The sequence below is a fragment of the Microbacterium sp. JB110 genome (assembly GCF_003335195.1).
In the GTDB taxonomy this organism is placed as follows: domain Bacteria; phylum Actinomycetota; class Actinomycetes; order Actinomycetales; family Microbacteriaceae; genus Microbacterium.
The window spans coordinates 1-111,021 of sequence record NZ_QPGM01000004.1; the positions used below are offsets into that span (position 1 = coordinate 1).

At 68.6% G+C, this 111,021-nt stretch carries 111 protein-coding genes and 1 tRNA gene (1 of these 112 only partly in view); 46 read left to right on the forward strand and 66 right to left on the reverse strand.

The features are described from left to right. A partial coding sequence (locus CIK77_RS08330; protein ID WP_114347238.1) for a DEAD/DEAH box helicase occupies positions 1-2,891 on the forward strand: 2,891 nt, incomplete at its 5' end. 85 nt (positions 2,892-2,976) lie between these two features. Here CIK77_RS08330 and CIK77_RS08335 read toward each other — a convergent pair. The 4 genes from CIK77_RS08335 to CIK77_RS08350 all read right to left on the reverse strand — a co-directional run bounded on the left by CIK77_RS08335 (position 2,977) and on the right by CIK77_RS08350 (position 7,612). Next, positions 2,977-4,275: a dihydrolipoamide acetyltransferase family protein gene (locus tag CIK77_RS08335; protein ID WP_087053747.1), complete on the reverse strand. Its 1,299-nt coding sequence runs from the start codon at positions 4,273-4,275 to the stop codon at positions 2,977-2,979. Positions 4,276-4,290: 15 nt separating this feature from the next. Further along, the gene (locus CIK77_RS08340) at positions 4,291-5,256 is read right to left on the reverse strand and encodes an alpha-ketoacid dehydrogenase subunit beta (RefSeq protein ID WP_087053847.1); all 966 of its coding nucleotides are present in this window, start codon (positions 5,254-5,256) and stop codon (positions 4,291-4,293) included. A gap of 20 nt (positions 5,257-5,276) precedes the next feature. Then, positions 5,277-6,422: a thiamine pyrophosphate-dependent enzyme gene (locus tag CIK77_RS08345; RefSeq protein WP_249268463.1), complete on the reverse strand. Its 1,146-nt coding sequence runs from the start codon at positions 6,420-6,422 to the stop codon at positions 5,277-5,279. Between the two features lie 128 nt (positions 6,423-6,550). Beyond that, complete coding sequence (locus CIK77_RS08350) at positions 6,551-7,612, reverse strand: histidinol-phosphate transaminase (RefSeq protein ID WP_087053746.1); 1,062 nt, start codon at positions 7,610-7,612, stop codon at positions 6,551-6,553. 77 nt (positions 7,613-7,689) lie between these two features. Here CIK77_RS08350 and CIK77_RS08355 point away from each other — a divergent pair, with 77 nt between their 5' ends. Continuing rightward, on the forward strand, positions 7,690-8,088 hold the full coding sequence (locus CIK77_RS08355) for a phage holin family protein (protein WP_087053745.1): 399 nt from the start codon (positions 7,690-7,692) through the stop codon (positions 8,086-8,088). A gap of 35 nt (positions 8,089-8,123) precedes the next feature. Here CIK77_RS08355 and CIK77_RS08360 read toward each other — a convergent pair whose 3' ends face one another. Both CIK77_RS08360 and CIK77_RS08365 read right to left on the reverse strand, forming a co-directional pair. Beyond that, positions 8,124-9,473, reverse strand: a complete 1,350-nt coding sequence (locus CIK77_RS08360; protein ID WP_087053744.1) for a hypothetical protein — start codon at positions 9,471-9,473, stop codon at positions 8,124-8,126. After that, the gene (locus CIK77_RS08365; protein ID WP_087053743.1) at positions 9,470-9,715 is read right to left on the reverse strand and encodes a hypothetical protein; all 246 of its coding nucleotides are present in this window, start codon (positions 9,713-9,715) and stop codon (positions 9,470-9,472) included. The genes CIK77_RS08360 and CIK77_RS08365 overlap by 4 nt, the downstream gene beginning before the upstream one ends. A gap of 157 nt (positions 9,716-9,872) precedes the next feature. Between CIK77_RS08365 and purB the strand changes: the two genes are divergently transcribed. Beyond that, positions 9,873-11,255, forward strand: coding sequence for an adenylosuccinate lyase (gene purB / locus CIK77_RS08370; RefSeq protein WP_087053742.1), 1,383 nt, complete (start codon positions 9,873-9,875; stop codon positions 11,253-11,255). Between the two features lie 116 nt (positions 11,256-11,371). On the opposite strand, the gene CIK77_RS08375 is transcribed toward purB, so the two are convergent. The 3 genes from CIK77_RS08375 to CIK77_RS08385 all read right to left on the reverse strand — a co-directional run bounded on the left by CIK77_RS08375 (position 11,372) and on the right by CIK77_RS08385 (position 13,267). Next, entirely contained in the window at positions 11,372-12,136 is a 765-nt protein-coding gene (locus tag CIK77_RS08375) for a hypothetical protein (protein ID WP_249268462.1), read from the reverse strand. Between the two features lie 127 nt (positions 12,137-12,263). After that, positions 12,264-12,617 carry an amino acid transporter gene (locus tag CIK77_RS08380; protein WP_249268461.1) on the reverse strand — a complete coding sequence of 118 codons (354 nt, stop codon included), beginning with the start codon at positions 12,615-12,617 and terminating at the stop codon, positions 12,264-12,266. Continuing rightward, a complete protein-coding gene (locus CIK77_RS08385) occupies positions 12,614-13,267 on the reverse strand; it encodes a hypothetical protein (RefSeq protein ID WP_087053741.1) in 654 nt (217 codons plus the stop codon). Before CIK77_RS08385 ends, CIK77_RS08380 begins: the two co-directional genes overlap by 4 nt. 153 nt (positions 13,268-13,420) lie before the next feature. Between CIK77_RS08385 and CIK77_RS08390 the strand changes: the two genes are divergently transcribed. Continuing rightward, positions 13,421-13,900 (forward strand): small multi-drug export protein, encoded by a 480-nt coding sequence (locus CIK77_RS08390; RefSeq protein WP_087053740.1) that lies wholly within the window; start codon positions 13,421-13,423, stop codon positions 13,898-13,900. 78 nt (positions 13,901-13,978) lie between these two features. Here CIK77_RS08390 and CIK77_RS17910 read toward each other — a convergent pair whose 3' ends face one another. Continuing rightward, entirely contained in the window at positions 13,979-14,413 is a 435-nt protein-coding gene (locus CIK77_RS17910; protein WP_087053739.1) for a hypothetical protein, read from the reverse strand. A 201-nt stretch (positions 14,414-14,614) separates the two neighbouring features. Between CIK77_RS17910 and CIK77_RS08400 the strand changes: the two genes are divergently transcribed. The 3 genes from CIK77_RS08400 (at position 14,615) to CIK77_RS08410 (ending at position 18,070) form a co-directional block, all read left to right on the forward strand. Continuing rightward, positions 14,615-15,532, forward strand: a complete 918-nt coding sequence (locus CIK77_RS08400) for a DUF808 family protein (protein ID WP_087053738.1) — start codon at positions 14,615-14,617, stop codon at positions 15,530-15,532. Positions 15,533-15,601: 69 nt separating this feature from the next. After that, on the forward strand, positions 15,602-16,873 hold the full coding sequence (locus tag CIK77_RS08405) for a DUF418 domain-containing protein (RefSeq protein WP_087053737.1): 1,272 nt from the start codon (positions 15,602-15,604) through the stop codon (positions 16,871-16,873). A 162-nt stretch (positions 16,874-17,035) separates the two neighbouring features. Next, entirely contained in the window at positions 17,036-18,070 is a 1,035-nt protein-coding gene (locus CIK77_RS08410; protein ID WP_087053736.1) for a MerR family transcriptional regulator, read from the forward strand. A gap of 195 nt (positions 18,071-18,265) precedes the next feature. Here CIK77_RS08410 and CIK77_RS08415 read toward each other — a convergent pair whose 3' ends face one another. From CIK77_RS08415 to rpsF, 6 genes are all read right to left on the reverse strand, one after another. Then, entirely contained in the window at positions 18,266-19,135 is an 870-nt protein-coding gene (locus CIK77_RS08415) for a VOC family protein (protein ID WP_442923141.1), read from the reverse strand. A 132-nt stretch (positions 19,136-19,267) separates the two neighbouring features. After that, positions 19,268-20,650 carry a replicative DNA helicase gene (dnaB, locus tag CIK77_RS08420; RefSeq protein WP_258861461.1) on the reverse strand — a complete coding sequence of 461 codons (1,383 nt, stop codon included), beginning with the start codon at positions 20,648-20,650 and terminating at the stop codon, positions 19,268-19,270. A gap of 448 nt (positions 20,651-21,098) precedes the next feature. After that, positions 21,099-21,554 (reverse strand): 50S ribosomal protein L9, encoded by a 456-nt coding sequence (gene rplI, locus CIK77_RS08425; RefSeq protein WP_087053733.1) that lies wholly within the window; start codon positions 21,552-21,554, stop codon positions 21,099-21,101. A 9-nt stretch (positions 21,555-21,563) separates the two neighbouring features. Beyond that, positions 21,564-21,818 (reverse strand): 30S ribosomal protein S18, encoded by a 255-nt coding sequence (gene rpsR / locus CIK77_RS08430; protein ID WP_087053732.1) that lies wholly within the window; start codon positions 21,816-21,818, stop codon positions 21,564-21,566. A 27-nt stretch (positions 21,819-21,845) separates the two neighbouring features. Further along, a complete protein-coding gene (locus CIK77_RS08435; RefSeq protein ID WP_087053731.1) occupies positions 21,846-22,352 on the reverse strand; it encodes a single-stranded DNA-binding protein in 507 nt (168 codons plus the stop codon). Between the two features lie 9 nt (positions 22,353-22,361). Beyond that, positions 22,362-22,724, reverse strand: a complete 363-nt coding sequence (rpsF, locus tag CIK77_RS08440; protein WP_087053730.1) for a 30S ribosomal protein S6 — start codon at positions 22,722-22,724, stop codon at positions 22,362-22,364. 175 nt (positions 22,725-22,899) lie between these two features. On the opposite strand from rpsF, the gene CIK77_RS08445 reads away from it, so the two are divergent. Genes CIK77_RS08445 through CIK77_RS08460 form a run of 4 tightly spaced genes read left to right on the forward strand, consistent with a single transcriptional unit; the run spans position 22,900 to position 25,544 of the window. Then, positions 22,900-23,379: a cupin domain-containing protein gene (locus CIK77_RS08445; protein WP_249268460.1), complete on the forward strand. Its 480-nt coding sequence runs from the start codon at positions 22,900-22,902 to the stop codon at positions 23,377-23,379. Further along, positions 23,376-24,485 carry a hypothetical protein gene (locus CIK77_RS08450; RefSeq protein ID WP_087053729.1) on the forward strand — a complete coding sequence of 370 codons (1,110 nt, stop codon included), beginning with the start codon at positions 23,376-23,378 and terminating at the stop codon, positions 24,483-24,485. Before CIK77_RS08445 ends, CIK77_RS08450 begins: the two co-directional genes overlap by 4 nt. Positions 24,486-24,530: 45 nt before the next feature. Beyond that, on the forward strand, positions 24,531-25,130 hold the full coding sequence (locus tag CIK77_RS08455) for a TIGR00730 family Rossman fold protein (protein WP_087053728.1): 600 nt from the start codon (positions 24,531-24,533) through the stop codon (positions 25,128-25,130). Between the two features lie 60 nt (positions 25,131-25,190). Then, complete coding sequence (locus tag CIK77_RS08460; protein WP_087053727.1) at positions 25,191-25,544, forward strand: helix-turn-helix domain-containing protein; 354 nt, start codon at positions 25,191-25,193, stop codon at positions 25,542-25,544. A 16-nt stretch (positions 25,545-25,560) separates the two neighbouring features. Here CIK77_RS08460 and CIK77_RS08465 read toward each other — a convergent pair whose 3' ends face one another. The 14 genes from CIK77_RS08465 to CIK77_RS08530 all read right to left on the reverse strand — a co-directional run bounded on the left by CIK77_RS08465 (position 25,561) and on the right by CIK77_RS08530 (position 40,994). Continuing rightward, on the reverse strand, positions 25,561-26,148 hold the full coding sequence (locus tag CIK77_RS08465) for a ClpP family protease (protein ID WP_087053726.1): 588 nt from the start codon (positions 26,146-26,148) through the stop codon (positions 25,561-25,563). Beyond that, on the reverse strand, positions 26,145-26,774 hold the full coding sequence (locus tag CIK77_RS08470; RefSeq protein ID WP_087053725.1) for a ClpP family protease: 630 nt from the start codon (positions 26,772-26,774) through the stop codon (positions 26,145-26,147). The genes CIK77_RS08465 and CIK77_RS08470 overlap by 4 nt, the downstream gene beginning before the upstream one ends. A gap of 93 nt (positions 26,775-26,867) precedes the next feature. Further along, positions 26,868-27,779 (reverse strand): hypothetical protein, encoded by a 912-nt coding sequence (locus CIK77_RS08475; RefSeq protein ID WP_140403480.1) that lies wholly within the window; start codon positions 27,777-27,779, stop codon positions 26,868-26,870. A 64-nt stretch (positions 27,780-27,843) separates the two neighbouring features. Next, on the reverse strand, positions 27,844-29,532 hold the full coding sequence (locus CIK77_RS08480; protein WP_087053723.1) for a dipeptide ABC transporter ATP-binding protein: 1,689 nt from the start codon (positions 29,530-29,532) through the stop codon (positions 27,844-27,846). Next, positions 29,529-30,422 carry an ABC transporter permease gene (locus tag CIK77_RS08485; protein ID WP_087053722.1) on the reverse strand — a complete coding sequence of 298 codons (894 nt, stop codon included), beginning with the start codon at positions 30,420-30,422 and terminating at the stop codon, positions 29,529-29,531. Before CIK77_RS08485 ends, CIK77_RS08480 begins: the two co-directional genes overlap by 4 nt. After that, complete coding sequence (locus tag CIK77_RS08490; protein ID WP_087053721.1) at positions 30,409-31,440, reverse strand: ABC transporter permease; 1,032 nt, start codon at positions 31,438-31,440, stop codon at positions 30,409-30,411. The genes CIK77_RS08485 and CIK77_RS08490 overlap by 14 nt, the downstream gene beginning before the upstream one ends. Continuing rightward, complete coding sequence (locus tag CIK77_RS08495) at positions 31,437-33,218, reverse strand: ABC transporter substrate-binding protein (RefSeq protein WP_087053720.1); 1,782 nt, start codon at positions 33,216-33,218, stop codon at positions 31,437-31,439. The genes CIK77_RS08490 and CIK77_RS08495 overlap by 4 nt, the downstream gene beginning before the upstream one ends. Positions 33,219-33,344: 126 nt before the next feature. Next, positions 33,345-34,349, reverse strand: a complete 1,005-nt coding sequence (locus CIK77_RS08500; RefSeq protein WP_087053719.1) for an amidohydrolase family protein — start codon at positions 34,347-34,349, stop codon at positions 33,345-33,347. A gap of 85 nt (positions 34,350-34,434) precedes the next feature. Next, a complete protein-coding gene (locus tag CIK77_RS08505; RefSeq protein WP_087053718.1) occupies positions 34,435-35,541 on the reverse strand; it encodes a zinc-dependent alcohol dehydrogenase in 1,107 nt (368 codons plus the stop codon). A gap of 79 nt (positions 35,542-35,620) precedes the next feature. Beyond that, positions 35,621-36,652: a hypothetical protein gene (locus CIK77_RS08510; RefSeq protein ID WP_087053717.1), complete on the reverse strand. Its 1,032-nt coding sequence runs from the start codon at positions 36,650-36,652 to the stop codon at positions 35,621-35,623. Then, a complete protein-coding gene (locus CIK77_RS08515) occupies positions 36,649-37,185 on the reverse strand; it encodes a UGSC family (seleno)protein (protein WP_087053716.1) in 537 nt (178 codons plus the stop codon). The genes CIK77_RS08510 and CIK77_RS08515 overlap by 4 nt, the downstream gene beginning before the upstream one ends. A gap of 18 nt (positions 37,186-37,203) precedes the next feature. Then, positions 37,204-38,325 (reverse strand): NDMA-dependent alcohol dehydrogenase, encoded by a 1,122-nt coding sequence (locus CIK77_RS08520; protein WP_087053715.1) that lies wholly within the window; start codon positions 38,323-38,325, stop codon positions 37,204-37,206. A gap of 11 nt (positions 38,326-38,336) precedes the next feature. Further along, on the reverse strand, positions 38,337-39,824 hold the full coding sequence (locus CIK77_RS08525) for an aldehyde dehydrogenase family protein (protein WP_087053714.1): 1,488 nt from the start codon (positions 39,822-39,824) through the stop codon (positions 38,337-38,339). Positions 39,825-39,836: 12 nt separating this feature from the next. After that, positions 39,837-40,994: an NDMA-dependent alcohol dehydrogenase gene (locus CIK77_RS08530; RefSeq protein WP_212647425.1), complete on the reverse strand. Its 1,158-nt coding sequence runs from the start codon at positions 40,992-40,994 to the stop codon at positions 39,837-39,839. A gap of 159 nt (positions 40,995-41,153) precedes the next feature. Between CIK77_RS08530 and CIK77_RS08535 the strand changes: the two genes are divergently transcribed. Continuing rightward, positions 41,154-42,077: an SDR family NAD(P)-dependent oxidoreductase gene (locus tag CIK77_RS08535; protein WP_087053713.1), complete on the forward strand. Its 924-nt coding sequence runs from the start codon at positions 41,154-41,156 to the stop codon at positions 42,075-42,077. 221 nt (positions 42,078-42,298) lie between these two features. On the opposite strand, the gene CIK77_RS08540 is transcribed toward CIK77_RS08535, so the two are convergent. Next, positions 42,299-43,147, reverse strand: a complete 849-nt coding sequence (locus CIK77_RS08540) for an SDR family NAD(P)-dependent oxidoreductase (RefSeq protein ID WP_170934022.1) — start codon at positions 43,145-43,147, stop codon at positions 42,299-42,301. Between the two features lie 302 nt (positions 43,148-43,449). Here CIK77_RS08540 and CIK77_RS08545 point away from each other — a divergent pair, with 302 nt between their 5' ends. Then, a complete protein-coding gene (locus CIK77_RS08545) occupies positions 43,450-44,289 on the forward strand; it encodes an IclR family transcriptional regulator (RefSeq protein WP_212647424.1) in 840 nt (279 codons plus the stop codon). Positions 44,290-44,318: 29 nt separating this feature from the next. Here CIK77_RS08545 and CIK77_RS08550 read toward each other — a convergent pair whose 3' ends face one another. The 9 genes from CIK77_RS08550 to CIK77_RS08590 all read right to left on the reverse strand — a co-directional run bounded on the left by CIK77_RS08550 (position 44,319) and on the right by CIK77_RS08590 (position 54,590). Then, positions 44,319-44,726, reverse strand: a complete 408-nt coding sequence (locus CIK77_RS08550) for a DUF779 domain-containing protein (protein WP_087053711.1) — start codon at positions 44,724-44,726, stop codon at positions 44,319-44,321. A 93-nt stretch (positions 44,727-44,819) separates the two neighbouring features. After that, the gene (gene exaC, locus CIK77_RS08555) at positions 44,820-46,343 is read right to left on the reverse strand and encodes an acetaldehyde dehydrogenase ExaC (RefSeq protein WP_087053710.1); all 1,524 of its coding nucleotides are present in this window, start codon (positions 46,341-46,343) and stop codon (positions 44,820-44,822) included. A 323-nt stretch (positions 46,344-46,666) separates the two neighbouring features. Beyond that, the gene (locus CIK77_RS08560; RefSeq protein WP_087053709.1) at positions 46,667-47,977 is read right to left on the reverse strand and encodes a GAF domain-containing protein; all 1,311 of its coding nucleotides are present in this window, start codon (positions 47,975-47,977) and stop codon (positions 46,667-46,669) included. A 93-nt stretch (positions 47,978-48,070) separates the two neighbouring features. Then, positions 48,071-49,189, reverse strand: a complete 1,119-nt coding sequence (locus CIK77_RS08565; RefSeq protein ID WP_087053708.1) for an NAD(P)-dependent alcohol dehydrogenase — start codon at positions 49,187-49,189, stop codon at positions 48,071-48,073. A gap of 111 nt (positions 49,190-49,300) precedes the next feature. After that, entirely contained in the window at positions 49,301-50,158 is an 858-nt protein-coding gene (locus CIK77_RS08570; RefSeq protein WP_249268459.1) for an ABC transporter ATP-binding protein, read from the reverse strand. Further along, complete coding sequence (locus CIK77_RS08575) at positions 50,155-50,946, reverse strand: ABC transporter ATP-binding protein (protein ID WP_087053707.1); 792 nt, start codon at positions 50,944-50,946, stop codon at positions 50,155-50,157. Before CIK77_RS08575 ends, CIK77_RS08570 begins: the two co-directional genes overlap by 4 nt. Beyond that, positions 50,943-51,902, reverse strand: a complete 960-nt coding sequence (locus tag CIK77_RS08580; RefSeq protein WP_087053706.1) for an ABC transporter permease — start codon at positions 51,900-51,902, stop codon at positions 50,943-50,945. The genes CIK77_RS08575 and CIK77_RS08580 overlap by 4 nt, the downstream gene beginning before the upstream one ends. After that, complete coding sequence (locus CIK77_RS08585) at positions 51,899-52,957, reverse strand: ABC transporter permease (RefSeq protein WP_087053705.1); 1,059 nt, start codon at positions 52,955-52,957, stop codon at positions 51,899-51,901. Before CIK77_RS08585 ends, CIK77_RS08580 begins: the two co-directional genes overlap by 4 nt. Positions 52,958-52,988: 31 nt before the next feature. Continuing rightward, positions 52,989-54,590, reverse strand: a complete 1,602-nt coding sequence (locus tag CIK77_RS08590; RefSeq protein WP_087053704.1) for an ABC transporter substrate-binding protein — start codon at positions 54,588-54,590, stop codon at positions 52,989-52,991. A gap of 144 nt (positions 54,591-54,734) precedes the next feature. Between CIK77_RS08590 and CIK77_RS08595 the strand changes: the two genes are divergently transcribed. After that, positions 54,735-55,325, forward strand: coding sequence for an Lrp/AsnC family transcriptional regulator (locus CIK77_RS08595; RefSeq protein WP_087053703.1), 591 nt, complete (start codon positions 54,735-54,737; stop codon positions 55,323-55,325). Positions 55,326-55,338: 13 nt separating this feature from the next. Here the strand turns inward: CIK77_RS08595 and CIK77_RS08600 are convergent, their stop codons facing one another. Beyond that, complete coding sequence (locus tag CIK77_RS08600; RefSeq protein WP_249268458.1) at positions 55,339-55,692, reverse strand: hypothetical protein; 354 nt, start codon at positions 55,690-55,692, stop codon at positions 55,339-55,341. A gap of 170 nt (positions 55,693-55,862) precedes the next feature. Between CIK77_RS08600 and purL the strand changes: the two genes are divergently transcribed. The 3 genes from purL to CIK77_RS08610 all read left to right on the forward strand — a co-directional run bounded on the left by purL (position 55,863) and on the right by CIK77_RS08610 (position 59,023). Then, positions 55,863-58,172 (forward strand): phosphoribosylformylglycinamidine synthase subunit PurL, encoded by a 2,310-nt coding sequence (gene purL / locus CIK77_RS08605; protein ID WP_087053523.1) that lies wholly within the window; start codon positions 55,863-55,865, stop codon positions 58,170-58,172. Between the two features lie 25 nt (positions 58,173-58,197). Then, positions 58,198-58,359 (forward strand): hypothetical protein, encoded by a 162-nt coding sequence (locus CIK77_RS17655; RefSeq protein WP_170934007.1) that lies wholly within the window; start codon positions 58,198-58,200, stop codon positions 58,357-58,359. A 148-nt stretch (positions 58,360-58,507) separates the two neighbouring features. Beyond that, a complete protein-coding gene (locus CIK77_RS08610) occupies positions 58,508-59,023 on the forward strand; it encodes a hypothetical protein (protein ID WP_087053522.1) in 516 nt (171 codons plus the stop codon). A gap of 5 nt (positions 59,024-59,028) precedes the next feature. Here the strand turns inward: CIK77_RS08610 and CIK77_RS08615 are convergent, their stop codons facing one another. Then, positions 59,029-59,706 carry a YdeI/OmpD-associated family protein gene (locus CIK77_RS08615; protein WP_087053521.1) on the reverse strand — a complete coding sequence of 226 codons (678 nt, stop codon included), beginning with the start codon at positions 59,704-59,706 and terminating at the stop codon, positions 59,029-59,031. A gap of 101 nt (positions 59,707-59,807) precedes the next feature. Between CIK77_RS08615 and CIK77_RS08620 the strand changes: the two genes are divergently transcribed. Genes CIK77_RS08620 through CIK77_RS08630 form a run of 3 tightly spaced genes read left to right on the forward strand, consistent with a single transcriptional unit; the run spans position 59,808 to position 61,842 of the window. Continuing rightward, a complete protein-coding gene (locus tag CIK77_RS08620; protein ID WP_087053520.1) occupies positions 59,808-60,179 on the forward strand; it encodes a GntR family transcriptional regulator in 372 nt (123 codons plus the stop codon). Positions 60,180-60,190: 11 nt separating this feature from the next. Further along, entirely contained in the window at positions 60,191-61,120 is a 930-nt protein-coding gene (locus CIK77_RS08625; RefSeq protein ID WP_087053519.1) for an ABC transporter ATP-binding protein, read from the forward strand. Next, a complete protein-coding gene (locus CIK77_RS08630) occupies positions 61,117-61,842 on the forward strand; it encodes a hypothetical protein (RefSeq protein WP_087053518.1) in 726 nt (241 codons plus the stop codon). Before CIK77_RS08625 ends, CIK77_RS08630 begins: the two co-directional genes overlap by 4 nt. Before the next feature lie 87 nt (positions 61,843-61,929). On the opposite strand, the gene CIK77_RS08635 is transcribed toward CIK77_RS08630, so the two are convergent. The 6 genes from CIK77_RS08635 to CIK77_RS08660 all read right to left on the reverse strand — a co-directional run bounded on the left by CIK77_RS08635 (position 61,930) and on the right by CIK77_RS08660 (position 68,607). Further along, positions 61,930-63,060 carry a bifunctional 2-methylcitrate synthase/citrate synthase gene (locus CIK77_RS08635; protein WP_087053517.1) on the reverse strand — a complete coding sequence of 377 codons (1,131 nt, stop codon included), beginning with the start codon at positions 63,058-63,060 and terminating at the stop codon, positions 61,930-61,932. Positions 63,061-63,095: 35 nt separating this feature from the next. Further along, on the reverse strand, positions 63,096-63,995 hold the full coding sequence (prpB, locus tag CIK77_RS08640) for a methylisocitrate lyase (protein WP_087053516.1): 900 nt from the start codon (positions 63,993-63,995) through the stop codon (positions 63,096-63,098). Then, positions 63,995-65,521 (reverse strand): MmgE/PrpD family protein, encoded by a 1,527-nt coding sequence (locus tag CIK77_RS08645; RefSeq protein ID WP_087053515.1) that lies wholly within the window; start codon positions 65,519-65,521, stop codon positions 63,995-63,997. The genes prpB and CIK77_RS08645 overlap by 1 nt, the downstream gene beginning before the upstream one ends. A 59-nt stretch (positions 65,522-65,580) precedes the next feature. Next, on the reverse strand, positions 65,581-65,886 hold the full coding sequence (locus tag CIK77_RS08650) for a chorismate mutase (protein WP_087053532.1): 306 nt from the start codon (positions 65,884-65,886) through the stop codon (positions 65,581-65,583). Positions 65,887-66,036: 150 nt separating this feature from the next. Continuing rightward, a complete protein-coding gene (locus CIK77_RS08655; protein ID WP_087053514.1) occupies positions 66,037-67,185 on the reverse strand; it encodes a low temperature requirement protein A in 1,149 nt (382 codons plus the stop codon). Positions 67,186-67,317: 132 nt separating this feature from the next. Continuing rightward, positions 67,318-68,607, reverse strand: coding sequence for an adenylosuccinate synthase (locus tag CIK77_RS08660; protein WP_087053513.1), 1,290 nt, complete (start codon positions 68,605-68,607; stop codon positions 67,318-67,320). Positions 68,608-68,693: 86 nt separating this feature from the next. On the opposite strand from CIK77_RS08660, the gene CIK77_RS08665 reads away from it, so the two are divergent. The 8 genes from CIK77_RS08665 to CIK77_RS08700 all read left to right on the forward strand — a co-directional run bounded on the left by CIK77_RS08665 (position 68,694) and on the right by CIK77_RS08700 (position 75,905). Further along, a complete protein-coding gene (locus tag CIK77_RS08665) occupies positions 68,694-69,479 on the forward strand; it encodes a Pr6Pr family membrane protein (RefSeq protein ID WP_087053512.1) in 786 nt (261 codons plus the stop codon). A gap of 78 nt (positions 69,480-69,557) precedes the next feature. Next, positions 69,558-70,556, forward strand: a complete 999-nt coding sequence (locus tag CIK77_RS08670; protein WP_087053511.1) for an AAA family ATPase — start codon at positions 69,558-69,560, stop codon at positions 70,554-70,556. A gap of 6 nt (positions 70,557-70,562) precedes the next feature. After that, positions 70,563-71,459 carry a DUF58 domain-containing protein gene (locus CIK77_RS08675; RefSeq protein WP_087053510.1) on the forward strand — a complete coding sequence of 299 codons (897 nt, stop codon included), beginning with the start codon at positions 70,563-70,565 and terminating at the stop codon, positions 71,457-71,459. Next, positions 71,446-71,982, forward strand: a complete 537-nt coding sequence (locus CIK77_RS08680) for a hypothetical protein (protein WP_087053509.1) — start codon at positions 71,446-71,448, stop codon at positions 71,980-71,982. The genes CIK77_RS08675 and CIK77_RS08680 overlap by 14 nt, the downstream gene beginning before the upstream one ends. After that, a complete protein-coding gene (locus tag CIK77_RS08685; protein ID WP_087053508.1) occupies positions 71,973-72,953 on the forward strand; it encodes a VWA domain-containing protein in 981 nt (326 codons plus the stop codon). The genes CIK77_RS08680 and CIK77_RS08685 overlap by 10 nt, the downstream gene beginning before the upstream one ends. Continuing rightward, the gene (locus tag CIK77_RS08690; protein ID WP_087053507.1) at positions 72,950-73,984 is read left to right on the forward strand and encodes a VWA domain-containing protein; all 1,035 of its coding nucleotides are present in this window, start codon (positions 72,950-72,952) and stop codon (positions 73,982-73,984) included. Before CIK77_RS08685 ends, CIK77_RS08690 begins: the two co-directional genes overlap by 4 nt. After that, positions 73,981-74,754 (forward strand): hypothetical protein, encoded by a 774-nt coding sequence (locus CIK77_RS08695; RefSeq protein WP_087053505.1) that lies wholly within the window; start codon positions 73,981-73,983, stop codon positions 74,752-74,754. Before CIK77_RS08690 ends, CIK77_RS08695 begins: the two co-directional genes overlap by 4 nt. After that, complete coding sequence (locus CIK77_RS08700; protein WP_087053504.1) at positions 74,748-75,905, forward strand: hypothetical protein; 1,158 nt, start codon at positions 74,748-74,750, stop codon at positions 75,903-75,905. The genes CIK77_RS08695 and CIK77_RS08700 overlap by 7 nt, the downstream gene beginning before the upstream one ends. A 24-nt stretch (positions 75,906-75,929) precedes the next feature. On the opposite strand, the gene CIK77_RS08705 is transcribed toward CIK77_RS08700, so the two are convergent. After that, positions 75,930-77,402: a lipase maturation factor family protein gene (locus CIK77_RS08705; protein ID WP_087053503.1), complete on the reverse strand. Its 1,473-nt coding sequence runs from the start codon at positions 77,400-77,402 to the stop codon at positions 75,930-75,932. 22 nt (positions 77,403-77,424) lie between these two features. On the opposite strand from CIK77_RS08705, the gene CIK77_RS08710 reads away from it, so the two are divergent. From CIK77_RS08710 to CIK77_RS08720, 3 genes are all read left to right on the forward strand, one after another. After that, positions 77,425-77,916 (forward strand): nucleoside deaminase, encoded by a 492-nt coding sequence (locus CIK77_RS08710; RefSeq protein ID WP_087053531.1) that lies wholly within the window; start codon positions 77,425-77,427, stop codon positions 77,914-77,916. Between the two features lie 145 nt (positions 77,917-78,061). Continuing rightward, a complete protein-coding gene (gene argG, locus CIK77_RS08715; protein ID WP_087053502.1) occupies positions 78,062-79,495 on the forward strand; it encodes an argininosuccinate synthase in 1,434 nt (477 codons plus the stop codon). Positions 79,496-79,665: 170 nt separating this feature from the next. Continuing rightward, positions 79,666-80,073, forward strand: coding sequence for a VOC family protein (locus tag CIK77_RS08720; protein ID WP_087053501.1), 408 nt, complete (start codon positions 79,666-79,668; stop codon positions 80,071-80,073). A gap of 18 nt (positions 80,074-80,091) precedes the next feature. Here CIK77_RS08720 and CIK77_RS08725 read toward each other — a convergent pair whose 3' ends face one another. Genes CIK77_RS08725 through CIK77_RS08735 form a run of 3 tightly spaced genes read right to left on the reverse strand, consistent with a single transcriptional unit; the run spans position 80,092 to position 81,412 of the window. After that, positions 80,092-80,640 (reverse strand): LURP-one-related/scramblase family protein, encoded by a 549-nt coding sequence (locus CIK77_RS08725; protein ID WP_087053499.1) that lies wholly within the window; start codon positions 80,638-80,640, stop codon positions 80,092-80,094. A gap of 26 nt (positions 80,641-80,666) precedes the next feature. Beyond that, positions 80,667-80,870 (reverse strand): hypothetical protein, encoded by a 204-nt coding sequence (locus CIK77_RS08730; RefSeq protein WP_087053497.1) that lies wholly within the window; start codon positions 80,868-80,870, stop codon positions 80,667-80,669. A 32-nt stretch (positions 80,871-80,902) separates the two neighbouring features. Next, positions 80,903-81,412 (reverse strand): Lrp/AsnC family transcriptional regulator, encoded by a 510-nt coding sequence (locus tag CIK77_RS08735; RefSeq protein ID WP_087053496.1) that lies wholly within the window; start codon positions 81,410-81,412, stop codon positions 80,903-80,905. A gap of 117 nt (positions 81,413-81,529) precedes the next feature. On the opposite strand from CIK77_RS08735, the gene ald reads away from it, so the two are divergent. Further along, positions 81,530-82,615: an alanine dehydrogenase gene (gene ald / locus CIK77_RS08740; RefSeq protein WP_087053495.1), complete on the forward strand. Its 1,086-nt coding sequence runs from the start codon at positions 81,530-81,532 to the stop codon at positions 82,613-82,615. A gap of 149 nt (positions 82,616-82,764) precedes the next feature. Here ald and mnhG read toward each other — a convergent pair whose 3' ends face one another. From mnhG to CIK77_RS08770, 6 genes are read right to left on the reverse strand one after another with little or no spacing between them, the layout of a single operon-like run. Beyond that, positions 82,765-83,112 (reverse strand): monovalent cation/H(+) antiporter subunit G, encoded by a 348-nt coding sequence (mnhG, locus tag CIK77_RS08745; protein WP_087053493.1) that lies wholly within the window; start codon positions 83,110-83,112, stop codon positions 82,765-82,767. Beyond that, complete coding sequence (locus tag CIK77_RS08750) at positions 83,109-83,441, reverse strand: monovalent cation/H+ antiporter complex subunit F (RefSeq protein WP_332841610.1); 333 nt, start codon at positions 83,439-83,441, stop codon at positions 83,109-83,111. Before CIK77_RS08750 ends, mnhG begins: the two co-directional genes overlap by 4 nt. Next, complete coding sequence (locus CIK77_RS08755; protein ID WP_087053492.1) at positions 83,438-84,016, reverse strand: Na+/H+ antiporter subunit E; 579 nt, start codon at positions 84,014-84,016, stop codon at positions 83,438-83,440. Before CIK77_RS08755 ends, CIK77_RS08750 begins: the two co-directional genes overlap by 4 nt. Then, positions 84,013-85,572 (reverse strand): Na+/H+ antiporter subunit D, encoded by a 1,560-nt coding sequence (locus CIK77_RS08760; RefSeq protein ID WP_087053490.1) that lies wholly within the window; start codon positions 85,570-85,572, stop codon positions 84,013-84,015. Before CIK77_RS08760 ends, CIK77_RS08755 begins: the two co-directional genes overlap by 4 nt. Continuing rightward, positions 85,569-86,072, reverse strand: coding sequence for a Na(+)/H(+) antiporter subunit C (locus tag CIK77_RS08765; RefSeq protein WP_087053489.1), 504 nt, complete (start codon positions 86,070-86,072; stop codon positions 85,569-85,571). The genes CIK77_RS08760 and CIK77_RS08765 overlap by 4 nt, the downstream gene beginning before the upstream one ends. Then, a complete protein-coding gene (locus CIK77_RS08770) occupies positions 86,069-89,065 on the reverse strand; it encodes a Na+/H+ antiporter subunit A (RefSeq protein ID WP_087053487.1) in 2,997 nt (998 codons plus the stop codon). The genes CIK77_RS08765 and CIK77_RS08770 overlap by 4 nt, the downstream gene beginning before the upstream one ends. 144 nt (positions 89,066-89,209) lie before the next feature. Between CIK77_RS08770 and nucS the strand changes: the two genes are divergently transcribed. From nucS to CIK77_RS08785, 3 genes are all read left to right on the forward strand, one after another. Next, positions 89,210-89,905: an endonuclease NucS gene (gene nucS, locus CIK77_RS08775; protein ID WP_087053485.1), complete on the forward strand. Its 696-nt coding sequence runs from the start codon at positions 89,210-89,212 to the stop codon at positions 89,903-89,905. Positions 89,906-90,076: 171 nt separating this feature from the next. Then, complete coding sequence (locus tag CIK77_RS08780; RefSeq protein WP_087053484.1) at positions 90,077-90,769, forward strand: HAD hydrolase-like protein; 693 nt, start codon at positions 90,077-90,079, stop codon at positions 90,767-90,769. 209 nt (positions 90,770-90,978) lie between these two features. Beyond that, positions 90,979-92,133 carry a MalY/PatB family protein gene (locus CIK77_RS08785; protein ID WP_249268439.1) on the forward strand — a complete coding sequence of 385 codons (1,155 nt, stop codon included), beginning with the start codon at positions 90,979-90,981 and terminating at the stop codon, positions 92,131-92,133. A gap of 163 nt (positions 92,134-92,296) precedes the next feature. Here the strand turns inward: CIK77_RS08785 and CIK77_RS08790 are convergent, their stop codons facing one another. Beyond that, a complete protein-coding gene (locus CIK77_RS08790) occupies positions 92,297-92,503 on the reverse strand; it encodes a cold-shock protein (protein WP_087053483.1) in 207 nt (68 codons plus the stop codon). Positions 92,504-92,848: 345 nt separating this feature from the next. Between CIK77_RS08790 and CIK77_RS08795 the strand changes: the two genes are divergently transcribed. Next, entirely contained in the window at positions 92,849-93,823 is a 975-nt protein-coding gene (locus CIK77_RS08795) for a zinc-binding dehydrogenase (RefSeq protein ID WP_087053482.1), read from the forward strand. After that, positions 93,820-94,197 (forward strand): cupin domain-containing protein, encoded by a 378-nt coding sequence (locus tag CIK77_RS08800; protein ID WP_087053481.1) that lies wholly within the window; start codon positions 93,820-93,822, stop codon positions 94,195-94,197. The genes CIK77_RS08795 and CIK77_RS08800 overlap by 4 nt, the downstream gene beginning before the upstream one ends. A gap of 45 nt (positions 94,198-94,242) precedes the next feature. On the opposite strand, the gene CIK77_RS08805 is transcribed toward CIK77_RS08800, so the two are convergent. The 4 genes from CIK77_RS08805 to CIK77_RS08820 are packed head-to-tail and all read right to left on the reverse strand — an operon-like array spanning position 94,243 to position 98,625. Continuing rightward, the gene (locus CIK77_RS08805) at positions 94,243-95,442 is read right to left on the reverse strand and encodes an alanine racemase (RefSeq protein WP_087053480.1); all 1,200 of its coding nucleotides are present in this window, start codon (positions 95,440-95,442) and stop codon (positions 94,243-94,245) included. After that, positions 95,439-97,052: an N-acyl-D-amino-acid deacylase family protein gene (locus CIK77_RS08810; RefSeq protein ID WP_087053478.1), complete on the reverse strand. Its 1,614-nt coding sequence runs from the start codon at positions 97,050-97,052 to the stop codon at positions 95,439-95,441. The genes CIK77_RS08805 and CIK77_RS08810 overlap by 4 nt, the downstream gene beginning before the upstream one ends. Next, positions 97,049-97,645, reverse strand: a complete 597-nt coding sequence (locus tag CIK77_RS08815; protein WP_170934006.1) for a bifunctional 4-hydroxy-2-oxoglutarate aldolase/2-dehydro-3-deoxy-phosphogluconate aldolase — start codon at positions 97,643-97,645, stop codon at positions 97,049-97,051. The genes CIK77_RS08810 and CIK77_RS08815 overlap by 4 nt, the downstream gene beginning before the upstream one ends. Then, positions 97,639-98,625, reverse strand: a complete 987-nt coding sequence (locus CIK77_RS08820; RefSeq protein ID WP_249268438.1) for a sugar kinase — start codon at positions 98,623-98,625, stop codon at positions 97,639-97,641. The genes CIK77_RS08815 and CIK77_RS08820 overlap by 7 nt, the downstream gene beginning before the upstream one ends. 260 nt (positions 98,626-98,885) lie before the next feature. Between CIK77_RS08820 and CIK77_RS08825 the strand changes: the two genes are divergently transcribed. Continuing rightward, positions 98,886-99,656, forward strand: coding sequence for an IclR family transcriptional regulator (locus CIK77_RS08825; RefSeq protein WP_170934005.1), 771 nt, complete (start codon positions 98,886-98,888; stop codon positions 99,654-99,656). Positions 99,657-99,854: 198 nt separating this feature from the next. Further along, positions 99,855-100,256, forward strand: coding sequence for a RidA family protein (locus CIK77_RS08830; RefSeq protein WP_087053474.1), 402 nt, complete (start codon positions 99,855-99,857; stop codon positions 100,254-100,256). A gap of 73 nt (positions 100,257-100,329) precedes the next feature. Here the strand turns inward: CIK77_RS08830 and CIK77_RS08835 are convergent, their stop codons facing one another. The 3 genes from CIK77_RS08835 to CIK77_RS08845 form a co-directional block, all read right to left on the reverse strand. Further along, complete coding sequence (locus CIK77_RS08835; protein ID WP_087053473.1) at positions 100,330-101,112, reverse strand: YidC/Oxa1 family membrane protein insertase; 783 nt, start codon at positions 101,110-101,112, stop codon at positions 100,330-100,332. A gap of 125 nt (positions 101,113-101,237) precedes the next feature. Next, the gene (locus tag CIK77_RS08840; protein WP_140403473.1) at positions 101,238-101,543 is read right to left on the reverse strand and encodes a hypothetical protein; all 306 of its coding nucleotides are present in this window, start codon (positions 101,541-101,543) and stop codon (positions 101,238-101,240) included. 220 nt (positions 101,544-101,763) lie between these two features. Beyond that, positions 101,764-101,847: transfer RNA gene (locus CIK77_RS08845), tRNA-Leu, on the reverse strand. A gap of 359 nt (positions 101,848-102,206) precedes the next feature. On the opposite strand from CIK77_RS08845, the gene CIK77_RS08850 reads away from it, so the two are divergent. The 7 genes from CIK77_RS08850 to pknB all read left to right on the forward strand — a co-directional run. Next, on the forward strand, positions 102,207-102,944 hold the full coding sequence (locus CIK77_RS08850) for an FhaA domain-containing protein (protein WP_087053470.1): 738 nt from the start codon (positions 102,207-102,209) through the stop codon (positions 102,942-102,944). Beyond that, positions 102,941-103,456, forward strand: coding sequence for an FHA domain-containing protein FhaB/FipA (locus tag CIK77_RS08855; RefSeq protein ID WP_087053468.1), 516 nt, complete (start codon positions 102,941-102,943; stop codon positions 103,454-103,456). The genes CIK77_RS08850 and CIK77_RS08855 overlap by 4 nt, the downstream gene beginning before the upstream one ends. Positions 103,457-103,466: 10 nt before the next feature. Then, positions 103,467-104,807 carry a PP2C family protein-serine/threonine phosphatase gene (locus CIK77_RS08860; RefSeq protein ID WP_087053467.1) on the forward strand — a complete coding sequence of 447 codons (1,341 nt, stop codon included), beginning with the start codon at positions 103,467-103,469 and terminating at the stop codon, positions 104,805-104,807. Beyond that, a complete protein-coding gene (locus CIK77_RS08865) occupies positions 104,804-106,174 on the forward strand; it encodes an FtsW/RodA/SpoVE family cell cycle protein (RefSeq protein ID WP_087053466.1) in 1,371 nt (456 codons plus the stop codon). Before CIK77_RS08860 ends, CIK77_RS08865 begins: the two co-directional genes overlap by 4 nt. A gap of 34 nt (positions 106,175-106,208) precedes the next feature. After that, the gene (locus CIK77_RS08870) at positions 106,209-107,675 is read left to right on the forward strand and encodes a peptidoglycan D,D-transpeptidase FtsI family protein (protein ID WP_087053465.1); all 1,467 of its coding nucleotides are present in this window, start codon (positions 106,209-106,211) and stop codon (positions 107,673-107,675) included. After that, complete coding sequence (locus tag CIK77_RS08875; RefSeq protein WP_087053464.1) at positions 107,672-109,600, forward strand: protein kinase domain-containing protein; 1,929 nt, start codon at positions 107,672-107,674, stop codon at positions 109,598-109,600. The genes CIK77_RS08870 and CIK77_RS08875 overlap by 4 nt, the downstream gene beginning before the upstream one ends. Positions 109,601-109,692: 92 nt before the next feature. Continuing rightward, positions 109,693-111,021: the 5' portion of a Stk1 family PASTA domain-containing Ser/Thr kinase gene (pknB, locus tag CIK77_RS08880; protein WP_087053463.1), read on the forward strand. It continues 360 nt past the right edge of the window; only the first 1,329 of its 1,689 coding nucleotides appear in the window; it begins with the start codon at positions 109,693-109,695; the stop codon falls past the right edge of the window.

Genomic DNA, 111,021 nt, shown 5'->3' on the forward strand with positions numbered 1-111,021 from the left:
GGGAGCGCACGCTGCGCGGGGTGCTCGCCCCGCCGGCGGACCCGGGCCGTGCCGACCCGCCGGGCGAGCTCGCGCTGCTGTTCGATATCAGGAGCCATGAGCCCGAGTCGCCGAAGGGGCGAGGCATCGCGATCCGTCCGGCGATCCGCGGTTCCAGCGGTGCCTGGGTGCGCGGCGGCATCTCGTGGGCGCACATCGCCGAGTCCGACGACCCCGACCCGCGCTGGCGTGCGCTGGCTGACATCGAGGGCATCTACTCCGGCCGGCACAACTTCGCCGCCTCGGCCGATCGGCTGCGCAGGGCCACCGCGCACGGCATGCTGCCGGCGTCGTCCTGGAACTCCCCTGCGTGGGTCAGGCTCGACGCCGCGCCGTCGCGCGGGCTGTGGGATGCGCTGCAGACGGCCTACGACGCCGGCGTCGAGTTCATCGCGGACGCCGGAGGGCAGGAGCCCGTCGCGGTGTCGCAGGTCGCCTGCCGCGCCGTGATCGACCTGCGCATCGTCGGCGGGCGCCTCTGGGCTGATCCGACGATCGTCGACCGGAGCGATCCGGATGAGCGCAGCCGCTCCCTGCCGATCGGCGCACCCACCATCGCGGTCGCTCGCAGCGCAGGCCGTGACGACGCCATTGCGGAGATCCTCCCACTCGAGCAGCCCACGACCCCGGAATTCGACCGCCTGTACGCGTCCGGACATCTCACGATCCCCGCCGCGCGCATCCCGGACTTCGAGCGCGATTTCCTGCCGCAGCTGCGCGAGGTCGCTCCGCTCGTCTCCAGCGACGGCACCTTCGACGTTCCCGAGCCGCCGCTGCCCGAGCTCGTGCTCGCTGTCCGACATGCGGATCCGGTGGCCCGACTGTTCTGGGAATGGGAGTACGCACCGGACGAGCGGCGCAACCGTGCAGCCGAGCGCGACCTGATGGATCGCGTCGAGCAGGCGGCGGGCGCCTTCTCACACCTGCTCGCGCGCGGGCGGGCCGACCGTGTGTTCCCCGCACGAGACCTCGACCGCGACGAGACCGTCGAGTTCCTCGCGCACGTGCTGCCGGCGATCCGGGGCGTCGAGGGCCTGCGCATCGAGGCGCATGACGAGGTTCCCGCCTACTCGTTCGCCACGGAGGAGCCGCAGATCTCGATCGGCGTCGATCCGTCGGGTGAGGACTGGTTCGAGCTGAACATCGTGGTGACGATCCAGGGCGAGCCGGTCTCCAGCAGCGCGCTGCTCACGGCGCTCTCGCGCGGGCAGACGTACTTCCGGCTGCTCAGCGGCACGGTGTTCCCGCTGACCGATGAGCGCTTCGCCCGCCTGCGCGATGTGCTCACGGAGGCGAAGGCCCTCACCGACAGCCCGCCGGAGCATCCGCAGCTGCCGCGCAACCAGCTCGATCTGTGGCAGGAGCTGGCGGAGGTCGGCCTGCTCGACCGGCAGACCGCCGACTGGTTCGCCGCGATGCGCGAACTGGGCGACGACCGGGTTGAACAGCGGGACCCGCCGGCGAGCTTCCGAGCGGCGCTGCGCGACTACCAGCTCGACGGGTTCAGCTGGCTCGACTTCCTGCGGCGGCATCGCCTCGGCGGCCTGCTCGCCGACGACATGGGTCTGGGCAAGACGGTGCAGGTGCTCGCGGCCCTCGACGCCGCCCGCGCGGACGAGCCGGGAGCGCGCTTCCTCGTCGTGGCCCCGACGAGCGTGGTCGGGCACTGGTTGACCGAGGCCGAGCGCTTCGCTCCCGAGGTGACCGCCACCGCGATCGGCGAGACCAGCCGGAAGCGCGGCACGACGGTCGCCGATGCGGCGGGAGACGCGCGGCTGGTGGTGACCAGCTACGCCATTCTGCGCCTCGACGCCGAGCAGTTCCAGGATGCAGGGTTCCGCATCGTGGTGCTCGACGAGGCGCAGCAGGTGAAGAACTCGTCGTCGAAGGGGTATGCCGCGGCCCGCATGCTCGCCGCTCCCACGACCTTCGTGGTCACCGGCACGCCGTTGGAGAACAACCTGCTCGAGCTGTTCGCCCTGACCACGCTCGCCGCTCCCGGCCTGTTCGGCACCCGTTCGCACTTCCGCGAACACTTCCAGCGATCGATCGAGCGCGACCACAACGGCGACAGACTCGAACGCCTGCGCGCCAGAGTGCGACCGTTCCTGCTGCGCCGCACCAAGGAGGAGGTCGCCCCCGAGCTGCCGCCGAAGACGGAGCAGGTGCTGGAGATCCCGCTGCATCCAGCGCACCAGCGCGCCTACGAGCGTCGCTTCCGCCGCGAGCAGCAGAAGCTGCTCGGCCTGCTCGACGACGTGAATCAGAACCAGGTGCAGATCCTCGCCTCGCTCACGCGGCTGCGCCGCGAGGCGCTGCATCCGGCGTTCGGTGACGGATCCGGCCCGTCCGCGAAGCTCGAGGCTCTCGGCGGGCTGCTCGAGGAGATCGTCGCCGACGGGCACAGGGCGCTGGTGTTCAGCCAGTTCACCGAGTTCCTGGGCCTTGCCGCCGAGGTCGCCGACGACCGCGGCATTCGGTACTCCTACCTCGACGGGTCGACGACGCGTGCCGGGCGCCAGCGCATGATCGACCGCTTCGAGAACGGCGACGATCCGGCGTTCTTCATCTCGCTGAAGGCGGGCGGCACCGGGCTGAACCTCACCGCGGCCGACTACTGCATCCTGCTCGACCCGTGGTGGAACCCCGCAGCCGAGGAGCAGGCCATCGACCGCACCCACCGCATCGGCCAGTCCCGCCCGGTCATGGTCTACCGGCTCATCTCAGCCGGCACCATCGAGCAGAAGGTGCTCGACCTGCAGGCCAAGAAGCGCCGCCTGTTCGACGACGTCCTCTCCGGCGCGGGGGCGACCCCCTTCACCGCCGACGACTACCGTGAGCTGCTCGCGTAGCATCGACCCCGGTTCCAGGAGTGCCGAAGTGCTCTGAAGTTACGTCATACGAGCACTTCAGCACTCGCGAACCCGCGCACACCACTCAATCCAACAGCAGCGCGGGCTCCTCGAGCACGGCGGCGATGTCGGCGAGGAAGCGGCTGATCTTGTCGCCGTCGACGATGCGGTGGTCGAAGGAGCCCGACACGGTGGTCACCCACGCGGGGCGCACCTCGCCGTCGACGACCCACGGCTTCTGACGAATAGCGCCCATTGCGACGATGCCCGCCTCGCCCTGGTTGATGATCGGGGTGCCCGCGTCCATGCCGAACACGCCGATGTTGGTGATCGTGATGGTGCCGGCCTGCTGATCGGCCGGGGTCGTCTTGCCCTCGCGGGCTGTGAGCGTGAGGTCCTGCAGTGCCACGGCGAGCTCGCGCAGGCTGAGTTCGTGCGCGTTCTTGATGTTCGGCACGATCAGGCCGCGCGGCGTGGCCGCCGCGATGCCCAAGTTCACGTACCCGCGCACCTGGATCTCGGCACCCTGCTCGTTCTCGACCCACGCCGAGTTCACCTCTGGGGTGCGCTGCACCGCCCAGATCAGCGCCTTCGCGAACACCAGCAGCGGCGACACCCGCACATCGGCGAACTGCGGCTGCGCCTTCAGTCGCTTCACGAAGTCCATCGTGCGGCTCGCATCGACGTCGGTCCACACCGACACGTGCGGCGCCGTGTACGCCGACTTCACGACCCCGGTTGCGGTCGCCTTGCGGACGCCCTTGACCGGGATCGTCTCGTAACGGTCGTCGGCCGGCTTCGCGGCGACGGGGATCGAGCGCTCGCGCTCCGCCGGCCACTCCGGCGTCTCGATGTTGCGGAACACCTTCGCCTGGTCCGCGTGCCCCACGACGTCGTCGCGCGTGACCTCGCCGGAGGGACCGGACGGGTTCACGTCGTTCAGATCGACGCCGAGATCGCGGGCGAGCTTGCGCACCGGAGGCTTCGCGACGACGCCGACCGCCGACGCGACCGGACTCTCACGCTTCTTCTTGCGCCTGCGGGTCTGCACGTCGCCGCCCGATCCGTACCCGACCAGCACGGATCCCGAGCCGGAGTCGTCCGCCGCGGCAGCGGCATCCGGAGCCTTCGCCTCGGGCTCGTCTGCGCCTGCCACGTGCAGGATCGGGGTGCCCACCTCGACGGTGTCGCCCTCGGCCACCAGCAGCTCCGAGACCTCGCCGGCATACGGCGACGGCAGCTCGACGAGCGACTTGGCGGTCTCGATCTCGGCGACGACGTCGTTGACGGCGACGGTGTCACCTGGCGCCACATGCCACTGCACGATCTCGGCCTCGGTCAGCCCCTCACCGACATCCGGAAGGTTGTACGTCTGCATGCGCAGATCCTCTCGTCGTGGCTAGTACGCCATCGCGCGGTCGACGGCCTCGAGAATGCGGTCGGCGTCCGGCAGGTACGCACCCTCCAGCTTGGCGGGTGGGAACGGTGTATCGAAACCCGAAACGCGCAGAACCGGCGCCTCGAGCGAATAGAAGGCGCGCTCGGTCACGGTCGCGGCGACCTCGCTGCCCAGGCTGGTGAAGCCCGGTGCCTCCTGTGCGTAGACCATGCGCCCCGTCGAGCGCACCGATGTCAGGATCGGGTCGTAGTCGACGGGCGACAGCGAGCGGACGTCCACGACCTCACAGCTGACGCCCTCGCCCTCGGCGAGCGCCGCGGCCTGCAGCAGGGTCGCCACCATGGCACCGTGGCCGACGAGGGTGACGTCGGTGCCCTTGCGCACCACACGGCTGGCATGCAGCGACAGCGCGCGCTCGGCCGCATCGACCTCGCCCTTCTGCCAGTAGCGCGACTTCGGCTCGAGGAAGATCACCGGGTCGGACGAGCCGATCGCGTCCTGGATCATCCAGTACGCGTCGTTCGGCGTCGACGGGCTCACCACGCGCAGCCCCGGGGTGTGCGTGAAGTACGCTTCAGGGCTCTCCTGGTGGTGCTCGACCGCGCCGATGTGCCCGCCGTACGGGATCCGGATGACCACGGGCAGACTGAGCCTGCTCTCGTAGCGGTTGGTGAGCTTGGCCAGCTGGGTGGTGATCTGGTCGAAGCCGGGGAACACGAAACCGTCGAACTGGATCTCGACGACGGGGCGGTACCCGCCCATCGCCAGCCCGATCGCGGTGCCCACGATGCCGGACTCGGCCAGGGGTGTGTCGAGCACACGCTTCTCGCCGAACTCGGCGTGCAGACCCTCGGTGACGCGGAAGACGCCGCCGAGCGGGCCGATGTCCTCACCCATCATCAGAACGCGCTCGTCGTCGGTCATCGCTTTCCGAAGACCGGCGTTCAGCGCCTTCACGAACGGCATGGTGCCCGTGTCGATCGCGCTCACGCTTCGCCTCCCTCGAACGACGCCTCGTAGTCGGCGAGCCAGCGGGCCTGCTCGTCCATCAGCGGATGCGGGTCCGAGTACACGTGCTGGAACATCGTCTCCTTCGCGGGGGCTTCGAGCTCCACCGTGCGCACCCGGACGTCGTCGGCGTAGGCGGCAGCCTCTGCGTCGACCTCGTCGAAGAAGGCGTCGGCCGCGCCCCGTGAGGCGAGGTAGGCGCGCATCCGGTCGATGGGGTCGCGGGCGATCCACGACTCCTCTTCGCTCTTGGTGCGGTATTTGGTCGGGTCGTCGCTCGTGGTGTGCGCACCGAGCCGGTACGTCACGGCTTCGATCGCCCGCGGCCCGTTCCCCGCCCGCGCCTCGTCGAGGGCCGTACGGGTGACCGCGTAGCTGGCGAGCACATCGTTGCCGTCGATCCGGAGCGGCTCCATCCCGTAGCCGGCGGCGCGCTGCGCCAGTGGAACGCGCGACTGCACCTCGACCGGCACGGAGATCGCCCACTGGTTGTTCTGCAGGAAGAACACCTGCGGGGTGCGGTAGCTCGCGGCGAACACCATCGCCTCGTGCACGTCGCCCTGGCTCGATGCCCCGTCGCCGTAGTAGACCATCACAGCCTGATCGGACTCCGGATCGCCCGTGCCGACGACGCCGTCGAAGGTCTTCGCCATCGCGTATCCCGTGGCGTGCAGCGTCTGCGAGCCGAGCACGAGCGTGTAGTTGCGCACGTTGCCGTTGGCGGGGTCCGTCGGGTCCCAGCCGCCGTGGCTGACGCCGCGCATGAGCCGGATGATCCCGATCGGGTCGACGCCGCGAACGGTCGCGACGACGTGCTCGCGGTACGAGGGGAAGAGCGTGTCCTGCGCTCGCGCTGCGCGCACGGAACCGACCTGGGCGGCCTCCTGACCGCGCGACGGCGGCCACAGGGCGAGTTGGCCCTGCCGCTGCAGCATGGTGGCCTGAGTGTCGAAGGCGCGCACCACCACCATGTCGCGGTAGAACTGCTCGAGTTCTGCGTCGCCGAGCGCCTCGATCAAGGGGAGGTACCGCTCCGCCTGCTCCGTCGGCGCGACCCGGCCGCTCGCGTCAAGGACGCGGATGAGGCCGTCGTCTGGTCCGGTGTCGTCTTGCGCTGAAGTCACTTCTCCACGCTATGTCCGCCGAGCCGAAACAACGGTGTGACATCCTCGACAACGCATTTCCCGATCCATAGGCGGCGCCCCACAGACCCATACGCGGCCGCGCATGGTGGCCCGAGCGCCACGGGCCGTCAGCCGCGAAGCTGCCGGGCGACGGCGATCACCCGGTCGATCGACTCCGCCTCGCCGACCGAGATCCGGATGCCGTCAGGGAACACGCGCACCATCAGTCCCGCCGCGTCGAAAGCCGCGGCGACGGCGGAGTCCGCCGTATCGAGCCAGGCGAAGTTGCCCTGCGCCTCCGGGACGGCCCACCCGGCATCCCGCAGACCGGCGACGAGCCGCTCTCGGCGAGCGGCGATCTCGGCGACACGCTCGAGCAGCTCGCTCTCGTGCTCGAGGCTCGCCAGCGCTGCGGTCTCCGCCTGCGCGGTCACCGACAGCGGGATGATCGTCGCCCGAGCGGCGTCGAGCACACGCGTGTGGCCGATCGCGTAGCCGATGCGCAGGGCGGCGAGGCCGTACGCCTTCGAGAAGGTGCGCAGCACCACCACGTTCGGGTGCTGCTCGAACACGCGCTCGGCGACGCCGCCGACCGCGGCATCGTCGGTGACGAACTCGGCGTAGGCCTCGTCGAGCAGAATCAGCACATCCTTCGGCACCCGTTCGACGAAGCGCTCGAACTCGTCAGACGTGATGATCGAGCCGGTGGGATTGTTCGGCGTGCACAGCAGCACGACACGGGTGCGATCGGTGACGGCCGCAGCCATCGCGTCGAGGTCGTGCCGACCGTCCGGCAGGTTCGGCACCTGCACACCCTTCGCGCCTGCCACGAGGACGAGGCCGGGATACGCCTCGAACGAGCGCCACGCGTGCACGACCTCGTCGCCTGCACCCGCCGCGGCCTGGATGAATGCGGCAAGCAGCGAGACGCTGCCTGCACCGGCGAGCACCTGCTCGCGCTCGACGCCGTACCGTTCGGCGAGCGCCGCGCACAGCCGCCCCGCCGTCGCGTCCGGATAGCGGTTGATCGCCGAGGCGCCGTGCAGCGCTTCGAGCACGCCGGGCAGCGGTTCGAACGCGTTCTCGTTGCTCGACAGCTTGAACCCGCTCGGGTCAGCCTGGCGCCCCTGCCGGTACGGCGGAAGCTGTTCGATCTCGGGGCGGAGGCGGGGAAGCACGGGCTCGGTCACGCGCTCAAGCCTACGACGCGAGCGTGTCTGGCAGTTCCCCGGATGCGCCGGCAGGACGACCGTGCGACATTGGTCGGATGGGATTCATCATCCGAGTCGTCGTCAATGCGTTCGCCCTGTGGGTGGTGAGCCTGATCGGGTTCCTACGCGTCACGGTGACGCCGTTCGGCGACGGGGGCACTGTCGAGCTCCTGCTCACCTTGGCGGCCGTCGCCGCGATCTTCGCCATCGTGAACACGGTGGTCGGCACCGTGATCAAGATCGTCGCGTTCCCGATCTACCTGCTCACGCTCGGACTGATCACCTTCGTCGTGAACGGGTTCCTGCTCTGGCTGACGGCATGGATCACGAGCGGATTCGGCTGGGGTCTGGCCGTGGAGGATTTCTGGCGAGGCGTGGCCGCCGCCATCCTGATCTCGATCATCAACGCCGTATTCGGCGTCATCCTGCGTCCGCAGCGCAAGAAGAAGCGCTGACGAGGCGATCAGGGCACCCAGCGGATCGGTGCCGGTCATTTCTTCACGGGTCGCTGAGCGCTGAACTCGACGAACGACACGTCTTCGGCGGTGCCGAGCCTCGCGAACAGCTCGTCGAGGGCGTCGAGTCGCGGGTCGCTGCTGGCGTCGATCTCGACGGCGGTCTCGGCATAGGCATCGAGGCGGTGGGCCGGAAGAACGATGTCGTGGATGCCATCGGCCGGATCGAAGTCCTTCTCGACCACGACACCGTCCGCGGGGTTGCCGCCGTCGGCGAGCATCGGCACGACGTCGTCCGTGTGCCGCACCGACACCTGCAGCAGGTCGTCTGCCCCTGCGACGTCGACGGGCGAGCCGAAGCTGACCAGGCTCTTCACGTCGTAGTCGCCCTCGGCGGCGAGCCTCGCTCCGACCATGGCGCCCTGGCTGAAGCCGAGCTCGTGCACTGTCTCACCTTCGCGCACCCCCGCGTCGGCGAGCGCCTGCTCGACGGCGTTGTACGACGCGGAACGCCTGCCCAGGTACAGATCGAGATTCGAACCCCAGTCCCAGGCGTCTGGCCCGCCGCCCTTGGTGCCGGCGAGGTAGACGACATGCTCCCTGCCGCCTTCGGGCAACTCGTAGGTCTCCACCCGGATGCGCGCGTCGGTATCGCCATCCGGAATCCGCTTCGCCGCCTCCGCCAGCGTGGCGGGTGCCTGCGTCGCCTCCGACCGCTGCACCGGCGTCACGCGCACCGGGTCGCCCTTCCCGATCAGCCTGGCACCCATCGGCACGACGCCGACCCCCATCGCAGCGATGAGCCCCCGCGCGTCGCCCATGGCATCGCGCATGTCGGGCTCCGACACCCCCGTCCACACCGGTGGCAGCAGCCCATTCGCCGCACTCCCCCACTCGTCGGTCGCCGCCTGCCCCGTGTGTGCGCGCCACGCGTTCCAGTGCCGGTTCGCCTGCGTGAGAGCCGCCGGATTGGTCTCAGCGAGCTCCTGCCACCTGGTGCTGATCCCGTCGAGCGCCGCATCACGCTCGGCAGCCGCCTGGGGCCCGAGCCTCGCGCCAGCGGCGACCTGCGCGCCCGGGAGGGCGGTGCAGGTGATCATCGTCCAGCGGAATCGCAGCTCGACGAACTCGTACGCGTCGGCCGCGTCGCGAAGATGACGTGCAAGCAGGTCGAGGCGCCCTGCCGCACCGATCGCGTCGCTCTGCACATCCATCGCCCTGCCATCGCCGACATTCGGCGCGACGCCGATCACGATCGCCGCCTCCTGCGCCAGGCCCGCGATCTCCCTCATCCGTTCCGACGCCTCTGATACGCCGGATGCCGCCGAACGGAGCGAGTCGGGATCGACGGCGATGACGGATCCGCTCGAGACCTCGATCGTCACGAGGAACCCTCCTCCGTCTGCGCCATCACGCTGTACATCACCTGTGCCGCCAGCTCGCCGACGGCGGAGATCTCGCTGATGCGGTTCCACACCTGGGCCTGGAAGTGCCCGGCGGCCTCGGACTCCCATTGCACGCTGCTCGCCGTCGCGAGCAGGTCGAGACTGATCGCATCGCACTCGCTCCGCACCGCGGCGAGGCGCGTCGTCGCGTAGCTGAGCGGGGAGAAGGATGTCTGCAACATGCTTCCAGCGTTCCGACATCCGTCTCCGTCGTCCAGACCCGACGGGCGGTTGGGGACGACTCTGCGCCGGTATCGGGGCTGTGGGGGAAACGACGCGTGCGAAGTAGAATCGCTTCCGCGGCGCATGACCGCTTCCGCCTGAGACCTGGAGGACATCCTGAGCGCTTTCCCGACCCAGCCCCTGAGCCCGCTCGATGGTCGCTACCAGGCGGCCGTCTCACCCCTGGGCGAGTTCCTCTCCGAAGCGGGCCTGAACCGTGCCCGCGTCGAGGTCGAGGTCGAGTGGATCATCACCCTGACGAGCCGCTCCCTGTTCGGCACGCAGCCTCTCGACGAGGCGACGCAGGCGAAGCTGCGCGAGCTGTACACCGCGTTCGACCAGGAGTCGATCGACTGGCTCGCGACCAAGGAGGCCGTCACCAGGCACGACGTGAAGGCCGTCGAATACCTGGTGCGCGACAGGCTCTCGCGCCTCGGGCTCGACGCCATCGCCGAACTCACCCACTTCGGCTGCACGAGCGAGGACATCAACTCGCTCGCCTACGCGCTCACCGTCAAGCGTGCGGTGACCGAGGTGTGGCTGCCCGCGCTGCGCGCCATGCTGGACAAACTGCGCGCCCTCTCACTCGAGCTCGCCGACGCCCCGATGCTGTCGCGCACGCACGGCCAACCCGCCACGCCCTCCACGATGGGCAAGGAGCTGGGCGTGTTCGTATGGCGCGTGGAGCGCGTGGTGCGTCGGCTCGAGAACCTCGAGTATCTCGGCAAGTTCTCCGGTGCGACCGGCACGTGGTCGGCGCACACGGTCGCCTCCCCCGACACCGACTGGCCAGCCGTCGCGCGCGGGTTCGTCGAAGGTCTCGGGCTCGACTTCAACCCGGTCACGACCCAGATCGAGTCGCACGACTGGCAGGTCGAGCTGTACGACGCCGCCAAGCACGCCGGTGGCATCCTGCACAACCTCGCCCAGGACATCTGGACCTACATCTCGCTCGGCTACTTCACGCAGATCCCCGTCGCCGGTGCGACGGGCTCATCGACGATGCCGCACAAGATCAACCCGATCAAGTTCGAGAACGCCGAGGCGAACTTCGAGATCGCGGGCGGGCTGTTCGCCACGCTCGCGCAGACGCTCGTGACCTCGCGCCTGCAACGAGACCTGACCGATTCGACGACCCAGCGCAACATCGGCGTCGCCTTCGGCCACTCGCTGCTCGCGCTGAACAACCTGTCTGGCGGGCTGGACCAGATCGCGCTCTCGCGCGAGACGCTGCTGGCCGATCTCGACGGCAACTGGGAGATCCTCGGGGAGGCGATCCAGACGGTCGTGCGCGCCGAAGTCGTGGCGGGCCGCAGCCGGATCTCCGACCCCTATGCGCTGCTGAAGGAGCTCACCCGCGGTCACCGCGTCGGCGGCGCCGAGCTGGCGGAGTTCGTCAGCGGCCTCGACATCGGCGACGAGGCCAAGGAGCGCCTGCTCGCCCTCACCCCCGACACCTACACCGGCCTGGCTGAGCAGATCACCCGCACACACCTCTGACGGCACCGTCCGTTCGCGAGTGCCTACGTTTCTCGCGAGTGCCTACGCAATTGCGTAGGCACTCGCGAAGAAGATAGGCATTCGCGTGGCGCCAGGCCGTGCCGCGGGCCGCTGGGTCACTCGTCGTCGAGGATGACGCCTTCGTCGAGGAGCGCCAGGTCTGCGCGCGTGACGAGGTTCGACGACACCGCGTACTCGACCAGGCGCGCACGGCGATTGGTGGCGAGCTTGCCAGGGCCTCCCCGCAGGCCCTGCACGCCCATCCGGTCGAGCTTGTCGCAGACATTGTCGAGCTTGCGGTTGAACTTGCTCATCGTCCAACCGAGCCGCTCCGCGGCGAGCGTCGACGATGGCAGCTCGCTCATGCTGACGCCGTCGCGGCGCAGCATCGGCTCCGCGAGTGCGACGATCAGCTGCTTCTGCAGCGGTGTGAAGCTGACCGGCATGACGGTGGTCTCACCGCTGGTCTGATTCTTCACCTGCGATGACACCGAGAACTGCGGCTCCGACGTGTGCATGCTGATCTCGTACGTCGTCGGCCCCGCGGTGAACACGATCGTGGACTGCTCGAAGACGACCGGGATGCTCGCGCCGGGCGACAGCCACGACTGCACGGCTCCCCCCGCACTCGACACGGTCGCCGACAGTCGCGAGCCCACGTTCGACAGCCACCACAGACTGTCACGGAAGTTCAGCTCGAGGAACACCCGGTGCAGATACTGGTTGTCGTCGATCTCGAGGTCGGCATCGCGGCCGATCGTGAAAGAAGTGCCTGGCTGCACCTCGACCCACTCGCCTGCGAACTCGATGCGCAGCGGCCGCGCCCGGCCCGGTTCGGCCGGCACAGTGGACTGCTCGATCTCTCCGGTGTCGTTCGACATGTCTCCCCCTGAACACGCTCCGCCTCGACGGAATCGGTTGCGACCTGTGAATGCAGGTCTCGCCAAGGGGCATTCTATCCGCGCGCGGAGTGTACTACGTGTACCGCGGACGGTGGCGCGTCGGCGGCTACTTCTCCGGCGTGCCGTCCGGTGTGCTCTGCTCGTCCCCGTCCGGCGCCTCGTCCTCATCCGGCACCTGGTCCTCGTGACCGAGGAGCACGGGACGGTCGACGTCTTTCTCGACGTCGGCCGGATCGACCGCGAGCAGCAGCAGCGATACGCACAGCAGCACCACGATGAAGGCGACCCCCGCGATGATGCCGGCCACCGACCACGCGCGCAACCGGTGTTCGATGGGAACGGATTCGAATGCCCCCATCGACATAGCCGTGATGATGCCGGCGAACGCCGCGCACACGAATGCGATGCCCAGCAGCTGGGCGGGGCGCATCAGGTCGCGGCGGCGGGTCTTGTCGGTCACGCGTGGTCCTTCTCGTGGTGCGTAGCGGTGGGGATTTCGGCCTCGGCGGCCGGTTCGACGTGGCGCGGAGTGAACCCGGCGATCGCAAGATAGACCGCGAGGATCGCGGTGTACCCGCCGAAGAGGCCGACCATGATGATCTGCCCCGAGAGGGTGAAGGTCTGCCCCGCCTCCTTGATGAAGTAGTCGAGGGTGTAGTCCGGCGAGACGAACGCAACGGCGACGGCGAGCACGACGCCGAGAACACCGACGAACATGGCGTCGCGGGCGAGCGGCCGATCGCGGCCGGCCCTGCGGTCGGCGAACCCGACGAAGAACTCGGCGATGCCCGTCGCCGCCGCCCACACGATGAGCAGCACGAACAGCAGCAGGACAGAACGCAGCGGCTGGATCGACGCCACGATTCCCGTCACGAGATCGAACCCGGCCAGCAGGAGGAACCCGGGCCTGCGGGTGCGATCGTCCACGAGGAATGCGGCGACCGCGAGCACGAGCGCCGTGGTGACGACGAAACCGGAGAACACGGTCAGCCCGACCACGTACGACTTGTCCGACGAGAACGTCACCATCGCGGCCGCTGCGGCCGCCATCAGCGCACGCACCAGCTGAACGTGCCGCGACGTGAATGGCGCGACGGGTGCGGAAGACATGGATCGACCTCGAGGATCAGAGGGGGAGTTTACGACTCCATCCTAATGACGCCGCCTGAGCGTATCCGGATGCGCTCGTCATCCTTTCGAACGAGACGGGAGTTCATCCATGCGGCGGATGTGCCGGTGCGGATCTTCCGATGGACTGTAACCATGTTCGACGCACTCCGCACCTTCACCGAAACCCTCCCCGACGCCGTCCAGTGGCTCGGGCTCATCCTCCTCGGCGCCATTCCGTTCGTCGAGAGCTACCTCTCCTCAGCCATCGGCGTCATCATCGGCGTGCACCCGGTGATCGCCGTCGCCGCGGCGGTCGTCGGCAACGTCATCTCGATGCTGATCTTCGTGTTCTCGGCCCACGGCATCCGGACCGCCGCCACCAAGAACCGTGAGGCGAAGGAGCTCTCGCCGCGGCGGGCGAAGCTCAAGGAGCGTTTCGACCGCTACGGCGTCGCCGGAGTCAGCCTGCTCGGTCAGGCCGTGCTTCCCAGCCAGATCACCTCGGCCCTCATCGTCAGCTTCGGCGCCCCGCGCAACAAGGTGATCTTCTGGCAGATCATCTCGATCATCCTGTGGGGCGTGCTGTTCGCGGTGCTCGCCTCGCTCGGCATCGAGGTCGCCGGGCGCTTCTGAACAGCATCGCAGGACCGGATGCGACGAACGCGCCGGGCGGGATTGTCCCGTCCGGCGCGTTTCTCGTGCGTCGGGGCGTCAGCTCAGCGGCGGCACCTGGCCATGCGGCGGCTGACCCTGCTGCGGCTGCTGCGGCTGACCCGACTGGTCGTAGGGGTTCGTCTGCGGGGTCTGGCCAGGCTGCGCATAGCCGTCCGCCTGGCCGTACTGCTGCTGCGCCTGCGCGGCGAGCTCTGCGGCCTTCTGCTTGTCCTTCTTGCGCCCCACGATCAGCAGCGGGATCCCGATCAGCAGCAGCGGGAACGGGCCGTAGATCTGCAGCATGCCGATCCAGTCGGGCAGTCCGTCGAAGTGCGGATAGAAGAACGTGTCGACGAACCCGAGCGGCCAGCCCGGCTCACCGAGAGTGTTGAACACCGACGCGATATTGCGCACGAGCAGGATCACGGCGATCGCAATCAGAATGACGCCGATGTTCGTCAGGACGTTGCTGTTGCTCTTCTGCCGAGCCATGGTGGTTACTCCCCAGGTGCGGCACGCGACCGTGCCGATCGAAAGTGCGTCGCACCTTTTCAGCGCGCTCGCAGGAACGCCACGATCCTATGAGATTTCCCTCGTCGCGTGCAGGGGCAGAACTCCCCGAGTTGCGCGCAGCCCACGATGGGGAGCGGGTTCTCGGTAGTGTGAGATCCGCATCCGAACCCAGGGGGACTCATGTCGGTTGGTCTGCTCGCCGTCGTCGACGACATTCTCAGCGCCGCGCTGAAGGCCTCGGCGAAATCTGCGGGTGTCGTGATCGACGACGCCGCCGTGACGCCGCAGTACGTGCGCGGCATCCGTCCCGCACGCGAACTGCCCGTCGTCGGCTGGATCACCGTCGGCTCACTGGTCAACAAGTTCGTCATCATCATCCCGCTCGCACTGCTGCTGACAGCATTCGCCCCGTGGGTGCTGCCGTATCTGCTGATCATCGGCGGCAGCTACCTGTGCTTCGAGGGCGCGGAGAAGGTGCTCGAGTGGTTCGGGCTGCACCACGGTCACGCTGAGGAGGGTGCGCGCAATGAGCGCCAGCTGATCCTCGGGGCGGTGCGCACCGATCTCATCCTGTCGACAGAGATCATGCTGATCTCCCTGTCGAACCTCGACCCTGGGCTCAGCCTGTGGATGACGGTGCTCGTGCTCACCGTGATCGCCCTGATGATGACGGGCATCGTCTACGGCGCCGTCGCGCTTCTGGTGAAGATCGACGACGTCGGCATCGCCATGGCCGGAGGCGACACGCGCCGCTGGCGCCACCTCGGCACCCGCATCGTGCTGGCCATGCCCACGGTGTTCCGCGTCATCAGCGTGATCGGCACGGTCGCGATGCTCTGGGTGGGCGGCCACCTGCTGCTCGGCAACCTCGGCGAGGTGGGGCTGACGTTCTTCTCCGACCTGCTGCACGGCATCGCCCACGCGCTCGAGCCAGCAGGGGCCGTCGTCGCGTGGACCGGTGAGACGATCGCCTCGGGCGTCGCCGGGCTCGCGTGGGGTCTGGTCATCGTGGCCGCTGCGCTCGCCATCGGCCGGATGATCGGCAAGCGGCCGTCGTTCAGCGAGGGCGGCGAGTCGCCGGCGAAGCAGAGCGCGTAGAGCGCAGCGCGACGCTTCTCTTCAGGCTTCCCCCTGCCGCCCGACGGGGAGTGCCTTAACCTGTGTGCCATGGCCTCCTCAGCCCCACACGCAGAGACCGCCTCCCCCGGTGCAGCCCGCGGAGCCGCCCGCGACGTCGAACGCAGCCCCGCGCCCGACCTCGCCCGCGGGTTCGCGCTGCTGTTCATCGCACTCGCGAACACCCCGTTCTATCTGTGGGGCGCCTCGGCGTACGCCCTGACGAACGCTCACCCGAAGGACGGATCGGCTCTCGATGCCGTCACGCAGTTCGTGATCATTCTGACGGTCGACGGCCGCACCTACCCGCTGTTCGCCTTCCTGTTCGGCTACGGCATGGTGCAGCTCTACAACCGCCAGGTCACAGGCGGCACCGACGAACGCGCCGCCCGCCGTCTGCTGCACATTCGGCACGCCTGGCTGCTGGTGTTCGGCGTGGTCCATGCCGTCCTGCTCTGGGAGGGCGACATCCTGGGCGCATACGGACTCGCGGGGCTCGTGCTGGTCGCACTGTTCTTCCGGCGCCGCGACCGCACGCTCGCGGCCTGGGCGATCGTGCTCACCGGGGTCCTGGCGCTGTTCGCCGCGGTCTCGGTGCTCGCCGGATGGGGAATGTCGATGGTCGACCTCGATCCGTCATGGTTCCCGACCGGCATGGTGCACGCCGCCCAGGCAGAGCCGAACTATGCCGCTTCCGTGCTGTTGCGCCTCGGCACGTGGATCGCACTCGTCTTCGTGCAGGGCCTGTTCGGCCTCGTCGTTCCGGTCGCGATCCTGCTCGGGTTCTGGGCAGCGCGACGCCGCGTGCTCGAGGAGCCGGGCAACCACCTGCGCCTGCTGAGGAGGACCGCGGTGCTCGGCATCGCGATCGGATGGGTCGGCGGCGTTCCCGGAGCGCTCGTGCACCTCGACGTGATCGCCGTGCCGGTGCACGCATCGTGGATGTTCACCGGCGTCGCCTACCTCACGGGCCTCGCGTGCGGCATCGGCTATGCGGCACTGTTCGGGCTGCTCGGCCACGCGCTGAGCCGCCGCCGCGCTCTGCGACCCGCACCCCGGCGGATCGGACTGGCCGGCGCCGTCATGGCGGTCGGCAAGCGCTCACTCAGCTGTTACGTGATGCAGTCGGTGCTGTGCGCGCCGCTGCTGGCCGCGTGGGGCCTCGGATGGGGAGCGCACATGGGCAGCTTCGACATGGCGCTGTTCGCAATCGCCGTCTGGGCGGTCACCGTGCTGCTCGCCGCGGTGTGGGAGGCGAAGGGCTGGCGCGGCCCCGGCGAGATCCTGCTGCGCCGACTCGTGTACCGCCGCACGGCCGCGTGAGACCCGGCCCGCACGGCGGTACGCCCACACCGCGACCGTCCCCCTTCGTACCGAGAGCGCCCCACTTGCGCACGCACCGAAAGGGTCCGCTCGATCCCAAAGGGCACGCTCGGCGAAACAGGGCTTGCACCTCAAGCGACTTGAGGCACAAGGGTGGGTGACATGACGAACACAGACGACAACGCACTGCTGCTCATCGGCGACGTCGCGCGCCGCACCGGACTCAGCGTCAGCGCCATCCGGTACTACTCGGATGAGGGACTGGTCGCACCGACGGCCGAGACCGACGCGGGGCACCGGCTCTACGACCTCGACGCCGTGGCGAGATTTGAGTACGTCCGCACCCTGCGCGACCTCGACGCCGGTCTCGCGCGGATTCGGGAGGCACTCGAGGGGACGAGCTCGCTGTCCGACATCCTCGCCGCGCATCTCGAGGTGCTCGAAGGCCGCGCCGCGCTGCTCCAGGAGCAGCGAGCGGTGCTTCGCGCCCTCATCCGGAACCGGGGCGAGCTGGAACGCGCACGCGTGCTGCGGCGACTGGCGACGATGTCCGACACCGACCGGCAGCGACTGATCGATGACTTCTGGGAGAGCGTCGCGGCGGGCCTGCCCAACGGCATTCCGGATCACGCGAGCGCGCTGCGCCCCCAGCTGCCGGTTGATCCGACAGCGGAGCAGCTCGACGCGTGGATCACCCTGTCAGAGCTGCTGGAGAATGAGCAGTTCCGCGCTCAGACTCGGGAGTACATGCTCGAGACGTACGGCTCGGATGTCGGCAGGGAGATGTCGAAGCCGGAAGTGCAGGAGTTCATCGCGTCGACGGGCGGCGATCTCATGGCCAAACTGATGGCGGCGCGCGAAGCAGGACTGCCCTCTGGCGACCCCGCCGTCACGGCGCTCGCCGACGAGTTCGTCAGGCAGGCCGCCGCGCCGAGCGGCGCCACCGTCGACGACGACCTGCGCACGCGTCTCGCCGACCGATACCGCGACATCGCGCCGCTCACAGAGGAAGCGCTCGACCACGACGGCTATCGCGCCACCCACAGCCGCTACCTCGAGCTCACCGCCCTCATCAACGGTCAGCCGCACCCCGACGCGGCGCTGACAGAAGTGCTCGACGGCTCGGGATCGGACAAGGAGCAGGGCGTCGGCCCGTGGCTGGCGGCGGCGATCATGGGCACGGTCGGTCGCGGGTGACGTTGTGCGAGGCCGGTGCATCGGCATTCACACGCGGAAACGGTGTGCAGATCTGACGCGACGCTTGGAATCTGCACCCTGTGCGGCTTGCTGCAGTCGCTCAGACAACCACGGCGCGTCGCCCACACCTTCTGAGTGAGGAGGCTTCGTCCGCCCGGATATGCGGGAGGCGGGCGTCATCTCCGCTTGCCGACATCAGGCAACGGTGGCGAGGACAGCGTTCTTCCACGGGTCGTCGAACGCGAGCCCGCGCCCGTCATCGCGCACGGCGATGCCGTGGTGACGGAGCCGCTCGCCCAGCTCACCGAGGTCGTCCGCACCGGGCAGCGCCAGATCGACGCGGCCGAGGCCGAGAGCCGGCATTCGGGGGCCGGCGCCGCGCGAGTTCCACACGTTCATCGCCATGTGGTGGTGATACCCGCCCGCGCTGACGAACAGAGCGGACCCGCGGTAGTCCGCCGTCTCGTCGAAGCCCAGCGCATCGACGTAGAACGCACGAGCGGTTGCGACGTCTCCGACCGACAGGTGAACGTGTCCGACGGAGGCCGCCTCATGGGAGGTCCCGCCGGTCGCGGCATCCTCCGTGAGGTGCTCACGCAGGAATGCAGTCGGGTCGAGGAACAGCGAGCTCATCTCGATCTTCCCGTGCGTCCATGACCACTCGGTGCGGAGGCGATCCCAATACAGTTCGATGCCGTTGCCCTCGGGGTCGGTGAAGTAGAACGCCTGACTGACGAGATGGTCGGCGCTGCCGGTGAACGTCTGCGGCGCGCGGCTCGCCACAGACGCCACGGCAGCTGCCAGCGCCGGCTGCGATTCGAACAGGATCGCAGTGTGGAACAGCCCGGCCGAGCCTCGCGGTGCGTGGCGCAGCGCAGGAGAGTGCTCGAGCACCACGATCGGGTGACCGGCACGCCCCAAAGTGACGGTGTCGCCATCGGCGCCGATCACCTCGAGGGTCACGACGTCTCGGTAGAACCGGGTCATCGCGTCGAGATCCCCGACCAGAAGAGTGACTGCACCCATCGCGGTATCGGCGGCGAGACGATCGGATGCATCAGTCATCGCATTCATACGAATAAACAACGGTGTCTACCGGGAGTGTATTCCCGTGCGCCCGAGTCGACGCCTGCGCGCAAGCGGCCGGTCTGCCCCACCTGGCCACCACCCACCAGGCGGCGACCCCGGAAACAGCCCCTACTGCGGCTCGTCGCCGAAGCCCGCAGGTGCCATGTCGGCGAAGCGGGAGAAGTGGCCCTGGAAGGCGACCTCGATATCGGCGGTGGGGCCGTTGCGGTGCTTGGCGACGATCAGATCGGCCTCGCCAGGGCGGGCTTCCTTGTCGTACACGGAGTCACGGTGCAACAGGATCACCATGTCGGCGTCCTGCTCGATCGAACCCGACTCGCGCAGGTCGCTCACCTGGGGGCGCTTGTCCGTGCGCTGCTCCGCACCTCGGTTCAGCTGCGAGAGCGCGATCACGGGAACCTGCAGCTCCTTCGCGAGCAGCTTCAGCGCACGGGAGAACTCGCTGACCTCCTGCTGGCGCGACTCGACGCGCTTGCCGCTCGTCATCAGCTGCAGGTAGTCGATCACGACCATCTTCAGGCCGGAGCGCTGCTTGAGGCGACGACATTTCGCCCGGATCTCGACGAGCGTCATGTTCGGACTGTCGTCGATATACAGCGGCGCATCGTTGATCCGCCCGCGAGTCTGGGCGAGAGTCGTCCAGTCACGGGAGTCGAGTGTGCCCTTGCGCAGGTTCTGCAGCGGCACGGCGCCCTCGGCGCTGAGCAGGCGCATCGCGATCTCGCTGCGCCCCATCTCGAGCGAGAAGAAGATGGTGGGCTGCTCCTGCTTGATCGCTGAGGCTCGCGCGAAGTCGAGCGCCAGCGTCGACTTGCCCATTGCCGGTCGCGCCGCCACCACGATCATCTGACCGCCGTGCAGGCCGTTCGTGAGCCGATCGAGGTCGGCGAAGCCCGTCGGAATGCCCGTCATCTGCCCGTCACGGCCGCGTGCGGCTTCGATCTCCTCGACGGCCGCATCGACGGCGACGGTGAGCGGCACGTAGTCCTCGGCCTGATCCGCCCCCGTGACCGAGTAGATCTCCGCCTGCGAGGCGTTCACGAGCTCGGTCGCATCGCCCTGGCCCTGGTAGCCCATCTGCACGATGCGCGTGCCTGCCTCGACGAGGCGGCGCAGCATCGCCTTCTCCTGAACGATGCCGGCGTAGTACCCGGCGTTCGCCGCCGTGGGCACGATCGATGTGAGCGTGTGCAGGTAGTCGGCCCCGCCCGCCCGCTGCAGGTCACCCGTCTTGATCAGCTCGTCGGTGACCGCCACGACGTCGGTCGGCTCGCCCTGCGAGTAGAGGGACAGCACGGCGTTGAAGATCAGCTCGTGCTTGGGGGCATAGAAGTCGACGCCGTGCAGCGTCTCGATCACGTCGGCGACGGCGTCCTTCGACAGGAGCATGCCGCCGAGCGCACTCTGCTCGGCGAGAAGGTCGTGCGGCGGCGTGCGGTCTGATTCGCGCGACCGGCCGAGCCGTTCCTCCGAGATGTCAGCGATGGACACGCGCCCTCCCCCAGATCGTTCGTGTAGTCGGCCATGCGGCACTGACATCGGATCACGGACCTCCGACATTCGCGTGCGCACGATTGCGCCGACGCGGCCGGGAGGCCCTGCGTGATCACGGTATGGGCACCGCCGCACGCTTGCAATACTGCCTGTGGATAACTATGTGGAGAGCCTGGGTAAAACGCCGACAAGCGTGTGGACGCCGCCTGTGGAAAATCGCCGAGTTCATGGCATGATCAAGATATTTTCTTTCCCTTGACCAGGCATTTGATCGACTCACACCCTGTGGAGGGGGTGTGATTAAAGCTTCGGTTGAAGGTTGACAGCACCGAGAAAACTCTCCACAAGCCCTTGTGCACTGATATTCCCAGCAGCCTCAGCGCGATGGCGCGAAAAACGGCGCGGATCCATTCTGGATCCGCGCCGTTTCAGCGCTGAGGGTCGCTTACTTCTTGAGCGCGACGACCTGCAGCGGGATGGTTGCGACGACGTCGTCGAGCAGGCGCACGACGGCCTCGTGGTCACCCGTCGACTTGATGGCCGACGGCAGGGTGATCCTGCGCTTGTCCAGCTCGCCGAGGCCGGCCGCGGCAACCGCCGTGGCGACATCCGCGGCGCGCACGGAACCGAACAGACGTCCCTCGGCACCTGCCTTGACGGTGAGCTTGACCTTGCCGGCCTCGAGCTTCGCCTTCAGGCTCGCGGCCTCGTCGTGCGTTGCGATGGCACGAGCATCGCGGGCCGCGCGAATCGACGCGACCTGCTTCTCGCCGCCACGGGTCCACGCAACCGCGTAGCCCTGGGGGATGAGGTAGTTGCGGGCGTACCCGTCGCGAACCTCGACCACGTCGCCGGCACTGCCCAGGCCGTCGACCTCGTTCGTGAGAATCAGCTTCGACATGGGTGCTCCTTACCGGCCTGCGCCGGAGTAAGGCAGGAGCGCCATCTCGCGTGCGTTCTTGATCGCCTTGGCGATCAGACGCTGCTCCTGCACCGACACACCGGTGATACGACGGGCGCGGATCTTGCCGCGCTCCGAGATGAACTTGCGAAGGGTTGCGACGTCCTTGTAATCGATGACGCCGACCCGGATGGACTTCGCGGGGGCTGCGTTCTTCGCGCCCTTCCGCGGCTTGCGGCGGTCGCCGCTTGACTTTCCAGCCATGGTTTCCTCTATCTGAGTGAGTGAGTTCTAAAACGGGGTATCGTCGCTGAACGACCCCGGTGTGCTCCACGCGTCCGCGCCGGACTGCGAGCCGGGCGTCGACCACGGCTCTTCCGACTTCTGGGCACCGCCGCCGACGGCCTGGCGCGGCGCTCCGCCGCCACCGCCGCCCTGGATGCGGGTGACCTGTGCGGTGGCGTAGCGCAGACTCGGCCCGATCTCATCGATCTCGAGCTCGATCGTCGTGCGCTTCTCGCCCTCGCGCGTCTCGTAGGAGCGCTGGCGCAGGCGGCCCTGTGCGACGACGCGCATACCCTTCGTCAGCGATCCGGCCACGTGCTCGGCGTAGTCACGCCACACGCTGGAGCGCAGGAAGAGAGCCTCGCCGTCCTTCCACTCGCTCGACGCGCGGTCGAATGTCCGCGGAGTCGAGGCGATCGTGAAGTTTGCGACCGGGATGCCGTTCTGCGTGTAGCGCAGCTCGGGGTCGGCGGTCAGGTTGCCCACGACGGTGATAACGGTTTCGCCTGCCATGCGATTACCTTAGGCCTTTGCCGCCGTCTTGCGCGCGGCCTTCGCCTCGGCACGCTTCGCCTCAGCGGCAACCATCGCGATGGCTTCCTCGGCGCGCAGAACCTTGGTGCGCATGATCTGCTCACTCAGCTTCAGCTGGCGGTCGAGCTCGTCGGTCGCCTCGCTCGTCGCGGTGAAGTTCACGACGGCGTAGGTGCCCTCGTTCTTCTTCTGGATCTCGTAGGCCAGACGGCGCTTGCCCCAGATGTCGATGTTCTCGATGGTTCCCTTGGCATCCGTGATGACCTTGAGGTACTTGTCGAGAATCGTGGGGACCTGGCGCTCGTCGATCTCAGGCTGCACGATGACCATGAGTTCGTACTGGTGCGTCACTTACCCACCTCCTTCGGACTCGTCGGCCGCCGGGCATTTCCCGACAGCAGGAGGGTGTGTTGCACGTTGCGCGCGTCGGGCGGGAGCCCTGCGGCACACAACCAGTCGAGTCTAGCGGAAGAGAACCTGTGCGGCCACCGGATGATCCGGCCCGCTGTGCGAGAAGATGGACCCCATGGGTGAGATGGTGGAACGCCGCACAGCGACCGGCGAGCTGATCGAACGCATCGAGCGCCCGGATGCCGCAACGCGGCTGGGCCTCGAGCCGCACCCGGAGGGCGGGTGGTATCGACGCACCTGGACGGGAAGCGCCGCCGTGACCACTCCATCCGGCACTCGCCCCGCCGCCACCATGATCCTGTTCCTGCTGCCGGCCGGCGAAGCATCGGCATGGCACCTGGTCACGAACGACGAGGTGTGGATCTGGAGCGGCATGGGCGAGATCGCACTGCAGGACGGCGGCGACGGTGCCGAACCCGTGCCAGGCACTGTCACCACTCTGGGCGATGCGGGCACGGGCGCAGCCTCACAGGCGGTCATCACCGGCGGCCGCTGGCAGCGCACGCTCGTCTCCGACCACGACGCGCTCGCCAGCTGCATGGTCTCTCCCGGGTTCGACTTCGCGGACTTCACCATGGCGGAGGAGGTGCGGTGACCGGGTTCGATCCGCGCTGGCTGACCTCGCCCGTCGGCCGGAGTGCGGTGCGGGGGTTCACCGCCGAGATGCGCCGGCAGGGCACGCCGACGACGAAGATGACGACCACGGTCATCGCGTACACGTTCATCGGCGTCGTCGCGTCTTTCGTGCTGGTGCCGATCGTCACCGGCATGCTCGACGCTGACGGCACGCGCATCATCGCGGTGATCGCGATCCCGGTGATCATCGCGACGGTGCTCACCCTGATCGCGCGCGCCGCACTGCGCCGCGACAGAACGGCCCAGTACCGCCTGCACAACTTCGCCGCCGCCAACGGAATGGCCTACCTCCCGCACATCGTCGACCCGGCGCTGCCTGGGCTGATCTTCAACCAGGGCCGCTCGCGTCGAGCCGTCCGTCGCGTGCGGGGCACGCAGCCGCGCTTCGTCGAATTCGCCAACTACCGGTACACGACAGGCTCCGGCAAGAACAGCACCACCCACGTCTGGGGCTACGTCGCGATCCACCTCGACACCCCGCTGCCGCACATCGTGCTCGACGCGAAGGGGAACAACGGTCTGTTCGGGTCGAACCTGCCGACCAGCTTCGACCGCGGGCAGCGCCTCAGCCTCGAGGGGAGCTTCGACGAGTTCTTCACGCTGTACTGCCCTCGGGGCTACGAGACCGACGCGCTGTATCTGTTCACCCCCGACATCATGGCGCGCTTCATGGACAACGCGGCTGAGCTCGATGTCGAGATCGTCGACAACTGGCTGTTCCTGTACGCCAAACGCGACTTCGTCACGCTCGATCCGGACATGTGGGGCTGGCTGTTCTCGGTCGTGTCGGCACTGATGGACAAGCTGCAGCGGTGGGAGCGCTGGCGGGACGCACGCCTCACCGCGCAGGCGGCACGTCCGCGCGTGCTCCCCGCCACGGGCGAAGCACTGCCGTTTCGAGGCGATCAGCAGGTCATCCCGCCTCAGGGGCGACGAGGACCGAAGGGCGTCGCCGCGCATGGCAGAAGGCTCAGCACGAATGTGCGGTGGTGGGCGATCGCCGTCGGCGCGGCCGTCGCGCTCGGCGTGGCATGGATCTTCGTCTGGTCCGTGCTCACGGGCTGAGGGGTCCGAGAGCTCCGCTCCGCCGCGAGCCCATACGCTGGAGGCATGCCGCAGATCGCTCGTGTCACCGTGTTCACCGGATCCTCGCCCGGCGTCGACCCGTCGTATGTCGCGCTGGCCCGCGCCGTCGGCACGACGCTCGCCGAGGCGGGCAAGGGCATCGTCTACGGCGGAGGCGACGTCGGGCTGATGGGCGCGGTGGCGACGGCCGGACGCGACGCGGGCGGCGAGGTCATCGGCGTGATTCCGAGCGCGCTGGTGAACAAGGAGATCGCGCACACCGACCTCACCCGCCTCGAGGTCGTCGAGGACATGCACGAGCGCAAGCAGCGGATGGCGGAACTGTGCGACGCGTTCGTGATGCTGCCTGGCGGCGTCGGCACGCTCGAGGAGTTCTTCGAGGCGTGGACCTGGCAGCAGCTCGGCTTCCACCGCAAGCCGATCGCGCTGCTCGACGTGAACGGCTTCTGGGATCCCCTGCTCGAGATGATCGACAGGCTCGTGCACGAGGGCTTCATCAGCAGGGATTTCCGCAGCAGCCTGATCATCGCCGACGACCCTCAGCACCTGCTGCGCGCCCTGCACGATTGGCAGCCGCCTGTCCCGAAGTGGGGAGAGCCGTCCGGTTCCGACGCGGAGCTGTGACGCTTCTGCTCTGAGCAGAATCCCTTCCGCACGCTCGCCGCCGCTCCTACGCTGAGTCGCATGACCGCCCTCGCGCCCGATCAGGACTCGACCGACCGACCGCCCCGGCGCGAAGATCCGGATCGGGACCCATGGGAGCCGCTGTGGCGGAACCTCGTCGGCGACCGACTCCGCACCACCAGGCACGAGCGCGGCGAGACGCTCACCGACGTCGCCGACCGTGCCGGGGTCTCGCCGCAGTACCTCTCCGAAGTCGAGCGCGGCCGCAAGGAGCCTTCGAGCGAGATGATCGCGGCGATCGGGGGCGCGCTCGATCTGACCCTGCTCGAGCTGACCGCATCCGTCGCCGAGGCCCTGGACGACCGGCGGACTCAGCAGGTCGAGCACGCCGCGGCATTCGCTCTCGCGGCGTGACCCGACCTGCTCGGCGTCAGCGCTCGGCGATGACGTGGTCGATCAGGCCGTACTCGCGTGCCGCGGCGGTCGTGAACACGCGGTCGTGGTCGGTGTCGGCACGCAGCTTCTCGACGCTCTGCCCGGTGTGACGCGAAAGCGCGCCCTCCATGTCCGACCGGATGCGGACGACCTCGTCGGCCTGCAGCACGAGATCCGGAATCGCTCCCCTGCCCTGAGCCGCCGGCTGGTGCAGCACGATCCTGGCGTGCGGCAATGCCGAGCGCTTGCCCTGTGCACCTGCGGCGAGCAGCACGGCACCGACCGAGATCGCCTGGCCGACGCAGGTCGTCGCAACCTGGGGCCGGATGAACTGCATCGTGTCGTAGATCGCCAGCATCGCGCTCGGGTCGCCGCCGTCGCAGTTGATGTAGAGCTGCACCTCTTCATCCGGATTGCTCGACTCCAGATGCAGCAGCTGCGCGATCATCGCGTTGGCGACACCCGCATCGATCGACGTGCCGAGGTAGACGATCCGCTGGGTCAGCAGGTGGGAGTAGACGTCCATGATCCGCTCGCCCCGCGGGTGCGGTGCGATGACGTTCGGAATCGTGTACGAGCTCATCGCCGCACCTGCCCGTCTGCCGCGCGGAAGCCCGCGGAGACTCCCGCTCCGGTGCGGAGGTCGTCGAACGAGTCCACGATGGCGTCGACGAATCCGTACCGCAGCGCCTCTTCTGCGGTGTACCAGTGGTCGTGCAGCGAATCCTCGAAGATGCGCTCCACCGGCTGCCCTGTGTCCTCCGCGATGAGCCCGAGCACGGTGTCCCTGGTGTGGCGCAGGTCGTCGGCCTGCAGTGCGATGTCGGCGGCCGTTCCGCCGATCCCCGCCGAGCCCTGATGCATCAGCACCCGCGAGTGCGGAAGCGCCCTGCGCTTTCCCGGCGTGCCTGCGGAGAGTAGGAACTGCCCCGCGCTGCAGGCGATCCCGAACACCTGCGTGGAGACGTCGTTCGGGATCAGTCTCATCACATCCCGGATGGCGAGCATCGCCGGCACCGAGCCGCCAGGCGAATGGATCCACACGGCGATGTCCCTGTCGGCGTCCTCCGCCGCCAGCGTGATCAGCTGCGTGGCCAGCAGCGTGCCGTTGTCGTCGTCGAGGACGCCGTCCAGGACGAGCACCCGTCGTTCGTAGAACTCGCGCCTGGTCCGTTCGTCGAACAGCGGCGCCTTCTGTGATTCGCTCATGGCACCACGATGTCCCGGATCGTCGCGCCCGTGACCGCATTCTGCCTGGGGCAGATCGGCCCAGAGCAGAGGCGTCGCGCTAGGTGCGCAGCCTTATTCGAGCCCCGCGCCCTCCGGTACCTCGCTCGCCTCGACGCCGTCCGCTGCCTCAAGCGCGCGGATCAGCGCGGCCGTGCCGCCGACGATCGTCGAGTCGGCGTCGACCTCCGTGACGACCACCCAGGCACGATCATCCGGCCAGATCAGGCTCGGCGAGTGCAGCCATGGCGCGTCGGGTTCGTTCCACGGCACCGTCTCCGGCCATGCGTCGTTCGCCCACACGGTCGGCGCTGCACGGAACAGCACGTGCGAGCGCGTCGGGAGATCGAGGCGCGGTCCGCGAGAGATCTCGTCGCTGAGCACGCCTGGCCGCCACCCGGCCTTGCGCAGCGGCGCGTTGAACGCGTCCTTGAAGCTGGCGCGCAGCACGGCGTGATGCTCCGGAATGCCCGACTCCGAGTACACGGCAGACACACCGCTCGGCGCGGCACGAGCGCCGACCAGGCCGCCCCATCCGTCCCAGACCGCTGCGAAGCCGTCATCCGGCGTCTCGGTGTGCGCGATGAGCGCACGGGCGACCGCCGTGAGGACGCCGGGATCGAGAGTGCCCTCGTCCGGGTCCTGGTAGCGCCATCCCGCGCCGTCGCGCAGGTCGTCGTGACCCGGCACCGCGCTGAGGGAGCCCCAGGAGTCGAGCGCATCGAATCTGCTGCCGAGCGCGTCGGCGACCTGCCGCCACGTGACCGACTCGGTATCGATCTCGTGGCCGGCGGCTGCGAACCGCTCCCACGCGTCCTCGTCGCCCGAATCCGGCCACTGGACGCCGACGGGCCGCTCTCGGAACACCGGATGGAACACACGCGCGTAGGCCTCGAAGCCTCCTGGCACATACGCACCGGTCACCGTCGACGCGTCCAGCCGATCCCGGATCCAGTCGCCGGCCGCAGTCTCGCGCATCCACTCCATGCCGACGACGATACGCGGTCGTCGGTGGGCGTCGGCGACCCCGTGCCGGAGGCGAGGCTCCGGCTCACTCCCTCCGCACGCGTCGAGCCGCGAGGTCGGCACGCGGGATCGCGGCGAGCAGTTCGCGCGTGTACTCGTGCTGCGGGTCGGTGAAGATCTGCTCGCTCGGCCCGTACTCGACCATCTCGCCGTGGTGCATCACGCCGATCGTGTCCGATACGTACCTGACGACGTTGAGGTCGTGTCCGATGAACAGATATGCCAGCCCGAGCTCGCGCTGCAGCCGCACCAGCAGGTCGAGCACCTGCGCCTGGATCAGCACGTCGAGCGCGCTGGTGGCCTCGTCGCAGATGATCAGCGACGGCTCCAACGACACCGCGCGCGCGATCGCGACGCGCTGGGCCTGGCCGCCCGAGAGCTCCTGCGGCCGCCGTGAGCGGTATTCATCCGCCGGCAGACCGACGAGGTCGAGCAGCTCGTCCACTCGCGAACGCCTGGCCTTCTCGTTCATCGCAGTGTGCCCGCGCAGCGGCTCGGCGATCACCTCGGACACCCGCCAGCGCGGGTTCAGCGAGCCGAACGGGTCCTGGTAGATCATCTGCAGATCGCCGTACACCTTCTGCATCGCGCGGCGCTTCAGCCCCGTCAGCGTCTGGCCGCGGAACGTCACTGTGCCCGCTTTCGCCCGCTCGACCTGCAGCACGGCTCGCGCGATCGTCGACTTGCCAGACCCCGTCTCGCCGACGATCCCCATCGTGGTGCCTGGCGCCAGGTCGAACGACACATGGTCCACCGCGCGCACGACGCCCGCCTTCACGCCGCCGGCGCCGCGCGTGACGAACTCCTGCACAAGGCCCTCCACGCGCAGCAGCGGCTCCGCTCCTGCGTCGATCACGGACGCGTGGCGCTCCGTCGGCAGAGTCGAGAACGCGCCGAGCAGCTCCTTCGTGTACGGCTCGCGGTCTTCGTCGAAGAGTTCGTCAGGATGCACATGCTCCACGACCGCTCCATGGCGCATCACCATCACGTCGTCGGCGTAGCTCGCCGCGAGCGCCAGGTCGTGGCTGATCAGGATGATGGCCATGCCGAGCCGATCCTGCAGGTCGCACAGCAGGTCCATGATCTTCGCCTGCGTGGTCACGTCCAGCGCGGTTGTGGCCTCGTCTGCGATCAGCACCGCCGGGTCGGAGGCGAGAGCCATGGCGATCACGACACGCTGGCGCATCCCGCCGGAGAGCTGATGCGGGTACTGCTCGAAGCGCATCTCAGGGTCGTTCAGCCGCACCAGCGTCATCAGGTCGATCGCCCGCTCCCTCGCGGCCTTCTTCTCCATCCGACTGTGCATCCGGATCGCCTCGACGACCTGCTTGCCGATGCTCATCGTCGGATTCAGCGACGTGGCGGGGTTCTGGAACACCATCGCGATGTCCTTGCCCCTGATGCGGCGCATGTCGGGTTCTGCGAGCCCGAGCAGCTGCGTCGATCCGAGCTGCGCCGAGCCCGACACCTGCGCGCTCGGCGGCAGCAGCCCCATCAGCGCGCGCACCGACACCGACTTGCCCGACCCGGATTCGCCGATGATCGCCAGCGTCCTCCCTCGGCGCACCTCGAAATCGACGCCCTTGACGGCGTGCACGACTCTCCCGCTGCGGCGGAAGGTGACCTGCAGGCTCTCCGCCGTCAGCACCACATCCGGCTCCTGCACGGCCGTGCCGACGGTCTCGTCCACCAGTCGCTGTGCATCAGACGTCATCGTCCGCTCATCTCGTCTCGCAGGTTCTCACCCAGCAGGTTGAACGACAGCACCGTCACCAGCAGCGCGAGGCTGGGCCACAGCACGAGCAGCGGCGCGCCCGTGAGCGCCTGCTGGCCGTCGTAGATCATGTTGCCCCAGCTGGGTTCGGGAGCAGGAATGCCGAGGCCCAGGAAGCTCAGCGCACCCTCGGTGACGATCACGATGCCCATGCCGAGCAGCGCGAAGTTCAGCAGCTGCGGCACGACATTCGGCGCGACATGTCGCGTCAGGATGCGCCAGCGCGACGAGCCGGCCAGCTCCGCCGCTTGGAAGAACGGCATGCTCACCACGCGCAGGGCGGCCGAGCGCGCCACGCGCGCGATGCTCGGGATGCTGAACGCGCACATCGCGATGATGGTGTTCACCAGGCTCGGACCGAGCACCTGCGCGATCGCGATCGTCAGCACGAGCGACGGGAACGCGATCAGCACATCGAGGATGCGCATGATCACCGTATCGGCGCGACCGCCGAGCGAACCGGAGAGCGCGCCCAGCGAGCCGCCGACGATGATGCCGATCGCATTGACCGAGATCGCGACGGTCAGCGACGCCTGGCCGCCGTAGAGGATGCGTGAGAGCACGTCGTTGCCGTTCACATCGGTGCCGAGCGGGTGCCCATCGCTTCCAGGCGGCAGCATGCTGTCGAGCACGCTGCCGCCGACCGGCTTCGGCAGCGGGAACACCGCGGGCACGACGAAGCAGACCAGGATGAGCGCGGCGACGACGCCTGCAGGGATCCAGACCAGCAGCTTCCGGCGCAGACGGGCCCAGCGCAGGCTGCGCTCGCTCTGGGTCGCCGGGGCGAGCAGGGTCGCCGTCGGTGTCGAGGCGGTGTCAGTGATTGCCATAGCGGATCCTCGGGTCCAGGACGGCGTAGAGCACGTCGACGACAAGGTTGGCGGCGATCGCCACGGCGGCGAAGATGAAGACGCACATCTGCACGACGGCGGTGTCGCGCGAGGTGACGCCCTCGAGCATCATCACGCCCAGGCCCGGCATGGCGAAGATCTGCTCGATGATCACCGTGCCGCCGACGAGCCCGCCGATGTTGAGCCCGACGATCGTGAGCAGGCCGAACGAGGAGTTGCGGAACGCGTGGCCCCACAGCACCTTCCACGGCCCCGCGCCCTTGGCGCGCGCAGTGTCGATGTAGTCCGCGGCATTCAGCTGCTCGACGAGGTCGCTGCGCAGGAACCTGGCATAGAAGCACGACAGCGGCACGGCCAGCGCCAGAACCGGCATGATCACGCTCCGGATGTTCGCCACGGGATCGTCCCCGAACGGCACGAAGCCGATCGACGGCAGCATCCGCAGCGTCACCGCGAACACCAGGATCAGCAGCAGCGCCATCACGAAGTTCGGCACGGCGAGGATCGTCATCGCCATCACCATGACGAGGCGGTCGAAGAAGCCGCCGGGCTTACGGGCCGCGAGCACGGCGACCGGGATGGCGATTCCGAGCGAGACGACGAACGCCAGCACGACGAGCTCCACCGTGACCGGCGTACGCTCGGCCAGCAGCTCGACGACGGCGCGGCCGCTGACGGACGAGGTGCCGAAGTCGCCCGTCAGCGCCCCGCCCAACCAGCCGAAGTAGCGCACGTACCATGGCTGGTCGAGCCCGAGCGACTGGCGAACAGCCTCGACCTCCGCCTCCGTGGCGTCCATGCCCGCCTGGTTGCGTGCGGGATCGCCCGGCATCAGCTCCAAGAGGAGGAACACCAGCACGCTCACTGCGACGAGCAGCGGGATGGCCACCAGGACGCGTTTGACGATCAGCCTCACGAAGGGGGAGCCCGCGACCCGGCTGAGGAGCCCGGGGCGCTCGTCAGCCGGCGCCGCCGCCGGCGCTTGTGCCGCGGTCACTGCTCAACCCACACCCTGTCGTAGAGCACGGCGGTGTTCACGACGAACGCAGGGATGGGCTCGTCGAGTCCGGGACCGTGCACGCCGGTGCGTATCAGCTGCGCCGGCGCGAACGCCGTTCCGAACGGGCCGTATGCCTCATCGGAGATCATCTTCGCGACCTTCGCGTATGCAGCGGTGCGCTCGTCCTCATCGACCGTCGCGACCGATTCTGCGAGGAGCTCGTCGATCGGGCTCTGCAGGCCCTTGTCAAGAGCCTCCTTGGCGCTCGAAGCGCCCTCGGGCAGCGGCGTTCCGCTGTAGGGCGACGTCGACCCGAAGCGCACCTGCACGCCGATCCCGGTCGACGGATCCCAGGCGCCCGCCGTCTGCAGCATCGACTCCCACTCGCCGGTCGTGAACTTGGTGATCACGTCGCCGAGCGGCTTCGCGTCCAGGCTGACGTCCATCCCAGCCTCCTGCCACTGCGTCTGCAGCGCCGTTGCGACTTCCTTGGCGACACCCGTGTCCGTCGTGCCGAGCTCGAGCTCGAGGCCGCCGAGATCTTCGACGATCTCCTTGGCCTTGTCGACGTCATATTCGCGATACCCCTCGACCTCCGGCTGATGGAACAGGCCCCCGGAGGCCGTGAACGACTGGGAGGGCTCGCCGTTGCCCTTGAACAGCCCCTCGTTGATGGCGTCGAAGTCGGTGGCGTAGTAGATCGCTTCGCGGGCCTTCTTCTCGTCGAACGGCTCGGCGCGACTGTTGAGCTGGACCACGTACGGCGACGTCGGCACCCCGAAGTGCACCTCGAGGTTCGAGTTGTTCTCGGCCTCGCTGATGATCGTGGTGCTGCTCATGCCCTCGACGACGTCGGCCTGGCCGGATGTCAGCGTCTGGTAGAGCACCTGCTCACCGGTGATCGACTGGAAGGTGAGAGCGTCGAGGTACGGCAGGCCGTCCTTGAAGTAGTTCTCGTTCTTCTCCAGCACGAGCCGCTCGTTCTGGCGGTTCTCCTGCACCGTGAAGGGGCCGGCGGCCACCGGAGCGACGCTGAACTCCTGCGCGCCCATCTCGGCGTACGCGGTCGGCGAGGCGATCAGGTTCAGTGCGGAGCCGGGGAAGGAGTTCATGAACGAGCCGTTCACCGCCTTCAGCGAGATCGTGAGCGTCTTGTCGTCGACGGTCTGGAACGCTCCGAGGTCGCCCATCACGTCGTCCTCGTTCACGTCCTCCGGAAGCGCCGCCCAGAGACTGTCCATGAACTCCTCGCTGTGCTCCTGCGGTTCGATCGACGTGTCGAAGTCGACCGTGGGGGCACCAGTGGAGCCGGAGTTCATCACCCTGATCCAGTTCCACAGCACCGCTTCGGCATCCATCGGAGTGCCGTCGCTGAACTCGATGCCCTCGCGCAGTGTGATCGTGACGCTGAGGCCGTCGTCCGACCACTCATAGCTCTCGGCCTGGTTCGGCACGAGCTGCGCGTCAGAGCCGTCCGATTCCGCCTCGACCGTGAACAGTCCGCCGAAGATGCTGCCGTTCTGCGGCAGGTTCGCGCCGGTGGAGTTGCTGGTCGCGGGGTCGAGCCCTGTCGCCCAGGCGCCGGAGAAGCCTGCATCCAGCAGTACGGTGAGATCACCTCCGGCCTGCGGCTCGCCGCTTCCCCCGCCGCTGCCGTCAGCGGAGCCTCCCCCGTCGCCGACGCACGCGGCAAGCGCGAGAGTCGATCCGACGGCGAGTGCGAGGGCGCCGACGGCGCGCCCCCTCCTGACAAGTGCTGTGCGTGTTCTGACCATCTCGATGCTCTCCTTTGAGCTCGGGTGCCCCGGGCAGAGCCCTGGGCGGCTTGTGTGGGAAGTCTCCCGATTGCCGATGCCGCAGGCCATGCCTCTTCCATGAGGCGGGAGGGACCGCCGGTGCGGTCAGGCGGGCCGTTCGAGCCCGAGCCACCGGTAGGCGTTCTCAGCCGCGATCAGGCGCCACTGCTCGTCGTCGAGACCGGTGGAGCGCAGAGTGCGGGCGATGGGATCCTCGCGCAGCATCGCGGGGAAGTCGCTGCCGACGAGCAGCCTGTCGGCGCCGAGCAGATCGACCAGATACCGGATGGCGCGGCGGTCGAACACCATCGAGTCGTAGTAGAAGCGTCTGGCGTACTCGATCGGGCTCGGCCCGTCATCCGGCATCACGGCGCGCTCGAGGTCGCGCGGCTCTTCGTTCCAGGAGCCGCCCCAGAAGTAGTTCGCGCGGGGCAGCGCCATCGCGAAGCCACCTGCGGCGTGGCTGAACGAGATGCGCAGATCCGGACAGGCCGCGGCCGTGCCGCCCAGGATCAGCGAACCCGCGGCGTACATCCCCTCGACGCCGACGACGAAGGTGCCCATGGCACTGGCGGGCAGCCGGTCGGTCGGCGATGGCATCGCGTGCACGAAGACAGCAAGGTCGAGCCGCTCCGCCTCCTGGAAGAACGGCAGGAAGCGCTCGTCGCCGATCGAACGCCCCTGAATGTTCGACGCGATCTCGACTCCCGCCAAGCCCCGTTCCTTGATCGCCGCGAGCTCGCCGGCTGCGGCATCCGGGTCCTGCATCGGCACCATGCCGAGCGCGATCAGCCGCTCCGAATCGTACTGCTGCATCGTCGCGGCGAAGTCGTTCACGTGCTGCGCGAGCGCGAGACCGTCAGCGTCCGGCAGGTCGTACCGCAGCAGCGGCGGCATCGGGCTGACGACCTCGGCGCTCGTGCCGGATGCCTCCTGTGCCTCGATGCGCTTCTCCGCCTCGAAGAAGACGCTCTTGGCGGGGAAGCGCATCTTGTCGAAGACGAGCAGACGACTGTCCGACCCGTCGATCGGCTCCATGTGCGGGAAGCACTCTGGCGCGCCGGATGGGTAGTCCCCCGGCAGGAAATGGGCGTGGGCGTCGACGATCACGGTGGCTCCTTCGGCACGGTCGCGGGTGTTCCGGATATCGTCTCCGGATGGACGTCGAGTGCGGTTCGCGCTGGGGCGTCCGGGCTCAGCCGTTCGGGTGCACCGATACGTGCACGGCCGACCTGTCGCCCGCTTCGCCTGACAGCGTGTCGATCGCGAGGCCGACCTCGTCGAGGCCGAAGGTGTGCGTGTGCAGCTTGGCGAACGGGAACCTTCCGGATTCGAGCAGCGCGATCGCCGCGCGGTTCGCGTCGGCGTCGACGCCGAAGGCGCCCTTGACGCGCAGACCGCGTTGGATGATGTGGTCGGTGATGAGCGGGATCTCTCTGCCGCCCTTGAGCCCGGCGAGCACAACGAGACCGCCGAAACGAACGACATGGAGCGCATCGCTGACCGGGCCTGCCGCCATCGGTGTGACGTCGAGCGCGACGTCGGCCATCTCACCGTTCGTGATCTGCTTCACGGCGTCGACGATGTCGCGGCCGTCCGCGCCGTCGACGACGACCGTGTGGTCGGCGCCGAACTCGCGCGCGAGCTCGAGCTTGTGCCCGTCGGTCTCCAGGCCCGTGATGATGACCGTGCCGGCACCTGCGGCCTTCGCGGCGGCGGCGGCGCAGATGCCGCGCTGCCCTGAGCCGAGGATGACGACCGTGTCGCCCAAGCCGATCTCGCCGAGCTGGGCCGCCCAGCGCACACCGGCGCCGAGCGGGTTGTACATGGCGGCGACCTCCGGGGTGAGGTCGTTGGAGACGCGATGCATCACCGATGTCGGCGAGAGATACATCCGCTCGGCGAACCCGCCCCACAAGTGGGGCGCGACGTCGACGTCGGTCACGCCGTGGCCGTGTTTGCGGAACTTGCATGCCTGATACCTGCCGGTGAGGCAGTCGTTGCAGGCGCGGCACGGCACGATGACCTCGAGTGCGACGCGGTCGCCGACCTGCACGCCCCACCGCTCGGCGGCGAGTTCGCCGATCTCCTCGACGATGCCCATCGGCTCGTGGCCCGGGATGAACGGCGACCGGTTCGGGTCGCCGATGTGACCGGCGAAGATCTCGACGTCGCTGCCGCAGATGCCATTCGCCTCGACGCGCAGCAGCCCGTCGTCGGCACTGATCGTCGGCCGGTCGAACTCCCGCATCTCAATCCTGCGCGGACCGGTCTGCACCGCCGCGCGCACCTTCTCTGCCATCTCTGTCTCCGTCTCTCTTGCCAGTGCCGTTCACCTGACGCGATGTGCTGGTCCGGCGGCGCCGGGAGCACATCTGGCGTCAGGTGAGCGGTTCGATTGGGACCGACGTGCCCGACCAGTCGGCGAAGTAGCGCACCACCATCGAGATGCCGGCGGTTCGAGCGCCTGCCACGGCGATCAGCATCGAATCGGGGGCGACGATCGTGGGCTGGAACTCGTCGGGGTCGCCGACCAGTGATGCCGAGCGCACTCCGCCTTCGCCGCGCGCCTTGCCGACCGCGGCGAGCTGGCCGGCCGTGCGACCGGAGTGCTCAGCCAGCCAGGTCCGGATGGCCTGCCGATCGAACCCGCCGTCGGCCAGTCGCTCGGCGTGCTCGGGGCACAGCACGAGCCCGACCTGCGCGTTGGCGAAGATCCACGGTCCCGTGCGGCCGATCGAGTCGGCGAAGTCGGCGAGCAGCTGTTCGGCGTCCTTCGTGTGCCGGTTGTCGACGAACTCGCTCGTGCGCAGCAGCACGGTCGTGACGGCGTCGCCCGAGACGCCGCGCTCCTCGGCGAGCGGACCCCACGGACTGTCCTCTTCGTTCTCACCGAAGCAGATCTGCCAGCGGCCAGGGATGCCCTGAGTCGACTGTTCGAGTTCGTGGGGCTTCACCCCGAATGCGTTTCGGACGATCAGGCCGATCGCGCGCGGGATGGTCGCGTTCGCACGGAAGCCCGGCCCGAACACGCCGCCCGTCGAGTTGAGTCCGATCCGCTCGCGCACGGCGCCGTTCACGACGATCAGCGGCGCCGGCCCTGAGGTGGACTGCCAGCCGCCGCCCTTCGTGGTGCGCTCCAGCATGAGCGCCTCCCACGCGGCGAGCACGACGGGGAAGTACTCGGGGAGACACCCCGCCATGGCGGCGTTGATGGCCGCCGTGCGCACCGTGACCTCCCGGTCGACCTGCGGCATGTGGCCGATGACGTCGTCGGGGGCCAGCCGCGTCTGCGCCAGGAAGCGCTCCAGCAGCGGCTCGCTGACGGGCACGAGCGGCAATCCGTCCGACCAGCCCTGGTCGTAGGCGTACTCGATGGCCTCCCGTGCGACATCCGGGTCCGGCGCGGTCACTGACCCTCCTCCGTGAGCGTGCGCACGATCTCCGGCAGCAGAGCCCTCGCCCTCTCGCGCACCTCGTCCTCGGCGAGCACTGCGACGGGGTGCTCTGTGGTGATCCACTCGTAGTCGGGGTTGCCGTGCACGCCCGCCATGGTGCGACCTGTGGTCGTGAACGCGTCGGTGAGCACGACGGCGGCAGGCATCCCCGCCTTCTCGAAGTTGATGCCGTCGGCCACGGCCGCCGCGCTGCACGAGCCGCAGTCGCCGATACCCGTCACGACGACATCGGCGACGCCCCGGTAGCGCCCGACGATCTCGTCGTCGACGGGCACGGAGAAGCTCTTCTTCGTCTCGACGATCGTGACCTGGCCGGCACCGGCCTCCTCGACGAGGAGCCGGCCCACCTCCTGCAGGAACAGCATCGCGTTGTGTTTGGTGTTGTCGAGCAGCCCGACGCGCGCACCGGAGAGCGGGCGCCGCTGCGCGAGGCCGCCTTCGGTCTTCTGCTTGGCCAGCCCTGTGGGGTCGAGAATCGGGTTCACCATCGTGCGTTCACTCCTCGATCACGCGTCATGCAGGATGACGCTGCGGATGTTCTTGCCCGCGTGCAGGTCGTCGTACGCGAGGTTGACCTGATCGAGCGTGTAGCGGTTCGTGATGAGCTCCTTGATCTTCAGGTCGCCCGACCGATAGAGACCGAGGAGCTTGGGGATGTCGTAGAGCGGATTGCAGTCGCCGAACAGTGCGCCGCGCACCTGTCGCTGATAGCTGATCAGGAAGCCGCCCGGCAGCGTCACGGCCTTCTCCTCCGCGTGGCCGACCGCGGTGATCGTGGTCTTGCCTCCCTTCCCCGTCATCAGGACGGCCGCCGTGACGATCTCCTCCGTGACGGCATCCGGGGTGAGGATGCAGTGGTCGGCCAACTGGCCCCAGGTGACGGCGTTGACGTACTCGTGCGCTTCTTCGGCGGTCGCGAAGGTCTCGGTCGCACCGAGGCCGAGCGCGCTGTCGCGCTTGAACTGCACGGGGTCGACGACGACGACGTTCTTCGCACCGGCGTATCGCGCACCCTGCACGGCATTGCTGCCGACGCCGCCCGCACCGAAGACGACGACGGTGTCGCCCGGCCTCACGCCCGCCGCATACACAGCGGAGCCCCATCCGGTCGGAACGCCGCAGCCGACGAGGCACGCGATCTCGAACGGGATGTCGTCGTCGAGGGGCACGACGGCCCATTCGGAGACGACCGCGTACTCGGAGAACGTGCCGAGCGAGCAGAACCCGCCGTAGTCCTCGCCGTCCTTGTGGAAGCGGAACGTGCCGTCGAGGAACATGCCCGTGCCGGCATTGAGCCCCTTGACGCACATGTTCTGGTGTCCGAGCGAGCAGGGCCGGCAGGCGCCGCACGCCGGGATGTACGAGCAGACGACGCGGTCGCCCGGCTTCACGCGGGTGACGTTCTCGCCGACCGACTCGACGATGCCTGCACCCTCGTGCCCGCCGACCACGGGCATCCGGACCTTGGCGTCGCCGCGGGTGATGTGATCGTCTGAGTGGCACAGACCGGATGCGGCGAACTTGACCCGGACTTCGTGCTCCTTCGGGTCGTCGAGATCGAGCTGCGTGAGCTCCCAGCCGGTGTGGGCCTGATGCGCGACGGCCGCGGTGGTGGTGATGGTTGCCATGTCGGTTCTCCTCAGAAGCGGGGCAGCGGGGCTTCCCGCATCGAGACGGTCTTGACCTGTGTCCACTCGAGGACTGCGTCGGCGCCCATGGTGCGGCCGAAACCGCTGTTCTTGTAGCCGCCGAACGGCCCGCCGATGACCCCGGCGCCGAGGGCGTTGTTCACACCGACCTGGCCCGCCTGCAGCGCCCTGGTCATCCGGACCGCCGTTCCGACGTCGCGCGTCCAGACCGAGGCGACCAGGCCGTAGTCGACCCCGTTGGCGACCTCGATCGCCTCGGCTTCGCCGTCGACCGGGATGACCGAGAGCACGGGACCGAAGATCTCCTCCTGCGCGATGCGCATGTCGGGGGTCACATCGTCGAACAGCGTCGGCTCGACGAACCAGCCTCCGTCGAAATCGGTGCCGGACGGGCGCCCGCCGCCGGTGACGAGGGTCGCACCCTGCTCCTTGCCGATGTCGATGAAGCCGCAGACGCGCTCGTGCTGCTTGCCGTTGATCAGCGGCCCCATCTGCACCTTCTGGTGCCACGGCCCGACGGTGACCTTCGTCATAGCGTCGGCGAGCTTGTCGACGACCTCGGCGTGGATGCTGCGATCGACGATGACGCGGGTGCCCGCGGCGCAGATCTGTCCGGTGTTGAGTGTGACGCCCGTGGCGATCGCGGCGGCGGCGACGTCGAGGTCGGCGTCGGGGAAGACCACCTGCGGTGACTTGCCGCCGAGCTCGAGGTGGAGCGGGGTGAGGTTGCGCGAGCAGGCCTCCATGATGGCGCGACCCGTCTGCGGTGAGCCCGTGAAGCCCATCCGGCGGATGCGCGGGTGGGCGGGGATCGCGGCGCCCGCCTCAGCGCCGTAGCCGGTGACGACGTTGATCACGCCGGCCGGGATGCCCGCCTCGAGCGACAGCTTCGCCAGGGCGAGCGGTGTGAGAGGCGCATCCTCCGCCGGCTTCATCACGATCGTGTTGCCCGCGGCGATCGCGGCACCCACCTCGGTGATGAACATGGGGCCGGGCGCGTTCCACGGGATGACGCCGCCGACGACGCCGAACGGCTCACGCAGCGTGTAGCCCACGACATCGGGCGAATAGGTCGGGAGCGAGACGCCCTGGACTTTATCGGTCTGGCCGGCGATGAAACGCAGCTGGCCTGCCATCGGCGGCGGCCCCCAACTGGGTCGGCCGACCTCCTGGGATTCGAGGCTGTCGAGCGCAGCGCTGTGCTGCTCGATCAGGTCGGCCCAGCGGAACAGCAGCCGGCCTCGGGCAGTGGCGTTCATGTCGCGCCAGGCGGGGAACGCGCGCTCGCCCGCCTGCACGGCCTGCTCGACGTCCTCCGCGTCGCTGCGCGGGATGCGTGCGATCACCTCGCCGTTCGCGGGGTTCGCGACGTCGATGGTGCGGCCGCTGTGCGACGGCACCCACTCGCCGTCGATGAGCTGTGCGCCGTCGACGACGAGCGTGGAGGGGGCGACGGTCTCCGTGTCGATGATGGTCATGGTGTTCCTCTCTCACGCCTCGGCGATCTTCACGACGCCGCGGATGTTCTTGCCGTCGAGCATGTCCTGGTACCCCTCGTTCACGGTCTCGAGCGTGTAGGTGTTCGTGACCAGCTCGTCGAGCTTGAGCTTTCCCGACTGATAGAGGCTGATCAGACGGGGCACGTCGAACAGGGGGTTGCAGCCGCCGAAGATCGCGCCCTGGATGCGGCGCTGGAAGCCGATCAGAGCGCCGGGGTTCTCGCTGATCTTGCCGGGGCCGACCGCCGTGATCGTGACCTGGCCGGTCTTGCCGACGGCCTGGATCGCGCTGGCGATGACCTCGTCGTGCAGCTGGCTGACCGTGATGATCGCGTGGTCGGCGAGGTTTCCCCATGTGATGCCGACGATGAACTCCTGCGCCTCCTCCGCCGTGGCGAAGGTGTGCGTGGCGCCGAAGACCATCGCCATCTCGCGCTTGAACTCGACGGGGTCGACGACGATCACGCGTTCGGCCCCGGCGAGCGCTGCTCCCTGCACGGCGTTGCTGCCGACGCCGCCGGCGCCGTAGATGACGACCGTCTGGCCGGCGCGGACTCCCGCCGCGTGCACGGCCGTCCCCCACCCTGTCGGCACGGCGCACCCGGTCAGGCACGCGACCTCGAAGGGGATCTCATCCGGGATCGGAATCACGGAGTGCTCGGAGACGACCGTGTACTCGGAGAAGGTGCCGAGCACGCAGAGCCCGCCGTAGTCGACCCCGTCCTTGTGGAAGCGGAAGGTGCCGTCGGGGAACTGGCCCGTACCGGCGTTCTTGCCTTCGTCGCAGAGGTTCTGCCTGCCGGTGGAGCAGTAGCGGCATTTGCCGCAGGCGGGGATGAAGGAGAACACCACGTGGTCGCCGACCTTCGTACGGGTCACACCCGTGCCGACCGACTCGACGATGCCTGCACCCTCGTGGCCGCCGACGACGGGCATCCGCATCGGGGCGTCGCCCTTCTGGATGTGGTCGTCCGAGTGGCACATGCCCGCCGCGATCATCTTCACGCGGACCTCTTTGGGCCCAGGCGGGTCGAGCTCGAGCTCCGTGAGCTGCCACGGCTGGCCGCCCTCGTAGCAGACGACCGCGCGGGTCGTCATCGGTTTCGGCTCTGCGGCGACCGCTTCCGGCGCCTCTGCAGTGATGCTCATCAAACCTCTCCTCGGCCTGGGGAGCTTCGGACTTCCTCGTCCTGGCAGCTCCGTCGCGTGCTCGTTCCACAGTGAATCCCGGATGATCCCGGCGGCGCGTCCCTTCTGCCGGACGGAAGAGAAGTGGGATGAGTGCCGCAGACGCGGTCGGATGCCCTCATGAAGGATGTGCAGAACAAAGTGGTCGTCGTCACCGGCGGCTCGAGCGGCATCGGCCGCGGAATCGCCCTCGCGTTCGCGCGCGCAGGGGCACTCGTCACCGTCACGGGGCGGAAGGAGGAGCATCTCGCCGAGACGGAGCGGGAGTTCGCGGCAGAACGGCTGCCCGTCGAACTCGCGAGCGTCGACGTGACCGACAGGGACGCGATGCAGCGCCTCGCCGGCGAGATCGACGAACGCCGTGGCGGGGTCGACATCCTGATCAACAATGCGGGTCTCGGACTGACTGGGCCTGTCGCAACCGCGACGGCCGCCGACTGGGACTGGATCGTCGACGTGAACGTGCGGGGGGTCGGCAACGGCATCCTCGCGTTCCTGCCGCAGATGCGCGCGCACGGGCGCGGCGGCCATATCGTGAACACGGCTTCGATGGGCGGGCTGATGCCGATCGTCGCCGGGCTCTACTCGATGTCGAAGGCCGCGATCATCGCGCTGAGCGAGTCGATGAGCATCGAGCTCGCCGGCGACGGCATCGGCGTCTCGGCCTACTGCCCTGGACCCGTGCACAGCAATATCGGCTCTGGCGCGGCGCGCAGGCCGTCCCGCTACGGCGAGTCGGGGTACCCGACGCCCGATCTGTCGCGGCCCGGGTTCGACAAGAAGCAGCCGTACATGTCGGCGCGCGAGGCGGGCGAGCGGGTGCTGCAGGGGGTGCTGCGCGGCGACATGTTCCTGCTCACGCATCCGGAGTTCAAGGCCGGGGTGGTCGACCGCCACAGGGCGATCGAGAACGCCTTCCCCGACGAGCCGATCAGCGAGGACCGCGCCAGGGCCATCCCCTTCCTCACCGACGGCAGGGCCTACCGCACGGAGAGCGAGCGCCCGTCGCCGCAGCACGGCGTGGACGTACGCGGCGGCGCCTGAGAGCGTGGCGCGGCGCTCCGCTGTCCGCGCACCCACCGCTCCAAGCGGGCTGCGCGCGGGGCCGCCCGTGAGTCGTGTTGCCCCGCGCGGGGCCGCTGCGGGGCGTGTTGCCCGCGCGGCGCGGCTCCGAGCCCCGGCAGAATCGCCGAACCGCGGCAGAACCCGCCGGATTGTGCATCATTTCGGGGATTCTGCCGCGGCTCACCGCCGAACTCGACCACTCACTTCGGCGCAGAGCCGGCCGCGCCGGTACCGGCCTTCATGGCGAAGCCGCCGCCGTCGACGGCGAGCACCTGCCCGGAGACCCAGCGGGCGCGGTCGCTGAGCAGGAAGAACGCAGCGGAGGCGATGTCCCACACGTTGCCCTCGGTCTGCAGCGCGACGTTCTGGCGGCGCAGTTCGCGCTGCTCCTCGCTCATGCCGCGGGCGGCGAAGGCTCCCCAGATCATGCCGACGCGCACGCCGTTGACCCGGATGCCGTCGGGAGCGAACGTGGAGGCGGCGCTCACCGTGAGCTTCTCGAGCGCGGTCTTCGCGATCGTGTAGGGCATCGTCGGGCCGCGTCCCTCTGTGGCTCCGGATGAGACGGTCACGATCGAGCCGCCGGGGCGCAGATGGGGCTTGGCGAACTTGATCAGGCGCCACGCCGAGAGGAAGTTCAGCTGCATCACTCGGTCGAACTCGTCGTCGTCGATGTCGAAGGCGGGCACCGCTCCCCCGCCGCCGATCGAGTCGGCGACGATGTCGAGCCGGCCGAATCGGTCGACGGCCTTGCCGACCGCCTCGGAGACGGATGCGGAGTCGGTGACGTCGGCGGGGAACCACTCTGCCTCGCCTCCCGCTTCGCGGATCGCCTCGACGGCACGCCGCCCCGCCTCACCATCGAGGTCGACGACGGCCACGCGGGCCCCGGCTGCGGCGCAGAGCCATGCGATCGAGAATCCGACTCCGCCGAGCGGGCCGCTCAGGCCGCCGCCGGCTACGAGTGCGACCTTGCCGTCCATCCGGATGCCGTCGGTCGTCGCCAACTCGTCCGCCGTCGTCTGTGCCGCCCAGTTGTCGGTCGCCATGCCGTCACCTCTCTCATCTCCGTCGCCGTTCGCGCAGTCACCGCGCACCGGCATCCGGCACCGCGGCGCACGTGCAAATATGCGCCGCCCCGGGCCTCGCTTGCCGCTTTCTTCCGTGTGACGGAAGAAAGCGGTGGCGACGTGCCGCGCGGTTCCGCGGATCGCGCAGCGAGGACGCCGACGAGCATTGCGACCGCTGCTCCGGCTCGCTAGCGTATGCGTCACGCCACTTCTGGCACTCGGTGCCGTAATGTCGATCCAGGAGCACGCCGCTGTGCTCCCAACGCTGAGGAGGCTGGTCGATGAAGACCATGACCCTGGACGCCCCGAAGGTCTCCGCCCCGCCGATTCCGATGGGCATGAGGCCGGCAGAGTCCCGTGTGCGCACGCGGCGCGCGGAACGACCGACCGCCGCTCAGCGCGTGCTGTCGGTGCTCGATGTCTTCGATCAGGAGCACCTGGTGCTCACCCTCAGCGAGATCTCGCGCCGAGCGGGGCTGAGTCTGTCGACGACGCACCGGCTGGTGGGAGAGCTCAAGGAGTGGGGCGCGCTCGACCGGCGTGACGACGGCAGGTACACGATCGGCCTGCGCGTGCTCGAGCTCGGTTCGCTCGAGCCGCAGGGGTTGCGCCTGCGCACGGTCGCGCTGCCGTACCTCAGCGATCTGCACTCCGCGATCGCCGCCGACGTGATGCTGTCCGTGCGAGACGGCACCGACATCGTCTACGTCGAGTCGCTGCGCTCGCGCCGCGGTGCACCGGTGCTGACACGGTTCGGCGGGCGGTGGCCGATGCACGCCACGGCGACGGGGCAGGTGCTGCTCGCGCACGCTCCCCTCGACGTGCAGCACGAGGTGCTGGACGGCGATCTGCGTCGTTTCACGGCGAAGACCTGCACGGACGGCGACGACCTGCGGCGCAGGCTCGGCGACATCCGCAGCGCCGGATACACGATCGTCGACGAGGCGATCACGACGGGCGCCGTCGCCATCGCGGTTCCCGTGTTCGGGCAGGCCGACCGTGTCGTCTCCGCGATCGGCGCGACGATCCGGCGCGGCAGCTGCCCGCCGGAGTCGGTGCTGCCGGCGCTGTCGATGGCGGCCCGCGCGATCTCGCGCCGGCTCGGGGGCGGGCGCAGCTGAGGGGCGGCCGGATGCGCGGCGTCCGGGGCTCAGGCCCCGGCGTGCGCGTCGGACGGCACGAGCCCGAAGTGCTCCAGCTCCGCCTCATCGAGCAGGCGCGACCGGATCAGGAACCTCTTGCCGGTCGGCGCCTCCACGCTGAAGCCGCCGCCGCGGCCCGCCACGACGTCGATCGTCAGGTGGGTGTACTTCCAGTACTCGAACTGCGACCGCGACATGTACACCTCGATCGGCTGCTCCAGGCCCGCGTCGATCTCCCCCAGCAGCACGTCGCCGGATCCGGTGGCGAACATCCCGACCGGATAGCACATCGGCGACGAGCCGTCGCAGCAGCCGCCTGACTGGTGGAACATCAGCGGACCGTGCTGTTCCGTGAGCGTGCGCAGCAGCTCCGCGGCCTCGTCGGTCACGGCGACTCGGCTCAGCTGATCGCCCATTCCGCACCTCCTTCGGTGGTTCCCTCATCGTCCCGCAGAACGCCGCGGAGCGATACCGGGGCGGATAGAACCGCCCCGGTATGCGCATCCGGATCAGAAGAAGCCCATCGGGCCCTCCGCATACGAGACGAGCAGGTTCTTCGTCTGCTGGTAGTGATCGAGCATCATCCGGTGGTTCTCGCGGCCGATGCCCGACTGCTTGTATCCTCCGAACGCGGCATGTGCCGGGTACTGGTGGTAGGTGTTCGTCCACACCCTGCCGGCTTCGATCGCCCTGCCCGCGCGGTAACAGGTGTCCGCGCTGCGGCTCCATACGCCGGCCCCGAGCCCGTAGAGGGTGTCGTTGGCTGTGGTGATCGCATCGTCGTAACCGTCGAAGGCGGCAACCGACAGCACGGGCCCGAAGATCTCCTCCTGGAAGATGCGCATGCTGTTGGACCCCTCGAACACCGTCGGTGCGACGTAGTAGCCGTCAGTGAGGTCGCCACCGAGGTCGACCCGCTCGCCGCCGGTGAGCACCTTCGCGCCCTCCTCCTTGCCGATGTCGATGTACGACAGGATCTTCTCGAGCTGGTCGTTGGAGGCCTGCGCCCCGACCATCGTCTCCGTGTCGAGCGGGTTGCCCTGCACGATCTTGCCGACACGGGCGAGCCCGTCGCCGAGGAAGTCGTCATAGATGGAGCGCTGGATGAGCGCGCGCGACGGGCAGGTGCAGACCTCTCCCTGGTTGAGCGCGAACATCGCAAAGCCCTCGAGAGCCTTGTCGTAGTAGGCGTCTCTGCCTGCAGCGACGTCTTCGAAGAAGATGTTCGGACTCTTGCCGCCGAGCTCGAGCGTGACGGGAATGAGGTTCTGCGACGCGTACTGCATGATGAGGCGGCCGGTGGTCGTCTCACCCGTGAAGGCGATCTTCCGGATGCGCGGATGCGAGGCGAGCGGGGCGCCTGCCTCGATGCCGAAGCCGTTCACGATGTTCACGACGCCTGCCGGGAGCAGGTCGCCGATGATGTCGAACAGGAACAGGATCGACGCGGGTGTCTGCTCAGCCGGCTTGAGCACGACGCAGTTCCCTGCGGCGAGCGCCGGCGCCAGCTTCCACACCGCCATCAGGATCGGGAAGTTCCACGGGATGATCTGACCGACCACGCCGAGCGGCTCGTGGAAGTGGTAGGCGACCGTGTCCTCGTCGAGCTGGCTGATGCCGCCCTCCTGGGCGCGCAGCGCACCGGCGAAGTAGCGGAAGTGGTCGATGGCGAGCGGGATGTCGGCGGCGAGCGTCTCGCGCACCGGCTTGCCGTTCTCCCAGCACTCGGCGACCGCGATCTCTTCGAGATGCTCCTCCATCCGGTCGGCGATGCGGTTCAGCAGCACGGCGCGTTCGGCGGCGCTGGTGCGCTTCCACGAGGCGAACGCCTTCCACGCCGTGTCGACGGCACGGTCGATGTCCTCCGGCGTGCCCCGACCGATCTCGGTGAACGGCTTCCCCGTGATCGGGGTGATGTTCTCGAAGTAGTCGCCCTTCACCGGGTCGACGAACTCGCCCCCGATGTAGTGGCCGTAGCGCGAGCGGTAGTTCGCGACGGCGCCGTCCTGTCCAGGCGGGGTGTACACGGTCATGGCTGTCTCCTTCGACTGCGCGACATTCGCGGGGGGGGGTACCCGCGTCGGACACTGCCAAGCTACGACGGCGCAGGTTGCATCGGATTGCGCCGGATGCGGTACGCGACCGGAGCGCGTCGCGCGAACGGGCGGGTTGCCGGGGCGGGCGGGTTGCCGGGGCGGGCTGCCGACCGTCGGGCGGCTGTCTGCACGGACGGCCTGCGAAGGCGACCATCGGATGAGGCGCTCAGCCGCCTGGCGGACGGTGAGGCCAGCGCGTCGCGGGCTGCGTCGTCGTCGACCCGGGTCACCGGAGAGCGCGACGTGGCAGGGCCACGCGGTCAGACGTGTCGGTCGAAGCTCTCGAGCCGAGCGACCAGCCCGGCGCGGCGCGGGGAGCGCGGCGGCAGCATCCGGAGCACCTGCCGCATGGCGTCGGCGTCGTCGGCACCGACGTCGGTGTCGAGGTAGCTCAGCAGCACGTCGACGCCCGCTTCGCCGAGCAGCGTCTCGCGCAGCGAGGTGCGCACGCGCTCGCGCAGCTCCTCGACGCCGGGGGCGACCGAGTCTGGCAGCGCGTCGCCGCGGAAGGCGGCGAGCGCGACGCGGTGGGCGCCACGGTCGAGCAGGGCGAGGATCTGCTGGGCGTCGGTCTCGACGGCGGAGATCCGGTACGGGCGCGATTCCGGCACGAGGTCGGGAGCCGACGCGGCCAGCAGTCGACGCAGCCGCACCATCTCGGGGCGCAGCGTCGCGACCGCCGAGGGGTCGCCGTAGACGAGCTCCGCCAGTCGCTCCGCGGTGAGGCCCTGGCGATGCGTGGCGAGCATCAGCACGATCTCGGCATGGCGCAGCCCGAGCTCGACGCTGTGCTCCGCGTCGCCGGAGGGGACGGTCAGAACTGCTCGGTCGCGTCCGAGCACGCTCAGGGTCGCGCACGGTGTCGAGGATGCTCTCTGACCGGTTCTCTTCCCTGACGAGCCCTCGCGCAAGCGAGCGACGAGCAGCTCTCCCTCGACCGCCCGTGCGGTCGCGTCCACGAGCATCTGTGCGGGTGCGCTGGCGGCCTCGTTGCCGCCTGTGACGTCGATCACGCCCAGCAGCGTCCCCGTCTCCGGGTCGCGTACGGGCGCCGCGGTGCACGACCATGGCTGCACGAACCGATTGAAGTGCTCGGCACCGCGCACCTGCACCGAGCGCCCCAGTGCGAGAGCCGTGCCGGGAGCCGCGGTGCCGACGCGCTCCTCAGACCAGTTCGCCCCCTCGACGAAGCCCATATCGCCTGCGCGGCTGCGCAGCATCCGGTCGCCCTCGATCCACAGCAGCCGACCCGCTGCGTCGCCGACGGCCACGACCACGCCGGCGTCGTCGCTCGCGCCCGGCAGCAGCAGGGTCCGGATGAGCGACAGCGTGGCAGAGAGCGGATGCCCCGCGCGATAGGCCTCGAGCGCGTCGCCGCTCAGTTCGAGCTCCGGCAGGCCCTCCGCGTGCACCCTGCGGTCGACGGAGCGGGTCCACGATTCGCGCACGACGGGCCGCACACGCTCGAGCCCGGACGCCGCGGCGTCACCGGCGAGGAGCGCCCCGTACGCGCGCTCGATCTCGTCGCGTTCGATCGATCCGCTGGTGGGCACGAGCCACGGCGACGACATGGTGTCCCTTCCTCGTCGAGGGAACAGGTGGGGCACCAGTCTATGGCGGCCCGGTCTGCTCCGGGAGGGGTGCGGGCCGGGCCGATTCCCTCCTCAGAACGCGACGACGGGCTTGAGCACCTCACCGGACTCGGAGTCGGCGAACGCGGTCGTCAGATCGTCGAAGGCGTAGGAGCGCACGAGGCGCTCGAAGGGGAACTGGCCGGCGCGGTTCAGCGCGATCAGCTCCGGGATGAACGTCTGCGGCATCGCGTCGCCCTCGACGATCCAGGTCAACCGGATGCCGCGGGCGAGTGCGGAGGGCAGATCGATCACGCCCTTGGCGTCGGCCTTGGCCGCGCCGAGCGCACCGGCGTGGCCCGCGACGGCGAGCGAGTCGATCATCTGCGCGAACACGCGGTCGTTGCCCGTGGTGTCGAGTGCGGTCTGCACGCCGCCGCCGGTGATCTCGTGGATGCGCGCGACCGAGTCCTCTCGGCCGGGGTTGATCACATGCGTCGCGCCGAGCTCTGTGGCCAGCTCGAGGCGTGAGTCGACCATGTCGACGGCGATGACCGTTCCTGCACGATTCGCCACGGCGGCCATCAGCGCGGACAGGCCCACGGCGCCCGCGCCGAAGACGACGAAGGTGCCGCCCGGTCGGGGCTGGAGCACGTTGAGCACCGCACCCGCACCCGTCTGCACACCGCAGCCGAGGGGACCTGCGATCTCGAGCGGGAAGTCATCCGGAATCTTCACCACGCTGCGCGAAGCCGCATTGGTCAGAGTCGCGAACGAGGATTGGCCGAAGAAATGCGAACGCACCGGTTCTCCCTCGGCGTCGGAGAAGGCCGTCGACCCATCGGGGCGGCCGCCGGCGAAGTTGTGGATGAAGATATCGGCGCAGTACGCCGGATGTCCGCTCCAGCAGTTCTGGCACGCACCGCAGCTGTTCACGGTGAGCACGACGTGGTCGCCCGGCGCGACGTGCGTGACGCCCGGCCCGATCTTCTCCACAACGCCTGCGCCCTCATGCCCGAGCACGAAGTTCGGATCCGTCGGCATCCACCCGTCGCGCACCACGGCATCGGTGTGGCAGACACCGGTGGCGACCATCCGCACCTGCACCTCGTTGGCACGGGGCTCCTCGAGCACCAGATCCCGGATGGCGAGGGGCTCGCCGACCTTCTCGAACACCGCTGCCCGCACCGGGGTTCCGCTTGCGTCGCTCATGCTGTTCCTCCTCGGGACGTCGTCCGACCCGACGATGGGCCTGCCACGAGGCTAACCCAGACGTCGGACGGTGCGGGAGGGGGCCTACCGGTGGGCGGGAGGGTGCGCCCCTCACTCGATGACGGGAGGGTGCGTCGACCACGACGCGCGCTCCTCGGCCGACGGCGCAACCGGGATTCTGCCGAGGCCGTCCGGTTCGGGGATCGCTCTCAGGAGCGACCGCGTGTAGGGGTGCTGCGGATCGGCCCACACACGCGCGGTGCCACCCGCTTCGAGCACCCGACCGCCGTACATCACCAGCGTGCGATCGGCGATTCTGCGCACCACCGCGAGATCGTGCGAGATGAACAGCATTCCTGCGCCCGATTCGGAGACGAGATCGCGCATCAGCGCAGCCACGGATGTCTGCGTCGAGGCATCGAGTGCCGAGATCGGCTCGTCGGCGACCAGCAGCTTCGGCCTCGCGGCGAGCGCTCTGGCGATCGCGATGCGCTGCTTCTGACCTCCGGAGAACTCGTGCGGGAACCGCGAGACCGCAGCGGGGTCGAGGCCGACGCGCTCGAGCCACTCCTGCGGATCCGAACCCTCCAGACCGCGGGCACGCGCTGCAGCCGCACCATCGGCGATCTGGCCGCCGATCCTGCGGCGAGGATTGAGCGAGGTCGACGGATCCTGGAACACCATCTGGATTCCCGTCAGGTCGGCTCGACGTCGGCGGAGCCGCAGCGGAGTCACGGAGGATCCCACGAACTCCGCGGTGCCCTGTGCGAGGTTCTCGATACCGGCGACCGCGCGGGCGACGCTCGACTTGCCGCTGCCGCTCTCGCCGACCAGCGCGACCGTCTCGCCCTCGTGGATGTCGAACGAGACGTCATCGACGGCCGTGAGCGGTGTGCGCCTGCCGTAGCGGACGACCAGGCCGCGTGCTTCCAGCACCGTCGAGCTCGTTGATGAGGTTTCGGCGCTCACGCGGCACCTCCTTCGTCGGCGATGCGCGAGCCCGGCAGCGCGGCCAACAGGCTCCGCGTGTAGTCATGCTGCGGATTCGAGAACAGCCCCTCGCGAGTCGAACTCTCCACGATCCGACCGCCGCGCATCACCGCGACGTCGTCGGCGATTGCGCTCATCACGCCGAGGTCGTGCGTGACCAGCAGCACCGCGAGTTCGCGTTCGATGGCAAGATCGCGCAGCAGGCGCAGAATGCCCGCCTGCACGGTGACATCGAGAGCCGTGGTCGGCTCATCGGCGAGCAGCACCTCCGGGTCGCACGCCAGTGCGATGGCGATCGCGATGCGCTGGCGCTGGCCCCCGGAGAACTGGTGCGGGTATCGAGTGAGCGCATCCTCCGCATCCGGCACGCTCACGCGCTCGAGCAGCTCGGCCGCATGCTCCATGGCCTTCTTCCGGTCGGATCCGAGGTGCGTGCGCACATGATCGGTGAGCTGGTGACCGATGGTGAGCTGCGGGTGCAGCGCGGACGACGGATCCTGGAACACCATCGCGACGCGGTTGCCGCGCACCCGGTTGAGGGCGCGCCGCTTCATGCCGAGCAATTCGGTGTCGCCCAGTCGGATCGATCCGCAGGCCCGCGCCTGCCGCGGCAGCAGGCCCAGCACGGCGAGCGAGGTGAGCGTCTTGCCCGATCCGGACTCGCCGGCCAGGCCCTGCACACGCCCCGCCGACAGCTCCAACGAGATGCCCTGCACGAGTGGGCGTCCGATCGAGATGTGCAGATCGGTGATGCTGAGAGCGCTCATGAAGCAACCCCCTTCGCCGCCCCGTCGTCTGCGGGCGCGCTCAGCCCGGGTTCAGCACGCACGGCATCCGATGCCGGGTCGAGCACATCTCGCAGCGCATCGCCGAGGAAGTTGAATGCCATCACGACTGTGAGGATGGCCAGTCCGGGAAACACTCCGAGCCACCACGCGTCGAAGTTCTGCATCGCAGCCGAGATCATCGAGCCCCATTCCGGCGTCGGCGGCTGGGCCCCCAGCCCGAGGAAGGACAGACCGGACAGCAGCAGGATGGCCGTTCCCACATCGAGCGTTGCGAGCACGATCACGGGGCCGGCGATGTTGGGCAGGATGTCGACGGTGAGTGTGCGCAGGGGTGAGTAGCCCAGCAGTCGACCCGAGACGACGTAGTTCTGCGTGCGCAGGCTGATCACGAGGCTCCGGACGACGCGCGCATACTGCGGCCAGGAGACGACGACCGCCGCGATCACGGCGTTGAACAGCGACGGCCCGAGTGATGCCGCCACCACCATCGCGAGGATGACGGTCGGGAAGGCCATGAACAGATCCGTCAGTCGCATCAACGTCTCGTCGACCCAGCCGCCGACGTAGCCGGCGACGGAGCCGATGATCGTGCCGATCACGGTCGCGGCGACGACGAGGGCGAGCGCGAGCGGCAGCGTCACGGTGGCACCGGACATCAGACGCGAGAAGATGTCACGGCCGTTGCCGTCGGTGCCGAGCACTGCCTCACTGCCCGGCGCCTGCAGGCGAGGCAGCGACTGGGCGAGCGGGTCGTGCGGCACCCACCACTGCGCCGTGAATCCGACTATCACCCATGCGAGGGCGAGCACGGTCCCGACGATCCCAAGGGGTGTGCGCCACGCCCGCGGCAGGCGCACGCGCGGCCGCCACCAGGGGCGCGCCGTCTCGAAAGCACTCGCGTTCGTCGTGCCGTCGCCGCGTTCATCCGGGCTCATGCAAGCCTCACTCTCGGGTCGAGCACGCCGTAGAGCACATCGACGACGAAGTTGATCACGAGATAGATGACACCGACGACGAGTCCGACGCCCATCACTCCGGGCAGATCGAGGTTCGACGCCGAACCGTAGGCGTAGGTGCCCAATCCGGGCCACGCGAACACGGCCTCGACCAGCACGGTGCCTGACAGCAGCGCCCCGAAGGCGATGCCCACGACGGTCAGGATGGGCAGCGCGGCGCCGCGCAGCACGTAGTCGAGCACGACACGGGTGCCGTTGAGGCCCTTGGCGCGGGCCGTTCGCACGTAGTCGCTCGCCAGCACCTCCAGCACGGAGGTCCGGATGAACCGGGTCAGCAGTCCGATCGTCACCAGAGACAGCACGAGCACGGGCAGCGCCATGTGGGCCGCCGCATCGAAGAAGCCGACGGCGTCGCCGTTGAGAAGGTAGTCGATCGTGTAGAAGCCGGTGATGTTCGGCGGAGGCACGATGTTCGGTGAGACGCGACCGGAGCCCGGGGCGACGCCCAGCTGGAGGAAGAACACGTAGAAGCTGACCAGCGCGAGCCAGAACGTCGGAACGCTCAACCCGATCAGGGTGATGACGCGCACGATCTGGTCAGTGACGAGCCCCCGTCGGTACGCGGCCAGCGTGCCGAGCACGATGCTCACGGCCAGGCTGACGATGATGGCGGCCACGGCGATCTCAATCGTGGCCGGCACAGCGGTCGCGAGATCGTCGACGACGGGCTGCCCCGTTACGAGGGACGTACCGAGGTCGCCCTGGAAGACGTTGGCCATGTAGAGGAAGTACTGCACGACGAGCGGCTGATCGAGTCCGTGCTCGCGGATGAACGCCTCGCGGGTGGCCTCGTTCTGCGATGCTCCCTCGCCGAGAGCCGCGGCGACGGGGTCGCCGGGAACGAGGTTCGTGAGCAGGAACGTGACGACCGTGACGCCGATGAGCAGCAGGACGGATGTTCCGGCGCGACGCAGCAGGTACCCGGCGAGGGGCGACCTCGCCGGGCGATTGCGCGTCGGGGTGTCAGAAGCCATCGGTGTGGAACGCGGCCGGATGAGCCGGCCGTCAACCCGCCGGCTGGATCTCGGCGATGTTCAGCTCCCACACGGGGTTGTACACGGCGCCGGTGATCTCGTCGGTGGTGGCGAAGTTCTTCCCCGGCACGATGAGCGGCACGAACGGCCCCTCCTGCTGCATGTGTTCGGCGAACTCGGTGAACGCCGCAGTCCGTTCCTCCGGATCGGTCGCCGTGCTCGCAGACGTCGCCAGCTCCGCGATCTCACCTGCTGCGGCCTCGTCCCATCCGGCGCGTTCGCCGACCGTGAGGCCCGGACCGAAGGGCAGGAAGTTCGCCGAGTCCGCGTAGTCGGGGCCCCAGAACCACAGCCCGAAGCCTTCCTGACCGCCGGTGTACAGGTCGAGCTCCGTGGCGAAGGGCTGACCGGCAAGCTCCACGTCGATGCCGGCATCGCCCAGCTGGGCCTGGATGCGCTCGGCGAGCGGGGTGAACTCGACGCCGCCGACCGGGTAGTCGTTCGGGTACTGCAGTGTCAACGTCTCGCCGTCGTACCCTGCCGCGTCGAGCGCCTCCTGCGCGCGATCGAGATCCTGTTCGACGCCCGCGTCGAGAGAGCCTTCGAAGCCAGGCGGGATGACGCCGGTCGCCTGGAGGGCGCCTTCGCCGGCGAGTTCGAGCAGACCGTCGTAGTCGAGTGCGTAGCGCACGGCCTCCGCGATGTCGGTGTTCGCCATGTCGCCGGCGACCTCGTCGTTCTGGTTGAAGAGCAGGAAGATCGTCTGCGCGGAAGCCACGGGGTTCACCGCCAGACCATCACCGTCGCCCAGGCCGCTGACCTGGTCGCCGTTGAGATCCAACGCCGCCATGGTGTCGCCGCCCTGCAGGTTGATCAGCTGAGTGGCGCTCTCGGTCACGTTGCGCACGACGACGCGGTCGTATGCGACGTTCTCGTCCCCTGTGTAGTCGGGGTTCTTCGTCAGCACGACCTGCGAGGTCAGGTCGAGCGTCTCGAGAACGTAGGGGCCCGAGCCGGCCGATTCGCCATCGAGGAACTCCTGGGCCGAGTCGGAGCCGTCCGTTGCGCCGCCGTTCTCCTCGACGACCTCCTGGTTCAGGATGCCCAGGGCCGGGTTGGCGAGGATCGCCGGCAGCTGCAGGCTCGGCGTCTCGGTCGTGAAACGGATCGTGCTGTCGTCGACCTTCTCGATCGTGAGGCCCTCGAGCAGGAAGTGCGGCTTGGCCGACTCCAGGCTCTGAATGCGTTGCAGAGTGAAGACGACATCGTCCGCGGTGACCTCGGTGCCGTCAGAGAAGGTGCGACCATCGTCGAGTGTGAAGACGAACTCGGTCGCGTCGTCGTTCTGCTCCCAGCTCGCCAGCCCCGGCTGCGGATCAGCGACGTCAGCGCCTTCGAAGGTCACCAGCGTCTCGTAGAGGGCCTTCGCGATCATGTTGCCCGTGGGATCGTAGCTGTGGCCGGGGTCAGCCGTCTCGATCGAGAACGCGGCGTCGATGACGAGCGAACCCCCGCTCTCCCCTCCGGCATCACCCGAGTCGTTGGCGGAGTTTCCGCCCGAGCATCCGGCAAGAGCAATGACCGCGGCGGTGCCGAGGGCGACGGCGGGAAGCCGGAGCGTGCGAGGGATCATGAGGGACTCCTGAGGACGAAGCGGCAGCAGCTGGATGAGCACTGTGGACAACGGCGATCAGAATGACACGATGTGCGACTATTTGTCCATTGAGACCGTGCGACTGAAACACAGTCGTCACACGTTCGGAGGCTGACCTGCAGAATGTCCAACTCAAGCCGAAACGAGCCGGGTCCTGCCGGACGAAATGCTGCCCTCGACGACATCTCCTATCAGATCCTCGATTCGATGCGTGCCAACGGCAGGATCTCCATCGCCGCCCTCGCTGAGCAGGTGGGAATCTCGCGCTCGAGTGCCTACACGCGAGTCGAGAACCTGATGCAGACGGGCGTCATCACCGGCTTCTCAGCACAGATAGACGCATCGCGCGCTGGGCTGTCGGTATGCGCCCTCGTATTCGTCACCGTGCTGCCGCAGTCATGGGCGTCGTTTCGCGACCGGATCACCGAGCTGCCCGACATCGAATACTGCGCGATCACCACCGGGGAGCACGACGCGATGCTGCTCGTGCGCGCAACCGACGTGAGCGGCATTCACACGCTGACGACCGGCGTGATCGCGACGCTGCCCGAGGTGCGCACCGTGGTCAGTGTCGTCGTGCTCGACGAGGTCGTCCGCAGGCCGTACGTGCTGCCGACCGATCTGCCGGAGCGCGAAAGCGTTTCGCAGCTGGGCATGACTCGCTGGACGCCCGCCGCCGAAGGGCGCGCGTCGATGACGTCAGAAGGCGGCTAGCGACTCTGCGAGGTCATTCCTCCTGCACTTCCTCGCACACGCTGAGCTGCGCGGAACCGTGCATCTCGTAGTGTTCGACGAGCCGCAGAAGTCCGTCCTGCTCCCGTATGTCACTGTTGCCCTCCCCTTCGACGACGGTGCCGTCCTTTCGGAGCACGTGGACGAAGGACACACGGATCGCACGCGGCGCACGGACGCCGACGAAGCGGCCGAAGGTCACGGTGTCGCCGTCGTACTCGCCCCAGATCGCACCGTCCCGCTCGGAGTAGCGGAAGACCGTGGGAGAGGCGGGGTCGACGCGCGACGTCGTAGAGGAGACCATGCGGAACACCCGGCCGTCGAGGGAGGGAAGCGAAGAAGAGGTCATCGGGCGATTATGCCCGCCACCCGCTGTGCGCAGAGTGCCGGATGTGCCCAGCGCACCCTCGTACGCGGCGCCGGCACCGCGATTCACCACCTCCCCCGCCCGGCTCCCACTCACCCCATCCGGATAGACTTGACCCACCCCGGCCCGCCCCCGCCTCAGGAGCCCCACGCGTGACCACAGAACACGTCGCTGACACCGTCGAGAACGCCGCCGCAACGCCCGAGAAGGAGCAGCCGTACGGCGCTCTCGGCCTGAAGGACGACGAGTACGACCAGATCCGCGAGATCCTGGGCCGCCGCCCCACCAGCGGCGAGCTGGCGATGTACTCGGTGATGTGGAGCGAGCACTGCTCCTACAAGTCGAGCAAGAAGTACCTGCGCCGCTTCGGCGACAAGGTCACCGATGAGATGCGCGAGCGCCTCATGGTCGGCATGGGCCAGAACGCAGGCGTCGTCGACGTCGGCGAGGGCTGGGCGGTCACCTTCAAGGTCGAGAGCCACAACCACCCCTCGTACATCGAGCCGTTCCAGGGCGCGGCCACGGGCGTGGGCGGCATCGTCCGCGACATCATCTCGATGGGCGCGCGCCCCGTCGCGATCATGGACCAGCTCCGCTTCGGCGCCATCGACCATCCGGACACCGCCCGCGTCGTGCACGGCGTGGTCTCAGGAATCTCCTCGTACGGCAACAGCCTCGGCCTTCCCAACATCGGCGGCGAGACCGTGTTCGACTCGGTCTACCAGGCCAACCCTCTCGTCAACGCCCTCGCGGTCGGCGTGATGCGCCACGAGGACATCCGGCTCGCCAACGCCACAGGCGCGGGCAACAAGGTCGTGCTGTTCGGTGCCCGCACGGGCGGCGACGGCATCGGCGGCGCCTCGATCCTCGCCTCGGACTCGTTCGACGACGGCGGTCCGACCAAGCGCCCCGCCGTGCAGGTCGGCGACCCGTTCGCCGAGAAGGTGCTCATCGAGTGCTGCCTCGAGCTGTACCGCGACGACCTGGTCGAGGCGATCCAGGATCTCGGCGCCGCCGGAATCTCCTGCGCCACCAGCGAGCTGGCAGCCAACGGCGGCAGCGGCATGAACGTCGAGCTCACCGAGGTGCTGCTGCGCGACCCATCGCTCACCGCAGAAGAGATCCTGATGAGCGAGTCGCAGGAGCGGATGATGGCGATCGTCGCTCCCGAGAAGCTCGACGCCTTCCTCTCCGTCGTGGACAAGTGGGACGTCGAGACCAGCGTGCTCGGCGAGGTCACCGGCGACGGCCGCCTGGTGATCACCTGGAACGGTGAGACCATCGTCGACGTCGACCCCTCGACGGTCGCCGTCGACGGACCGGTCTACGACCGTCCGGTCGCCTACCCGAGCTGGATCGACGCGCTGCAGGCCGACAGCGCTGCGAAGCTCGAGCGCTCGAACGATCCGGATGTCCTCAAGCAGCAGTTCGCAGATCTGGTCTCGAGCCCGAACCTGGCAGACACCAGTTGGATCACGAACCAGTACGACTACTACGTGCTCGGCAACACGGCACTGTCGTTCCCCGACGATGCCGGCATGATCCGGGTCGATGAGGAGTCGGGGCTCGGCTTCTCGATCGCGACGGACTGCAACGGCCGCTACTGCCAGCTCGACCCGAACCAGGGCGCGCAGCTGGCCCTCGCCGAGGCATATCGCAACGTCGCCGTCACCGGCGCGAAGCCGACTGCGGTCACCGACTGCCTCAACTTCGGCAGCCCGGAGAACCCCGAGGTGATGTGGCAGTTCTCCCAGGCCGTCGACGGCCTGTCGGACGCCTGCCAGGAGCTCGGCGTTCCGGTCACGGGCGGCAACGTGTCGTTCTACAACCAGACCGGCGACACCCCGATCCACCCGACCCCCGTGGTCGGCGTGCTCGGCATCATCGACGACGTCTCGCGCCGCGTGCCCAGCGGCTGGCAGGACCCCGGCCACAACATCTATCTCCTCGGCACCACCGCAACGGAGCTCGATGGCTCAGCGTGGGCGGATGTCGTGCACTCCCACCTCGGCGGGCGGCCTCCGAAGGTCGACCTCGATGCCGAGAAGCGCCTCGCCGGTCTGCTCGCGGCTGCGAACGACGAGTGGCTCGTCGCCAGTGCGCACGACCTGTCGACCGGCGGCCTCGCACAGGCGCTCACCGACAGCGTGCTGCGCTTCGGCGTCGGCGCGCGCGTCTGGCTCACCGAGATCATGGAGCGCGACGGCGTCGACGCCGCCACTGCGCTGTTCTCCGAGTCGACCGGCCGCGTGATCGTGTCCGTCCCGCGCGAGGACGACGTGAAGTTCCGCGGCCTGTGCACCGGCCGCGGCTACCCCGTCGCCCGCATCGGCGTAACCGACTCGGTCGCCGACCTCGAGGTGCAGGACGTGTTCACCTACTCCGCCGATGAGCTGCGCGAGCTGTCGTCGGCCACCCTGCAGAAGCACTTCGGCGAGACCGTCGCCGAACCCGTCGCGTAGAGACGTGTCAGGAGACCCCACCCGGATGTCGCAGATCAATCACTCGGAACTCGAGTCGGATGGCGAAGCCAGCGAGCTCTACTCGGAGCGCCGCAATCGGCGCATCCGGGCCGTCGCGTGGACGGCGATCATCGCGCTTCTGGTGACCGGCGGCGGCGCGAGCGCGTTCGCCCTGCTGTTCGGCTGACCTCGAGGCGGCGAGTCGCCGCGATGGGTGCGCCAGGCCGAACATCGGCCGCTCGGGCGCGACTCGCACTCGCGTCGCGCCGCCGCACTCCTTCCGACGGCGCGCCGTATGTCCCTCGGGCTTCCATCGAGCGGCGAGAATTGATGGAGTGAGCAACGTGACCCGTGAGACAGCAGACAGCAGCCGAAGCAAGCGCAAGAACGCGGGGGCTCGTGCGGTGCGCCTGACCGACCTCGACGAGGCGTTCGAGCGATACGCGACGCCGATGGCGAACCGAGACCTGATCCGAGCGATCTATGACAGCACCGACGTCGACGGCATCGTGGGCTTCGGCGACTACTTCCAGTTCAAGCGCCGCGGAGGCTATCCCGCCCTCGAGGTGCATCCGGGCTACACCAATGGCTTCCGCACCGAGCAGGACGTCACCCGCCGCGCCGGCGACAGCGTGCCGCGCTGGCCCAGCCGCCGCTTCCACGGCGCGTGGGGCATCGATCATCCGGTCGACGGCGGAAAGTCGACGGCTCGCTCCACGCGAACGGCCGGCTCTGCGGCGAAGCGCCCGTCGCGCAAGGCGCCCGCCGTGCCGGAGAAGCCCAAGCCGGTGTGCATGACCTGCTTCCTCGAGCTCCCCTCCACCGGCGTCTGCAGCAGCTGCGAGGGCTGAGCGCCTCACCTGGGCGCTTCGCGCGCCTCCTCCGCCGCCGCAGCCGCCCGCTCCAGCCACGCCGGGGTCTTCCCCGGGCGCTGCGGCGGCACCAGACGCCCCGCCTCCGAGTCGTCGACGAGCTGGTGCGCGCGGCGCTCTCGTGTGGCCTCCTGCTTGGCCGACATGATCCAGTGCCGCACCGCCTTGCGGTAGCCGGGCGTCGCCTCGGCGAGGAAGGCGACCGTACCGGGTGATGCGTCGACGATGCCCTGCAGCTCCGACGTGAGATCAGCCTCGGGGTTCTCATGCGAGTACGTTCCCGATCTCCCCGCCGACCGTCGCTCGAACGCAGCCATCCCGGCAGGGTGCATCCGGCCCTCCGCGGACAGCCGTTCGACGTGCGCGATGTTCACGCGCGACCACGTGCTCCTGGGCTTGCGCGGCGTCCAACGCTGCCTGCGCGAATCGTCGTCGATGCGCTGCGAGACCGAGTCGATCCACCCGAAGCACAGCGCTTCGATCACCGCATCGGCCCAGGTCAGGCCGCGATCCGGCACGTGCGCGAGGGACAGACCCATCCACAGTTCGGTCGCGGATTCGTGGTTCTGCTCGAGCCATGCCCGGAACTCCGCGGCATCGCGGAAGAACACTGCCGGCCGCTCCTCGGTGCCGCCTGGCGTGCCCGGCTGAGTCGTCGTCATGCGGACAGCATGCCACGACCCTCCGACATCCGGTCTTGACAGCATCGCAGTACTATGGTTCATTAGTCGAGTAACTAACCACCTAACCAACCGGGAGCGATGTGTTCGAAGACGACCGGCCGCTGTTCCTCCAGATCGCTGAGAGCGTGGAGGAGCAGATCATCGACGGCAGCCTCGCCGAGGAGGCGAAGGCGCCGTCCACCAACGAGCTGGCCGCCTTCCACCGCATCAATCCTGCAACCGCAGCGAAGGGGATCAGCATGCTCGTCGACAAGGAAGTGCTCTACAAGCGCCGCGGCATCGGCATGTTCGTCGCCGACGGCGCCCGCGATGTGCTCCTGCGCGAGCGTCGCGAAGCGTTCGTCACCGACTACGTCGCCCCCCTGCTCACCGAGGCCGGCCGCATCGGCCTCGCCCCAGAAGACGTTCGCGCGCTCCTCACCGAGCACGCGAAGACCCAGCCAGCCGAATGAAAGGTTCTGCGATGGACCCCGTCATCGAGGTGCACGACCTCACCAAACGCTACAAGGACACCCTCGCCCTCGACGGCGTCAGCTTCCGGGTCGAACGGAACGCCATCTACGGCTTTCTCGGCCGCAACGGCGCGGGCAAGACGACTGCGATGTCGATCCTCACCGCCCAGAACTTCGCCACATCCGGCACGGTCCGCGTCTTCGGCGAGGACCCTTACGAGAACCCCAGGGTGCTGAACCGGATGTGCTTCGTGCGCGAGAGCCAGAAGTATCCGGATGAGGCGAACGCCACGATCGCCTTCCGCTCGGCACGCCTGTTCTTCCCGCACTGGGACCAGCAGCTGTGCGAGCAGCTGATCGGAGACTTCCAGCTGCCGTTGAAGACACCGATCAAGAAGCTCTCGCGCGGGCAGCTCTCAGCGGTCGGCGTGATCATCGGGCTCGCCTCGCGCGCCGAGATCACCTTCTTCGACGAGCCGTACCTCGGCCTCGACGCGGTCGCGCGGCAGATCTTCTACGATCGGCTGCTCGAGGACTACGCCGAGCATCCGCGCACGATCCTGCTGTCGAGCCACCTCATCGACGAGATCGCGAACCTGATCGAGCGCGTGCTCGTGATCGACGACGGTCGGATCATCATGGACCAGTCCGCAGAGGATGCGCGCGGACAGGCCACCAACATCGTCGGCGATGCCGACCTGCTCGAGCCGTTCGTCCGGGGCCGCGAGGTGCTGCACCGCGAGGGTCTCGGCCGCGTCGCCAGCGTCACGTTCCTCGGCCGTCTCTCGCCGGACGAGCGCCGTGAAGTCGAAGCGGCTGGCCTCGATCTCGCGCCCGTGCCGCTGCAGCAGCTGATCGTCCGGATGACGCAGCGCGAGCCGAGCGATTCGGGGGCCGAGCGCTCCCCGACCACCGCACACACAGAAGGAGCCAAGCGATGACCTCCATCACCGCGACGCCGGCGCCGCGCCGGCAGAGCAGCCGCACCCTCAACGTCGTGCGCCTGCAGCTGATCAACACCCAGTCGTTCGTCTGGGTGCCCCTCATCATCCTGGCGGGGGCCGCGATCCTCTCGATCCTCATCTTCGCGATGATCCCGGGCGACGACGTCAAGGTGGCTGGAGCGGCGAACGCGCCGCTGTGGTATTTCGCGGCGCTGGGCATTCAGGCGATGACGCTCACGTTCCCGTTCTCTCAGGCGATGAGCATCACCCGACGCGAGTTCTTCGTCGGCACGCTCATCATCGGAGCGATCGGCGCCGCGATGATGGCCACGCTGTTCATCGCGCTGGCGGGCATCGAGCAGCTGACGAACGGGTACGGCGTGAACGGCCGGGTCGCCTACCTCGACTATCTCTTCGCGCCGGGCTGGCTCTCCGCATGGCTCAGCTACTTCACGTTCACGATCTTCCTGTTCGTGATGGGGTTCTGGATGGCGACGATCTGGAAGCGCTTCGGAACCTTCGCGGTCGTCTCGGTCGGCATATCGATCGGCCTCGCCGTCATGGCGACGATCTTCATCGTCACCCGCACCGGATCGTGGCCGTCGCTGATCGGCTGGTTCGTCGAGACCGGGGCGTTCGTGCTCACCCTCGGCGGCCTCGCCCTCACCGCCGTGCTCGCCGTCGGCGCCTACGCGACGCTGCGGCGCGCGACGGTGTAGCCGCGAGCGCCTACGTTCCTCGCGAGTGCCTACGAGATCTCGTAGGCACTCGCGAACTTCGTAGGCACTCGGGGGTCGAGCAGCTCGTCAGCTCGCCACGTGCCGCTCGTCCGGGCCGTCGTACTGCGACAGGGGGCGGATGAGCGCGTTCGATGCCTGCTGCTCCATGATGTGGGCCGTCCACCCTGTGACCCTGGCCGCGACGAAGAGCGGCGTGAAGGTCGCCGTGTCGAAGCCGAGCAGGTTGTAAGCAGGGCCCGACGGGTAGTCGAGGTTCGGGTAGATGCCCTTGCGCGCGACGAACTCGCTCTCCAGCCTCGTATACAGCTCGAGGACATCCGGACGCTCGCAGTGCTCGACCAGCGTCTCGAGCGCGGCTCTCATGGTCGGCACACGCGAGTCGCCGTGCTTGTAGACGCGGTGCCCGAAGCCCATGATCTTGCGCTTCTCGGCCAGCGCCTCCTCCAGCCACGGCACGACGCTGTCGGCGTCGCCGATCTCGTCGAACACGTGCATCACGGCCTCGTTGGCGCCGCCGTGCAGCGGGCCCTTGAGCGCGCCGACCGCTCCGACGACCGCCGAGTACAGGTCGCTCATCGTCGATGTGATCACTCGCGCTGTGAAGGTCGACGCGTTGAAGGAGTGCTCGGCGTACAGGATCATCGAGCTGTTGAACGCGTCGACGACGACCGGATCCGGTTCGGTGCCGAAGGTCATCCAGAGGAAGTTCGCCGCGTAGTCGAGGTCGTCGCGCGGGGCGACGAGATCCTCACCGCGGCGGCGGCGCTGACCGTAGGCGACGATCGCCGGCAGCTGCGCGTACAACCGGATCGCGCGGTCGATGTTCGTCTCGCGCGAGCCCGACGCCTCGAGCACGGATCCGCCGCCCGAGGCGTCGCACGCGCCGATCACGCTGATCGCGGTGCGCACATCGTCCATCGGGTGCGCACTGACGGGCACCAGGTCGATCGCGGCGCGCACCTCCGGCGCGAGGGAACGGTACGCGCGCTCTGCGGCCCCGAGCCGCGCCAGCTCCTCATCACTGGGCAGCTCGCCATGCCAGAGCAGGTGCGCGACGGCCTCGAACGGCTGCGTCGCGGCGAGCTCCTGCACGGGGTAGCCGCGGTACAGCAGGCTGTTCGTGTCGGGGTTCACCTTGCTGACCGCGGTCGTGTCGACCACGACGCCGGCAAGGCCCTTGTGAATCTCATCCGTCATCCGGTGCTCCTTCGCACATTCCGCCCTCGTGGGGCTCATCTGTCGATTTCGAAGTCGAACACGCCCTCGTCGAACCGGCTGTATCCGGAGTAGTCGATGAGGTCGTACAGGTCTGCTCGGTGCTGCATCTCGTCGAGGCGAGCGGTGAGGTGCCCCTCGTCGTTCAGCGTATCGAGCGCGCGCTCCGCGGCCCCCATCGCCATCCGCAGCAGCGAGACCGGCCAGATCACCATACGGACCCCCGCGTCGCGCAGCTGCTCAGTCGTGAACAGCTCGCTCTTGCCGAACTCGGTCATGTTCGCCAGCACCGGCACATCGACCGCATCCGTCACGGCGCGGAACTCGTCGAGGTCGCGCATCGCCTCGGGGAAGATCGCGTCGGCGCCCGCCTCGACGAGCTTGCGGATCCTGTCGATCGCCGCGTCGAGCCCGGCGACGGCGCGGATGTCGGTGCGCGCCATGATCAGGAAGTTCGGGTCGCGGCGGCCGTCGACCGCCGCGCGGATGCGCTGCAGCGCCGTCGGCTCGTCGACCACCTCTTTGCCGTCGAGATGGCCGCACCGCTTCGGGTTGACCTGGTCCTCGATGTGGCATCCGGCGAGCCCCGCGTCCTCGAGCGTCTGGATCGTGCGGGCCACGTTCATCGGCTCGCCGAAGCCGGTGTCGGCATCGACGATGGCAGGCAGGTCGGTCATCCGCGCGATCTGGCCGGCGCGCGCGGCGACCTCGGTGAGGGTGGTGAGGCCGATGTCGGGCAGTCCGAGATCGGCCGAGAGCACCGCACCGGAGATGTAGACGCCGTCGAAGCCCTTGCGCTCGATCAGCCGTGCCGACAGCGGGTTGAACGCGCCGGGAAGGCGCAGCAGCTCGCCGGAGTCGAGCCGCTCGCGGAACGCGCGCCGCTTCTCGTGAGCCGGAACCTGGGAGTACAGCATCAGAACAGCCCCCTCGGCGCCGGCACGGAGTCGAGCACACCGGGGCTGGCGACGATCGTCAGCTCGCGCACCTCATCCGGGGTCAGCTCCGGCAGGCGCTGGGCGAGGTTCAGGAAGCGCTCGATCTCCGCCGACTCGAGCACCGGCTCGGCGAGCAGACGGAACTTCGCGACGTAGTCGGGCCGGGAGAACGGGCGGGCGCCGAGCGGATGCGCGTCGGCGACGGCGATCTCCTGCTCGATCACCGAGCCGTCGGTCATCCGGATCTCCGCCCGGCCGCCGAAGGCCTTCTCATCCGGATCCTCCGAGTGGTAGCGGCGCGTCCACTCCTCGTCGAGCGCCGTCGTCACCCTGTGCCACAGCGCGACGGTGTCGGCGCGGCGGGCGCGCTGCGGCGCGTACGAGTCGACGTGGTGCCAGCCGCCGTCCTGCAGCGCCACCGTGAAGATGTACGGGATGGAGTGATCCAGCGTCTCGCGAGAGGCGTCGGGCGAGTACTTCTGCGGGTCGCCGGAGCCGGAGCCGATCACCACGTGCGTGTGGTGGCTGGTGTGCAGCACGATCGATTCGACGTTCGCCGGATCGCGCAACTCGGGTCGCTCGGTGCCGAGACGGCGGGCCAGGTCGATCCACGCCTGCGCCTGGTACTCGGCCGAATGCTCCTTCGTGTACGAATCGAGGATCGCCCGCTTGGCCTCGCCTGGCACGGGCAGCGGCACCTCGTAGCGGGCATCCGGGCCATCGAGCAGCCACGCGATCACGCCGTCCTCGCCCTCGTAGATCGGTGCGGGGCTGGTCTGCCCGCGCATTGACCTGTCGACGGCTTCGACGGCCATCTTGCCGGCGAACGCGGGGGCGTGCGCCTTCCACGTCGAGATCTCGCCCTTGCGCGACTGCCTGGTCGCGGTCGTGGTGTGCAGTCCCTGCGACACCGCCTGCGCGATCACATCGGCGTCGAGGCCGAGCAGCGTGCCGATGCCGGCCGCGGCAGACGGGCCGAGGTGGGCGACGTGGTCGATCTTGTGGCGGTGCAAGCTGATCGCGCGCACCAGATCCATCTGGATCTCGTAGCCGGTCGCGATGCCGCGCACGAGCGCCGCGCCGTCGGCGCCGACGTGCTGGGCGACGGCGGTGATCGGCGGGATGTTGTCACCGGGGTGCGAGTACTCCGCAGCGAGGAAGGTGTCGTGGTAGTCGAGCTCGCGCACGGCCACGCCGTTCGCCCACGCCGCCCATTCCGGGCTGGTCCGGACGGCCGCTGCGCAGCCGAACACGGTGCCGCCGTCGCCGCCGCGGGAGACCGGATGATCCAGGGCCTGTGCGCGTGCGGACGCGACCGGCGCGCGGGTGAGCGAGGCCGCGGCGACCGCGGCGTTGTCGATCACACGGTTGATCACCATGTCGACGACCTCGGCATCGACGGCGACCGGATCTGCGGCGACCTGTGCGATGCGGTGGGCGAGCTGCTCTTCGCGGGGCAGCTCCTCCTCGCTGCGGTGCATTCGCACCTGGTGGATCACTGTCATCCCGGCTCCTTCCGTCGATGCCCGCCCGGACTCGTGGTCCGCGCCGCGCCTGAGCGAGTCTACGGCCGGTCGTTCTCCTCGGCACCGGCACCGACGTGGTGCCGGATGACCTCGGCGACGACGAAGTTGAACCACTTCTCCGCGAACTCCGGGTCGAGATGGGCGTCTTCGGCGAGCGCGCGCAGGCGCGCCACCTGCTGCTTCTCCCGCTCCGGGTCGGAGGCGGGCAGATCATGGTTCGCCTTCAGATACCCGACCTGCTTCGTCGCGCGGAATCGCTCCGCGAGTATGTGCACGAGCGCCGCGTCGATGTTGTCGATGCTGGCGCGCAGGCGCAGCAGCGCCTGCATCGGGTCTTCGTTCATCTCATCCGCCACGGCTCGACGATACCGCGCCGCCCGCCGAGTGGCCCCCTTCGCTTCGAGTGGACCCGTTGTCTCCGGATGCAAGGGCTCCACTCGATCGCAGGGGGTCCACTCGGCTGCGCGGCGCGGGTCACCCGCGGCGCGGGAGGGTCACGCGCGGCGACGCTGGCGCACGGTGAGGGCGGCAAGCGCCGCCGTGACCGCGAGCAGCGCGATGCTCAGCCACAGGATCGGGAACGCCTCGCCGACCAGGAGTGCGACCACGCCGATCGCCAGCAGCACCGCCATCGCGACGAAGCGGGACACGGCGAGCACGCCGCGGCGCGAGCGCAGGAACAGCACGTTGCCGATGAGGTACACCACAGGGCCCGCGACGGTGACGGCCACAATCGCCGGCGTGAGGTGGTCGTGCGAGAGGCGCAGCTCGATCGACACCGCCACGAGGATCGCGCCGAGCACCATGAACGCGTGGGCATAGGCGTATGCCGACCGCAGCGCGGCCGTCGAGCCGTCGCCTCCTGTGTCCTCGCCGTTGAGGGCGAAGTAGTTCCACCACAGCACGAACAGCGACGCGAAGCCGACCAGCAGGCTCACGGCCAGCGGTGCCGTGAGCTCGCCGTGGTCGACCACCGTGCCGCCCATCAGCAGGATCGACTCGCCGAGGGCGATGATGAACACGAGCCTGTTGCGCTCCGCGAGGTGCTCGGCATCGGTGTCCCACAGGTGCATCGGGGCGGCGCCGACGCCAGGCACGCGGAAGTGCACCATGGGCGCGAGGTAGTCGACGAGCACGGCCGCGACCCACAGCACGAGACGCCATTGCGGCTCCAGGAACGCACCAGCCACCCAGAGCACCCCGGCTCCGAGCGTCCAGATCAGCAGCATCCGGTAGTTGTGCGCCAGCTGCTGACCGCGGAAGGCGACCATCATGAACACGGGGCGCGCGATGCCCATGAACAGATAGCACCCGACGAACAGCAGCGCACCATCGCCGAACGCATACGGGATCGCGACGGACATGCCGAGCGCCGCGAACATCAGCACGGCGCTGAGCAGCTGCACCGGCGTGCGCGAGGGCTCGAGCCAGTTCATGACCCACGCGGTGTAGTTCCACCCCCACCAGACCGCGGCGAAGACGATAACCGTCTGCGCCGCGCCCACCCAGTCGAGGTGCTCGATCAGCAGGTGCGACAGCTGGACGATCGCGAAGACGTAGACGAGATCGAAGAAGAGCTCGACGGGGCCGACGTGCGACCGGTTCTCGGCGGTGCGGCCGAGCAGCGCGCGGGTGGTGCCCATCCGGTATCTCCTCCTCAGCGGCTCAGTCTGCCATCGAACGTGCCCTTTGGTATCGAGTGGACCACTTGTGTGCGGGCATAAGTGATCCAGCCGATCACAAGGGGTACGCTCGCGGGCGGGCGGCGCTCCGGCTCAGACCAGATCCTCGCGCACGATCACGGCGTCGCGGGCGGGGCCCACGCCGATCACGGAGATGCGCGTTCCGCTGATGCGCTCGAGCGCGAGCACGTAGTCCTGCGCGTTCTGCGGCAGCTCCTCGAAGGTGCGGCAGCCCGAGATGTCCTCGGTCCAGCCGGGGAACTCCTCCAGGATCGGCTTCGCGTGGTGGAAGTCGCTCTGGCTGACCGGCACCTCGTCGCAGCGCTCGCCGTTCACGTCGTAGGCGACGCACACGGGGATCGTCGCTCGCCCCGTCAGCACGTCGAGCTTGGTCAGCACGAGATCGGTGATGCCGTTCACACGCGTCGCATAGCGCGTGATCGGGGCGTCGTACCAGCCCACGCGACGATCGCGCCCCGTGGTCGTGCCGAACTCATGGCCCGTCGTGCGCAGCCAGTTGCCGTCACCATCGGCGTCGAACAGCTCGGTCGGGAACGGACCGGCGCCCACACGCGTGGTGTACGCCTTCACGATGCCGACGATGCGATCCAGACGCCCCGGCCCGACGCCCGAACCGCTCGCCGCGCCCGCCGCCGTTGCGGTCGAGCTCGTCACGAACGGGTACGTGCCGTGATCGACGTCGAGCATCGTCGCCTGACCGCCCTCGAACACCACGACCTCGTCGCGGTCGAGCGCCCTGTCGAGCAGGAGACCGGTGTCGCCGACCATGGGGCGCACGCGCTCGGCGTACGAGAGCAGGTCCTCGACGACCTCGTCGACCGTGATCGCGCGGCGGTTGAACAGCTTCAGCAGCAGGTGGTTCTTCTGGTCGAGCGCACCTTCGACCTTCTGGCGCAGGATCGACTCGTCGAACAGATCCTGCATCCGGATGCCCATCCGGTTGATCTTGTCGGCGTACGTCGGGCCGATGCCGCGGCCGGTCGTGCCGATCTGGCGCTTGCCGAGGAAGCGCTCCTGCACCTTGTCGAGCGTGCGGTGGTAGTGCGTGATGATGTGCGCGTTCGCCGAGATCTTGAGCTTCGACGTGTCGATGCCGCGCGCGTTCAGCGCGTCGAGCTCCTCGAACAGCACCTCGAGATCGACGACGACGCCGTTGCCGATCACGGGCGTCACGCCAGGCGACAGGATGCCGCTGGGCAGCAGGTGCAGCGCGTACTTCTCGTCGCCGATGACGACCGTGTGGCCGGCGTTGTTCCCGCCGTTGAACTTCACCACCCAGTCGGTTCTGTCGCCGAGAAGGTCAGTGGCCTTGCCCTTGCCCTCATCGCCCCACTGGACGCCAACGATGACGATGCCTGGCATTCGTCCCCCTTATTCGATGGGTTACGTACCTTGCGATCCTACGGCGTGCCACCGACATCCGACGAAGCGAGCCATACGCTGGTTCCATGTCCGTGCCGCTGCGGCGGGTGCCATCGCCCGCCGGTTCCCGCTCCGCGCGCGCCATCGCGACGATCTGGCCGTATGCGCGTCTTGCGGTCGGCGCTGTGCTCCTCGTCGCCGTGGCGATGCAGTTCCAGCGCACCGTCAGCGTGTACGCGGCCATGCCTGAGCCGTACGCCTCGCACGTACCGACCCTCGTGGCGAACTTCTTCAGCTACTTCACGAACCTCGCCAACATCGCCACGGCGGCGACGCTGATCGCCGGCGCTGTGTGGGCGCTCACCCGCGGGCGCAGCGCGAAGCACGAACCGCGCTGGCTCGCCGTGGCGCTGGTGTGCACGACGAGCTGCATGGTCGTGACCGGCGTCGTCTACAACGCGCTGCTGCGCGACACAGCCGACCCGCTCACCTTCCTCCGCTTCAGCAACGAGGTGGTGCACGTGGTCGGCCCGCTCTTCCTGCTCGCCGATCTGCTGCTCGCCCCGAAGCGTCGCACGCTCGCGTGGCACTCGATCTGGGTCGTCGTCGCGATCCCGATCGTGTGGTGCGCGTACACGCTCGTGCGCGCGCCGTTCATCGTCGAGCCGTCGACGGGCTTCACCGGCTTCTATCCGTACCCCTTCCTCAACCCCCGCGTACAGGACGGCTTCGCCGGGGTCGCGGCCTACATCGCCGTGCTGTCCGTCGTGGTCGCGGTCGTCGCCGTCGGCGTGATCGCCATCAGCAGAGCGAGGGCTCACCGCGCCGAGACGGAATCCGATCCGGATGCCGCCGAGCGGGGCGGGCCGTAGGACGGGCACCTCTGCCCAGCGCGCGACGCCGGCGGTGACCCGTAGTCTTGACGGAGCCGACGAAGGAGAGCCGCTGATATGGCATCGCAGACCGTACCGACGGACCAGGAGCTGGCGCGCGCCGGTCAGGTGCTCGACCACATCGCCACCGCGTACTCGGTGCGCATGGTGGGCCAGGAGCGCCTCAGGACGAGCCTGCTCGTCGCCCTGATCGCCGGCGGTCACATCCTGCTCGAGTCGGTGCCGGGTCTGGCGAAGACCACGGCGGCCTCGACGCTCGCCGACACGGTCGCCGCAGATTTCAAGCGCATCCAGTGCACTCCGGATCTGCTGCCGAGCGACATCACGGGCAACCAGGTCTACGACGCGTCGAAGGGCTCGTTCCGCACTGTGCTCGGGCCCGTGCACGCGAACTTCGTGCTGCTCGACGAGATCAACCGCTCCAGCGCGAAGACCCAGTCGGCGATGCTCGAGGCGATGCAGGAGCACCAGACGACGATCGGCGGCCAGGTGCACCATCTGCCCAAGCCGTTCCTCGTCATCGCGACGCAGAACCCGGTCGAGCAGGAGGGGACCTACGAGCTGCCAGAGGCTCAGCTCGACCGCTTCCTGATCAAGGAGATCGTCGATTACCCGAGCCCGCAGGAGGAGTTCGAGGTGCTGGCGCGCATCGACACGGGCCTGCTCGACCCCGACCGACACCTCGACAGCACCGCGAGCCTCGACGACGTTCTCCTGATGCAGGATGTCGCGGGGCGCATCCACGTCTCGCCCGCCATCCGGAACTACATCGTCGGTCTCAGCTACGTCACGCGCAATCCCGCCCCGTACATCGGTGAGGAGCGTGCCCGCTACATCAAGTACGGGGCCAGCCCCCGCGCATCGATCGCGTTCCTGCAGTGCGCGCGCGCCCTGGCCATGCTGAACCGCCGCTCGCACGTGATCCCAGAAGACGTCCGCGAGCTGCGCCACCTCGTGCTCCGCCACCGTCTGCTGCTCACCTTCGAAGCCGAGGCCGACGGGGTGCGCAGCGAAGAGCTGATCGACGCGATCTTCCAGTCCGTTCCCACGCCGTAGGCCGCCATGACGTCCACTCTGCTCACGAGAGTGAAGGGCAAGCTCTTCATCCATTCGCGGCGCAAGTCGGCGCACGCGCTCGAGGGCGCGTATGCGTCGCTGTTCCACGGCCGCAGCCTCGACTTCGAGGACCTGCGCAGATACGAGCACGGCGACGACATCCGCGACATCGACTGGCGCGCAACGGCACGGCTGTCAACCCTTCTCGTCAAGCGCTCGCGCGCGAGCCGGATGCACTCCGTCGTCTTCGCCGTCGACACCGGTCGTGACATGGCGGCACTCGCGCCGAACGAGCGGCCGAAGAGCGAGCTCGCGATCATGACCGTCGGCGCCCTCGGGGTGCTCTCCACCAGGCACGGAGATGACGTGAGCGTGCTCTACGGCGACGCGGCTGGCATCAGTCGCACGCCGCCACGACGGTCGGACGGCGCGCTCGAGCACGCGCTGCGGGCGATCCAGAGGGCGTCAGCACCGGGTGCGGCGCCAAGTGATCGCCGGCAGCTGCTGACGACCGTCACGCGCACAGTGTCGAAGCGCGCGCTGCTGGTGATCGTCACAGACGAAGCGCCGCTGACCGATGCCGACGAGCAGGGTCTGCGGCGCCTGCGCGTGCAGCACGACGTGCTCTGGGTCACGGTGCGCGACGCCGATCCTGTGCTCGAGCGGCCATCGCCCGATGCGCGACGCGATGCGCAGACCGGGTGGGCGGTGCCGGCGTTCCTGCACGGTCACGCCGACGTCGTCGCCGAGCTGGGCGAGGCACGGGAGGCCGCTGCCGCTCGCCGGCGCGAGGTGCTCTCGGCGCTCGAGATCAGCAGCGCGACCGTGTCGACGCACGATGACGTCGTACCGGCGCTGCTGAGCATGCTGCATCGCAGGAAGGCCGCCCATGCCGGCCGCTGACATCGGCGCCGCCCTCCTCATCGAGGCGGCCACGGGCATCGGCCCGGAAGAGCTGTATCCGCCTGCGCAGTACTCCGGATGGTGGCTGCTGCTCGCGCTCGGCATCATCCTGGTGCTCATCCTCGTCGTCGTGCTGATCGTCGCGCTCACCCGACCGCCGAAGCAGGCACCGGCCCCTGCCGCCCCGGTTCCGCATGGCACTCCGGTGGAGCAGCTCGAGCACCTGCGTGCCGACTATCTGCACCGCATCGATCTCGTCGAGCAGGCGCATGCGGCCGGCACGCTCGACGCGCGCGGCGTGAACGCAGAGCTCAGCGCGATCACGCGCCGTTTCGTGAATGAGTACACCGGCGTCGCGACGCCGGTGATGAGCCTGGAGGAGCTCGAGCACCAGGACGTGCACCCCGCCCTGCTCGAAGCCCTCAACCGCTACTACTACCCGAGCATCTTCGGCGACAGCCCTCCGACCGACCCCGGCCCTGGCATCGCCGCCGCACGCGAGGTGGTGACGGCATGGCACTGACCCAATTCTGGCCCTTCGCCGCCGTGGCCGCAGCCGTCGTCGTCGCGATCCTCATCGGCATCTGGTGGAGCCGCCGCGGCGAGCACGCCGAGCCGGGCGATGGGGCGCTCGTCGCCCGCGCCGAGCGGGTGCGGCAGCTGCCGTCCGTGCGCCGCGCCACCCGCAGACGCGCCATCGCGCTGGCGGCGATCGTGCTCATCGGCGCGATCGCCGCGGGCGCGAGCAGCGTCGTGTCCGCGCGGCCGATGGCGGAGCAGACCATCGTGCCGGAGAACAACAGTCGTGACATCATGCTCTGCCTCGACGTGTCCGGCTCGATGACCGACACCGACAAAGAGGTTCTCGACCTGTTCATCGAGCTGATCGACGGCTTCGAAGGAGAGCGCATCGGGCTGACCATCTTCAACGCATCACCCGTGCAGCTGTTCCCCCTCACCGACGACTACGAGTTCGTGCGCGAGCATCTCGCCTCGCTCCGCGACAGCTTCGAGTACACCGATGTCACCCCTGAGCACTGGATCGGCACGCTCGACGGTCCTGGAGCGTCGCTGATCGGCGACGGACTCGCCGCGTGCGCGCTGCGCTTCGACCACAGCGATCTCGACCGGTCGCGTTCGATCATCCTGGCCACCGACAATGAGCCGGCCGGCGCCGAGGTGCTCAGCGTTCAGGAGGCGGCCGACTACTCCGCCTCCCGCGACATCAGGGTGTATGCGCTGAATCCGATCCAGGGCGCCAGCGAGGTGGGCGAAGGTCTGGTGCGGGCCGCGCAGTCGACGGGCGGCGAGGCGTACGCGCTGCGCGGCACAACGACGGTCGCCGACATCGTGGACGAAGTGCAGCAGCAGGAGGCCAGTGCTCTGCAGGGCGAGATCGAGGTCGTGCAGACCGATGAGCCGACCGTGTGGATCGTCATCCTGTTCGTGTTCGTGCTGGTCGCCGTCGTCGTGATGTGGAGGGTCAGGCTGTGAGCTTCCTCCCCGTGCTGCATCCGCTGCTGCTGGTCCCCCTGACGCTTACCGGTCTGGGCGTGGCCGTCTGGGCACTCATCACGGCGCGCACCGGTTCCACCCGCCTGATCTGGGTCGTGCGAGTGCTGCTGGTCGCGGCCTGCGCCCTGTTGGCGTTCCGTCCCGGCATCCCCGATGGCACCTCGAAGTCCGTGGCGACCAACGTCGACGTGATCATCGCGCTCGACAACACCACGAGCATGCTCGCCGAGGACTGGACGGACCCGGAAGCCGACGGCGTCGACGGTGAGCAGGGGCGCCGGATCGACGGGGTCAGGGCCGATGTGCGCGCGCTGATCGAGGCGTATCCTGGGGCGCGGTTCGCCCTGATCGCGTTCGACAACAGCGCTCAGGTGCGCCTGCCGCTGACCACAGACACGTCGGCGCTGATGTCGTCGCTCGAGGTCATGGCGCCCCCGCCGACCGACAATTCGAGCGGCAGTTCGATCGGGGTCGCTGCAGACGCACTCGCCGGGACGCTCGAGAATGCGGCATCGGCCGACGGCAGAGCCAGGCTCGTGTTCTACCTCGGCGACGGCGAGCAGACCGCCTCGGGCGAGCCGCAGTCGTTCGATGCGAGCGCACCGTACGTCGACGGCGGCGGTGTGCTCGGGTACGGAACGACCGAAGGCGGCCGGATGAAGCGCGTCGAGGCAGGCATCGGCGCGGCAGGGGGCTACATCGAAGACCCGTCGACCGGCGAACCGGCTCTGTCGACCGTCGACGAGGCGGCGCTCGAGGGGATCGCCGGCGAGCTCGGCGTCGGCTTCCAGCTCCGCACCGGCGACACCCAGGCGGCACTGCCCGAAGCGCCGGCCGAGACGACCACGGTCGCCGGCGATGAGACACCAGGTGCTCGCGAGGAACTGAGCTGGATCGTCGCCCTCGTGGTCGCGGCGCTGCTCGCGGTCGAGATCGGCGTGGCCACGGCACGCGTCGGTCGAACACTGCGCGCAACCCGTTCGCAGACGGCGCGGAAGGAGGCACGATGAGCACTCAGCCCGCATCCGACACCCGGAGCCGCGACGACATCGTCCGGTCTCGGCGACGCCTGCGCCGGTGGCTGCTGCTCGGCTTCTCCCCCGTTGCGATCGCCGGCCTGGTGATCGTGGTGAAGCTCCTGTCGATGTACGCCTTCGCGCACCAGGCTGTGACCAGTCACGTCTCCGGCGACCCGGCGCGCACCGTTGCGGCAGCCGAGGGTCAGACACCGCTGAACTGGTTCGAGCCCTATCTGGCGCCGTACAACGTGGGCGTCGGGCTGGCCTCCTACGACCGGCTTCCCGAGGCGCGGGCGGAGTTCGAGCGTGCGCTCCCGCTGGTGAGCGGTCTGAAGGCCTGCCCTGTGCACATCAACCTCGGCCTCGTCGTCGAGATGATGGCGGATCAGGCGCGCACCGACGATCCGGAGGCCGCGAGCACCCTGTATGCGGAGGCGCTCGAGATCAATCTGGCCACGCCGGAGGAGTGCCGCAGCGAGAAGGCCGACGAACAGTCGCCCGACCCTGAGCGCTCGAACGAGGAGACGCTCGATGACCAGCAGGAGCGGCTCCAGCAGAAGCAGCAGCAGAACCCTCAGGACGACGAGTCGCAGGACGGCGGCGGCGAAGAGGAGGAGCCGAGCGAGCAGGAGCAGCAGGAGCAGCAGGACAAGCTCGATGAGATCGAGGAGAAGCTGCAGAACGGCGACCAGGAGCGCCAGGACCAGGGCGCAGACGGCGACGAGGACGGCGGCGGATTCGGATCGGACAAGCCATGGTGAGACCTGCCGACGATCCCCAACAGCGCAAGCATTCGAGCCTGCCGTTCCTGTCGCGCCACGACGGGGCACCGCCGACGCCTCCGCCGGAGGGCTACCAGCACGCCAGGCGCTTCCCGTCGTCGCCGTTCGTCGTGGCCGTCGGTGCCCCAGAGCCTCCGGAGCGCACGGCACCGAAGCCGACGAACCGCCGACTGCGGCATCCGTTCGGCTGGTCGGCGATCGCCGTCGCGGCCGTCTTCGCGCTCGTGCTGCTCGTGGCGCTCGCAATGGGGGCGACCGACGCGATCTACGGTGCCACGATGCTCGCGCTGCAGCTGATCGTCCTCGCGGCCGTCATCGCCGCGGTGGTGGTCGCGCCGTCGCGGGTGCTCGGATCGTGGGCGCTGGCGATCGTGCTCGTGCTCAATGTGGGAACCGTCGGTGCGATGAGTGCGCTGCGCACCTCGGCGGCCGGAACCTACGGCGGTCAGCCGGGGAACGAGCAACCGGGGCACTCCTATCCGGGCATCAAGGGCGTCGACGAGGACGCGATCATGCAGGCACCGTCGCTCGAAGCGACGCAGAGCCGGATGGACGAGCTGTCGGCGAGGATCAGGGCGGAGCTGAGCGACGAGTTCGGCTTCACCTGGGTGAAGATCTCCGACCCGCTGCAGCGCAACGAGCGCAACGGCTACGGAGGCGAGTCGATGCTGCAGCAGCACACCGCGCCGGTGTGGGCGACCGAGCAGCCGGTGCACGGCTACGGCGACAAGCTCGACGTGATGAGCACGATCGACGACGTGCTGTACGAGGAGGGCGTGTACTACTCGCTGTACCCGCTCAACGAGCCGTACGACAGCATCTCGGACGACAGCCTCGAGCAGCTGTATGGCAGCGCCGATCCTCTCGAGCAGGTGCGATGGTCGTACTACACACAGCTGACCGAGCCGAGCTTCGGCGCGGGTGCACCGGAGCCGCCGCTCTTCTACGCGGAGATGATCGACCTCACGCACGACGACACCGGACGCTGGACGAAGCAGCAGGAGGCAGAGAACGCGAAGAACGGCACCCCGATGGAGGGCGTGCAGCTGATGTTCTACGGCACCCAGCTGCTCAGCGAGGCCGATCGCGACGCGTTCGAGAAGGCGCTGGAGGAGAACCCGGAGCCGTAGGGTCGGTCGGGTCGAGCATCGGACTCAGTCCCGCGGCATCGATACCGGACCCATCACGGTGCCGCGCAGCTCGCGCCGCCACACGGTGCGCTCGGCTCGTCGCTCCGCGCGGCTGGCGAATCGGTACCGGTACGCCACGGCCCGCACCCAGCGCGGCCGAGCGCCTCGGAACGGATCGTGTCGCAGCAGCGCCAGGGTCGCGGCGTCGGCTTCCAGCAGTCGCCGCAGCAGCATCGCGAACCAGTCGTCGAGCGAGCGCCCGAGCGGCAGGAACCACATCAGCCAGTCCAACCGCAGGTGGTACGGGGCGAACTGCCTCGGCACGCGATGCGGATCGCCCGGCTTGCCTGTGAACTCGTACTCCTGCCACGTTCCGACATCCGGATCGGCATCATCCGTGCCCTCGATCACGATCTCGATGCGCTCTTTCGTCACCGTGCCGAACGCCCCGTATGCGTTCGCCAGCTGCCAGCGGTTGAAGCCGGCGTTCATCAGCTGGCTTCGTGAGAACAAGTTGCGCGCGGCGGGAACGCTCAGCACGACATACAGGATGCCGACCGCAGAGGTGATCACGACCCAGTAGAGGGGGATGCCGTCGGGCACCCACGGCACCGCGGAACCGGGCATCGCGCCCGGAACGGAGAGCGCGGAGAACGCCAGCACCACGGTCGCCCAGTTCAGCCATGCGAAGTTTCCCGTGACGATGAGCCAGCACTGCGTGGCGATCACGATGCCGGCGGCGACGGTGCCGACGGCCGCAGGCCCGGTACCCGGAACCCAGAGGCCGAGGATCGGTGTGAACAGGAACCACGGCACGACCAGTTGCGCGAAGTGATTCCCCAGCACCTCCGCGCGGTGGAACCATCGCGGCAGCAGATGCGCCGTGCGGCTGAGCGGGCCGGGCATGGGCTGGGTCTCGTGGTGGTACATCAGCGCGGTGAGGTCGCGCCATTCCCGGCCGCCGCGGATCTTGATCATGCCCGCGCCGAACTCCAGCCGGAACACGAGCCACCAGAGCAGCACGATCACGACCGTGGCCGGCGGCTGGTCACCCGAGCCGAGGAAGGCGGCGAGAAACCCTGCCTCGAGCAGCAGCATCTCCCAGCCGAACGAGTAGAAGGTCTGCCCGATGTTCACGATCGACATGTAGCCGAGCCAGAGCGCGAGGAAGCACAGCATCGGCGCCCACGGCGGCCCGAGCTGCGGAACGCCTCCCGCGAGCGCGGCCGCAACGACGATGCCGACCCAGCACAGCGCGGCCAGGCGTCGGTCGGTGTAGCGCCAGCGCAGAAAGAGCGTAGGGCGCAGCATCCGTGGGCGGCGCCTGTCCCCCGCCGCCCATGCCAGCAGTGCGGAAGCGGGGAGCAGCCCCCGCTCCCCCAGCAGCGGCCGGAACTGGTTCAGCGTCGAGACGAAGGCGACGAGATAGAGCGCAGCGATGCCGCGCTGGAGCACCTCCCTCGCGAACCAGAAGTCGACAGCCGCGAAACCGTCCATGCCGGCAGGCTACGCTCGCGGCATGGTGCAGTTCTACGATCCCACCGAAGCCGAGGCGCTGTTCCTTCGCCGCTGCGTCGATCTCGCTGCCGAGGCGCTCGATGACGGCGACGAACCCTTCGGCTCACTGCTGGTCGGCCCGGATGGAGACGTCCTGTTCGAGGATCGCAATCGCGTGAAGGACGGCGACGCCACTCGACATCCTGAGTTCGAGATCGCCCGCTGGGCCGCCGAGCACCTGACGCCTGCCGAGCGCGCCGCGTGCGTGGTGTACACATCCGGCGAGCACTGCCCGATGTGCGCCGCCGCGCATGCATGGGTCGGGCTCGGCCGCATCGTGTACGCCGGCAGCACATCGCAGCTCACCGAATGGCTGCGGGCGTGGGGAATGCCGGGCGGCCCGGTCGCCGCGCTTCCGATCAGCGACGTCGCTCCCGGAGTGGACACGGCGGGCCCGGTCGAGGAGTTCGCCGATGAGATCAAGGGCCTGCACGCCAGGATGCGCGGGGTCTGAGCCTCGGGTCCGGAGCACGTCGTTCCCGTCGCCAGATCGTCGAGCGCGTCCACTGCATGATTCCCCGATGTCCGGTCGACGGCGCCGGTGCTGACGTCCCAGCGGGCAACATCAGTGCCCCTGCTCACCCCGTAGGATGGACAGCATGTCGAAGGTCCTGCAGTCCCTCCCCGTCGGCGAGCGCGTCGGCATCGCCTTTTCCGGTGGTCTTGATACGTCATGCGCCGTCGCCTGGATGAAGGACGCCGGTGCGGTGCCCTTCACCTACACAGGTGACCTCGGTCAGTACGACGAGGACGACATCGACTCGATCCCGCAGCGTGCCATCGAGTACGGCGCAGAGAAGTCGCGCCTGATCGACTGCAAGCCGCTGCTGGTGGAAGAGGGGCTGTCCGCCCTCGCGTGCGGCGCGTTCCACATCCGGTCGGCCGGTCGCACCTACTTCAACACCACGCCGATCGGGCGCGCCGTCACCGGCACGCTGCTCGTGCGCGCGATGAAGGAGGACGGTGTCAACATCTGGGGCGACGGGTCGACCTACAAGGGCAACGACATCGAGCGCTTCTACCGCTACGGTCTGCTCGCTCACCCCGCGCTGCAGATCTACAAGCCGTGGCTCGACGCCGACTTCGTCGCACAGCTGGGAGGCCGACAGGAGATGAGCGAGTGGCTCATCGAGCACGGTTACCCGTACCGCGACTCGGCGGAGAAGGCCTACTCCACCGACGCCAACATCTGGGGTGCGACCCACGAGGCGAAGACGCTCGAGGATCTGAACGTCTCTCTCGAGATCGTCGAGCCGATCATGGGCGTGAAGTACTGGGACCCGTCGGTCGAGGTCCCCAGCGAGGACGTCACCGTCACCTTCGAGCAGGGGCGCCCCGTTGCGATCAACGGGCGCGAGTTCACCGACGCGGTCGAGCTCGTGCGCGAGGCCAACACGATCGGCGGACGCCACGGTCTCGGCATGAACGACCAGATCGAGAACCGCATCATCGAGGCCAAGAGCCGCGGCATCTACGAGGCGCCGGGCATGGCGCTGCTGTTCGTCGCGTACGAGCGCCTCGTGAACGCCATCGTGAACGAGGACACCCTCGCCACGTACCACGAGCAGGGTCGTCGCCTCGGCCGCCTGATGTACGAGGGCCGCTGGCTCGAGCCGCAGTCGCTGATGCTGCGCGAGTCGATCCAGAAGTGGGTCGGCTCCACGATCACCGGCACCGTCGCCATCCGGCTGCGCCGCGGTGAGGACTACACGATCCTCGACACGACCGGCCCTTCGCTGTCGTACGCGGGCGAGAAGCTGTCGATGGAGCGCGTCGGCGACGCCGCATTCGGCCCCATCGACCGCATCGGCCAGATGACGATGCGCAACCTCGACATCGCCGACTCCCGCGCGCGCCTCGAGGGCTACGTACAGCGCGGCATGATCGGCGGCACGACCGGCGAGCTGATCGGTTCGCTCGAGGCGGGGGGCGCCGCGGCGATCACCTCGCACGCCCAGCCGTTCGACTCCGAGGCGGCCGAGGCGCTCGACAGCGTCGGCGAGGCCGCCGCATTCGACACCGGCACGGACTGAGCGGGTCGGCCGGCCCTTCCTCCTGGCCGGCGCGCTGACGCCGTGACCTGCCTCACAGCGAACGTCAGGTGAACGACGTCCGCACCCGTTTCGAATGTCGGCGGTCCGTGGCATGCTCTCTCGCAAGAGCGGGCAGTCGCTCGTTCGCACGCGATCGAGAGGGCACGACCATGACGTTCCAGGCAACTCCCTACATGCAGTTCAACGGGCAGGCGTCCGAGGCACTGGATTTCTACCATGACGTCTTCGGCGGCACGCTCGACGTCATGCGCTACAAGGACATGCCGATGGAGGGCATGGAGGGCGACCCCGAGTGGGTGATGCACGGCTCACTCACCCTCGACAACGGCGTCACGTTCTTCGCGGCCGACAGCCCAGGATCGCACGGCCATGGCAACGTGGCGATCTGCGTGTGGGGCGACGACGCCTCGCAGCTCGAGCAGTTCCACTCGCGACTGCAGGAGGGCGGTGAGGTTCAGATACCGTTCGAAGCATCGCCGTGGGGCGCCTACTTCGGCCAGGTCATCGATTCCTACGGCATCGTGTGGATGCTCGAGGGCGGCGAGTCCGACAAGTAGCATTGGCCCCGCTGCTGCTCAGTTCCGGCTGTTCTTCTCCCGGATCAGGTCGAGGGCGAGGACGGCGCCGATGACCGCCTGGCGCTGCGGCGGCGTGAGGTTCTCGGCGAGTCGCACCGCATAGGTCGACTTCCCCAGGAACGCGTTGCCCATGCCCGACCACTCACGTGAGACGGTCGCCATCACGCCGAGGGGGCCCACCAGCTCGAACTCGAAGCCGATGAAGTTGCCCTGGAGATCGAGTTGCTCGCCCTGCAGTTCGATCGTCACGCGCGTCTTGAAGAAGGCGATCCGCTTCACGAGGCTCGCCAGCGGGTTCCCCGCACCGTCGAGGATCTCCATGCGGTCGCGGCCGAAGGTGACGGTGTCCTTGACCTGGATGAGCGGATTGCCCGGGCCGTCGAACACCGTCAGCTCGCGAGCCCCCATGAACGCTCGCCCGAGCGCACTGCCGCCCGTCTCGACGTGGGCGACCTGCAGCCCCTGTGCGTCCGTGATCGCGAAGTCGTTCTTCGAGAAGTTCTTCGTCTGCTGGAAGACGAGCACGTTGTGCGTGAGGATCGACATGTCTGAGATCATTCCACAGCCCGTGCTCACCCCTGCGGCACGTCGAGGTGCGCCTTCTTCGCCTGTTTCCGGTTGCGCGCCTTCTGGAAGATCTCCTTCGCATCTGCCGGGTCGAGTCGGCCTTCCGCGAGCATCCGGATCGGGCAGCGCTTGCATCGAGGCGTCGACTTGCAGCACTTCTTCTTGGGCACGAGCTTCTTGCCCTTCTTGCCCTTCTTGCCCTTCGACATGACGACATCGTAGGTCCGCGCGAGCCCGCGACCTATCGGAACCCCGCGGCCACTCCGCGGCGGTGGTACTCGAAGATGATGCTCGTGCGAGTCGACGCGACGAAGGGCTCCGTCGAGAGGTTCTCGACGACGAACTGGCGCACCTCGCTCGAATCGGCGACGGCGATGTGCACCATGAAGTCGTCAGGACCGCCGAGGAAGAACAGCTGCAGCACCTGCGGCAGCTGTTTGACCTCGTCGATGAACGTGACGATGCCGTCGTGCCGCGTGCCCCCGCGCAGCGTCACACCGATCATCGCCTGCAGCCCGCGTCCGAGGCGCTGGTGATCGACGCTCGCGTGGAATCCGCGGATCACGCCGCGGTCGATCAGCGATCGAGTGCGCGCATGCGCCGTCGACGGGGCGATGCCGAGCGCGGCCGCGAGATCGGCGTTCGTGATACGGGCGTCGCCGCTGAGGATCCGGACGATCCTCCGGTCGAGCTCGTCGAGCTGCACAGCCGGAAGATCCTTCGGACGGAGGTCGGAATCTGCGGTTCCCATACGAAGGTTGTTAATACGCGACATCGATCTGTCGAAGAAACTGTGACAACCTCGCGCATTGGCCGAACGTACTGCGATTCTGGAACGAGTCCCATCCCCAGAGCCGAGGAGATCACCATGAGGATCGCCGTTCCCACTGAGGTCAAGAACAACGAGAACCGCGTCGCCGTCACCCCGGCCGGCGTCGACGAACTCGTTCAGCGAGGCCACGAGGTGTTCGTGCAGGCGGGCGCCGGCGACGGCTCCCGGATCGCGGATGCGGCGTACGCCGCGGCCGGCGCGACGATCACGCCCGGTGCGGGCGAGACGTGGGCCGCGGGAGAACTGCTGCTCAAGGTGAAGGAACCCGTCGAGGCCGAGTACGGCTTACTGCGGAACGACCTCACGCTGTTCACGTATCTCCATCTCGCCGCGAACCGACCGTTGGCAGAGGCCCTCGTGCGATCAGGAACGACGGCCGTCGCCTACGAGACCGTGCAGCTCGACGACGGTTCCCTCCCGCTCCTCACACCGATGAGCGAGGTCGCCGGCCGCCTGGCGACCACCGTCGGCGCGTACCATCTGATGCGCACCCAGGGTGGCCGGGGAGCACTGCTGGGCGGGGTTCCCGGCGTTCCCCGGGCGAAGGTCGTTGTGATCGGGGGCGGCGTCGCCGGCGAGAACGCGGCGGCGAACGCCCTCGGATTGGGCGCACGGGTGACCGTGCTCGATGTGAACGTGCGCCGTCTCAGCGAGCTCGAAACACGCTACGGGAACGGACTGATCACGCGTCACTCGACCCGCTACGCGATCGCCGAGGAACTCGATGACGCCGACCTCGTGATCGGCTCCGTCCTGATCCCCGGTGCCGCTGCACCCAAGCTGGTCACGGATGAGATGGTGCAGGCGATGAATCCGGGCACCGTGCTCGTCGACATCGCCATCGATCAGGGCGGCTGCTTCGCCGGTTCGCGCCCGACGACCCACGACGACCCGACGTTCGCGGTGCACGACACTCTGTTCTACTGCGTCGCCAACATCCCAGGGGCCGTTCCCGCCACGTCCACCCATGCCCTCACGAACGCGACGCTGCCGTACGTCTCGCGCATCGCCGACCTCGGCTGGGACGGGGCCGCCGCTGCCGACCCCGCCCTCGCCCGCGGCCTCAATACCCGCGCCGGCGAGATCACCAACACCGCAGTGGCCGCGGCCCTCGACGAATAGCTGACGACAACGCACCGAGCAGCGTGCCCACCACCCGCCAACTGACGGGGACGCGAGTGCGTCGATCGGAAGGCGGAGGAAGGAGTCGGGCCGAGAGCCCGGCGACTGACGACAACGCACCGAGCGGCGTGCTCGCGTCCCCGTCAGCGTCAGCCCTCGTCCTCGATGACCTCACGATCCCTATCCAGCTCGTCCCGCACCAGGTGCTTCGCGTCGAGCGTGCCGTTGCGGTAGGCCTGGCGCCCCGCCATATGCGCAGACAGCGGCGCGGTGGCGAGCTGAATGACGACAACCGGCACGAGGAAGCCGACAGCGGCCCACGACTCGAGCGAGACGGCGACGCCGGCCGCGATCAGGATGAGCCCGAGCACCTGCGGCTTCGAGGCCGCGTGGATCCGGCTCGGCACATCGCGGAACCGCAGCAGCCCGATTGCGGCCGTCAGACACAGCACGGCGCCCAGCAGCACGAGCGAGAGCGCGACGATGTAGAGGATCACTGCTCCGCCTCCCCGCTGTCGCCTGGCGCCCGGTCACTCGGTCCGCGTGTCTCGCGCCCGTCGCGCCCTTCACGACGGGCGACGAAGCGCGCGACCGCCACCGTGCCGAGCACCCCTGTCGCCGCGATCATCAGCATGATCGGCAGCGTGTCCGTGCGGCGGTTGATCGCCGCCTCCGCGCCCAGCAGGCACAGCACCATCGTCAGCAGCACATCGCTGGCCAGAGCACGATCCAGGATCGACGGGCCTTTCACCATCCGGATGATCGTGAGGACGGCGCCGACTGCGAAGACGACCGCGATCGCGGTCACGAGTATCGAGATGATCATCGTGCCTCGCTCCCCGACTCGGCCGCGCGACGCTCGAAGTACGGCGCGTCCCCTGCGCGGCAGGTCCTCAGCTCCGCGCGCGAACCGACGGCCCGTACGATCCGCTTCTCCCAGATGAGCACGTGGCGGCGCACGACGTCGAGATCAGCATCGGTGCGCACGCCGATGGCATGCAGGTACAGCACCCGGCGCGCGCGATCGGCCTCGATGACGGTCGTTCCCGGCACGAGAGAAGTGGCCACGGCGACGTGAGTCATGATCAGATCATCGTCGACGCGCAGCGGCGCCTTCACGATCGCTGCGGACGGTGTGCCGGGCCCGACGGCCTGCCAGGCCACCTGCAGTGCGCCCAGAACGACTTCCCACAAGAACTGCAGCCCGAAGATGAGGAGCCAGAACAGGCTGACGCGGCCCGTCAGGTCTGCGGGCGGCAGCCGGAACACGCGCGTCACCACGACCGCCACGACGATGCCGGAGACGGCCGTGAGCCACGTGAACTGCCCCCAGAGCAGCATCCACAGCAGCACCAGCCAGGCGAAGAACGGCAGCTGGTTCCAGAAGCGCTTCAGCGTCATGATCCCTGCTCCACCCCCTCGAGCTCCACGAGCGAGATGGGCTGCAGCAGCGACTCACCGATGCGTTCGCACACGTCGTAGATCGGACCGGCGAACACGGTCAGCGCGAGCGTGACCGCGACCATGCCGATCGTCGCGCCCGTCATGATCCTGGGGCTCTCGCGGCGCTCCGACTGGCTGTCGGCTGCCGGTGCCTGCTCCAGGTGCTTGAAGCGGGCGTCCGCGTCCGTCGCCTCTTCCTCGTGGCCGCGCCAGAACGACATGTTCCACGCCCGCATCAGCGCGTACAGCGTCAGCAGCGACGTCACGACGCCTGCGGCGATCGACACCCACATGATGGGCGTGCCGACGCTCGCAGCCGCGTCGAACAGCGCGAACTTGCCGATGAACCCGGAGAACGGCGGCAGCCCGCCCAGGTTGAGTGCGGGGATGAAGTACAGCGCGGCGATCAGCGGCGCCGCCGTGACGAGGCCCCTCACCCGCAGGATCGAGGTCGAGCCCGCGTAGCGTTCGATCAGCCCCACTGCGAGGAAGAGGGTCGTCTGCACCACGATGTGGTGGATCATGTAGTACACCGTGGCACCGACCGCCGCTTCGGTGTGTATCGCGAGGCCGAAGATCATGTAGCCGACGTGGCTGACGAGTGTGAATGAGAGGATGCGCTTGAGCTCCGCCTGCGCGACGGCGCCCAGGATCCCCACGATCATCGTCGCGACGGCCGCGATCGCCAGGACCAGATCGAGATCGCTGTCGGGGAACAACTGCAACTCGGTCCGGATGATCGCATAGACCCCGACCTTGGTCAACAGGCCGGCGAACACCGCGGTGACCGGCGCAGGAGCCGTCGGATAGGAGTCGGGAAGCCAGAACGACAGCGGGAAGATCGCGGCTTTCACGGCGAAGCCCAGCAGCAGCATGATGTGCAGCAGCATCTGCACGCCGTCCGGCAGCTCCCCCATCCGCTCGGCGATCTGCGCCATGTTCACCGTGCCGAGCGCGCCGTAGATCACCGCGATCGCGGAGAGGAAGATGACGCTCGACACCAGAGAGACGACGATGTAGACGGTGCCGGTCCGGATGCGCTCCTTGGTCGAGCCCAGCGTGATCAGCACGTACGAGGCGACGAGCAGGATCTCGAAACCGACGTAGAGATTGAACAGGTCGCCCGCGATGAACGAGTTGAAGATCCCGGCCGCCAGGATCAGGTACGTCGGGTGGAAGATCGACACCGGAGTGTCCTGATCGCGATCGGCTGAGCCCTGCCCGACGGAGAACAGCAGCACGGCGAGCAGCACGATGCTCGACACCGCCACCAGAAGGGCCGCGAGGCGATCGACGTAGAGCACGATGCCGAACGGGAGCGGCCATCCGCCGACTGAGACAGCCAGCGGCGTGCCGAGGTCGACCGCGACGAGCATCACCGCCGCGAGCAGGAATGTCGCACTGAGCGTGACCACCGAGACGCCGATCTGCATCCGGCGGTGACGACCGAGCAGCAGCGTGAATGCGGCACCCAGCAGCGGCAGCGCCACGAACAGCGGGACGAGCAGGCTCATTCTGCGCCTCCGCTCCGCCGGCGGCGCTCATCCGGAAGGACGATGCTCGCCGTTGTGACCGGCCCGACTGCGTCATCGGAGAAGTCGGTCCGCTCGGAGTCCTCCACCTCGGCGGCGTCCTCTTCGTCGTCGAGCGCGACGACTGTCTCGGATGCCCGCTCGCGCAGCGCGATGTCCTCTTCGTCGTCCCGCACTGTGTCCTCCTGGCCCAACTGCCACGATCGATAGATCAGCGCGAGCAGGAAGGCACTGACGGCGAAGGTGATCACGATCGCCGTCAGCATGAGGGCCTGCGGCAGCGGATCGGACTGCTCACCCGCGTTTCCGTGGAACGGCGAGACGCCGGGGAACCCCATCGCGATGAGCAGGAGCAGATTGGTGGCGTTGCCGAGCAGCAGGAACCCGATGAGCACACGGGTCAGGCTGCGCTCCATCATGGCGTACACGCCTGCGGCATACAGCACGGCCATCACGACCACCAGAGAGAGGGAGACGCTCACGACGATCCTCCCCTCTCCGGCTCGGACACGGCGCCCGTCGGCGCGGCGGCTTCGTCACCTGCGGCCGGGACGAATCGGCGACCGCCGTCGTCCATGATCTGTCGATCGACCTCGCCGCCGAGAGAGCGGAGCACGTCGAGCACCAGGCCGACGACGACGAGGTACACGCCGATGTCGAAGACCGTCGACGTGACGAACTCGACGTGTCCGACCAACGGCAGCTCCGCTTCCCAGACCGCGCGCGTGAGCGGATCCAGGCCGAACAGCATCGGCGCAACGGCCGTGCCGACGGCGAGCACCATACCGGATCCCAGCATGTAGCCGGCGTCGGTGGGTGCGGCGATGCCGAGCTCGTACCTGCCCCCGGCGACGTAGCGCATCACGAGGGCCAGGCCGGCGACAAGCCCGCCCGCGAAGCCGCCGCCCGGGAGGTTGTGCCCAGCGAAGAGAAGATAGATCGAGATGACGATGATCGTGTGGAACAGGATCCGCACGACGACTTCGAGAATCAGGGAGCGTGAAGCCGCGCTCATGCTCGCACCGCCGAGGAGCCACGCGCGTCGCGCCCCGCGGTTGCCGTCGTCCTGCAGCCGGATGCCGCCGGTCGTCTCGACCATGGGTGTGCGCCCGAGTCGCAGACGCTGCCTGAACGTGGTCTTCTTCCGCATCGCGCGGCGCACCCCCGTCATCCGGTCCTCGCGAGCCGTGACGAACACGAGCGATGTGACGCCTGTGGCAGCCAGCACGAGCACGCTGAGCTCTCCCATCGTGTCCCAGCCGCGCAGGTCGACGAGCGCGACGTTGACGATGTTGCTGCCGTGCCCGATCTCGTATGCCAGTTCCTCCCAGGCGACAGAGACCGGCTCGGCGATCCGCGCGCTCGAAGCGACGACTGCGACGACCGCCATCGTGACGCCCACCGCCGCGCCGATGAGCGCACGTATGACGGGCCTGCTCGAGCCGTGGTGGCTGCCCATGCGCGCCGGGATGCGCCGCAGCACGAGGGTGAACACCACGAGCGTGACGGTCTCGATGAGCACCTGTGTGATCGCCAGATCCGGGGCACCGGAGAGGGCGAACAGAGTGACCATTCCGAGGCCGGACACCGACACCAGCACGACTCCCGTGAACCGCTTGGTCGCCCTGACTGCCAAGATTCCCGCCGCGATCATCAGCACAGCGGCGACGGGCTGCGCCGGATGGTGCCACGGCTCCAGCAGCATCGTCCAGTCGCCGTGCACGACGAGAACCGCCGCCTCGGCTGCGACCAGCACGACGAACGAGAGCGCGACGTACGTCGGCAGCGAGCCGCGCTGGATGGCACGGGTCACCATGACGGCGAGTCGATCGATCTCGCGAGTGACGAGGTAGTAGACGTCGGACGCGGGCAGCGGGAGCAAGCGCCAACGGCGATACCGTTCGAGCCGCCGCGACGCCCAGAACACACCGACGCCCACGGCGAGCGAGGCGGCGGACAGGGCGAGTGCCGGCTCGAGCCCGTGCCAGAGCGCGAGATGAATGCCGTGCCCGCCCTGAGCAGAATCGGCGTACGCGCCGAGCATCGGATCGAGCACAGGGACCGCGATGCCGCAGGCGGCGGTGAGCACCGCGAGCAGCAGCGGGCTGGCGACGAAGTCGAGAGGAGGGTCCGGCCACGGCGTGCGCGCACGCACGCTGCCGTCGGCGTCGCGTTTGGTCCAGAACGCACCCCACACGAAGCGCAGCCCGTACGCCGCGGTGAGCGCAGAGCCGAGCACGATCCCCCCGAGCGCGACGCAGCCCCACACGCTGCCGGCGAGCGCCTCATCGAGCATCGCCGTCAGGGCGGTCTCCTTCGCCACGAATCCGAGCAGCGGCGGCAGCCCTGCCATCGAGGCGACGGACACGACCGAGATCACGGCGAGAGTAGGCGCCTGCCTGCCCACACCGCTGAGGTCGCCGATGTCGCGTGTGGAGAGCTGACGGTCGATGATGCCGACCACGAGGAACAGCGCCGCCTTGAACAGCGAGTGCGCCAACAGCAGCGTGAGACCTGCCAGCGCAGTGTCGCGCGTGCCGAAGCCGATCACGACCGTGATGAATCCGAGCTGGCTCACCGTGCCGTAGGCGAGAAGTCGCTTCAGATCGACTTCGCGCAGCGCCTGGAAGCCGCCGAGCAGCATGGTGAACACGCCGAGCGACACCACCAGCGGGCGCCACGGCTCCGCCTCTGCGAAGGTCGGCGCGAAGCGCGCGAGCAGATAGATGCCCGCCTTGACCATCGCCGCAGCGTGCAGATACGCGCTCACGGGCGTAGGCGCGGCCATCGCGCCAGGAAGCCAGTAGTGGAACGGGAAGATCGCAGACTTGCTGAACGCGCCGATCAGCAGGCAGACCAGGGCGATGTTCGTCAGCGCCCCTGACGGCGGGTCGCTGAGAATCGCGCTGATCGAGTTCGAGCCGACCTGCACGGCGAGGATCACTGCGCCGACGAACATCACCAGCCCGCCGAGCGTGGTCGTCAGCAGTGACTGCAGCGCCGCACGGCGGCTGGCGGCACGATTGAAGTAGTGGCCGATGAGCAGGTACGACAGGATGCTCGTGATCTCCCAGAAGATGACGAGCATGATGATGTCGTCGGTGAGCACCAGACCGTACATCGTTCCGGCGAAGCCGAGCAGCTCGCCGGCGAACCGCCCTCTGCCCGCTCCCTGGCCGCGGAAGTAGGTGGCGCAGTAGATCAGCACGATCGCGCCGACCCCGGTGACGACCAGGGTCAGCGCCCAGCTGAGTGCGTCCATCCGCATCGAGATCTCGACGTCGAGGGGGCGGATCCACTCGTATGCCTCGTGTGGCACAGGACCTGCGACGACCGCCGGAGCCTGCATCAGCGCGTGCACGAAGCCGGCGATGGGCAGCAGCGCGGCCAGATAGAACACGCGCGAGCCGAGGAATCGTGCGAGCGGAACCACGGCGAACGACAGCACCGCGAACACGACGAGGATCGCAAGCATGGCGCCTCCTCGTCGTCTGGCCGGCGCGGGTGCACAGGCGGCGGGTGTGATCCGGTATGTTTTGGGTCCGCATCAAGACTATCGGCCGATTGCTGAGTCGGCTCGGATGCGCTCGGACTAAGATTGTGCGGTTAGGTTGGTTCGGTGCGCCTCGTCATTGCCGAATGCTCCGTCGACTACACCGGCCGCCTCAACGCCCATCTCCCGCTCGCGAAGCGTGTGCTGATGCACAAGGGCGACGGCAGCGTCCTCATCCATTCCGACGGCGGCTCGTACAAGCCGCTGAACTGGATGAGCTCGCCGTGCCGCACGGACGTGTCAGAACCGGATGAGGAACTCGCCTCGGCGGGCGTCGTCGAGGTGTGGAAGGTGACGCACCAGAAGTCGGGCGACGCGCTCACCGTGCGCATCCACGAGATCATCTCGGACTCCTCCCATGATCTGGGTGTCGACCCCGGCCTGATCAAGGACGGCGTCGAATCCGATCTGCAGCGCCTCCTCGCCGAGCAGGTCGACCGGGTCTCCGAGGGAGCAGCGCTCGTGCGACGCGAGTTCCCCACCGCCATCGGCCCCGTCGACCTGATGGTGCGCGGCTCAGACGGCCAGCACATCGCCGTCGAGATCAAGCGCCGCGGCGATATCGACGGCGTCGAGCAGCTCACCCGCTATCTCGACCTGCTCGGCCGCGACCCACTGCTGACGGGCATCCGAGGCGTATTCGCCGCCCAGGAGATCAAGCCGCAGGCGCGCACTCTCGCCGAGGACCGCGGCATCGAGTGCCTCGTGCTCGACTACGACGACATGAAGGGGATCGAGTCGGGCGTCCCCCGGCTGTTCTGAGATCCCGATGTCCATCCGGTGGTCGCGCTTGTCTCAGTCGGGGAGCACGGGCCGCCGAGACGCACACTTCTTCGACACAGAAGTGTCCCGAGCGGCGCATCTCGATGACAAGTCGCATCTCGGCAGCCTGGGCGGGGCGATCCCGCAGGGGCCTGTCGATAGGCTGGAGGCATGGCTGATGTGCGCGAGTTCACCTGTGTTCTGTGGGATGTCGACGGGGTGATCGCCGATGCGACGGCCGGCATCATGCCGCGCGTGCAGCAGGTGCTCACCGAGCTCGGGCATCCGGTTCCCACATTCGACGACCTGCGCGCGTGGATCGGGCCGCCCATGCTCGAGTCGTTCCAGGTGCGGGCGGGGTTGAATCCGGATGAGGCGATCACGGCAGTCGGCATGTATCGCGAGCTGGCCTCCCGCGGCGGCTACGCCACGTCGGTCAGGTTGTACGACGGCATCCCCGAACTCGTGCGCGAGGTGAGCGAGGCCGGCGTACCGATCTCAACCGCGAGCACCAAGCCCGAGAACCAGGTCAGGGCCATCCTCGAGCACTACGGTCTCGATGACGCATTCACCGCGATCGCCGGAGCCCGCTCCGACGCGGAGATCAACGACACCAAGGCCGTGGTCGTCGGCAACGCCCTCGAACGGCTGCGTGCGGCCGGCGCCGACACCTCGTCGCCCGTGCTGATCGGCGACCGGCACCACGACGTCGACGGCGCCGCGGAGCACGGCGTCCCTGTCGTCTTCGCCACGTGGGGCTTCGGAAACCCCGGCGAGGAGGCAGGCTCGATCGCCACGGTCGACGCCCCCGCCGAGCTGCGCGAGCTGCTCCGCGCCGGCCTGCCCGCCCTCGCCGCGGCGTAGCACCGCCCGCACCGCACAGCCCCGCGCACCGCGAACGTCCCCTTTCGCACCGAGCGGGGCGCTTGGGTCCGGATGCAAGGGGCCCACTCGATCACAAGGTGCACGCTCGCGCAGACGCCGCGTGACGGCGCGACCCGGAGCGCCCGCGCCACGCAACTCCGCGACATCCGGCGGCCCCTGTGCCCCCCGCGGGCGATACGCTCTACAACGTGAGCTTCGATTCCATTACGCCCGACCAGCTGCGCGAGGTCGGCAGCCTGAAGTGGTCGTACTTCCCCGGCAAGACTCCCGCATTCGTGGCCGAGATGGACTTCGGCATCGCGCCCGCCATCACGCAGGCGCTGCACGATGCGGTCGACAACGGCGCGTTCGGGTACCTGCCGCCCGCAACCGACCTCGCCCTGCGCGAGGCGTTCACCGGATGGGCGGCCGAGCGCTACGACTGGCAGGTCGATCCGGATGACGTGAAGCAGATATCCGACGTCATTCAGGCGTTCGAGGTCGCGATCGAGCACTTCAGCGAGCCCGGTTCGGCGATCGTGCTGCCGACGCCGGCGTACATGCCGTTCCTCACCGTGCCTCCTGTGATGAACCGCAGGATCATTCAGGTGCCGATGCTGCGCACGGAGACCGGATGGGAGTACGACCTCGACGCGCTCGACCGCGCCTTCGCCGACGGCGGTGGGCTGCTCATTCTGTGCAACCCGCACAACCCGATCGGGCGGGTGCTGCGCCGCGACGAGATGGCCGCGATCGGCGAGGTCGTCGACCGCCGTGGTGCGCGCGTGTTCTCCGACGAGATCCACGCGCCGCTGGTCTACGCGGGCGGGCGCCACGTGCCGTACGCCTCGGTGAATGAGGTCAACGCAGGCCACACGCTCACGGCGACCAGCGCCTCGAAGGCGTTCAACCTGCCTGGCCTGAAGGCCGCTCAGGTCGTGCTGTCGAACGACGCCGACCGCAAGTACTGGGCCGACAACGCCCGCTCGCTGCATTTCGAGGCGTCCAACCTCGGCGTCGTGGCGAACACGGCCGCCTACACCGGCGGCGGCGCTTGGCTCGCCGAGGTGCTGGACTACCTCGACGGCAACCGTCGCCTGCTCGGCGATCTGATCGCCGAGCACCTGCCCGGCGTGCGCTACACCGCGCCCGAGGGCACATACCTCGGCTGGTTGGACTGCTCTGCACTGGAGCTTCCCGGCTCGCCCGCAGAGTTCTTCGCCAGCTCAGCCGACGTCGTGCCGACTGACGGCGCGCTCTGCGGCGACGGCAACGCACAGGCGGTGCGCTTCAACTTCGCGACACCGCGCCCGATCATGGAGCAGGCCATCCGCGCCATGGGCGAGGCAGTGCGCGCCCACTGACGCACACGGCACGCGAACGTACCACTTGTCTTCGAGCGGACCCGTCGCCTACGGACACAAGGCGTCCACTCGATCACAAGGGGTCCACTCGCGCTGATTCGCCACCCGACGACGAAGGCCCCGTCCGCAGAATGCGAACGGGGCCTTCGTGAGATCTGCCGGACTACAGCGGCCGGATGCTCTCCGCCTGCAGGCCCTTCGGGCCCTGTGCGATCTCGAACTCCACGCGCTGGTTCTCTTCCAGCGAGCGGTAGCCCTGCGAATCGATGGCGGTGTAGTGCGCGAAGACGTCAGAGCCGCCCTCGTCGGGAGAGATGAAGCCGTAGCCCTTCTCCGAGTTGAACCACTTGACGGTACCCTGCGTGCTCATGTATTGCCGTTCTATAGAGATGAAGCCGACTCAGATTTCGTGTCGGCCAGGTCCCACGCTAACCGTTCGATCGCTCTGGCGATAGGGCGCGAGAGAATCTGCTTCGGATTCACAGGAATCTTCCCCCGTGAAGACATAAAACGGCCCCCGCCGTTGGGGGGAAACAGCGGGGGCCGGACGACCGAGAGAGGACGTCTTCTTCCAGCATACGGCAGTGTCCCCCATTTGGGGGACACGAGCATCGAACTGCCCGGGCAGACGACGGCGCTTCCCGACCGTGTCGATGGAATGAAACGACGTCACTGCGCGCTGTAGCTCGGTGACCGTCCCAACAGAAAGCCGACTATGCGCGCGCTCATCCACGACACCTTCGGCGACCCCGCCCAGCAGCTCCGCGTGCAGGAGGTCCCCGATCCGGTGCCAGGCCCCGGCCAGGCGCTCGTGCGCACCACGCTGTCGCCGATTCACAACCACGATGTGCTCACGGTGTCGGGTGACTACGGCTTCGTGCCGCCCCTTCCCGCACAGTCAGGCACGGAGGCAACCGGCGTCGTCGAGGCCCTCGGCGAGGGCGTCGACTCGCTGCAGATCGGCCAGCGCGTCGCCGGCGGAGCGTTCGGTGCGTGGGCGGAGACGTTCGTCGCGAACGCGGCAGGGCTCGTACCGGTGCCGGATGCCCTGGACGACGAGTCGGCCTCACAGCTCATCTCGATGCCGGCCAGCGCCCTGGCGCTGCTGAACGCGCTCGGCGTGAGCGAGGGGGACTGGATCGCGCAGAACGCCGCGGGCGGAGCCGTGGGGAGGCTCGTGGCACAGTTCGCCCGCAGCCGCGGCGTGAACGTGCTCGGACTCGTGCGCCGCAGCGAGGGCGTCGCCGAACTCGCCGCAGCAGGAATCGATCGCGTCGTGGCGACCGACCAGGACGACTGGCGCGATCGGGCGGCCGAGATCACCGGCGGCGCACCCATCACCGTCGGCGTCGACTCGGTCGGCGGGCCCGCGGTCGGCGACATGCTCGAGCTCGTCGCCGACGGCGGCCGGGTCGTGCTGTTCGGCGCCATGGGCTCGGCGCGGATCGAGGCGGCGAGCCGTCACATCATCTTCCGTCAGGTGACGATCGAGGGCTTCTGGGGCTCCAAGGTCATGTCCGCGATGGATCCGCTCGAACGCGCCTCGCTCATCCGGGAAGTCGTCGAGCTCGCCGCCAGCGGCGACATCACCCTTCCGGTCGAGGAGATCTTCTCGTTCGACCGGATCGCCGACGCCGTCGCCGCCCACAACCGCCCAGGACGTGCGGGCAAGGTGCTGCTGCGGCCATGACCGAAGTGCCGGATGGGACCGAGCCGCGGATCGTCGCCGACACGCGCGATCTTGCGGCCCGTGTCGGCGAACCCGGTGAGATCGGCGCGGTCTGGAACATCCCCTCGGGCGAGCGCGACCTCGACGCGAACGTCATCGCACTGCCGCCGGGCGAGGGCATCGCCTTGCACCGGGGGCCGGCGATCGATGTACTGATCCATGTCGTCGCGGGAGCAGGGACGCTGACCACCGCGACCACCGACATCGCGCTCTCCCCCGGCCACGTGGTGTGGCTCCCCCGCGGATCCCGCCGCGCATTCACGGCGGGGCCGGGCGGCCTGCGCTACCTCACCGTGCATCAGCACCGCACTCCAGGGCCGCTGCTGGGTGCCTGAACGCGTGTCCTGAGGCGCCGGCGCGGATGCCGCACGCGCGGCTCGTCAGAAGTACGTGTCGATGATCTCGGTGATGCGGTCGTGGTCGTCGGCGACGGGGACCCTGCGCCACTTGTCGAATGCGGTGCACGGGTGGGAGATGCCGAAGCAGACCAGGTCGCCGGGTCGCGGGGCGAAGCCGTCCTCGCAGCTCAGGTAGGCGTGCTGGTCGTCCAGCTTCGTCACCGCTGCTCGATCGGCGATCTCGGAGACGACGCCGTCGGCGGTCCGCTGGCGGAGCGGAACGGGCATGCCCTCGTCGTACGGAGCGTCTCGTTTGCCCATTCCGATGATCGCGATCCCTGGTTCCGGCACCGACACCACGTGCGCCCAGATCTCCAGCGCGGCGTCGAGGCGCCCCTCATCCGGAATCCGATTGAACGCGGTCTTTCCCACGTACACGCCGTCGTCGTGTGAGACGTACGCCCCGCTGCGCAGGATCACCTGCGCGTCACCGGCGAGCGCCTCGCCGAGCTCGACCGCCACCCGGTCGAAGTACGCGCTGCCACCGGCTGTCACGATCGGCCGCTCAGGAAGCACGCCTTCCAGGCGAAGCCGCCGAGTGATCGCTCTGACGCCGTCGAAGTAGTCGGTCACCTCGGCGACGCTGCGCAGACCTCCCTCGTACGAGGAGACTCCCGCCAGCCGAACGCCCTCGATGTCGTGCACGATGTGCGCCAGCCGCGCCGCCTCATCCGGATGACGCACTCCCGTGCGGCCCCCGGCATGGCCGATGTCGACGAGCACCGGGAGCTCGACGCCTGCGCGCACGCCCTCGCGAGCCGCCGCGGCGCTGCCCTCGTCCGAGTCGACGAGGAAGAGGATCTCGCCTGCTCCCCCTGCAGCCTCATCCGCGATCCATCTCAGCGTCGCCGGATCGAGCACCTCGTTCGCGATCAGAATGCGCGAGACCCCGAAGCCGCGCGCCGCGCGCGCCTGATGCCCCATCGCGACCGTGATCCCCCACGCGCCTTCTGCAAGCTGCCTGGCGAACAGCTGCGGCGACATCGTGGTCTTGCCGTGCGGCGCGAAGCTCAGATCGTGCCGTGTGCAGAAGTCAGCCAGAGACCGGATGTTGCGCGCGAGCGCGCGCTCGCGCAGGACCATCGCGGGGAACGCGACGCTGCCGTCGAAGAGGGTCCGATCCTCCCCGCCGCCCGGCCACAGCCCCTTCGTCGCCCACGGCGCCGCAATCGTCTCGCTCATGCTCTCTCCGTTCCTGCACGGCCATCCGGTGCTCCCGCCGTCAACGATGACACGTCCCGGCGCAGACCGCGGCCTGGCGTCCTGCCCGTCAGCGCACCATCCGCGAGAACCGGGACGCCGGCCACGAGCACGTCGTCGATGCCCTCAGCGAGACGGAGCGGGTTCGCGTAGTCCGCCCTGTCGGCGACGGCGGCGGGGTCGACCAGTACGAGGTCGGCGTGGAATCCGGCCCACACGGCGCCGCGCCGTCCCAACCTCATCCGTGCGGCGGGGCGCTCCGACAGGCGGTGCGCCGCCTGCTGCCATGTCCACCTGCCGTCGGCGGCCATCGCCAGCAGCCGCGCGAACGCGCCGTACGCGCGAGGATGCGGCGCCTGTCCGACGAAGATGCCATCCGACCCGCCCATGAAACCCGGATGAGAGAACAGCCTGGCCAGATTCTCCATCGGCCGCTCGTCGAGCACGGCCATCACCGCACCGACGCGCATGTCTCCCGCGACGAGCATCCGGATCGTCGCCTCCGCCGCGTCGACGCCGAGCCGCTGTGCGATCTCCGCGAGCGTCAGCCCGGCGCACCAGGCCCACTCGCTGTTCGGCATCGAGGAGATCGTGATCATGCCTGGCCAGTCTGGCCCGAGGCTCGGGTGCTCGGCCACGCGCGGAAACCACTCGGTGCGCAGTCTGGCGACCTCATCCGGACTCTGCAGCCGCGCCGCCGCGTCGCCAGCGGCGAGCGCGCTGTACTCGGGCGGCAGCGTCGGCATCGACAGCAGCGAAGCGCCGCGCGTGTACGGGTACATATCGAACGTCGCGTCCGCCCCGCCGTCGGCGAGGTCGCCCATGAGGCGCCAGCCGTGCTCCGCGTCGAGGTGGAAGTGCGAGATGTGCGCCGCGACGCCGCTGTGCGCGCAGATCGCGGCGATCTCGCGCACGCCGACGTCCGAGCCCCGCTCGTATCCGCCCCGCATGTGCGTCACGTACAGGGCGTCGGCGGCTGCGACGGGCTCGGTCAGCTTCGCGATCTCGGTGGTATCGGCGAAGAGGCCCGGCACGTAGTCGAGGCCGGTCGACAGCCCGAGCGCGCCGTCACGCAGACCGTCTGCGACCAGCTCCTGCATCCGCCGCAGCTGCCCGTCGGTCGCCGGGTCGGCGGACATGCCCATCACGTCGTGGCGCACGGTGCCGGCCGGGACGAGGCAGCCGACGTTCACGGGCGTCGCGTCGTCGTAGGTCGCGAGCAGGTCGGCGACGCCTCCGCCGCGGAACTGCGGATGCTCGCCGTTGATCGCGGCGAAGTAGTCGCTCGCCCATCGCCCATCGCCCGGCGCATAGGAGACGCCGTCCTGGCCGGCGATCACCGTTGTGATCCCCTGGCGCAGGAGCGCGAGGGCCACATCCGGATCGAACACCCGCCCATCGGCGTGGGAGTGCGCGTCGACGAAACCGGGCAGCACGAGACGCCCTCCGGCGTCGATCACCTCATCGCCGACTCGAGGATCGATGCGCCCGACCTCCGAGATCCGGCCGTCGGAGATCGCGACGTCGGCGCGCGTTCCCGCCTCAGCGCGGTCGTCGACGACGGCGCCTCCCCGGATGACGGTGCGTGTCATGCGGACGCGTACCGGGCGAGCAGGTCGATCTGGCGCGGGTCGCTCAGCGCGGAGCCGACGGCGACGACCGAGACGCCGGCGGCGAGGAACTCCTCGGCGTTGTGCGCGTCCATGCCGCCGGTGGCGACGAATCGGATGCCGGGGAACGGGCCGCGCATCGTGCGGAACCACGAGGTGCCGAGCGTGGCGGCGGGGAAGGCCTTCACCCAGTCGACGCCGAGCGCCTGCGCGCGCTGCACCTCGGTCGCCGTGGCCACGCCTGGCAGGTGCGGCATCTCGCGACGATGGCTCGCGTCGAGCACGCTGCCGTCGGTGCCGGGCGCGACCGTGAAGGCGGCACCCGCGCTCGCGCTGGCCTCGACCTGCTCGACCGTGACGACCGTGCCGGATCCGACCCGCTTTCCCCGTTCCCGACCGGCTGCGACCACCGCTTCGAGCGACGCAACGGCATCCGGTGTCTGGATCGGCACCTCGACGAGGTCGATGCCGAGATCCCATGCCCGCGTCGCCAGCGCAACAGCCTCGGCCGGTGCCATTCCGCGCAGGATCGCCATGAACCGCTGCCCGTCGAACAGCTCGTCGAACGTCACCATCGCACCGTCTCCTCCTGCACTGCGAAGCGCAGTGCGTTCCATTCCTCTTCGCCGATCGCGGCGAGCTCTCTGAGCCGCTGTGCGGGCCCCGGATCCGGGGTGTCGCCGCGGTGCCGCAGCGCATGCGCCGCCATCACGTGGCCGCGACGCAGACAGGTGCGCTCGTCCGCGCCGCCCAGCCGACCGTCGAGGTAGCCGGCGGCGAACGCGTCGCCCGCCCCGATCGGCTCCACCACGTCGACAGAGGGTGCGGGAACGTGCACGCGCTCGGTGCCGACGAAGCTCGTCGCGCCGACGTCGGCGTCCTTGACGACGAGCGCACCGACATCCGGCAGCAGCTCGCGCACCTCGTCCGCCGTTGCGGTGCCCCACAGCTCGGCCGCCTCGTCGCGGCCGACGAAGACGATGTCGGCACGGCGGGCGTGCTCGAGCAGCACGGGTGCTGCGCGCTCGGATGCCCAGAGCCGAGGGCGGAAGTTCACGTCGAAGCTCGTCACGACGTCACCCGATCTGCCGGAGAGCACCGCGTCGACGAGGTCATTGCACGATTCCGACAGCGCGGCAGTGATGCCGGACAGGTGGCACACGCGGCGCTCGGCCAGACGCAGGCCCGCGAGATCGGCGGGGCTCATCGCCGAGGCGGCGGAACGCGCGCGGTAGTAGAGCACGTCGCTGCGGCCGTCGACGACGTCTTTGAAGTAGACGCCGGTCTGCCTGGTGCCGTCTTCGACGACGCGCGGGGTCTCGACGCCGCGGAGGCGCAGCGCTTCGAGGATCCGACTGCCGAACGGATCGGCGCCGACTCTGCTGAACCACTCCGCACGACGGCCGAGATGGGTCAGCCCGACCGCGACGTTCGACTCGGCTCCCGCGATGTGCAGCTCGGCCGTCTCGGCGCTGCGCAGACCCTCACCTGCCGCGGCGACGAGCACCATGCTCTCGCCGAGGCAGAGCACGTCGGCGGGTTCCGCAGCGCTCACCGCCTGATTCCGTCATGTTGCATTATTTGCACAATCTGTTGCGACATCCGATGTCCTTCGAGCATAGGTTCGCGGCGGGAACGACGTCAAGGCTGCTCCGCCGGACACAGCGCAGTCGACACACCGAATGCCTCCGACGCCATCCGCGGCAGTCCGCGCTTCTCGCGAGCACTGCGCCGAGAGATGACTGCGCTGTGCGCGCGACGCCCGGGGGCAGTGCACGGCGGGGCGCTTGGCCCGGGTTCGCGCGCTGTGACAGCATGAGCGCATCGCTCAGGCCGATTCCGGGGGACACAGTGTCGCAGACCGTGCAACGCGCGACGGAGCTCATCGAGTTCATCGCAGAGGACCCGCGCACCCTCGCCGAGGCGGCGGAGAAGTTCGACGTGCACCGTTCGACGGTGTTCCGTCAGCTGCAGACGCTCGAGCGCGCCGGCTTCCTCGTGCACCGGTCGGACGGTCGATACGCGATCGGCCCGCGCATCATCTCGATCGCCCAGCATGCACTGGAGCGCATCGACCTGCGCCGCATCGCGCACGACCACCTCATCCGGCTGCAGACTCGTGCCGGCTGCACGGTGCACCTGGCGCAGCTGATGGAGAACAGCATCGTGTACGTCGACAAGATCGAGGACACCAGCGGTGTGCGGATGTACTCCCGCGTCGGCCGAACCGTGCTGCCGCAGGCGACGGGGGTCGGCAAGGCGATCCTCGCGCAGCTGCCCGCCGCGCGCCGCGACGCCGTGCTCGCCGGCGTCGAATGGCACGCGTACACCGACACGACGCTGACTGACCGGAAGAGCCTCGACGTCGAGCTCGACCGGATCGCGCGGCGCGGCTGGGCCGTCGACGACAGCGAGTTCGAGGGATTCACGAACTGCATCGCCACGCCCGTGTCCAACTCGGACGGCACCGTCGTCGGCGCGATCTCGCTCACGTCGCTGAAAGCGCTGCACAACCTCGATGACCTGCGCACCCACCTCGACGATCTGCTCGAGACCGCAAGCCGGGTCTCGCGGGACCTGGGGTAGGGCGACGCACACGAGTGCCTACGAAGTTCGCGAACGCCTACGACATTGCATAGGCATTCGCGAAGAACGTAGGCACTCGCGCGGGGCGGAGACGACCGGGCGGAGACGACCAGGGGTGTGTTGCGTGTGGTGCAACAGCCTTTGTGATTCCTGCACTTTGCCCTAGCATCATCACGCCCGCTCTTGAGAGGAACACTGATGCCACGCACCGCCATCCGGACCGACGCCGCCCCCGCCGCCGCGCACACGTTCTCCCAGGGAGTCAGGCACGGCAACGTGCTGCAGGTCTCCGGTCAGGGTCCGATGGATCCTGTGACGAAGCGCTACATCGCCGAGGGCGACGTGCACGCGCAGACCCTTCGCACCCTCGAGAACGTGCGCGCCATTGTCGAAGCCGGCGGTGCGAGCGTCGCCGACGTGGTGATGTTCCGGGTCTACCTCACCGACCGCGGTGACTTCGCCGCCATGAACGAGGCGTACGGCGAGTTCGTCGAACGCCACGTCGGTGACGGCGTCCTCCCCGGCCGCACCACCGTCTTCGTCGGCCTGCCGCACGCGGAGATGCTGGTCGAGATCGACGCCCTCGCCGTCGTGGACTGAGCGGCCGCGTCAGCAGGCTCGCATCACCCGATCCGTGCTGACGCAGTCGCTGCGGCGACCCGGCTGACACTCCTCACGCGGCCACCGCCTCACCGGCTCCGGGCGCTCCGCCCAGCACTCGCCGAAGGATGATCCTCTCCCCCAGGGTCCAGGCCGTCGTCGTGAGCAGGTAGAGGGCGGCGGCAAGCGGCACGAACGCGGCGATCGCCGCCGTGAGGAAGGGCATGAAGCTCAGCACGCGCATCATCCGGGACAGGTCGGGCGCTCCATCTGGACGCTCCGCCGGCGTGGCCGGTGTCGGCGGCGCGAGCAGGCGGCGCGATGCCTGCGCGACGATCGCGATCAGCACCATGATCGCGACGAACACCAGAGCTGACCCCCAGTCGGCGGCACCGGCGACGATCTGCCCGATGAACCCTGCGTCCAGCGGGATGCCCAGGAACGTGTGCGTCAGCAGCTCGTTGGCGTGCCCGTCGACGGTCTGCCGGATGAACAGCCCGTAGACGGCCATCAGGAGCGGCGTCTGCGCGAGCACGGGCAGGCAGCCGGCGAACGGCGACGACTTCTCCGCCGCATAGAGCTCCATCGTCTTGCGCTGGAGCAGCTCCGGGTTCTTCTTGTACCGACGCTGGAGCTCTGCGAGCTGCGGCGCGAGTCGCTCCCGGATGATGCCGGCCCTGACCTGCGACCGGCCGACGGGTATCAGCACGATGCGGACCGCGATCGTGAGCAGGATGACCGCGGCCGCCGCGCTCTCGGTGCCGGCCAGCGGTTCGAGCAGCTCGCTGATCCGGGTGACCAGCCAGTATGCGGCGCTGATCAGGATGCGGATGGGTGGGAATTCGTAGATGTCCATGTCGTTCTCGTCTCGTTCGCAAGGAATATCGATCGATTGATCGCCTCGTGAGAACGACGGAGCCGCCCGCGGCGTGCGGGAGAGCATTCCCCTGCTGAAGTCAGCGGGGAGGAAGAGGTCGTCGCTCAGGCCGAGGCGTGAACGACGAACGACGGCGCGCGCACCATGGCGGTGCCGCGAGTGCCCGGCTGGCCTGCGAGCCGGCGGGCCGGGGTCGTGCGAACGCGCAGGCCCTTCGGCGGCGCATTCGGCGCGATCAGCAGCGCGCGAGTCAGTGTGCGCAGAGCCCGCGGAACGACGACCGCCACCAGGAGGGCACCGACAGCGAGGAAGAGCAGCGCCTGGAACGGCGACGACGGCACGTGCGAGCCGAACGCAACGGTGAGCGTGAGCACGATGAAGTGCAGCGCGATCCACAGTGAAACCAGCACCGCTCTCACCTCCCACCGCTCAGTGTGCGGCCACTCTACTCGGAACGTTCGCCGAGCAGGTGAGCCGGTGCGCCGCGGTCAGGCCGTCCGAACCCTCGCGCACAGCGAAACGCGCCGCCTCACGGACGACGACGGCGCGTCTCGACCGGACGACATATCCGGCATCGGGACCGGAGACGACGTTGGGCCCGACCATTCCGTCGGGCCCAACGTCATACCGTGCGCGAGGGGGGACTTGAACCCCCACGTCCGTAAGGACACTGGCACCTGAAGCCAGCGCGTCTACCAATTCCGCCACTCGCGCGAGTCGAGCGCGTGCGCTCTTTCTCAACCTGAAGATCCTAACACGGCGCGGGGAATGCGAACGAACCGAACATCGTCCGCTGCGGGAGCTCGAAGCCGCGCAGAACCGCGGAGAGGACGCGCTGCCCGGAAATCAATCCCCGAGGCACTGCAGAATCCTCGAGACACGGCACAATCGGCTAGGAAACGCCGTGTCCCGGCGATTCTGCCGCGGCTCGACGCACCTCGAAGGCCGTCCGCGTCGCTGCCACAGCTCGGTGCTCGCCAGCCCGCGCGCACAGCCTTCTGCACCTCTTCAGGCTGGTTATCACCGGCCGTGGCTACGATGGGCCAAACGTGGCCGACGGATGGAGAAATCGCTTGGGACTTCTGGACAGCTTTGAGAAGGGGCTCGAGCGTGCCGTGAACGGCGCCTTCGCGAAGACCTTCCGCAGCGGCGTTCAGCCCGTTGAGATCGCCTCCGCTCTGCGCGGCGAGCTCGACAGCAGTGCGGCTGTGGTCAGCCGTGACCGCATTCTCGCGCCGAACGATCTCACCGTGTGCCTCAATCCGGCGGACGCCGACCGGATGAATCGCATCGGTCCGGCGCTGAACAGCGAGCTCGACGAGATCGTCAGCAAGCACGCGGCGAAGCAGGGCTACAGCTTCGCCGGCCCCGTGCGCATCGCCATCAGGCCGGACGGCGACATCCCGGCGGGCACGATCCGGATCGAGTCGGGAACCGCCGAGGGCGCGCAGGTGTCGTGGCAGGCGGTGGTCGAGATCGCCGGCCGCCAGCACGTGCTCACCGCCGCCCGCACCGTGATCGGGCGCGGCAGCGACGCCGACATCACGATCGCCGACACCGGAACGAGCCGCAAGCACGTCGAGATCCTCTGGGACGGCACCAGCGCGATGGTGCGCGATCTCGGCTCGACGAACGGCTCGAAGCTCGATGGGGCGTCTGTGAAGAAGGCCCCGTTGGCATCCGGGTCTGTCATTCGCATCGGTCGCACCGATATCGTCTTCCGTGTGGTTCCCCGCGCATCCTCCCCTCGCCGACCGGCGCACGACGCAGCGACCCGGATATTCGACGCACAGGAGCGGCCATCGACATGACCGACCTCACCCTCCTTCTGCTGCGCGGCGGCTTCCTGCTCGTCATGTGGCTGTTCGTGCTGGCTGTGGTGTTCGCGCTGCGCGCTGACCTGTTCGGATCCCGTGCCCGAAAGCTGCCGGAGCCGCAGCCGGCTCGTACGGCGGCACCCGCCGCACCCTCCACTCCCCCGACCCCGACGCCCAGCGTCGCCACGACCGGCCCCGCCACGACATCGACGGTCAGCCGCATCGTGATCACCTCCGGCCCGAAGGCGGGCCTCGAGGTGCCCCTCGGAACCGACCCGCTCACAATCGGCCGATCGAGTGAGGCCGGGCTCGTCATCCGCGACGACTACACCTCGGGCCACCACGCACGTCTCGTGCTGTGGGGCGAGCAGTGGATGATCCAGGATCTCGATTCGACCAACGGCACGATGCACGACGGCGTGCGAGTGGCGTCGTCTGCGCCGGTCGCGGTGCAGACGGGTGCGCCGATCAAGGTCGGGGCGACGACCTTCGAGCTGAGGAAGTAGCCCCACCCGCATGGTCTTCGAGGGCTCCAGCGCCGCGATCTCCCACACGGGCAAGGTCAGGTCGAACAACCAGGACTCCGGCTATGCCGGTTCCAACCTCTTCGTCGTCGCCGACGGCATGGGCGGGCACGCGGGCGGCGACGTCGCCTCGAGCGTCGCCGTGCACAAACTCGAGCCCCTCGATCACGTCTACGAGTCGCCACAGCACGCCGAGAGCGCCCTGCGCGAAACCGTCGCCTCCACGGCGGGCGACCTGATCGAGATCGCCAAGCGCCGCCCAGAGCTCGCCGGCCTCGGCACCACGGTCAGCGCGATCGCGATGGTCGACGACTACGCCGTGATCGCCCACATCGGCGACTCACGCATCTACCTCTGGCGCAACGACTCCCTCACCCAGGTGACCACCGACCACAGCTTCGTGCAGCGCCTGGTCGACTCGGGCCGGATCACCCCCGAGGAGGCGCGCTACCACCCGCGCCGCTCGGTGCTGATGCGCGTGCTCGGCGACATGGACGCCCACCCCGAGGTCGACACGATCATCATGCCGACCCAGCAGGGCGACAGGTTCATCCTGTGCTCGGACGGACTCTCCGGAGTCGTCGACGAACCACACATGAACCGCACGCTGCGGCGCGACGACACCCCGGGCCGCACGGCGGACGCTCTGCTCAAGCAGGCACTCGACGGCGGCGCGCCTGACAACGTCACGGTCGTGATCGTCGACGTCGGCGGGCGCCATCCGGTGCTCATGGGCGCTCCGTCCGTCGTCGGCTCCGCCTCGAATCCGCAGGGAATCAAGGTTCCGTCCGCTCGCCGTCCGACAATCGGCACCGGATGGCTGCACCCCCGCAGCCAGGCAGCGAACGAGCCGAGCCACTTCGAGCCCGACTCCGACTACCTCGAAGAGCTCATCGAGGAGGACAAGCGTCGCGCCAGGCGTCGGCGCATCGTCGGCATCTCGGCGATCGTGCTGATCGCCGCCGCCGTCGCCGTGGCGTTCTGGGGCTTCACCCAGTGGACGCAGACGCGCTACTACGTCGGAACCGACGAGGACAGCGTCGTCATCTACCAGGGCATCCAGGCCACCGCCGGCCCGATCTCGTTCTCTTCGACGTACGAAGACACCGACGTGCCGCTCGACGGGCTCTCTCCGGCGAACCTGCGCATCGTCGAGCAGACGATCACGGCGCACTCGCTCGAGCACGCGGAGGAGATCGTCGAACGCCTGCGCGCCAACCTGCCGGCCGACGACGAGTCCGCCGAGATCGATCCGGAGCCGACCGAGACACCGGATCCGGATGGCAGCTCGACGCCCGAACCGAGCGAGACCTCGGGAGGTGAGGACGAATGAGCGACGACGTCGCGGCCGACACCGCCGTACTGAAGGCGCTGCGCCGCGTGCGCAGACCGGCACCGCGCCGCAATCGGGAGCTGCTCCTGCTGCTGTTCTCGATCGTGCTCTCCACCGGTGCGATGGCGCTCGTGCAGCTCGGCGCCCTCGGCGCCCTGGTGTACGGCGAGCTCATTCTGTCCGGCCTGCTCGGACTGCTGGCGCTCGCCCTTCACGTCGTGCTGCGCATCAAGACGCCCAATGCCGATCCCCTCGTGCTGCCGATCGCATTCCTGCTCACAGGCCTCGGCATCGCAGAGATCTACCGCATCAGCCTCTCTGGCACGAACCCGGGGGCCGGCACCAGCCAGATCGTCTACGCGGCCGTGTCGATGGTGCTCGCGGGGGCACTCGTCTGGCTGCTGTCGAACTACCGCCTCCTGTTCCGCTACACGTACCTGTTCGGCCTGGCCGGCATCGTGCTCCTGCTGCTGCCGTTCATCCCGTTCCTCAACGGCGGCGGCAACGCGAAGGTGTGGATCTCGATCGCGGGCTTCAACTTCCAGCCTGGCGAGATCGCGAAGATCTGCCTCGCGATCTTCTTCGCCGGCTACCTGGTGCGCACCCGTGAGAGTCTCGCCACGACGGGCAGACGCGTGCTGGGTCTCACGTTCCCGCGCGCCAGAGAGCTGGGCCCCGTCCTCGTGATCTGGATCGTCTCGCTCGGCATCATCGTGATCCAGCGCGACCTCGGCACGGGCATCCTGATCTTCGGCATGTTCGTCGCGACCCTGTACGTCGCGACGGGCAAGACCGGATGGATGCTCATCGGCGTCTTCCTCGCCATCGGCGGCGCCTTCGTCGCCTCGCGATTCATGACGTACGTCGGCTGGCGGTTCGACAACTGGCTGAACGCGTTCGACCAGGAGATCTACGACCGCGAAGGCGGCAGCTATCAGCTCGTGCAGGGCCTCTTCGGTCTCGCGCACGGCGGATTCTTCGGCACGGGTCTCGGCCAGGGCCGCCCGTGGCTGACGCCGGTCTCGCAGAGCGACTACATCATCCCGTCGCTGGGCGAGGAGCTGGGCCTGGTGGGCATCTTCGCGATCCTGTCCATGTACCTCGTACTCGTGGGCAGGGGCCTGCGCATCGGCATCGCCGGCCAGGACGACTTCGGCAAACTCCTCACCACGGCGCTGTCCTTCACGCTGGCGCTGCAGGTGTTCATCATGGTCGGCGGCGTCACGCGCGTGCTGCCGCTGACCGGGCTGACGACGCCCTTCCTCGCGGCGGGCGGCTCGTCGCTGCTTGCGAACTGGATCATCATCGCGCTGATCCTGCGCATCAGCGATGCCGTACGCCAACAGCCGAAAGCGGTGATCGGATGATGCGTCGAACGACGATCCGGATGGAGGCGACCGCATGACCAAGGAACTTCGTCGCCTCACGACCATCGTGATCCTGATGTTCCTCACGCTGTTCGTATCGACCAGCGTGATCCAGGCGGTCACGTCCGACAGCCTCGCCGCTCATTCGGAGAACAAGCGCACGCTCTACGACAGCTTCGAGGTGCAGCGCGGGTCGATCATCGCCGGAGGCGAGGAGATCGCCTCCTCCGTGCCCAGCGACGACCTGTACGCATGGCAGCGCCAGTACGAGCAGTCGCAGATGTGGTCGACGGCCACGGGCTATCTCAATCCGGTGCTGCGCTCGGCGACCGGTCTCGAGAGCGCGATGACGCAGGAGCTCTCCGGTACGGACTCATCCGCGGTGTTCGCCCGCTTGGAGCGGGTCCTCACCGGTCAGGACCCGCGGGGGTCGTCCATCAAACTGAGCCTCGACCCTGCCGCCCAGCGCGCGGCGTACGACGCGATGACGAATGCCGGATACACAGGCGGCGTCGTCGCGATCGAACCGGACACCGGACGCGTCCTTGCGATGGTGTCGACGCCGGGGTACGACGCGAACCAGCTGGCGGTGCACGACGACGCGGCCACGAACGAGGCCTACGACGCGCTCATCGACGATCCGTCGCGGCCGCTGCTCAACCGGGCGATCGGCGGCGACCTGAACCCGCCTGGGTCGACCTTCAAGATCGTGACCGCAGCGGCGGCCCTCGCCTCGGGCGACTACACGCCGGACTCGAAGCTGCCGAACGTCGCCGAATATGAGCTGCCAGGTTCCGGATCCGTCGTGCGCAACGCTGGTCGCGGAAAGTGCGGTTCAGGCGACGAGGTGACCATCGCCGACGCGCTGCGGCTGAGCTGCAACATTCCGATGGCCGAACTCGCCGTCGAGCTCGGCGATGAGGCGATCAAGGAGCAGGCCGAGAAGTTCGGGTTCAATGCGAGCTTCGACCTGCCGCTGACGTCGACGGAGTCGAGCTACCCGACGGACGGCCTCGACGACGCCCAGACCGGTCTGACCGGATTCGGCCAGGGTCAGGTGACCGCCACGCCGTTGCAGATCGCCATGGTGACCGCCGGACTCGCGAACGAAGGAGCGGTCATGAACCCGACGATGGTCGACGAGGTCGTCGGCCCGGATCTGTCCGCGCAGCAGACGACGCAGCCGACGGAGTTCGGCGAGGCGCTCGCTCCGGACCTCGCCGCGGAGATGGTGGAGATGATGACGGCGAACGTGAGCAGCGGCGTCGCTTCGAATGCAAGAATAGACGGGGTCGACGTGGGCGGTAAGACGGGCACGGCGGAGAACAGTGAAGGCGAGCCGTACAGCCTGTGGTTCACGGGGTTCGCGCCATCGGACGACCCAGAGGTTGCGGTCGCGGTCGTTGTCGAAGACGGCGGCGGCCAGGAGCAATCAGGTTCAGGAAATGCGATCGCGGCGCCTATCGCGAAACAGGTCATGGAGGCGGTGCTGGGCAGATGAGGCCAACACAGGGTGTGACGTTCGGCGGTCGCTATGAACTGAGCTCGCGCGTCGCGATCGGCGGCATGGGCGAGGTCTGGGAGGCGACCGATCACGTCATCGGGCGCACGGTCGCGATCAAGATCCTCAAGGACGAGTACATGGGGGATCCTGGCTTCCTCGAGCGCTTCCGCGCCGAGGCCAGGCACGCCGCACTCGTCAACCACGAGGGCATCGCGAGCGTCTTCGACTACGGCGAGGAGGACGGCTCCGCGTTCCTCGTGATGGAGCTCGTGCCTGGCGAGGCGCTCTCGACGATCCTCGAGCGGGAGACGTCTCTCGAGCCGAACCGCGTGCTCGACATCATCGCGCAGACGGCTTCGGCGCTGCAGGCCGCGCACGCGGCGGGCCTCGTGCACCGCGACATCAAGCCGGGCAACCTGCTGATCACTCCGGACGGCAGGGTGAAGATCACCGACTTCGGCATCGCGCGCATCGCCGATCAGGTGCCGCTGACCGCGACCGGTCAGGTGATGGGCACCGTGCAGTACCTCTCGCCCGAACAGGCCTCAGGCCATCCGGCCAGCCCGTCGACGGACATCTATTCGCTGGGCATCGTCGCGTACGAGTCGGTGGCGGGCAAGCGCCCGTTCACCGGCGAGTCGCAGGTCGCCATCGCGATGGCGCAGATCAACGACCAGGCGCCGCCTCTGCCTGCGGAGATCCCGCAGCCGGTGAAGAACCTCATCTTCGCGATGATCGCGAAGAAGCCGGAGGACCGCCCTTCATCGGCAGCCGCCGTCTCCCGCGCGTGCGCGGCCCTGCGCCGGGGTGACATCTCCGCGGCCGCGGCTGCGGTGCCTGCGATCGCCGACTCCGCAGCACTGGACGACGACAGCTTCACCCAGCTGCTCGACACGTCGGACGGCGAGAAGACCCAATTGCTCCCGGCGACCAACCCGCTGCCCGCGCCGGTGAACGGTGACGAGGAAGACGCGGAAGACGAGGCGGAGGAGCCGAAGAAGAAGCGCAGCCCGTGGACGTGGCCGCTGATCGCACTGATCGCACTGCTGGTCATCGCCGTCGGCGGCACCATCTGGGCGCTGGTGTCGAACTCGCTGAACGCTGACCCTGCGCCGACATCGCCGAGCGCCACGGCGACCGAGACGACTCCGCCCGACGTCGATGTGGCCGCCCTGGAGCTGATCGGCAAGACGTGCGATGAAGCCACCGGCATCATCGCAGCGGAGCAGGCAGACATCGAGCTGAGCTGCACGACGGGCGACGCGGCGACCGAGGAGGGCCAGGCCGGCACCATCTACCAGCTCTCCGACGACAGCGTGCCCGCCGGATCGCAGGTCGAAGCAACGGTGTACGGCGAGATGGCGACAGTCGACGTCGATGCGCTCGGCCTGGTCGGCAAGACCTGCGACGTGGCCACCGGCATCGCCGAGGAGGCGGGCATCACGCTGACCTGCGCGACCGGTGATCCGGCCGGTGAGGAGAGCGAGGTCGACAACGTCTACCAGCTCTCCGAGAGCGGCAGCGTGCCGATGGGAACCACCGTCGAGGCGACGGTGTACGGCGATGTCGAAGTCGTGGACCTCGGCGCGCCGGCGAACGGGCCGACGCTGAGCGCCACTGAGTTCGAGACCGACGCGACCGGAACGGTCAACTGGGCGGAGTACCGCCCGGAAGGCGCCACCCTGACCGGGTACGTCGTGGAGCTGGAGAACGCCCAGTTCAGTAACGGTCGGTCGACCCAGACCTTCGACCCGGGGGAGCTGAGCGCGGACTTCACCGTCACGGGCTCCGCCGGGCGCAGCGTCGTGGTGTCGTACTTCGCCGTCTTCGGCGAGGAGGAGTCCGGCTCCTCGCCGCCCACTAGCGCCGACATCATCGCTCCGGCAGACACCGACACGGATGGCATCGATCTCGATTCGTGATCCGGACGAGACCTCTCCCCCTGCTCTCTCTCAGGGGCAGTCGCGTGCGCTCGGTTATTCTGTGAGCTGGTTGTCGAAGGGGGGAACCTTCTGTGTCGCCTGAGAATCGTGTTCTCGCCGGTCGCTACCGCGTCGAAGACGTCATCGGCGAGGGCGGGATGGCCACAGTCCACCGAGGCACCGACGAGAAGCTCGGTCGGGCCGTCGCGATCAAGATCCTGAAGCGAGAGCACGCGGGCGACAAGGTCTTCCGCCACCGCTTCCGCATGGAGGCTCAGTCGGCTTCGCGCATGGCGCATCCGTCGATCGTCCGCGTCTACGACACGGGAGAGGCGACCGAGCGGGTCGGCTCGCGCGATGTCACCACACCGTTCATCGTCATGGAGTACGTGCAGGGAACGCTCCTGTCCGATCTCGTCGCTCGCGGCCCCGTTCCCAGCGGCGACGCCGTGGCCTATGTCGACGGCGTCCTCGAAGCGCTCGCCTACGCGCATCGCGCCGGCGTCGTGCACCGCGATATCAAGCCCGCGAACATCATGGTCACCGAGTCCGGTGTGAAGGTGATGGACTTCGGCATCTCACGGGCAGTGTCGGACAACGCGGCAACCGTCGCTGAGGCCGCCGCTGTGCTCGGCACCGCGAACTACTTCTCGCCGGAACAGGCCAAGAGCGAGACCGTAGACGCGCGCACCGACATCTATTCGGTCGGCGTCGTGCTCTACGAGCTGTTGACGGGCCGTCCGCCGTTCGAAGGCGAATCGCCCGTGGCGGTCGCCTACCAGCACGTCAGCGAGACCCCGGCCGTTCCGAGCCGGCTGAACTCCGATTCGCCTGGTGCGCTCGACGCCGTCGTGCTGCGAGCCCTCGCGAAGGACCCGTTCCAGCGCTTCCCCGACGCGGCGACGTTCCGCGAAGCCCTCGACGCGGCCACCAGCGGACGCGAGCCGTCCAAGCGCGCGATCGGCAAGCTCACCGACGCCCTGTACGGCGCGAATCCGCGGCACGCACAGGAGACGCAGCGTTCTCTGCGCCAGCTCTCCAGTGACACCACCATGGTCCGCACACAGTCAGGACCCCCCGTGGCGTGGATCTGGGCCGCTGTGGCGTTCATCGCCGTGATCGTGATCTCGATGCTCATCTGGGTGATCTCGCTGCAGCCGTTCTCGGCGGATCCGACCAACGCTGTGGTCGTACCCGAGCTCGTCGAAGCCCAGCACGAGGAGGCCGTCGAGGAGCTCAGCGATCTGGGGCTCGCCGTTGCGGCGGTCACGGAGCAGAGCCGTGAGATCGAAGAGGGCGCGGTCATCCGGACCGATCCTGTCGCCGGCACGTCGCTCCGACCCGGTACTCGGATCACTGTCGTCGTCTCGGGCGGCCACGAGGTCGTGGCCGTGCCCGAGCTGGTGGGCACGTCGCAGGAG

Bases quoted from the DNA above. Each gene is read 5' to 3' on its own strand.
- CIK77_RS08340 (WP_087053847.1), bottom strand. From the start codon at position 5,256: ATGCCGTTCGTGAAGGCGCTGAACGCCGGTCTTCGGAAAGCGATGACC.
- CIK77_RS08355 (WP_087053745.1), top strand. From the start codon at position 7,690: ATGGGATTCATCATCCGAGTCGTCGTCAATGCGTTCGCCCTGTGGGTG.
- CIK77_RS08365 (WP_087053743.1), bottom strand. From the start codon at position 9,715: ATGTTGCAGACATCCTTCTCCCCGCTCAGCTACGCGACGACGCGCCTC.
- CIK77_RS08375 (WP_249268462.1), bottom strand. From the start codon at position 12,136: ATGTCGAACGACACCGGAGAGATCGAGCAGTCCACTGTGCCGGCCGAA.
- CIK77_RS08385 (WP_087053741.1), bottom strand. From the start codon at position 13,267: ATGTCTTCCGCACCCGTCGCGCCATTCACGTCGCGGCACGTTCAGCTG.
- CIK77_RS08390 (WP_087053740.1), top strand. From the start codon at position 13,421: ATGTTCGACGCACTCCGCACCTTCACCGAAACCCTCCCCGACGCCGTC.
- CIK77_RS17910 (WP_087053739.1), bottom strand. From the start codon at position 14,413: ATGGCTCGGCAGAAGAGCAACAGCAACGTCCTGACGAACATCGGCGTC.
- CIK77_RS08400 (WP_087053738.1), top strand. From the start codon at position 14,615: ATGTCGGTTGGTCTGCTCGCCGTCGTCGACGACATTCTCAGCGCCGCG.
- CIK77_RS08405 (WP_087053737.1), top strand. From the start codon at position 15,602: ATGGCCTCCTCAGCCCCACACGCAGAGACCGCCTCCCCCGGTGCAGCC.
- CIK77_RS08410 (WP_087053736.1), top strand. From the start codon at position 17,036: ATGACGAACACAGACGACAACGCACTGCTGCTCATCGGCGACGTCGCG.
- CIK77_RS08415 (WP_442923141.1), bottom strand. From the start codon at position 19,135: ATGACTGATGCATCCGATCGTCTCGCCGCCGATACCGCGATGGGTGCA.
- rplI (WP_087053733.1), bottom strand. From the start codon at position 21,554: ATGTCGAAGCTGATTCTCACGAACGAGGTCGACGGCCTGGGCAGTGCC.
- rpsR (WP_087053732.1), bottom strand. From the start codon at position 21,818: ATGGCTGGAAAGTCAAGCGGCGACCGCCGCAAGCCGCGGAAGGGCGCG.
- CIK77_RS08435 (WP_087053731.1), bottom strand. From the start codon at position 22,352: ATGGCAGGCGAAACCGTTATCACCGTCGTGGGCAACCTGACCGCCGAC.
- CIK77_RS08445 (WP_249268460.1), top strand. From the start codon at position 22,900: ATGGGTGAGATGGTGGAACGCCGCACAGCGACCGGCGAGCTGATCGAA.
- CIK77_RS08455 (WP_087053728.1), top strand. From the start codon at position 24,531: ATGCCGCAGATCGCTCGTGTCACCGTGTTCACCGGATCCTCGCCCGGC.
- CIK77_RS08460 (WP_087053727.1), top strand. From the start codon at position 25,191: ATGACCGCCCTCGCGCCCGATCAGGACTCGACCGACCGACCGCCCCGG.
- CIK77_RS08465 (WP_087053726.1), bottom strand. From the start codon at position 26,148: ATGAGCTCGTACACGATTCCGAACGTCATCGCACCGCACCCGCGGGGC.
- CIK77_RS08470 (WP_087053725.1), bottom strand. From the start codon at position 26,774: ATGAGCGAATCACAGAAGGCGCCGCTGTTCGACGAACGGACCAGGCGC.
- CIK77_RS08475 (WP_140403480.1), bottom strand. From the start codon at position 27,779: ATGGAGTGGATGCGCGAGACTGCGGCCGGCGACTGGATCCGGGATCGG.
- CIK77_RS08480 (WP_087053723.1), bottom strand. From the start codon at position 29,532: ATGACGTCTGATGCACAGCGACTGGTGGACGAGACCGTCGGCACGGCC.
- CIK77_RS08485 (WP_087053722.1), bottom strand. From the start codon at position 30,422: ATGGCAATCACTGACACCGCCTCGACACCGACGGCGACCCTGCTCGCC.
- CIK77_RS08495 (WP_087053720.1), bottom strand. From the start codon at position 33,218: ATGGTCAGAACACGCACAGCACTTGTCAGGAGGGGGCGCGCCGTCGGC.
- CIK77_RS08505 (WP_087053718.1), bottom strand. From the start codon at position 35,541: ATGGCAGAGAAGGTGCGCGCGGCGGTGCAGACCGGTCCGCGCAGGATT.
- CIK77_RS08515 (WP_087053716.1), bottom strand. From the start codon at position 37,185: ATGGTGAACCCGATTCTCGACCCCACAGGGCTGGCCAAGCAGAAGACC.
- CIK77_RS08520 (WP_087053715.1), bottom strand. From the start codon at position 38,325: ATGGCAACCATCACCACCACCGCGGCCGTCGCGCATCAGGCCCACACC.
- CIK77_RS08525 (WP_087053714.1), bottom strand. From the start codon at position 39,824: ATGACCATCATCGACACGGAGACCGTCGCCCCCTCCACGCTCGTCGTC.
- CIK77_RS08530 (WP_212647425.1), bottom strand. From the start codon at position 40,994: ATGAGCATCACTGCAGAGGCGCCGGAAGCGGTCGCCGCAGAGCCGAAA.
- CIK77_RS08535 (WP_087053713.1), top strand. From the start codon at position 41,154: ATGAAGGATGTGCAGAACAAAGTGGTCGTCGTCACCGGCGGCTCGAGC.
- CIK77_RS08540 (WP_170934022.1), bottom strand. From the start codon at position 43,147: ATGGCGACCGACAACTGGGCGGCACAGACGACGGCGGACGAGTTGGCG.
- CIK77_RS08545 (WP_212647424.1), top strand. From the start codon at position 43,450: ATGAAGACCATGACCCTGGACGCCCCGAAGGTCTCCGCCCCGCCGATT.
- CIK77_RS08550 (WP_087053711.1), bottom strand. From the start codon at position 44,726: ATGGGCGATCAGCTGAGCCGAGTCGCCGTGACCGACGAGGCCGCGGAG.
- exaC (WP_087053710.1), bottom strand. From the start codon at position 46,343: ATGACCGTGTACACCCCGCCTGGACAGGACGGCGCCGTCGCGAACTAC.
- CIK77_RS08560 (WP_087053709.1), bottom strand. From the start codon at position 47,977: ATGTCGTCGCCGTGGCTCGTGCCCACCAGCGGATCGATCGAACGCGAC.
- CIK77_RS08565 (WP_087053708.1), bottom strand. From the start codon at position 49,189: ATGAGCGACGCAAGCGGAACCCCGGTGCGGGCAGCGGTGTTCGAGAAG.
- CIK77_RS08575 (WP_087053707.1), bottom strand. From the start codon at position 50,946: ATGAGCGCTCTCAGCATCACCGATCTGCACATCTCGATCGGACGCCCA.
- CIK77_RS08580 (WP_087053706.1), bottom strand. From the start codon at position 51,902: ATGAGCCCGGATGAACGCGGCGACGGCACGACGAACGCGAGTGCTTTC.
- CIK77_RS08585 (WP_087053705.1), bottom strand. From the start codon at position 52,957: ATGGCTTCTGACACCCCGACGCGCAATCGCCCGGCGAGGTCGCCCCTC.
- CIK77_RS08590 (WP_087053704.1), bottom strand. From the start codon at position 54,590: ATGATCCCTCGCACGCTCCGGCTTCCCGCCGTCGCCCTCGGCACCGCC.
- CIK77_RS08595 (WP_087053703.1), top strand. From the start codon at position 54,735: ATGTCCAACTCAAGCCGAAACGAGCCGGGTCCTGCCGGACGAAATGCT.
- CIK77_RS08600 (WP_249268458.1), bottom strand. From the start codon at position 55,692: ATGACCTCTTCTTCGCTTCCCTCCCTCGACGGCCGGGTGTTCCGCATG.
- CIK77_RS17655 (WP_170934007.1), top strand. From the start codon at position 58,198: ATGTCGCAGATCAATCACTCGGAACTCGAGTCGGATGGCGAAGCCAGC.
- CIK77_RS08615 (WP_087053521.1), bottom strand. From the start codon at position 59,706: ATGACGACGACTCAGCCGGGCACGCCAGGCGGCACCGAGGAGCGGCCG.
- CIK77_RS08625 (WP_087053519.1), top strand. From the start codon at position 60,191: ATGGACCCCGTCATCGAGGTGCACGACCTCACCAAACGCTACAAGGAC.
- CIK77_RS08630 (WP_087053518.1), top strand. From the start codon at position 61,117: ATGACCTCCATCACCGCGACGCCGGCGCCGCGCCGGCAGAGCAGCCGC.
- CIK77_RS08635 (WP_087053517.1), bottom strand. From the start codon at position 63,060: ATGACGGATGAGATTCACAAGGGCCTTGCCGGCGTCGTGGTCGACACG.
- prpB (WP_087053516.1), bottom strand. From the start codon at position 63,995: ATGCTGTACTCCCAGGTTCCGGCTCACGAGAAGCGGCGCGCGTTCCGC.
- CIK77_RS08645 (WP_087053515.1), bottom strand. From the start codon at position 65,521: ATGACAGTGATCCACCAGGTGCGAATGCACCGCAGCGAGGAGGAGCTG.
- CIK77_RS08650 (WP_087053532.1), bottom strand. From the start codon at position 65,886: ATGAACGAAGACCCGATGCAGGCGCTGCTGCGCCTGCGCGCCAGCATC.
- CIK77_RS08655 (WP_087053514.1), bottom strand. From the start codon at position 67,185: ATGGGCACCACCCGCGCGCTGCTCGGCCGCACCGCCGAGAACCGGTCG.
- CIK77_RS08660 (WP_087053513.1), bottom strand. From the start codon at position 68,607: ATGCCAGGCATCGTCATCGTTGGCGTCCAGTGGGGCGATGAGGGCAAG.
- CIK77_RS08665 (WP_087053512.1), top strand. From the start codon at position 68,694: ATGTCCGTGCCGCTGCGGCGGGTGCCATCGCCCGCCGGTTCCCGCTCC.
- CIK77_RS08670 (WP_087053511.1), top strand. From the start codon at position 69,558: ATGGCATCGCAGACCGTACCGACGGACCAGGAGCTGGCGCGCGCCGGT.
- CIK77_RS08675 (WP_087053510.1), top strand. From the start codon at position 70,563: ATGACGTCCACTCTGCTCACGAGAGTGAAGGGCAAGCTCTTCATCCAT.
- CIK77_RS08680 (WP_087053509.1), top strand. From the start codon at position 71,446: ATGCCGGCCGCTGACATCGGCGCCGCCCTCCTCATCGAGGCGGCCACG.
- CIK77_RS08685 (WP_087053508.1), top strand. From the start codon at position 71,973: ATGGCACTGACCCAATTCTGGCCCTTCGCCGCCGTGGCCGCAGCCGTC.
- CIK77_RS08695 (WP_087053505.1), top strand. From the start codon at position 73,981: ATGAGCACTCAGCCCGCATCCGACACCCGGAGCCGCGACGACATCGTC.
- CIK77_RS08700 (WP_087053504.1), top strand. From the start codon at position 74,748: ATGGTGAGACCTGCCGACGATCCCCAACAGCGCAAGCATTCGAGCCTG.
- CIK77_RS08705 (WP_087053503.1), bottom strand. From the start codon at position 77,402: ATGGACGGTTTCGCGGCTGTCGACTTCTGGTTCGCGAGGGAGGTGCTC.
- CIK77_RS08710 (WP_087053531.1), top strand. From the start codon at position 77,425: ATGGTGCAGTTCTACGATCCCACCGAAGCCGAGGCGCTGTTCCTTCGC.
- argG (WP_087053502.1), top strand. From the start codon at position 78,062: ATGTCGAAGGTCCTGCAGTCCCTCCCCGTCGGCGAGCGCGTCGGCATC.
- CIK77_RS08720 (WP_087053501.1), top strand. From the start codon at position 79,666: ATGACGTTCCAGGCAACTCCCTACATGCAGTTCAACGGGCAGGCGTCC.
- CIK77_RS08725 (WP_087053499.1), bottom strand. From the start codon at position 80,640: ATGTCGATCCTCACGCACAACGTGCTCGTCTTCCAGCAGACGAAGAAC.
- CIK77_RS08730 (WP_087053497.1), bottom strand. From the start codon at position 80,870: ATGTCGAAGGGCAAGAAGGGCAAGAAGGGCAAGAAGCTCGTGCCCAAG.
- CIK77_RS08735 (WP_087053496.1), bottom strand. From the start codon at position 81,412: ATGGGAACCGCAGATTCCGACCTCCGTCCGAAGGATCTTCCGGCTGTG.
- ald (WP_087053495.1), top strand. From the start codon at position 81,530: ATGAGGATCGCCGTTCCCACTGAGGTCAAGAACAACGAGAACCGCGTC.
- CIK77_RS08750 (WP_332841610.1), bottom strand. From the start codon at position 83,441: ATGATCATCTCGATACTCGTGACCGCGATCGCGGTCGTCTTCGCAGTC.
- CIK77_RS08755 (WP_087053492.1), bottom strand. From the start codon at position 84,016: ATGACGCTGAAGCGCTTCTGGAACCAGCTGCCGTTCTTCGCCTGGCTG.
- CIK77_RS08760 (WP_087053490.1), bottom strand. From the start codon at position 85,572: ATGAGCCTGCTCGTCCCGCTGTTCGTGGCGCTGCCGCTGCTGGGTGCC.
- CIK77_RS08770 (WP_087053487.1), bottom strand. From the start codon at position 89,065: ATGCTTGCGATCCTCGTCGTGTTCGCGGTGCTGTCGTTCGCCGTGGTT.
- CIK77_RS08780 (WP_087053484.1), top strand. From the start codon at position 90,077: ATGGCTGATGTGCGCGAGTTCACCTGTGTTCTGTGGGATGTCGACGGG.
- CIK77_RS08790 (WP_087053483.1), bottom strand. From the start codon at position 92,503: ATGAGCACGCAGGGTACCGTCAAGTGGTTCAACTCGGAGAAGGGCTAC.
- CIK77_RS08795 (WP_087053482.1), top strand. From the start codon at position 92,849: ATGCGCGCGCTCATCCACGACACCTTCGGCGACCCCGCCCAGCAGCTC.
- CIK77_RS08800 (WP_087053481.1), top strand. From the start codon at position 93,820: ATGACCGAAGTGCCGGATGGGACCGAGCCGCGGATCGTCGCCGACACG.
- CIK77_RS08805 (WP_087053480.1), bottom strand. From the start codon at position 95,442: ATGAGCGAGACGATTGCGGCGCCGTGGGCGACGAAGGGGCTGTGGCCG.
- CIK77_RS08810 (WP_087053478.1), bottom strand. From the start codon at position 97,052: ATGACACGCACCGTCATCCGGGGAGGCGCCGTCGTCGACGACCGCGCT.
- CIK77_RS08815 (WP_170934006.1), bottom strand. From the start codon at position 97,645: ATGGTGACGTTCGACGAGCTGTTCGACGGGCAGCGGTTCATGGCGATC.
- CIK77_RS08825 (WP_170934005.1), top strand. From the start codon at position 98,886: ATGAGCGCATCGCTCAGGCCGATTCCGGGGGACACAGTGTCGCAGACC.
- CIK77_RS08830 (WP_087053474.1), top strand. From the start codon at position 99,855: ATGCCACGCACCGCCATCCGGACCGACGCCGCCCCCGCCGCCGCGCAC.
- CIK77_RS08835 (WP_087053473.1), bottom strand. From the start codon at position 101,112: ATGGACATCTACGAATTCCCACCCATCCGCATCCTGATCAGCGCCGCA.
- CIK77_RS08855 (WP_087053468.1), top strand. From the start codon at position 102,941: ATGACCGACCTCACCCTCCTTCTGCTGCGCGGCGGCTTCCTGCTCGTC.
- CIK77_RS08860 (WP_087053467.1), top strand. From the start codon at position 103,467: ATGGTCTTCGAGGGCTCCAGCGCCGCGATCTCCCACACGGGCAAGGTC.
- CIK77_RS08865 (WP_087053466.1), top strand. From the start codon at position 104,804: ATGAGCGACGACGTCGCGGCCGACACCGCCGTACTGAAGGCGCTGCGC.
- CIK77_RS08870 (WP_087053465.1), top strand. From the start codon at position 106,209: ATGACCAAGGAACTTCGTCGCCTCACGACCATCGTGATCCTGATGTTC.
- CIK77_RS08875 (WP_087053464.1), top strand. From the start codon at position 107,672: ATGAGGCCAACACAGGGTGTGACGTTCGGCGGTCGCTATGAACTGAGC.